At 67.5% G+C, this 95273-nt stretch carries 101 protein-coding genes and 1 pseudogene (1 of these 102 cut by a window edge); 55 read left to right on the top strand and 47 right to left on the bottom strand.

The genetic code is table 11. The features are described from left to right. Positions 1 to 14: 14 nt before the first annotated feature. Positions 15 to 632, top strand: a complete 618-nt coding sequence (locus U5N23_RS08370; RefSeq protein ID WP_322592357.1) for a nucleotidyltransferase family protein — start codon at positions 15 to 17, stop codon at positions 630 to 632. Here the strand turns inward: U5N23_RS08370 and ygiD are convergent. Further along, entirely contained in the window at positions 601 to 1503 is a 903-nt protein-coding gene (ygiD, locus tag U5N23_RS08365; protein WP_322592356.1) for a 4,5-DOPA dioxygenase extradiol, read from the bottom strand. The two genes, U5N23_RS08370 and ygiD, sit on opposite strands and share 32 nt — an antisense overlap. A 129-nt stretch (positions 1504 to 1632) precedes the next feature. On the opposite strand from ygiD, the gene U5N23_RS08360 reads away from it, so the two are divergent. The 4 genes from U5N23_RS08360 to U5N23_RS08345 all read left to right on the top strand — a co-directional run bounded on the left by U5N23_RS08360 (position 1633) and on the right by U5N23_RS08345 (position 6527). After that, positions 1633 to 2526 (top strand): CoA transferase, encoded by an 894-nt coding sequence (locus U5N23_RS08360; protein ID WP_322592340.1) that lies wholly within the window; start codon positions 1633 to 1635, stop codon positions 2524 to 2526. A gap of 12 nt (positions 2527 to 2538) precedes the next feature. Next, complete coding sequence (locus tag U5N23_RS08355; RefSeq protein ID WP_322592339.1) at positions 2539 to 3231, top strand: DUF1294 domain-containing protein; 693 nt, start codon at positions 2539 to 2541, stop codon at positions 3229 to 3231. A 116-nt stretch (positions 3232 to 3347) separates the two neighbouring features. Continuing rightward, the gene (locus U5N23_RS08350; RefSeq protein WP_322592338.1) at positions 3348 to 3812 is read left to right on the top strand and encodes a hypothetical protein; all 465 of its coding nucleotides are present in this window, start codon (positions 3348 to 3350) and stop codon (positions 3810 to 3812) included. 285 nt (positions 3813 to 4097) lie between these two features. Continuing rightward, positions 4098 to 6527 (top strand): EAL domain-containing protein, encoded by a 2430-nt coding sequence (locus tag U5N23_RS08345; RefSeq protein ID WP_322592337.1) that lies wholly within the window; start codon positions 4098 to 4100, stop codon positions 6525 to 6527. Here U5N23_RS08345 and U5N23_RS08340 read toward each other — a convergent pair. The 3 genes from U5N23_RS08340 to U5N23_RS08330 are packed head-to-tail and all read right to left on the bottom strand — an operon-like array spanning position 6476 to position 10661. Continuing rightward, positions 6476 to 7435 carry a DMT family transporter gene (locus U5N23_RS08340; protein WP_322592336.1) on the bottom strand — a complete coding sequence of 320 codons (960 nt, stop codon included), beginning with the start codon at positions 7433 to 7435 and terminating at the stop codon, positions 6476 to 6478. The genes U5N23_RS08345 and U5N23_RS08340 overlap by 52 nt on opposite strands. A 52-nt stretch (positions 7436 to 7487) precedes the next feature. Continuing rightward, positions 7488 to 8258: a helix-turn-helix transcriptional regulator gene (locus U5N23_RS08335; protein WP_322592335.1), complete on the bottom strand. Its 771-nt coding sequence runs from the start codon at positions 8256 to 8258 to the stop codon at positions 7488 to 7490. Between the two features lie 15 nt (positions 8259 to 8273). Then, positions 8274 to 10661 (bottom strand): YgiQ family radical SAM protein, encoded by a 2388-nt coding sequence (locus U5N23_RS08330; RefSeq protein ID WP_322592334.1) that lies wholly within the window; start codon positions 10659 to 10661, stop codon positions 8274 to 8276. A gap of 172 nt (positions 10662 to 10833) precedes the next feature. Between U5N23_RS08330 and U5N23_RS08325 the strand changes: the two genes are divergently transcribed. Both U5N23_RS08325 and U5N23_RS08320 read left to right on the top strand, forming a co-directional pair. Further along, positions 10834 to 11778: a bifunctional helix-turn-helix transcriptional regulator/GNAT family N-acetyltransferase gene (locus U5N23_RS08325; protein ID WP_322592333.1), complete on the top strand. Its 945-nt coding sequence runs from the start codon at positions 10834 to 10836 to the stop codon at positions 11776 to 11778. A gap of 22 nt (positions 11779 to 11800) precedes the next feature. Further along, complete coding sequence (locus U5N23_RS08320; RefSeq protein WP_322592332.1) at positions 11801 to 12334, top strand: GNAT family N-acetyltransferase; 534 nt, start codon at positions 11801 to 11803, stop codon at positions 12332 to 12334. A 29-nt stretch (positions 12335 to 12363) separates the two neighbouring features. Here the strand turns inward: U5N23_RS08320 and U5N23_RS08315 are convergent, their stop codons facing one another. Then, on the bottom strand, positions 12364 to 12570 hold the full coding sequence (locus U5N23_RS08315) for a hypothetical protein (protein WP_322592331.1): 207 nt from the start codon (positions 12568 to 12570) through the stop codon (positions 12364 to 12366). 320 nt (positions 12571 to 12890) lie between these two features. Here U5N23_RS08315 and U5N23_RS08310 point away from each other — a divergent pair, with 320 nt between their 5' ends. From U5N23_RS08310 to U5N23_RS08300, 3 genes are all read left to right on the top strand, one after another. Beyond that, positions 12891 to 13484: a YigZ family protein gene (locus U5N23_RS08310; RefSeq protein ID WP_322592330.1), complete on the top strand. Its 594-nt coding sequence runs from the start codon at positions 12891 to 12893 to the stop codon at positions 13482 to 13484. Between the two features lie 83 nt (positions 13485 to 13567). Continuing rightward, positions 13568 to 14983, top strand: a complete 1416-nt coding sequence (locus U5N23_RS08305; RefSeq protein ID WP_322592329.1) for a dihydrolipoyl dehydrogenase — start codon at positions 13568 to 13570, stop codon at positions 14981 to 14983. Between the two features lie 94 nt (positions 14984 to 15077). Continuing rightward, positions 15078 to 15281 carry a YjfB family protein gene (locus U5N23_RS08300; RefSeq protein ID WP_322592328.1) on the top strand — a complete coding sequence of 68 codons (204 nt, stop codon included), beginning with the start codon at positions 15078 to 15080 and terminating at the stop codon, positions 15279 to 15281. A gap of 98 nt (positions 15282 to 15379) precedes the next feature. On the opposite strand, the gene U5N23_RS08295 is transcribed toward U5N23_RS08300, so the two are convergent. Continuing rightward, positions 15380 to 16393 carry a GlxA family transcriptional regulator gene (locus U5N23_RS08295; protein WP_322592327.1) on the bottom strand — a complete coding sequence of 338 codons (1014 nt, stop codon included), beginning with the start codon at positions 16391 to 16393 and terminating at the stop codon, positions 15380 to 15382. Positions 16394 to 16499: 106 nt separating this feature from the next. Between U5N23_RS08295 and U5N23_RS08290 the strand changes: the two genes are divergently transcribed. The 5 genes from U5N23_RS08290 (at position 16500) to U5N23_RS08270 (ending at position 20499) form a co-directional block, all read left to right on the top strand. Next, positions 16500 to 17168: a DJ-1/PfpI family protein gene (locus U5N23_RS08290; RefSeq protein WP_322592326.1), complete on the top strand. Its 669-nt coding sequence runs from the start codon at positions 16500 to 16502 to the stop codon at positions 17166 to 17168. A gap of 37 nt (positions 17169 to 17205) precedes the next feature. After that, positions 17206 to 18189, top strand: coding sequence for a tripartite tricarboxylate transporter substrate-binding protein (locus U5N23_RS08285; RefSeq protein WP_322592325.1), 984 nt, complete (start codon positions 17206 to 17208; stop codon positions 18187 to 18189). An 86-nt stretch (positions 18190 to 18275) separates the two neighbouring features. Next, positions 18276 to 19316, top strand: a complete 1041-nt coding sequence (locus U5N23_RS08280) for a phytanoyl-CoA dioxygenase family protein (protein WP_322592324.1) — start codon at positions 18276 to 18278, stop codon at positions 19314 to 19316. Positions 19317 to 19339: 23 nt separating this feature from the next. Then, positions 19340 to 19753 (top strand): cupin domain-containing protein, encoded by a 414-nt coding sequence (locus U5N23_RS08275; RefSeq protein WP_322592323.1) that lies wholly within the window; start codon positions 19340 to 19342, stop codon positions 19751 to 19753. Between the two features lie 71 nt (positions 19754 to 19824). Continuing rightward, positions 19825 to 20499, top strand: a complete 675-nt coding sequence (locus U5N23_RS08270) for a hypothetical protein (protein WP_322592322.1) — start codon at positions 19825 to 19827, stop codon at positions 20497 to 20499. A gap of 8 nt (positions 20500 to 20507) precedes the next feature. On the opposite strand, the gene U5N23_RS08265 is transcribed toward U5N23_RS08270, so the two are convergent. Continuing rightward, complete coding sequence (locus tag U5N23_RS08265) at positions 20508 to 21878, bottom strand: sorbosone dehydrogenase family protein (protein ID WP_322592321.1); 1371 nt, start codon at positions 21876 to 21878, stop codon at positions 20508 to 20510. Positions 21879 to 22020: 142 nt separating this feature from the next. Between U5N23_RS08265 and U5N23_RS08260 the strand changes: the two genes are divergently transcribed. Together U5N23_RS08260 and U5N23_RS08255 are read left to right on the top strand one after the other, a co-directional pair. Next, the gene (locus tag U5N23_RS08260; RefSeq protein ID WP_322592320.1) at positions 22021 to 22638 is read left to right on the top strand and encodes a hypothetical protein; all 618 of its coding nucleotides are present in this window, start codon (positions 22021 to 22023) and stop codon (positions 22636 to 22638) included. Positions 22639 to 22811: 173 nt separating this feature from the next. Then, positions 22812 to 23096 (top strand): DUF6150 family protein, encoded by a 285-nt coding sequence (locus tag U5N23_RS08255; protein ID WP_322592319.1) that lies wholly within the window; start codon positions 22812 to 22814, stop codon positions 23094 to 23096. 87 nt (positions 23097 to 23183) lie between these two features. Here U5N23_RS08255 and U5N23_RS08250 read toward each other — a convergent pair whose 3' ends face one another. From U5N23_RS08250 to U5N23_RS08235, 4 genes are all read right to left on the bottom strand, one after another. After that, on the bottom strand, positions 23184 to 24113 hold the full coding sequence (locus U5N23_RS08250; protein WP_322592318.1) for a M48 family metalloprotease: 930 nt from the start codon (positions 24111 to 24113) through the stop codon (positions 23184 to 23186). Beyond that, complete coding sequence (locus U5N23_RS08245) at positions 24110 to 24628, bottom strand: SH3 domain-containing protein (protein WP_322592317.1); 519 nt, start codon at positions 24626 to 24628, stop codon at positions 24110 to 24112. The genes U5N23_RS08250 and U5N23_RS08245 overlap by 4 nt, the downstream gene beginning before the upstream one ends. A gap of 16 nt (positions 24629 to 24644) precedes the next feature. Next, positions 24645 to 26537 carry a CHASE2 domain-containing protein gene (locus U5N23_RS08240; protein WP_322592316.1) on the bottom strand — a complete coding sequence of 631 codons (1893 nt, stop codon included), beginning with the start codon at positions 26535 to 26537 and terminating at the stop codon, positions 24645 to 24647. A 167-nt stretch (positions 26538 to 26704) separates the two neighbouring features. Beyond that, positions 26705 to 27550, bottom strand: a complete 846-nt coding sequence (locus tag U5N23_RS08235) for a fumarylacetoacetate hydrolase family protein (protein ID WP_322592315.1) — start codon at positions 27548 to 27550, stop codon at positions 26705 to 26707. Between the two features lie 117 nt (positions 27551 to 27667). Between U5N23_RS08235 and U5N23_RS08230 the strand changes: the two genes are divergently transcribed. Both U5N23_RS08230 and U5N23_RS08225 read left to right on the top strand, forming a co-directional pair. Further along, a complete protein-coding gene (locus tag U5N23_RS08230; protein WP_322592314.1) occupies positions 27668 to 28270 on the top strand; it encodes a chromate transporter in 603 nt (200 codons plus the stop codon). Further along, entirely contained in the window at positions 28267 to 28866 is a 600-nt protein-coding gene (locus U5N23_RS08225; RefSeq protein ID WP_322592313.1) for a chromate transporter, read from the top strand. The genes U5N23_RS08230 and U5N23_RS08225 overlap by 4 nt, the downstream gene beginning before the upstream one ends. On the opposite strand, the gene U5N23_RS08220 is transcribed toward U5N23_RS08225, so the two are convergent. Both U5N23_RS08220 and U5N23_RS08215 read right to left on the bottom strand, forming a co-directional pair. Next, positions 28854 to 29867 carry a hypothetical protein gene (locus U5N23_RS08220; protein WP_322592312.1) on the bottom strand — a complete coding sequence of 338 codons (1014 nt, stop codon included), beginning with the start codon at positions 29865 to 29867 and terminating at the stop codon, positions 28854 to 28856. The genes U5N23_RS08225 and U5N23_RS08220 overlap by 13 nt on opposite strands. A 42-nt stretch (positions 29868 to 29909) precedes the next feature. Next, a complete protein-coding gene (locus tag U5N23_RS08215; protein WP_322592311.1) occupies positions 29910 to 30740 on the bottom strand; it encodes a hypothetical protein in 831 nt (276 codons plus the stop codon). Positions 30741 to 30945: 205 nt separating this feature from the next. On the opposite strand from U5N23_RS08215, the gene U5N23_RS08210 reads away from it, so the two are divergent. The 3 genes from U5N23_RS08210 to U5N23_RS08200 all read left to right on the top strand — a co-directional run bounded on the left by U5N23_RS08210 (position 30946) and on the right by U5N23_RS08200 (position 34457). Beyond that, positions 30946 to 31584 carry a response regulator transcription factor gene (locus tag U5N23_RS08210; RefSeq protein WP_322592310.1) on the top strand — a complete coding sequence of 213 codons (639 nt, stop codon included), beginning with the start codon at positions 30946 to 30948 and terminating at the stop codon, positions 31582 to 31584. Then, a complete protein-coding gene (locus U5N23_RS08205; protein WP_322592309.1) occupies positions 31571 to 33340 on the top strand; it encodes a hybrid sensor histidine kinase/response regulator in 1770 nt (589 codons plus the stop codon). Before U5N23_RS08210 ends, U5N23_RS08205 begins: the two co-directional genes overlap by 14 nt. Before the next feature lie 163 nt (positions 33341 to 33503). Continuing rightward, complete coding sequence (locus U5N23_RS08200) at positions 33504 to 34457, top strand: aldo/keto reductase (protein ID WP_322592308.1); 954 nt, start codon at positions 33504 to 33506, stop codon at positions 34455 to 34457. 127 nt (positions 34458 to 34584) lie between these two features. On the opposite strand, the gene U5N23_RS08195 is transcribed toward U5N23_RS08200, so the two are convergent. Both U5N23_RS08195 and icd read right to left on the bottom strand, forming a co-directional pair. After that, positions 34585 to 35136 carry a hypothetical protein gene (locus U5N23_RS08195; RefSeq protein WP_322592307.1) on the bottom strand — a complete coding sequence of 184 codons (552 nt, stop codon included), beginning with the start codon at positions 35134 to 35136 and terminating at the stop codon, positions 34585 to 34587. Between the two features lie 174 nt (positions 35137 to 35310). Continuing rightward, a complete protein-coding gene (gene icd / locus U5N23_RS08190) occupies positions 35311 to 36570 on the bottom strand; it encodes an NADP-dependent isocitrate dehydrogenase (protein ID WP_322592306.1) in 1260 nt (419 codons plus the stop codon). Positions 36571 to 36829: 259 nt separating this feature from the next. Here icd and U5N23_RS08185 point away from each other — a divergent pair, with 259 nt between their 5' ends. After that, the gene (locus tag U5N23_RS08185; RefSeq protein WP_322592305.1) at positions 36830 to 37327 is read left to right on the top strand and encodes a DUF192 domain-containing protein; all 498 of its coding nucleotides are present in this window, start codon (positions 36830 to 36832) and stop codon (positions 37325 to 37327) included. An 84-nt stretch (positions 37328 to 37411) separates the two neighbouring features. Here the strand turns inward: U5N23_RS08185 and U5N23_RS08180 are convergent, their stop codons facing one another. Then, the gene (locus U5N23_RS08180; RefSeq protein ID WP_322592304.1) at positions 37412 to 37993 is read right to left on the bottom strand and encodes a superoxide dismutase; all 582 of its coding nucleotides are present in this window, start codon (positions 37991 to 37993) and stop codon (positions 37412 to 37414) included. A 159-nt stretch (positions 37994 to 38152) separates the two neighbouring features. Next, positions 38153 to 39466 (bottom strand): exodeoxyribonuclease VII large subunit, encoded by a 1314-nt coding sequence (gene xseA / locus U5N23_RS08175; RefSeq protein ID WP_322592303.1) that lies wholly within the window; start codon positions 39464 to 39466, stop codon positions 38153 to 38155. 352 nt (positions 39467 to 39818) lie between these two features. On the opposite strand from xseA, the gene U5N23_RS08170 reads away from it, so the two are divergent. The 6 genes from U5N23_RS08170 (at position 39819) to adk (ending at position 43955) form a co-directional block, all read left to right on the top strand. Next, complete coding sequence (locus U5N23_RS08170) at positions 39819 to 40460, top strand: MotA/TolQ/ExbB proton channel family protein (RefSeq protein WP_322592302.1); 642 nt, start codon at positions 39819 to 39821, stop codon at positions 40458 to 40460. Between the two features lie 10 nt (positions 40461 to 40470). Beyond that, positions 40471 to 40911: a biopolymer transporter ExbD gene (locus tag U5N23_RS08165; protein ID WP_322592301.1), complete on the top strand. Its 441-nt coding sequence runs from the start codon at positions 40471 to 40473 to the stop codon at positions 40909 to 40911. A 3-nt stretch (positions 40912 to 40914) separates the two neighbouring features. Continuing rightward, the gene (gene lpxK / locus U5N23_RS08160; RefSeq protein WP_322592300.1) at positions 40915 to 41970 is read left to right on the top strand and encodes a tetraacyldisaccharide 4'-kinase; all 1056 of its coding nucleotides are present in this window, start codon (positions 40915 to 40917) and stop codon (positions 41968 to 41970) included. 32 nt (positions 41971 to 42002) lie between these two features. Next, positions 42003 to 42185, top strand: a complete 183-nt coding sequence (locus tag U5N23_RS08155) for a Trm112 family protein (RefSeq protein ID WP_322592299.1) — start codon at positions 42003 to 42005, stop codon at positions 42183 to 42185. Then, positions 42182 to 42973 (top strand): 3-deoxy-manno-octulosonate cytidylyltransferase, encoded by a 792-nt coding sequence (gene kdsB / locus U5N23_RS08150; protein ID WP_416208586.1) that lies wholly within the window; start codon positions 42182 to 42184, stop codon positions 42971 to 42973. Before U5N23_RS08155 ends, kdsB begins: the two co-directional genes overlap by 4 nt. Positions 42974 to 43298: 325 nt before the next feature. Further along, the gene (gene adk / locus U5N23_RS08145) at positions 43299 to 43955 is read left to right on the top strand and encodes an adenylate kinase (RefSeq protein ID WP_322592298.1); all 657 of its coding nucleotides are present in this window, start codon (positions 43299 to 43301) and stop codon (positions 43953 to 43955) included. Between the two features lie 61 nt (positions 43956 to 44016). On the opposite strand, the gene U5N23_RS08140 is transcribed toward adk, so the two are convergent. From U5N23_RS08140 to U5N23_RS08125, 4 genes are all read right to left on the bottom strand, one after another. Then, positions 44017 to 44511: a DUF3617 domain-containing protein gene (locus tag U5N23_RS08140; protein ID WP_322592297.1), complete on the bottom strand. Its 495-nt coding sequence runs from the start codon at positions 44509 to 44511 to the stop codon at positions 44017 to 44019. 136 nt (positions 44512 to 44647) lie between these two features. Beyond that, positions 44648 to 45127: a DUF6152 family protein gene (locus U5N23_RS08135; RefSeq protein WP_322592296.1), complete on the bottom strand. Its 480-nt coding sequence runs from the start codon at positions 45125 to 45127 to the stop codon at positions 44648 to 44650. Between the two features lie 20 nt (positions 45128 to 45147). Then, complete coding sequence (locus U5N23_RS08130) at positions 45148 to 45567, bottom strand: hypothetical protein (RefSeq protein WP_322592295.1); 420 nt, start codon at positions 45565 to 45567, stop codon at positions 45148 to 45150. A gap of 22 nt (positions 45568 to 45589) precedes the next feature. Then, a complete protein-coding gene (locus U5N23_RS08125) occupies positions 45590 to 46543 on the bottom strand; it encodes an asparaginase (RefSeq protein WP_322592294.1) in 954 nt (317 codons plus the stop codon). Positions 46544 to 46626: 83 nt separating this feature from the next. On the opposite strand from U5N23_RS08125, the gene lexA reads away from it, so the two are divergent. From lexA to U5N23_RS08110, 3 genes are all read left to right on the top strand, one after another. Next, positions 46627 to 47301 (top strand): transcriptional repressor LexA, encoded by a 675-nt coding sequence (gene lexA / locus U5N23_RS08120; RefSeq protein ID WP_322592293.1) that lies wholly within the window; start codon positions 46627 to 46629, stop codon positions 47299 to 47301. Between the two features lie 185 nt (positions 47302 to 47486). Further along, the gene (locus U5N23_RS08115) at positions 47487 to 47894 is read left to right on the top strand and encodes a hypothetical protein (protein WP_322592292.1); all 408 of its coding nucleotides are present in this window, start codon (positions 47487 to 47489) and stop codon (positions 47892 to 47894) included. Between the two features lie 199 nt (positions 47895 to 48093). Further along, the gene (locus tag U5N23_RS08110; RefSeq protein WP_322592291.1) at positions 48094 to 49101 is read left to right on the top strand and encodes a D-2-hydroxyacid dehydrogenase family protein; all 1008 of its coding nucleotides are present in this window, start codon (positions 48094 to 48096) and stop codon (positions 49099 to 49101) included. 123 nt (positions 49102 to 49224) lie between these two features. On the opposite strand, the gene U5N23_RS08105 is transcribed toward U5N23_RS08110, so the two are convergent. From U5N23_RS08105 to U5N23_RS08090, 4 genes are all read right to left on the bottom strand, one after another. Beyond that, the gene (locus tag U5N23_RS08105; protein ID WP_179680469.1) at positions 49225 to 50355 is read right to left on the bottom strand and encodes a branched-chain amino acid ABC transporter substrate-binding protein; all 1131 of its coding nucleotides are present in this window, start codon (positions 50353 to 50355) and stop codon (positions 49225 to 49227) included. Positions 50356 to 50486: 131 nt separating this feature from the next. Then, complete coding sequence (locus U5N23_RS08100; protein WP_322592290.1) at positions 50487 to 51251, bottom strand: hypothetical protein; 765 nt, start codon at positions 51249 to 51251, stop codon at positions 50487 to 50489. Further along, positions 51251 to 51685: a DNA polymerase III subunit chi gene (locus tag U5N23_RS08095; protein WP_007858761.1), complete on the bottom strand. Its 435-nt coding sequence runs from the start codon at positions 51683 to 51685 to the stop codon at positions 51251 to 51253. The genes U5N23_RS08100 and U5N23_RS08095 overlap by 1 nt, the downstream gene beginning before the upstream one ends. A gap of 6 nt (positions 51686 to 51691) precedes the next feature. Then, positions 51692 to 53185, bottom strand: coding sequence for a leucyl aminopeptidase (locus tag U5N23_RS08090; RefSeq protein ID WP_322592289.1), 1494 nt, complete (start codon positions 53183 to 53185; stop codon positions 51692 to 51694). A gap of 23 nt (positions 53186 to 53208) precedes the next feature. On the opposite strand from U5N23_RS08090, the gene lptF reads away from it, so the two are divergent. From lptF to U5N23_RS08060, 6 genes are all read left to right on the top strand, one after another. Further along, a complete protein-coding gene (gene lptF / locus U5N23_RS08085) occupies positions 53209 to 54303 on the top strand; it encodes an LPS export ABC transporter permease LptF (RefSeq protein ID WP_322592288.1) in 1095 nt (364 codons plus the stop codon). Next, positions 54300 to 55406: an LPS export ABC transporter permease LptG gene (lptG, locus tag U5N23_RS08080; RefSeq protein WP_322592287.1), complete on the top strand. Its 1107-nt coding sequence runs from the start codon at positions 54300 to 54302 to the stop codon at positions 55404 to 55406. The genes lptF and lptG overlap by 4 nt, the downstream gene beginning before the upstream one ends. 8 nt (positions 55407 to 55414) lie before the next feature. After that, positions 55415 to 55789: a CbiX/SirB N-terminal domain-containing protein gene (locus U5N23_RS08075; RefSeq protein WP_322592286.1), complete on the top strand. Its 375-nt coding sequence runs from the start codon at positions 55415 to 55417 to the stop codon at positions 55787 to 55789. Between the two features lie 73 nt (positions 55790 to 55862). After that, complete coding sequence (locus U5N23_RS08070; protein WP_322592285.1) at positions 55863 to 56804, top strand: CysB family HTH-type transcriptional regulator; 942 nt, start codon at positions 55863 to 55865, stop codon at positions 56802 to 56804. A gap of 16 nt (positions 56805 to 56820) precedes the next feature. Further along, the gene (locus U5N23_RS08065; RefSeq protein ID WP_322592284.1) at positions 56821 to 57708 is read left to right on the top strand and encodes a class I SAM-dependent methyltransferase; all 888 of its coding nucleotides are present in this window, start codon (positions 56821 to 56823) and stop codon (positions 57706 to 57708) included. Positions 57709 to 57765: 57 nt separating this feature from the next. Further along, positions 57766 to 58938, top strand: a complete 1173-nt coding sequence (locus U5N23_RS08060; RefSeq protein ID WP_322592283.1) for a pyridoxal phosphate-dependent aminotransferase — start codon at positions 57766 to 57768, stop codon at positions 58936 to 58938. A 13-nt stretch (positions 58939 to 58951) separates the two neighbouring features. On the opposite strand, the gene U5N23_RS08055 is transcribed toward U5N23_RS08060, so the two are convergent. From U5N23_RS08055 to U5N23_RS08015, 9 genes are all read right to left on the bottom strand, one after another. Continuing rightward, positions 58952 to 59872: an SDR family oxidoreductase gene (locus U5N23_RS08055; protein WP_322592282.1), complete on the bottom strand. Its 921-nt coding sequence runs from the start codon at positions 59870 to 59872 to the stop codon at positions 58952 to 58954. 51 nt (positions 59873 to 59923) lie between these two features. Further along, on the bottom strand, positions 59924 to 60796 hold the full coding sequence (locus U5N23_RS08050; protein ID WP_322592281.1) for a helix-turn-helix domain-containing protein: 873 nt from the start codon (positions 60794 to 60796) through the stop codon (positions 59924 to 59926). Between the two features lie 71 nt (positions 60797 to 60867). After that, complete coding sequence (gene rng / locus U5N23_RS08045; RefSeq protein ID WP_322592280.1) at positions 60868 to 62355, bottom strand: ribonuclease G; 1488 nt, start codon at positions 62353 to 62355, stop codon at positions 60868 to 60870. A 189-nt stretch (positions 62356 to 62544) separates the two neighbouring features. Then, positions 62545 to 63159, bottom strand: a complete 615-nt coding sequence (locus U5N23_RS08040; protein WP_322592279.1) for a Maf family protein — start codon at positions 63157 to 63159, stop codon at positions 62545 to 62547. Between the two features lie 92 nt (positions 63160 to 63251). Next, positions 63252 to 63719 carry a 23S rRNA (pseudouridine(1915)-N(3))-methyltransferase RlmH gene (gene rlmH / locus U5N23_RS08035; RefSeq protein ID WP_322592278.1) on the bottom strand — a complete coding sequence of 156 codons (468 nt, stop codon included), beginning with the start codon at positions 63717 to 63719 and terminating at the stop codon, positions 63252 to 63254. Between the two features lie 59 nt (positions 63720 to 63778). Further along, positions 63779 to 64609, bottom strand: coding sequence for a ribosome silencing factor (rsfS, locus tag U5N23_RS08030; protein ID WP_322592277.1), 831 nt, complete (start codon positions 64607 to 64609; stop codon positions 63779 to 63781). A 183-nt stretch (positions 64610 to 64792) separates the two neighbouring features. After that, a complete protein-coding gene (gene hemF, locus U5N23_RS08025; protein ID WP_322592276.1) occupies positions 64793 to 65752 on the bottom strand; it encodes an oxygen-dependent coproporphyrinogen oxidase in 960 nt (319 codons plus the stop codon). Beyond that, positions 65752 to 67047, bottom strand: a complete 1296-nt coding sequence (gene purD, locus U5N23_RS08020; RefSeq protein WP_322592275.1) for a phosphoribosylamine--glycine ligase — start codon at positions 67045 to 67047, stop codon at positions 65752 to 65754. The genes hemF and purD overlap by 1 nt, the downstream gene beginning before the upstream one ends. 81 nt (positions 67048 to 67128) lie before the next feature. Continuing rightward, complete coding sequence (locus tag U5N23_RS08015; RefSeq protein WP_322592274.1) at positions 67129 to 67848, bottom strand: YebC/PmpR family DNA-binding transcriptional regulator; 720 nt, start codon at positions 67846 to 67848, stop codon at positions 67129 to 67131. A 79-nt stretch (positions 67849 to 67927) separates the two neighbouring features. On the opposite strand from U5N23_RS08015, the gene U5N23_RS08010 reads away from it, so the two are divergent. From U5N23_RS08010 to U5N23_RS07995, 4 genes are all read left to right on the top strand, one after another. Next, positions 67928 to 69448, top strand: coding sequence for a DUF853 domain-containing protein (locus U5N23_RS08010; protein WP_322592273.1), 1521 nt, complete (start codon positions 67928 to 67930; stop codon positions 69446 to 69448). A gap of 205 nt (positions 69449 to 69653) precedes the next feature. Then, positions 69654 to 70472, top strand: a complete 819-nt coding sequence (locus U5N23_RS08005) for a hypothetical protein (protein ID WP_322592272.1) — start codon at positions 69654 to 69656, stop codon at positions 70470 to 70472. 128 nt (positions 70473 to 70600) lie between these two features. Then, positions 70601 to 71923, top strand: coding sequence for a hemolysin family protein (locus U5N23_RS08000; protein WP_322592271.1), 1323 nt, complete (start codon positions 70601 to 70603; stop codon positions 71921 to 71923). Between the two features lie 105 nt (positions 71924 to 72028). Beyond that, positions 72029 to 72883 carry an enoyl-CoA hydratase-related protein gene (locus tag U5N23_RS07995; protein WP_322592270.1) on the top strand — a complete coding sequence of 285 codons (855 nt, stop codon included), beginning with the start codon at positions 72029 to 72031 and terminating at the stop codon, positions 72881 to 72883. Between the two features lie 8 nt (positions 72884 to 72891). Here U5N23_RS07995 and U5N23_RS07990 read toward each other — a convergent pair. Continuing rightward, positions 72892 to 73131: pseudogene (locus tag U5N23_RS07990) on the bottom strand (amino acid ABC transporter permease); the annotation flags it as partial. Between the two features lie 88 nt (positions 73132 to 73219). On the opposite strand from U5N23_RS07990, the gene U5N23_RS07985 reads away from it, so the two are divergent. The 9 genes from U5N23_RS07985 (at position 73220) to U5N23_RS07945 (ending at position 82002) form a co-directional block, all read left to right on the top strand. Continuing rightward, the gene (locus U5N23_RS07985; protein WP_322592269.1) at positions 73220 to 74194 is read left to right on the top strand and encodes a threo-3-hydroxy-L-aspartate ammonia-lyase; all 975 of its coding nucleotides are present in this window, start codon (positions 73220 to 73222) and stop codon (positions 74192 to 74194) included. Between the two features lie 183 nt (positions 74195 to 74377). Further along, positions 74378 to 75022: a uracil phosphoribosyltransferase gene (gene upp / locus U5N23_RS07980; protein ID WP_322592268.1), complete on the top strand. Its 645-nt coding sequence runs from the start codon at positions 74378 to 74380 to the stop codon at positions 75020 to 75022. A 201-nt stretch (positions 75023 to 75223) separates the two neighbouring features. Then, positions 75224 to 76234: a BMP family protein gene (locus U5N23_RS07975; RefSeq protein ID WP_322592267.1), complete on the top strand. Its 1011-nt coding sequence runs from the start codon at positions 75224 to 75226 to the stop codon at positions 76232 to 76234. A 96-nt stretch (positions 76235 to 76330) separates the two neighbouring features. Beyond that, complete coding sequence (locus U5N23_RS07970) at positions 76331 to 77278, top strand: 5'-methylthioadenosine/S-adenosylhomocysteine nucleosidase (RefSeq protein ID WP_322592266.1); 948 nt, start codon at positions 76331 to 76333, stop codon at positions 77276 to 77278. Between the two features lie 14 nt (positions 77279 to 77292). Then, the gene (locus U5N23_RS07965) at positions 77293 to 78843 is read left to right on the top strand and encodes an ABC transporter ATP-binding protein (RefSeq protein ID WP_322592354.1); all 1551 of its coding nucleotides are present in this window, start codon (positions 77293 to 77295) and stop codon (positions 78841 to 78843) included. A 16-nt stretch (positions 78844 to 78859) separates the two neighbouring features. Continuing rightward, complete coding sequence (locus U5N23_RS07960) at positions 78860 to 79921, top strand: ABC transporter permease (protein ID WP_322592265.1); 1062 nt, start codon at positions 78860 to 78862, stop codon at positions 79919 to 79921. Continuing rightward, positions 79918 to 80841, top strand: a complete 924-nt coding sequence (locus U5N23_RS07955; RefSeq protein WP_322592264.1) for an ABC transporter permease — start codon at positions 79918 to 79920, stop codon at positions 80839 to 80841. The genes U5N23_RS07960 and U5N23_RS07955 overlap by 4 nt, the downstream gene beginning before the upstream one ends. Next, positions 80838 to 81284 carry a hypothetical protein gene (locus U5N23_RS07950; RefSeq protein ID WP_322592263.1) on the top strand — a complete coding sequence of 149 codons (447 nt, stop codon included), beginning with the start codon at positions 80838 to 80840 and terminating at the stop codon, positions 81282 to 81284. The genes U5N23_RS07955 and U5N23_RS07950 overlap by 4 nt, the downstream gene beginning before the upstream one ends. A 1-nt stretch (position 81285) precedes the next feature. Beyond that, positions 81286 to 82002 carry a helix-turn-helix domain-containing protein gene (locus U5N23_RS07945; protein ID WP_322592262.1) on the top strand — a complete coding sequence of 239 codons (717 nt, stop codon included), beginning with the start codon at positions 81286 to 81288 and terminating at the stop codon, positions 82000 to 82002. A 3-nt stretch (positions 82003 to 82005) separates the two neighbouring features. Here the strand turns inward: U5N23_RS07945 and U5N23_RS07940 are convergent, their stop codons facing one another. After that, positions 82006 to 82401 carry a VOC family protein gene (locus U5N23_RS07940; protein ID WP_322592261.1) on the bottom strand — a complete coding sequence of 132 codons (396 nt, stop codon included), beginning with the start codon at positions 82399 to 82401 and terminating at the stop codon, positions 82006 to 82008. 174 nt (positions 82402 to 82575) lie between these two features. Here U5N23_RS07940 and U5N23_RS07935 point away from each other — a divergent pair, with 174 nt between their 5' ends. After that, the gene (locus U5N23_RS07935) at positions 82576 to 83850 is read left to right on the top strand and encodes an amidohydrolase family protein (RefSeq protein ID WP_322592260.1); all 1275 of its coding nucleotides are present in this window, start codon (positions 82576 to 82578) and stop codon (positions 83848 to 83850) included. On the opposite strand, the gene U5N23_RS07930 is transcribed toward U5N23_RS07935, so the two are convergent. Beyond that, a complete protein-coding gene (locus U5N23_RS07930) occupies positions 83851 to 84189 on the bottom strand; it encodes a multidrug efflux SMR transporter (RefSeq protein ID WP_322592259.1) in 339 nt (112 codons plus the stop codon). It abuts the gene before it with no gap. A gap of 192 nt (positions 84190 to 84381) precedes the next feature. Next, positions 84382 to 85587: a GGDEF domain-containing protein gene (locus tag U5N23_RS07925; RefSeq protein ID WP_322592258.1), complete on the bottom strand. Its 1206-nt coding sequence runs from the start codon at positions 85585 to 85587 to the stop codon at positions 84382 to 84384. 213 nt (positions 85588 to 85800) lie between these two features. Here U5N23_RS07925 and U5N23_RS07920 point away from each other — a divergent pair, with 213 nt between their 5' ends. Then, entirely contained in the window at positions 85801 to 86550 is a 750-nt protein-coding gene (locus U5N23_RS07920) for an AAA family ATPase (RefSeq protein WP_322592257.1), read from the top strand. 52 nt (positions 86551 to 86602) lie between these two features. On the opposite strand, the gene U5N23_RS07915 is transcribed toward U5N23_RS07920, so the two are convergent. The 7 genes from U5N23_RS07915 to U5N23_RS07885 form a co-directional block, all read right to left on the bottom strand. Continuing rightward, complete coding sequence (locus tag U5N23_RS07915; RefSeq protein WP_322592353.1) at positions 86603 to 87094, bottom strand: DUF2199 domain-containing protein; 492 nt, start codon at positions 87092 to 87094, stop codon at positions 86603 to 86605. Between the two features lie 73 nt (positions 87095 to 87167). Continuing rightward, positions 87168 to 88451, bottom strand: a complete 1284-nt coding sequence (locus U5N23_RS07910; RefSeq protein ID WP_322592256.1) for a hypothetical protein — start codon at positions 88449 to 88451, stop codon at positions 87168 to 87170. A 6-nt stretch (positions 88452 to 88457) separates the two neighbouring features. Beyond that, positions 88458 to 89213 carry a hypothetical protein gene (locus U5N23_RS07905; protein ID WP_322592255.1) on the bottom strand — a complete coding sequence of 252 codons (756 nt, stop codon included), beginning with the start codon at positions 89211 to 89213 and terminating at the stop codon, positions 88458 to 88460. Positions 89214 to 89367: 154 nt separating this feature from the next. Then, positions 89368 to 89943, bottom strand: coding sequence for a hypothetical protein (locus U5N23_RS07900; RefSeq protein WP_322592254.1), 576 nt, complete (start codon positions 89941 to 89943; stop codon positions 89368 to 89370). Beyond that, the gene (locus U5N23_RS07895; RefSeq protein ID WP_322592253.1) at positions 89940 to 90224 is read right to left on the bottom strand and encodes a DnaJ domain-containing protein; all 285 of its coding nucleotides are present in this window, start codon (positions 90222 to 90224) and stop codon (positions 89940 to 89942) included. Before U5N23_RS07895 ends, U5N23_RS07900 begins: the two co-directional genes overlap by 4 nt. Positions 90225 to 90275: 51 nt before the next feature. Further along, on the bottom strand, positions 90276 to 90989 hold the full coding sequence (locus tag U5N23_RS07890) for a YebC/PmpR family DNA-binding transcriptional regulator (RefSeq protein ID WP_322592252.1): 714 nt from the start codon (positions 90987 to 90989) through the stop codon (positions 90276 to 90278). Positions 90990 to 91142: 153 nt separating this feature from the next. Further along, the gene (locus tag U5N23_RS07885) at positions 91143 to 91532 is read right to left on the bottom strand and encodes an SMI1/KNR4 family protein (RefSeq protein ID WP_322592251.1); all 390 of its coding nucleotides are present in this window, start codon (positions 91530 to 91532) and stop codon (positions 91143 to 91145) included. 122 nt (positions 91533 to 91654) lie between these two features. Between U5N23_RS07885 and U5N23_RS07880 the strand changes: the two genes are divergently transcribed. Continuing rightward, positions 91655 to 92884, top strand: coding sequence for a nucleoside recognition domain-containing protein (locus U5N23_RS07880; RefSeq protein ID WP_322592250.1), 1230 nt, complete (start codon positions 91655 to 91657; stop codon positions 92882 to 92884). On the opposite strand, the gene U5N23_RS07875 is transcribed toward U5N23_RS07880, so the two are convergent. Then, positions 92881 to 93852 (bottom strand): AraC family transcriptional regulator, encoded by a 972-nt coding sequence (locus U5N23_RS07875; RefSeq protein WP_322592249.1) that lies wholly within the window; start codon positions 93850 to 93852, stop codon positions 92881 to 92883. The two genes, U5N23_RS07880 and U5N23_RS07875, sit on opposite strands and share 4 nt — an antisense overlap. A 120-nt stretch (positions 93853 to 93972) precedes the next feature. Here U5N23_RS07875 and U5N23_RS07870 point away from each other — a divergent pair, with 120 nt between their 5' ends. Beyond that, positions 93973 to 94869: an NAD(P)H-binding protein gene (locus U5N23_RS07870; RefSeq protein ID WP_322592248.1), complete on the top strand. Its 897-nt coding sequence runs from the start codon at positions 93973 to 93975 to the stop codon at positions 94867 to 94869. A gap of 206 nt (positions 94870 to 95075) precedes the next feature. On the opposite strand, the gene U5N23_RS07865 is transcribed toward U5N23_RS07870, so the two are convergent. Continuing rightward, a protein-coding gene (locus tag U5N23_RS07865) for a ZIP family metal transporter (protein WP_322592247.1) crosses the window boundary here: on the bottom strand, positions 95076 to 95273 show its 3' end. It continues 735 nt past the right edge of the window; the window shows 198 of its 933 coding nt (coding positions 736-933); its start codon lies beyond the right edge, outside the window — the gene reads right to left on this strand; the stop codon is at positions 95076 to 95078.

Here is a 95273-nt window from a genome sequence, read left to right as displayed (position 1 = left end):
ATCCATCGCAAAGGTTGTCTGATTGGAACGATGAAGCGGCGCTGCGGCGCCGCTTTGTGAGCCAGGCGCTCCAGAACCCGCACAACGCGGCCATTCTGGAGCGTTTGCCGCTTCTGGACCTGCCCGATGCCTGGCTGGTCGCGGGCTGCCTGTTCCAGACGGTGTGGAACGTGCAAGCGGGCCATGCGCCAGAGGCGCGCATCAAGGACTACGACCTGTTCTACTTTGACGCGGGCGACCTGTCGGCCGCCGCCGAAGAGGCCGTGCAGACGCGTGCCGCAGCCCTGTTCGCCGACCTGCCCATCACCGTGGAAGCCAAGAACCAGGCGCGCGTACACCTGTGGTACGAGGACTGGTTCGGCTACCCCTACACCGCCCTCACCTCGGCGCGCGAGGGCATCGGCCGCTTTCTGGTGCCCTGCACCTGCGTCGGCCTGCAGCCCGGCCCGTCAGGCGCGGTGCTGCACGCGCCTTATGGGCTGGCTGAGCTGTATGCCGGCATCCTGCGGCCCAACCCTGCCTGCCCGCACCTGCCCTTGTTCGATGCCAAGGCGCAGAGCTACCAGCAGCGCTGGCCCTGGTTGCAGATCGTGCGGGAATTCACCCCCATAGAACCGAGCGCATCGATATAGACGCCGACTGGAAGCCGGTATTGAAGAAGCGCGGCATCTCGGTCGATTGCACCGCCCCGGCCGCATACAGCAGCGGCAGGTAGTGCTCGTGCGTGGGGTGGGCCTGCTTCGCCACAGCGCCCAGCTTCAGAAAGTCGGGCAACGCAGCAAGCTGGCCCTTCTTGATCTGGTCCCGCACCACCCCATCGAACTCCTGGGCCCAGTCATAGGCCTCATTGGCCGCCGTGCCGCGGCGCGTCACGCGCAGGTTGTGCACCACGTTGCCGCTGCCCACGATGAGCACGCCGCGCTCGCGCAGCACCGCCAACTGCCGACCCAAAGCATAGTGCTCGGCCGGGGCACGGCTGTAGTCCATGCTCAGCTGCAGCACAGGGATCTGCGCCTTGGGGAACATGGGCTTGAGCACCGACCAGGTGCCATGGTCCAGGCCCCACTCGCCGTCGTCCACCCCCAGCGCCGCGCCCGTGGCCGGCGATTTGAGCTCCTTGGCCAGGCTGCGCGCCACGGCAGGCGCGCCCGGCGCGGGGTACCGCTGGTCGAACAGCGCCTGCGGGAACCCGCCAAAGTCGTGGATGGTCTTGGGGTTGGCCATGCCCGTGAGCTGCCAGCCGTCCCGCGTGAGCCAGTGGGCCGAGACGCACAGGATCAACTGGGGCTGCACCGCGCGTGCCATCAATTCGGTGCCCAGCGCCTCCCAGGCGCGGCGCCAGGCGTTGTCCTCGATGGCATTCATGGGGCTGCCATGGCCCACGAACAGCACCGGCATGCGCGGCGAGGGCTTGAGGGAGTGCAACGCGGGCAAGGCGGCGGCACTGCTGAGCGAGGTCACAGCAACTCCCGGAAAAATGGCCAGGCCAGCAAGAGCGGCCAAAGAGGTTCTGCGGTGCATGAATGGGAGAAGGTAACAAATTTTGTATAACGCAGGGAGTGAGCGCTCGGCCGGGCCAAAGTTCCTGCCATCAAGTGCCTGTGCGTTGCCCTTCCATTCCCATAAAGAGACATGACCACCACCACCCTGCCCCAGCCCCTGCGCAACACCCGCGTCCTGAGCCTTGCCCTGAACCTGCCCGGCCCCGCCGCCCTGATGCGCTGCGCGCGCATGGGCGCCGAATGCACCAAGCTCGAACCGCCGCCGTTGGCGGGCTACCCGAGCGCCGACCCCATGGGCATCTACAGCCCCGCAGCCTACGCCACCCTGCACCAGGGCGTGCGCGTGCTGCATGCCCACCTCAAGACGGCCGAAGGCCAGGCCACGCTGCACGAGGAACTGGCCCGCACCGATGTGCTGATCACCTCGTTTCGCCCCTCGGCCCTGGCCAAGCTCGGCCTGGGCTGGGAGGCCCTCCAGGCCAAATACCCGCGCCTGTCGCTGGTGCGCCTTGTCGGCGCCGCCGCCGAGCGTGCCGAGGAGCCTGGCCACGACCTCACCTACCTGGCCGATGCCGGCCTGGTCTCCGGCACCGAGATGCCGCCCACCCTGTACGCCGACATGGGCGGATCGCTGATGGCCAGCGAGGCCGTGCTGCAGGCCCTGCTGGAGCGCGCCCACAGCGGCACCGGCGTGTGCATCGAAGTCGCGCTGGCCGACGCCGCCGCCTGGCTGGCCCAGCCACGCGACTGGGGCCTGACCACACCCGATGGCGACGTGGGCGGCAACCACGCCGGCTACCGCATCTACCCCTGCGCCGACGGCCGCGTGGCCGTGGCCGCGCTGGAGCCGCACTTTGCCGCCAGCCTGTGCGCAGCGGCCGGCCTGCCCGCCACGGGCGATGCACAGGTGCTGCGCGCCCCCGCCACGCACGGGGCCGTGGCCGCCTTTCTGCACACGCAGACCCGGGCGCAGCTCGATGCACTGGCCAAGGCCCGGGACATTCCCCTGCACACCCTGGCTTGAAGAAACCAAGACATGCAAAAACAGGGAACGGTGGTGCGCTGGAATGCCGAGCGCGCCTTTGGCTTCATCCGCAGCCCGGACACGGATGCGGATGTGTTCTTCCATGTGCGCGACTTCCGCGGGGGCGGCGCGCCGCGTGAAGGCCAGTCGGTAGCGTATGAAGAAATCCATGTGGGCGGCAAGGGACCTCGCGCCATGGCGGTACAGCCGGTGGGCGCGCAGGCGGCGGCCGGCACCACGGCACGCGGCAAGGGCTCCGCCCCGAAGGCAGCGCCGGCACGCCAGCCGCACAAGGCACGGGCGCCCGCACCACGCCGGGCGCAGCGTTCGCGCACAAGCCACCCGGGCAGCGCGGCGTCCACCGGGCCTGCGTTGCTCCTGATGGTGCTGTGGCTCGCCCTGCTGGCCTGGGGCGCCTGGAACGCACGCTTGCCCCTGTGGCTGCTGGGCGCGGCTGCCGGGCTCAACCTGCTGACCTTTGTCGTCTATGCCATGGACAAGGGCGCCGCGCAAAGCGGCCAGTGGCGTGTGTCCGAGAAAAACCTGCACCTGCTGGCCCTCGCGGGCGGATGGCCTGGCGCCTGGGTGGCGCAGCAGACACTGCGGCACAAGTCGAGCAAGGCCGAGTTCCGCGTGGTGTACTGGGTCACCGTGCTGCTGCATTGCGCGGGCTTGACGGCATGGGTCCTGCACTGGGTGGGCTGACCTGCGCATGGCGGAGCGCAAGAGCGAGGGATGACAGATGAATTCTCCCTGGGACTACAAGCGGTAGCTCCCGTGCCGGCTCCAATGGAGTATCCACCCCTCCAAAGGAGACGGCCATGAAACCAATGATTCTTGACTCCACCATGACCAATATGGGCGGCGTGTTCTATCCCACTGGGCATGTGTTCGCCCTGTTTCCCGACGAGGACTGCGTGCGCCAGGCAGCGTCAGCACTGGAGGCCGCAGGCCACAAGGGCGAACTGGCCTATGCCAGCCCCGAGGCCATTCTGGGCGATATCGTGCGCACCCTGGGCACGGCCGATGCCCCCCTGCCCTCGGTGGGCGCCGAAGGCGACATGGTGCGCCGCATTGCCGATCTGGCCGGCACCGGCCACCACGGCCTGCTGATCCAGATGGACAACAAGGACGAGCCCGATACCGTGGTCGAGGCCATTGCGCCGCAGGGTGCGGCCACGGCCTTCTATTACCGCACCTTCATCATCGAAGACCTGGTCACGCCGCCCGTGCCGGACGAAAAGACCCAGTCGGTAGTCGTCGGTACGCACGCCGCGACGAACTGATCCCCCGGCGGCCTCCGCCGCCCCAAGGAAGAACCCGCGTTGCGCAAGGCACGCGGGTTTTTTCCCATCGGCCGCCACAGGCCCTGCTGCCAAGGATTTGCTGCGCAGCGGCGTAGTTGCCGATATAGTGGTCCTGCACGGCAGGCGAGCACGCGCGACCCCCTGGTCGGTGGAGCAGGCGCCGCCCACCACACGGGAGGGAATCGCAATGGGCTTGTTCAGCCACAGGAAACTGCGCCAGGGGCATCGGACCGCCCGGTCTTGACGCACCAGCGGTAGCCGGGCATGACCGACGCGCGCGAGCCAGGACGCCAGGGACCGCTGCGCTCCACGCTGCGGATCACTTGGCCTTTCCTGCTGATGGTGCTGCTGCTGGCGGCCTGCGCCTCGGGCAGCCTGTACGTACTGTCGGCGGTGCGCGCTTTCGTCGCGGGCGAGAGCCTCTGGACCAAGGGGCAGAAGGACGCCATCTACTACCTGGACCGCTACGCCGCCACCGGCTCACCCGATGCCTACGTGCAGTTCAGGAAGGCCATCGACGTCCCTCTGGGCGACAAGGCGGCCCGGCTGGCCCTGATGGAGACGGACCCCATCGACCTGAAGGCCGCGCGCGAGGGATTTGCCCGCGGCGAGAACCATCCCGACGACATCGACAGCCTGATCTGGCTGCTGCGCTGGTTCAACCGCTACGAGATCATGCAGCAGCCGCTGGTGCACTGGCTGGTCGGGGACCGCTACATCGACAGCCTGCTGCACCTGTCGCAGGAAATCCAGCACGGCCATACCACCGGCATGGTGGACGCCGCCACACGCCGGAACTGGCAGGCCAGCATCCGCGCCATCAACGCAGGCGCGACGCCGGCGGCCCGCGCATTCAGCGCGTCGCTGGGGGACAGCTCGCGGCGCATCGTGCAATGGCTGCTCTGGGCCAACATGGGGATGGCCGCCGTGCTGATCCTGCTGACCACCTGGCACACCCGGGCGCTGCTGGCCCAGCGCCAGCGTGCGGAGCTGGCGCTCGACGCGGAGCGCGAGCAGGCCCACGTCACGCTGGCGGCCATTGGCGATGCCGTGGTGACCACCGATCCGCATGGCAAGGTGCTCTACCTCAATCCCGCAGCCGAGGCCCTGCTGGGCATGGCGGCGCAGGAGGCCACCGGGCGCCCCCTGGCCCAGGTGCTGCAGCTCAATGATGGCACGGGCCCCCTGGGTGCCGACCAGTTGGTGGAGCGGGTGCTGCGCGGCGGCCCTACGCACCGCGATGGCTTCACCCCCACGGTGGTGCGCCCCGACCAAAGCCTGGTGCCCATCAAGCTGGTGGGCTCGGCGATCCGCCACCAGGGCCGGCCCACGGGCGCCGTGCTGGTGCTGCACGACGTGACGCGCGAGCAGCACTATGTGGAACAGCTGTCCTGGCAGGCCAGCCACGATGCGCTCACCGGCCTGGTGAACCGGCGCGAATTCGAGCGCCGGCTGGAAGCCCTGCTCAGCCAGCCGCGTGCCATGGGGCGCGAGGGCGCCCTGCTCTTCGTGGACCTGGACCAGTTCAAGCTCATCAACGACACCTGCGGCCACCAGGCCGGCGACGAAATGCTGCGCGAGGTCTGCCGCATGCTGCAAAGCCACCTGCGCGAGGGCGATACGCTGGCGCGGCTGGGCGGGGACGAGTTCGGCATTCTGCTCAAGGACTGCCCGCCCGGCCCATCGGCGCGCATTGCCGAGCAACTGCGCCAGGCCGGGCACGAACTGCGCGTGCTGTGGGAGGGGCGGCAACTCTCCACCGGCCTGAGCATCGGCATGGTGCAACTGATCCCTGCGCTCAGCACCATCCAGGAAGCCATGCGCGTGGCCGACATGGCCTGCTACCGCGCCAAGGAGGGCGGGCGCAACCAGGTCTTCATCTACCAGACGGAAGACATCGAGATGAGCCGCCGCGAGGGCGACATGGACTGGGTGCGGCGCCTGCGCCTGGCGCTGGAACACGACCGCTTCCGCCTGCATGCGCAGACCATCACCGCGCTGCAGGGCAGTACCGCCGGATCGGGCCTGCACCTGGAGGTGCTGCTGCGCCTTGCCGAAGACAACACCGAAGCACTCATCGCCCCAGGCTGCTTCATCCCCGCTGCCGAGCACTACGGCATGATGCCCGCCATCGACCGCTGGGTCGTGCGGCACACGCTGGACGCTCTGGCGCAGCACCAGGCTGCAGGTGCACGTCCGGCCGTGCACACCTGCGCCATCAACCTCTCGGGCACCAGCCTGGGCGACGAAAGCCTGCTCAGGTACATCCACCGCGAAATCGAGCAGTCGGGGGTGGACCCACGCCGGCTGTGCTTCGAGATCACCGAGACCAGCGCCATCTCGCACCTGCCCAGCGCGGTGCGGCTGATGAAGGACCTGCAGCAGCTGGGCTGCCGCTTTGCGCTCGATGATTTCGGCGTGGGCATGTCGTCGTTCACCTACCTCAAGCACCTGCCGGTGGACTACCTCAAGATCGACGGCAGCTTCGTGCGCGACCTGCTGGATGACCCGACCAACCGGGCCATGGTGGAGATGATCAACCACATCGGCCATGTCATGGGCAAGGAGACCATTGCCGAGTTTGCCGAGTCCACGGCCATCGTCGATGCGCTGCGCACCATCGGCGTGGACCATGCGCAGGGCTATGCGCTCTCGCGCCCCGTGCCGTTGGCGGACTGCCTGCGCGGTAGTTGAGCAAGGGCCCCGCTGCCCAGCGCAAGACCTGGCACCACCAGCAGCACGGCGACCACCAGGGCGCCCGAGACCGGCTCGCCCAGCAGCCAGGCCCCACCTGCGGCCGTGAGCAAAGGCACCAACGCGGCGGACAGGGCCGCCCGCGCCGCGCCCAGCCGCGCAATCGCCACGCTGTAGACCACCAGGCCCAGCAGCCCGGCCGCCACGCCCTGCCCCAGCGCCTGCCAGGCCACGTCGGCCCACGGCGCCGAGAGCAGGCGCGGCGCACCCGCCACCAGCAGCACGGGCAGCAACAGCAGGGCCGAGCCCAGGTTCACGACGGCGGCGCCCTGCCATGGCGTGAGGCCGCTGCCGCGAAACGCCAGCGTGTACACCGACCACAGCAGCGCTGCCAGCAGGAACAGCAGGTCACCACGCCAGGCCCCCTCCACCGCGCGCCAGCCGGCGGCACCGAAGACCACCATGCCCGCCACGATCAGCGCCAGCCCCAGCAGCCGCGAAGGCGCCGGCCGCTCGCGCGACACCATCCAGCCGCCCAGCGCGGTGAACACCGGCAGGCTGCCTGCCACGAAGATGCCCATGTGCGCCGCAGGCGCCCACTGCGCCCCCGCCAGCACCACCAGTCCGAACGGCAGGCCCCCACACAGCACCAGCAGCGCACAGCGCAGGCGCGACAGGCCCACGGGCCACGCGCTGCGCCGCAGCCACAGCGGCGTCAGCACCAGGGCCGGTACGGCATAGCGCAGCACCGCCAGCTCGACCGGCCCCAGCGTGGTGGTGACGCCATGGCGCGAGGCGATCTGCCAACCGCTGCCGATGAGCGCGGCCGCCAATGCGGCCAGAGCGCCGACCCAGAGTGATGGAATGGAGGAATACAGGCGGCGCAAGGAGAATGCGAAAGCAGGCATGCCCGCAGTCTCGGCGCGGCGCCCTGCTGCGGCTATCAGAATCCTGCGGAAATCAGCCCTGCAGTGCCTGCCTGGCCTGCGCTGGCGTCACACCGACTGCGCGGGCGAATGCGGTGCCCAGGTGGCTCTGGCTGCTGTAGCCCAGGTCATGCGCCAGGGCGGCCAGGTCGCCCTCCCCCTCGTCCAGGCGCTGCAGCGCCGCCGCCAGCCGTAACTGCTCGCGGTAGGCATGCAGGCCCAGGCCAGTGTGGGCGCGGAACAGGCGCGCAAGGTGGAAATACGAGCAGCACGCCGCGTCGGCGACGTCGTGCAGCGACCAGGCCAGGCCGTCGGCAGCCGCGGTGCGCGTGGCCATGAAGCGCCGCGCCCGCGCCACCGCCGCATGGGCCATGCCGTTGTCGCGCAACACACCCTGCCCGAGCACAGGCCCGGTGACCTGCTCGCGCCCCTGCGCCAGCGCGCGCCAATGCAGGCGCAGCTGCCACAGGGCCCGGGGTGGCAGCGTCCATGCGAGTGCCTTGCCGGGGCTGCCCGCCGATGCACAGCCCGGCTGCATGCTGACCACCATGTGGCTGCGCGGTGCAGCCTGCCATTCGTGGATCTGGTAGGGCAACCCGATGGGCAGGGCCACCACGGTCAGCCCGTCGAGCAGCACCTGCCGCCCCTGCACATGGAACTCGGACACGCCGCACACCGGAAACACCCAGCGTGGCGTGGCCACCTGGTAAACCGGATTACCGGGATGGGCCGCGCCCGCCGGCTTGACCACCCGCTCCACCCGCCACGCAGCGGTATCGGCGTAGAGGATGCGGTCCTGCGGCATGGGCAGTGCCGTGGGTCAGCGGCCCTTGCGGCCGGCCGAGGGCTTGGCCGAGCCGGTCACGCGCGGTGGCAGGCCGGTGTGCTGCGTGAGCATGCGGCCCTTTTGGGGCTGAGTGGACTTGAGCGCCACGCCCTGCGAGGGCTTGGATGCCACGGCCGCAGTGCCCGCCTTGGCACCGCCAGGCGTGGAGTTCTTGCGCCGCGCACTCTGGTAGCCCCCATCCGTCAGTGGCTGGAAGGTCGGGATCAGGTGGTGCTTGCCATTGCCGATCAGGTCGGCCCGGCCCATGGCCTTGAGCGCGTCGCGCAGCAGCGGCCAGTTGTTCGGGTCGTGGTAGCGCAAAAAGGCCTTGTGCAGGCGGCGGCGCTTTTCGCCGCGCACGATGTCCACACCCTCGCTGTCGCGCGTGATCTTGCGCAGCGGGTTCTTGTTGCTGTGGTACATGGCCGTGGCCGTGGCCATGGGGCTCGGGTAGAAGGTCTGCACCTGATCCGCGCGAAAACCGTTCTTCTTGAGCCAGATGGCGAGGTTCATCATGTCCTCGTCGCTGGTGCCCGGGTGCGCGGCGATGAAGTACGGGATCAGGAACTGCTTCTTGCCCGCCTCTTCGCTGAACTTCTCGAACATCTGCTTGAACTTGTCATAGCTGCCGATGCCCGGCTTCATCATCTTCGTGAGCGGGCCCTGCTCGGTGTGCTCGGGCGCGATCTTGAGGTAGCCGCCCACGTGGTGCTGCACCAGTTCCTTGACGTACTCGGGGCTCTTCACGGCCAGGTCGTAGCGCAGGCCCGAGCCGATCAGGATCTTCTTGATGCCCTTGAGCGCACGGCCGCGGCGGTAGATCTTGATCAGCGGATCGTGGTTGGTGCCCAGGTTGGAGCAGATGCCCGGGTACACGCAGCTCGGCTTGCGGCAGGCAGCCTCGATCTCGGGGCTCTTGCAGCCCAGGCGGTACATGTTGGCCGTGGGGCCGCCCAGGTCCGAGATGGTGCCGGTAAAGCCGCTGACCTTGTCCCGGATGTCCTCGATCTCCTGGATGATGGAGTCCTCGGAGCGGCTCTGGATGATGCGCCCCTCGTGCTCGGTGATCGAGCAGAAGGTGCAGCCGCCGAAGCAGCCGCGCATGATGTTGACCGAAAAGCGGATCATCTCCCACGCCGGGATCTTGGTCGCGCCGTCGTGGCTGCCGTTCTCGTCGGCATAGCTCGGGTGCGGGCCGCGCGCGTAGCTCAGGTCGAACACGTAGTCCATCTCGGCCGTGGTCAGCGGGATGGGCGGTGGGTTGATCCACACGTCGCGCGCGGTTACGCCCTCGCCGTGCGCCTGCACCAGGGCCCGCGCATTGCCGGGGTTGGTCTCCAGGTGCAGCACGCGGTTGGCGTGGGCGTACAGCACCGGGTCGCTCTTGACCTGCTCGTAGCTGGGCAGGCGGATCACGCTGCGATCACGCGGCGGCACCTTGAGCTTGGCCTTGAGCGCCGGGTTGGCTACGAACAGCATGGGCCGGATGGCGGGGTTGGGCTCGGCCGCAGCGGCTGCGCCGGCCTCTGCATCCAGCGTGCCATTTTCCTTGCTGCAGGTGCTGCCCTGGGCGGCGGCCTGCTCGCTGGTCGTCATGTAGGGGTTGATGTGCGCCTCGACCCGGCCCGGCTCGTCCACGCTGGTGGAGTCGATCTCGAACCAACCCTTGCCGGTCTCGTCGTCGGAGCGGCGCACGAAGGCCGTGCCGCGCACGTCGGTAATCTGCTCTACGGGTTCGCGCGCGGCCAGGCGGTGCGCCACCTCGACCAGGGCGCGTTCGGCATTGCCGTACAGCAGCAGGTCGCACTTGGCATCCACCACGATGGAGCGGCGCACCTTGTCGCTCCAGTAGTCGTAGTGGGCGATGCGGCGCAGGCTGCCTTCGATGCCGCCCAGGATGATGGGCACATCCTTGTACGCTTCGCGGCAGCGCTGGCTGTAGACGATGGCCGCACGGTCGGGGCGCTTGCCGCCGATGTCGCCCGGGGTGTAAGCGTCATCGCTGCGGATCTTGCGGTCCGCCGTGTAGCGGTTGATCATGGAATCCATGTTCCCCGCCGTCACGCCCCAGAACAGATTGGGCTTGCCCAGCGCCTTGAACGGGTCGGCGCTTTGCCAGTCGGGCTGGGCGATGATGCCCACGCGAAAGCCCTGCGCCTCCAGCGTGCGGCCGATCACGGCCATGCCGAAGCTCGGGTGGTCCACATAGGCATCGCCCGTCACCAGGATGATGTCGCAGCTGTCCCAGCCCAGTTGCTCCATCTCGGCGCGGCTCATCGGCAGGAACTTGGCCGTGCCGAAGCGCTTCGCCCAGTAAGGGCGATAGCTGGTCAGCGGCTTGGCTGCGCGCGCGAAAAAGGAGACGTCGACAGGGGCGTTCATGTGGGGGGTGCAAGACCTCGAATGGGCGAGGCCGTTATGGATAACCCGCGATTTTACGTTGATGGGGCCGTTTTGTCGCCCTGGATCGGTTTGTCCTACCCCGTGTCCAGCCATGGGTCGCTGCGCATATACTTGCCAAAGTCAATCAATTGCATGACAAAGGCAATCAACCATGGAAAAAGCTGCCGCCGAAGCACCGTCGGGCGCCGTCAAGGCCGTGCGCCGTTTCAACCGTTTCTTCACCCGCCGCATTGGCGTGCTCGCCCCCTACCTGGGCAGCGAGCTGTCGCTGACCGACGTGCGCGTGCTCTATGAACTGGCCCACCGCGACGCCCTGGTGGCGAGTGACCTGGCGCGCGAGCTGGGGTTGGATGGCGGCTACCTGAGCCGCATCCTGCGGCGCTTCGAGGATGCCGGCTGGATCAGCCGGGCGCCGAGCCCCAGGGACGCACGCCAGAGCCTGCTCACGCTGACGCCGGCCGGGCACGCCGCCTTTGCCCCGCTGCAGCAGCGCTCGCGCGACGAGGCGGCCGCCCTGCTCGCCCCCCTGCCCACCCCCCGCCAGGCGGAACTGGTGCAGGCCATGGAGCGCATCGAGGCATTGCTGGAGCCCGCCGCAGCCACCAGCGCGCCTGCCAGGGTGGCCGTGCTGCGCGACCCGGCGCCGGGCGACATGGGCTGGGTGGTGCAGCAGCACGGCGAAATCTACGCCCGCGAATACGGCTGGGACATGCGCTTCGAGGCCCTGGTGGCCGACATCGCGGCGCAGTTCGTGCGCAAGTTCCAGCCTGAATGGGAGAAATGCTGGATCGCCGAGCTCGATGGCGAGCGCGTGGGCGCCATCTTCGTTGTGCGCAAGTCGGCCACCACGGCCCAGTTGCGCATGCTGATCCTCTCGCCCAAGGCCCGCGGCCTGGGCCTGGGGGCGCGGCTCACCGACGAATGCATCGCCTTTGCGCGTGCCAAGGGTTACAAAAAAATGGTGCTGTGGACCAACAGTTGTCTCAATACCGCACGTTCGATCTATGCCAAGCGGGGTTTTGTGCTCGACAAGTCGGAGCCGTACGAGGACTTCGGGCAACAATTGGTGGGAGAAACCTGGTCGCTCAAGCTATGACCAACTTGCCCGGACCGACGCCGTGACAAACAGCCCTTCTTCAGCACCCAGCCTGCGCCTGCTCACCCCGCACGATGACCTGCAACGCCTGACCGCGCTCATCCACGCCGCCTACGCCCCGCACGCCGCCAAGGGCCTGCGCTACTGGGCCACACACCAGACGGTGGAAGACACGGCCAAGCGCCTGGCCTCGGGCCTGGCGCTGGTGATGGAAATCGATGGGGACTATGCGGCCACAGCCACGCTGCGCGCCCCGCAGCCGGAATCGAAAGTGGCGCTGTTCCGCGACAGCACGGTGTGGTCCATCACGCAGTTCTGCGTGGCGCCGCGGCTCAAGGGCCTGGGTCTGGGGAAACTGCTGCACGAGGAGCTGGTGCAGAGGGCGCGCAATGCCGGGGCCGCCACCCTGGCACTGGACACGGCCCAACCGGCCCATGCATTGATTGCGATGTACGAATCCTGGGGCTACCGCGTGGTCGGCGAATGCGACTGGAGACCGCTCACCAACTACACCAGCGTGCTCATGTCACGCCCGGTCGACGGCACGGCCGCGTGAGCAGCCGCAGCCCCCTGCGCCGATAGCGCTTACCACTCGCCCACTTCACGCACGCGCTGGGCCAGATCGAACTCTTCCTCGTCCTCGAAATCGGTCGCCACATCGGCCCGCAGGGCGCTGGCGGCAGCGGCAGGAGACTGCACCGCCATGTGTGGCGTGGACGATGCAGCGAAGCGGCCGAACACGTGGCTGGCCAGCGTGCTGGGGAGGGATGCGGTCAATGGCAGGGCGAACATGGCGGGTCCTTGGGTGCGTTTGCTTGCTGGTTGTTGCCGAGAATAGATACCGGCTATGGGTTCAAGTGTAGGAACGGACCGCGTCTGCGCTTGTGACAGAACGCACACTTACAGGCCCCAGCCCGACCAGCGGGCGCGCGACTGTGACAGGCGTCACATAACTGCCGCATGCAGCGGCCGGGAGTGGTACTTTTGCGCCACACCCAAATGGACTATGCAGGCCCAGGGCACCTGTCCGGGTGCGCGAAAAAGCGGTCTCGAAGGCCTGCGACAGCGATCCCGAGAGACGATATTCCCGTTTGGCTTATGCTCTGCGCCCCATGCCACAGACCCTGTCCGCGCCGGCCCACAGCGAGCTCATCATCAAGAAAAGCCGCTTCATCGGCTGCGTGCAGCCCATGGCCGACCGGGCCAGCGCCCAGGCTGCCGTGGACGCACTGTGGAAGCAGCACCCGGGCGCCGCGCACGTGTGCTGGGCCCTGCTCGCGGGGGGCCAGTCGGCGGCAGTGGACGATGGCGAGCCCGGCGGCACCGCCGGCCGGCCCATGCTCGACGTGCTGCGCCACCAGGACCTGGAGGGCGTGCTGGCCACGGTGGTGCGCTACTTTGGCGGCGTCAAGCTCGGCGCGGGCGGGCTGGTGCGGGCCTACACCGACAGCATCGCCCAGGCCTTGCTCACGGCGCCCAAGATCGTCCTGCAGCGCATGGCCACGCTGCAGTGCATGGTGCCCTATGCGCTGGAGGGCCTGCTGCGCCGCGAGGTGGAAGCCGCCGGGGCCGAGTTGCTGGACGTGCAGCACGGCTCGCTGGTCACCGTGCAACTGCGGCTGCCGCAGGCCCAGGCCGGCGCCTTCGTGCAGCGCATCAACGACCAGGGCCAGGGCCGGGTGGGCTGGATCGACAGCGCCGCTTGAGCACATAGGGCAACCCGCCTACAAGCGCACGGCGCCACGCCCTGCACACTACGGGGTCCAAACCACCTCGGGAGACGCGATCCATGGGCCAGCCGCTCGACACCCTCATCATCGGCGCAGGCACGGCCGGCCTGGCCGCCTTGCGCGAAGTGCGCAAGCGCACCGAGCGCTACCTGATCGTCAACGACGGCCCCTGGGGCACGACCTGCGCGCGCGTGGGCTGCATGCCGTCCAAAACCCTGATCGAGGCGGCCAATGCCTTCCACCGGCGCCACGCCTTCGACGAGTTCGGCATCCGCGGCGCCCAGGGCCTCACGGCCGACATCCCTGCCGTGCTGCAACGTGTGCGGGCGCTGCGCGACGACTTCGTGGCCGGCGCCCTGAAGGCCACCGACGACCTGGGCGGCGCCAGCCTCTCGGGCCGCGCCGTGCTGCTCGATGCGAACACCGTGGACGTGGGCGGCGTGCGCTACCACGCGGACAGCATCATCATCGCCACCGGCTCGCGGCCCGTGGTGCCCGAGGAATGGCTGGCCTTTGGCGACCGTATCCTGACCACCGACACCCTGTTCGAGCAGCCCACGCTGGGCCCGCGCGTGGCGGTGATCGGCATGGGCGCCATCGGCGTGGAGCTGTCGCAGGCCCTGGCGCGCCTGGGCCTGGAGGTGTCGGCCTTCACCACCGGCCATGCCCTGGGCGGCCTGAGCGACCCGACCCTGAACGCCGAACTGGCGGCACTGCTGAAAAAGGAAATGGTGCTGCACACCCACGCCAAGGCCGAGCTGCGCGAGGTGCCAGGCGGCATCGAGGTCCGCAGTGGCGCCAACCGCGTGGTGGTGGACCAGGTGATCGCCGCCATGGGCCGCACGCCCAACATCGAGCACCTGGGGCTGCAGACGCTGGGCGAGCCGCTGGACGAGCGCGGCATGCCCCGGGTGGACCCGCAGACCCAGCAGATCGGCAAGCTGCGCGTGTTCCTGGCGGGCGACGCCAACGGCCATGCGGCGCTGTTGCACGAGGGCGCGGACGAAGGCCACATTGCCGGCATGAACGCGCTGGCAGCCGAACCCACGCGCTTCGTGCGCCGTGCGCGCCTGTCCATCGTGTTCTCGGACCCCAACGTGGCGGTGGTGGGCACGCCTTTCGACCAGTTGGACCCGGCCCACACCGTGGTGGGCTCCGTGGACTTCGACCACCACGGCCGGGCCCGTGCCGCCCTGCGCAACCACGGGCGCCTGTGCGTCTATGCCGACAAGGGCAATGCCCGGCTGCTGGGCGCCGAGATGTGCGCTCCCGATGGCGAGCACCTCGCCCACCTGCTGGCCCTGGCCATCCAGCAGAAACTCACGGTGCACCAGTTGCTGGGCATGCCCATCTACCACCCGGTGCTGGAGGAAGGCCTGCGCACCGCGTTGCGTAACGCGGCCCGGCACCTGCCCGCCATCAGCGAATCGGACCTGGCCGCCTGCAAACCCATCGGCGTACCCGCGCTGGAGTGACAGGAGCTGCCTGCCCCAGGATGTAACAGTGCGCAAATGCGCTTCATTTCGGGAGCAGAATGCCGATAAGGCAGACAAGCACTGGAGAACCCCCATGGATGTCGCACTCAGCAACAGCATCGTCAGCACCGCCACGGCCCTGGCCAGCCGCGAAAATTCCGATGCCCTGAATATCAGGGTGCTCAAGAAGGCGCTGGACATCCAGGCCAGCTCCGCCGCCACGCTGCTGCAGGCCCTGCCCCAGCCGCCGCTGGCCACATCGGGCTCGCTGGGCACCCAGGTCAACACCTTTGCCTGACCAACCTGCCGGACTGGACCCTTCCCTTTTTCTCCAAGGTAAGCCCCTCCCAAGCCGCCCCCAGAGGCGGCATTTTTTTGCCTGCGTCGCCGGGGCCGTCAGGCCGCCGCCGCAAACCGCTCACGATAGCCCTTGGGCGACACGTTCAGGTGGCGCATGAAAACGCGCCGCATCACCTCCTCCGAATTGAAACCGCACTGCACCGCAACCGCCTTGTTGCTGTGCCGGTGCGCCTCGATCATGCGGCAGGCCTTCTCCAGGCGGATGCGCTCCACCGCATGGGCGGGCGTGGTGCCTGTGTGGGTGGTGTAAAAGCGCGCAAAGGTGCGCAGGGTCATGCCCATCTGGTCGGCCATGCGCGCCACGCTGAGGTCGGAGCGCAGGTGCTCGGCAATCCAGGCATGCAGCCGGGTGATGCGCTCGTCGCCGGCGGTCTGCTCCAGCAGCGCGCTGCTGAACTGCGACTGCCCGCCCGGGCGCTTGTAGAACACCACCAGCTTCTTGGCCACGGCCATCACGATGTCGCGGCCCAGGTCGGCCTCGACCATGCCCAGGGCCATGTCGATGCCGGCCGTGACCCCGGCCGAGGTCCACACCCGCCCATGGCGGAAGTAGATCGCATCGGGCTGCACCGCAATCGCCGGAAAGCGGGACGACAGCTGCTCGCAGGCGGCCCAGTGGGTCACCGCGCCGGCGCCATCGAGCACCCCGGTGTGGGCAAGCACAAAGGCGCCGGTGCACACCGACGCCAGCCGCTCGATGCGCGGTGACGCCCGCTGGATCCAGCCCGCCAGAGCCTGCGCCGCAGGGGTGTCAGCGGCCTCGCACGATGCAGACGCGGGCCTGAACACCCCGGGCCCCCCTGGCACCACCAGGGTCTGCACGGTTCTGGCCAGCCGCTTGGACAAGGGCCGCGCGAGCACTTCGACCCCGCTGGAGCTGCAGGTCGCACCGCCTTCGAGCCCATAGACAGCGGTCTCGTAGACCGCAGGCCGCCCCGCCAGCCGCAGTTCATCGTTGGCCGTGGCGAACACCTGCAGCGGCCCGCTCACGTCGAGCAGCTGGAATTGATCGAACACGAGAAACCAGACCTGGTGCGCGGGGTGGGCCATGGGGAGGTAAAGCAGGTTGGCAGAAATCGTGGTGCTTGTGTCCTGACGGACAAACAGCCCGATCCTACAGTGGAGCCATTCCCTCCACCCACGAAAGCCAACCCCCATGAACATCGGCATGCTTGTATTTCCGGACATCACGGCCATCGACTACGTCGCTCCGGCCGACCTGCTGGTGCGCATACCCGGCGCGCAATTGAACCTGGTGTGGAAGCACACCGACCCGGTCCGCACCGAACTGGGCTGGGAGTTCCGCCCCACGGCGTCCTTCGATACCTGCGGCCAATTGGACATGCTGGTCGTCCCCGGTGGCCCGGGCATCGAGGCGCTGCTGAGCGATGAGGAGACCCTGGCATTCCTCGCACGGCAGGCCCAAGGAGCGAAATGGATCGTGGGCATCTGCACCGGCCCGCTGGTGCTGGGCGCGGCCGGCCTGCTGCAAGGCTTCCGGGCCACCTGCCACTGGGGATCGCACGAACTGCTCTCGCTGGTGGGCGCCACGCCCGTGGATGCGCGCGTGGTGGTGGACCGCAACCGCATCACCGGTGCCGGCATGACCTCGGGCATCGACTGCGCGCTGCAGGCCATTGCGCTGGCCAGCAGCGCCGAAGTGGCCCAAGGCATCCAGCTGTTTGCCGAGTACGACCCCAAGCCGCCGTTCGACACCGGCTCGCCGCACAAGGCGCCCGCGCCCCTGGTGCAGGCGGCCCAGGCCCGGCTGCATCCCATCGTCGAGCGGCGCCGCGCCTTGCTCACCGCGCGCCAGGCCGCCTGAACCCCAACGACACCCTTCGCCAAAGAGAGAAAATGCCATGCCCCACCCAGCCTCCCTTGCCGCTTTGTCTCGCCGCCGCTGCCTGCAGACGGTGCTGCTGGCACTGCCCTTGTCAGCTGCAGCGCAAACCTACAGCGGCCCCATCCGCATGCTGGTGGGCTATCCGCCTGGCGGCCCAGCCGACACGGCCGCGCGCATCGTGGCCGAAAAGCTCGCCGTGCAATTGGGCCAGCCCGTGCTGGTGGACAACAAGCCCGGCGCCGGTGGGCAGATTGCCGCCCAGGCCCTCAAGGCCGCGCCTGCGGACGGCTCCGTCATCTTCATGAGCAACACCCACACCGTGGCGATGGTGCCGCTGACCATGAAGGCTCCGGGCTTTGCCCCCGCCACCGACTTCCGCCCATTGGGCGCCGTGGCCAACTTCGAGCTGGCGCTGGCCGTGCACCCCAAGACCGGGGCCGCGAGCCTGGCGGAACTGGGCACGTGGTTCGCCACCCACCGCAGCGAGGCCAGCATCGGCGTGCCGGCACCGGCCAGCGCACCGGAATTCATTGCCGGCGAAGTGGCGCGCCATCTCAAGGCCGACATCGTGCCGGTGGCCTACCGCGGCGCGACACCGATGGTGACGGACCTGCTCGCCGGGCAGATCGCAGCCGGCGTATCGGGCATCTCGGACTTCCTGCAGTACCAGAAGGTCAACCGGCTGCGCATCGTGGCGGTCAGCCGCACGACGCCCCTGCTGCCGGGCGTGCCCTCGTTCGCGCAGGCGGGCCTTGCCAGCCTGGATGCGACCAGCGACTTCCTCGGCCTGTACGCCCCCGCGGGCCTGAGCGAGGCGACCGTGGCACGCTACAACACAGCGCTGAACCAGGTGGTGGCCATGCCCGAAGTGGTGGCCAAGCTGCAGGCCAGCGCCATGACGCCGGCCGCCGGTACGCCCGCAGAGCAGGCCCAGCGACTGGCGCAAGCATCCCGGGCCCTGGCCGCACTGGTGGCGCGAAGCGGATTCGTGCCCCAGTAGCCACCAGGGCGGGACCTATCGCCTGGCCAGATCCGCGCAGGTGATAAAAAGGAGCATCCGCACTGCCGCCTGTTTTTGATCCTTGCATGTCCCCTGCCCTGCCCTGCGCCGATCCTCTTTGCCCGCCCCATGACCGGGGTGACCTCCAGGTACCCTACCTCAAGCGCTGCTGGTCCGGCTGGATGGCCGCGCGCCAGGGAGGGGCTGGCGCTGGCCCGCGGGAAGCCCACCGCACCCAGATCGTGCTGGCTGCACTGGGCGTGGGGCTGGAGCAGACCATGCAGCATGTGCTGCGCGAGGCGCCGGACTTCGCCGACTTCGAGGATTGGATCGTGCGCACGGCGGGAGCACCCGATGCCGCCACCGTGGCACGCATCCAGGCCCTGGTCGATGGCGGCCCACAACCCGATGCCATCGTGGATCTGCATGCACGGATCGACGCCATGCCGCCCGTGCTCGATGCCGCCGACCTGGCGCACTGGGAAGAACATGGCTACGTGGTCGTGCGCCAGGCCGTGCCGGCCGACGACAGCGCGGCTGCCGCGCAGGTGGTGTGGGATGCGGTCCGCGCCACGCCGCAGGATCCGGAGTCCTGGTACCCCCACGCACCGCGCAACATCATGCTGCAGTTGTTCCAACACCCGGCCTTCGAGCGCAATCGCCGGGCGCTGCGCATCCACAAGGCCTTTGCCCAGCTGTGGGGCACGGCCGACCTGTGGCGCAGCACCGACCGCTGCGGCTTCAACGTGCCCGAGCGCCCGGGCCATGCCTACGGTGCACAAGGGCTGCACTGGGACGTGAGCTTGGTCCAGCCCATCCCGTTCTGCACCCAGGGCATCCTGTACCTCACCGACACCCCACCCGAGCAAGGGGCACTCACCGTGGTGCCCGGCTTTCACCGCACGGTGGGCGACTGGCTGGCCCGCCTGCCACCCGGAGCCGATCCACGCCTCCAGGATTTCCAGGCCCTGGGCGCCACGCCCATCGGCGCGGGTGCGGGCGACCTTGTGATCTGGCACCAGGCCCTGCCGCATGGTGCCAGCCCCAACCGGGGAACCCGGCCGCGCCTGGTGCAGTACATCAACATGTTCCCTGCCGAGGTGCCGGTCCACGACACCTGGCTGTGACAAAGACAAGGAGACACCCCACCATGGACAACACCACCGCCCCAGCCAACCCAGCCTCCACCTTCGTGGCCACACACGCCGCCAACGCCACCTTCGAGCGCGGGCTGCGCTCGTTCTTCGAGTACCGCGACCTGGGCATCAAAAGCGCGACCGAAGGGCGCGTGGTGGCCCACGTGATCCGTGCGGCGGGCGGGGCCGAGTTCTCCAGCCAGCCGCACCTGCACCGCACGAGCTTCCAGCTCGTCTACATCCTCAAGGGCTGGATCGAGTTCGAGTACGAGGGACAGGGCGCGGTGCGGCTCGAAGCCGGCTCCTGCGTGTACCAGCCACCCGGCATACGCCACCGGGAACTGGGGCACAGCGAAGATGTGGAGATGCTGGAGGTGGTGATGCCCGGCGAATTTCCCACCGAGCTGGTCGATTCAGTGCAGGCCTGATCAATCCAGGGCCCCAGCGCGCGCCGCTAGACTTCGTGCCTTGACCAGCAACAACGGAGCGAGGGAGTGCAATGGGCATCGGCAGAATGGTTTCGTGGGTCATCGTGGCGATCCTTGCACTGGTGCCGTTCAACTGGTTCCGGCTGTGGCTGCAGGGGGAGATTCCCCCAGGTGCCACGCTCTTGCAGGCCGTGATCGGCGTGGCCGCCTGTTGGGGTATCGCGGGTGCCCTGGGCTTCTTTCTGGTGGTGAGTGCGCGCGGCATCAAGATCCGAAAAGCCCGCGAGCGACAAGCCCTGGTGCGGCTGCAGGAACAGCCGCTGACGCCCATGGTTCCGCGCCAGGCCTTGGTGAGGCCAGGGGAAGTCGCCTATGCTGCGGTCGAGGCCGGGCTGCGGGAAGTCCGCACCGTGGGCTACGAAACCGAGACCACGGGCACCAGCCACCCGCAACTGTTTGGCGTGGGCACCAACCACCGCAGCAATGCCACCAGCATGGCAGTGAACGAGGCCCTCATCGTCGCTACCGGGGAACTGGTAGTGACCGACGAGCGCGTCATCTTCGCGGGCGACCACAAGTCCTTTGCCCTGGCGCTCGACGCGCTGGTGAACATCAGCGCGTACACCAACGGTTTCACGCTCAGCGATGGCCAGGCCACCCACGCGGTGGTCATTGCCGACCCCTACCAGCACACCGTCTTCCGGATCACGCTGCAGAAGGCCCTGCAAGCGGTGGGCATGCGCTGAATGCCGTGCTACCTGGGCGTGGCGGGCCCCACGCGCCAGATGGCGTTGCCCACGTCATCGGCCACCAGCAAGCCCCCGCGTGCATCCATGGCCACGCCCACCGGGCGACCGTAGGCATCGCCGTCGGGGCTCACGAAGCCGGTGAGCACGTCGATGGGCAGGCCTGATGGCTGGCCTTCGGCAAAGGGCACGAACACCACCTTGTAGCCGCTGCGCGGCTTGCGGTTCCACGAGCCATGCTCGCCCACGAAGGCACCGCTGGCCAGTTGCGGTGCCAGGGCCGGCCCTTGTGCGAACGCCAGGCCCAGCGGCGCGACGTGCGAGCCCAGGGCATAGTCGGGCACCACGGCCTTGGCCACCAGGTCGGGCCGCGGCGGCTGCACGCGTTCGTCCACATGCTGGCCGTAGTAGCTGTAGGGCCAACCGTAGAAGGCGCCATCCTTCACCGAGGTGAGGTAGTCGGGCACCAGGTCGCTGCCGATTTCGTCGCGCTCGTTGACCACCGTCCACAGCGCGCCCGTGCCGGGGGCCCAGCCCAGGCCGTTGGGGTTGCGCAGGCCGCTGGCGAAGATGCGGTGGGAGCCGCTGGCGCGGTCCACCTCCCAGATGGCGGCACGGCCCTCTTCGGCCTGCATGCCGTTCTCGCCGACGTTGCTGTTGGAGCCCACGGTGACGTAGAGCTTGCTGCCGTCGGCGTTGGCAATCAGGTTCTTGGTCCAGTGGTGGTTGATGGGGCCGCCGGGCAGATCCACCAGCTTGGTGCCTGCGGCGGTGATGCTGGTCTGCCCGGCTTCATACGGAAAGCGCACGACCGCATCGGCATTGGCCACATACAGCTCATTGCCCACCAGGGCCATGCCGAACGGCGAGTTCAGGTTCTGCAGGAACACGTTCCTGGTTTCGGCCTTGCCGTCGCCATCGGCGTCGCGCAGCAGCGTGATGCGGTTGGCCGAGGGGCGTTTGCCCGAGCCGGCCTTGCCCATCACCGTCTTCATGACCCAGCCCCGGATGGCGCCGAACACGCCGCCCGACGGCGCGCCCTCGCCCTTGGGCGGGGCCTGGCTTTCGGCCACCAGCACGTCGCCATTGGGCAGCACCAGCACCCAGCGCGGATGGTCGAGCCCGGTGGCCAGCGGCGTGACCGACAGGCCCGCCACGCTGGTGGTGGGCATGGTGCCCTCGGGCCAGCCTTTGGCGGGGGCGATGTGCAGCGTGGGAATCAGCGATTGGTTGGGCGCCGGCAAGGTGGGCGACTTGCCCATGCCCTGCTCGGGCGAGAGGATGGCGGTGTCGCCGCAGGCGGCCAGGCTGGCCGCCAGCACCGTGCCGGCGAGCAGCGCCGGCCAGGGGCGCGATGTCAAAGAGAAGGCAGATGGCATGGCAGTGGGTTCCGTGGCGAGCGATGGCTGCAGTGTGCAGGGGCAGGCACGCACGCCCTGTCAGCCAATTGCGCAAAATGCGCAGCCCCGCGTTACATTTATTTCCGCAACCCTCCCGCATTGGCCGCCGCAAGAAATTTCCATGAGACTCAAGACCGTTGTCGTGCTGGCGATCATCCTGCTCATCGGCTTTTTCGCCGTCGAGAAGCTGCGCGTGGGCCGGGTGGACAAGCGGCTGCAGGGCCAGTCGGCCACGCAGCAGGTGTTTGCCGACGTGCCGCAGCAGACATCCACCAGCGCCGCCCCCTTTGCCTTGCAGGGCTACCAGGTCAAGCCGCTGGCCCAGTTCGCCATACGCGCCCGGGTGCTGGGGCGCGAGGAATACTCCTTTGGACGCGAAGCCGATCTGTCCCCCGTGGACCTGGCCCTGGGCTGGCGGCGCATGGCCGAGCCGGCCGTGTACGAACCCTTGAACATCACCCAGGGCGGGCGCTGGTACCGCTATTCCTGGTCCAGCCAGCCGCCGATCCCCCTGCAGGAGATCATCGAGTCATCGGCCAACATGCACCTGATCCCGGCCAACGCGGCCGTCGAGCGGGCGCTGAAAAAGGCGCGCAAGGGCCACTTCATCCGCATCACCGGCCAGTTGGTGGAAGTCACCCACCCCGGCGGCTGGCGCTGGACCAGCTCGCTCACCCGCTCGGATTCGGGCGCCAACGCGTGCGAGCTGATCTTCGTGGAGACGGCGCAGGTGGAGTAGCCACTTCGGTGCGCTGAAAAAGACGGAAATCCACCGACAAGGTGTCCAGATGTGACGCCTGTCGGTTCCGTGGAATTTTTCACGGTTTTTTGGATAACCTTGCACTGGCGACACAAGGCATTGCCGCCTGCGCGACCTTTGGCCCCGTCCCCAGTGCACGAAGAGGAACTCCCATGGCGAAGATTCTGGTCACCAAGTACGAACACCAGGCCGATGCGACCGTCTGCGAAGTGGCGCACGAGAGCCAGGCCGACCTGTGCTGGTACGAGGCCGCCTATGAGCCGCAGGCCCACGGGGACGCCACCTGGTACTTCGTCGACTACGCCACCCAGGCCAGCTTCAAGATCTTCAAGGTGAAATTCGGGAGCCAGGCCGACATCAAGGCCTTCCAGGTCAAGACGCCAGAGCAGGCGGGTTGGCGCGATGCTGAAAACCGGTTCAAGGGCAAGATGGGCTGACCCGCCTGTGCCAGAAACAAAAAGCCCCGGCCTCGGGATCCGAGGCCGGGGCTTTTTCCAAGGGCGGCATGGCCACCCTGGAGATCGTCAACGCAGCTGGCGCTTGATGGCCTCGTAGCGGGCTTCGTTGCTCACGTTTGCGGCCGAGCCAAACTTGCTGGACATGAAGGGCTGCAGTTTCTCCAGGCGGTCCTTGGGGGCCGGATGGGTCGAGAACAGCACTTCATACGCCTGGTTGGAACCAGAGCCCGTGGCCGCATACATGTTCAGCACCGTGGGCAGGCCGATGGGGGCGTAGCCGGCCCGGGCGGCGTAGAGCACGCCCTGGCGATCGGCATCGAACTCGTCGGATTGGTCCAGGCCCTTGGTGTACAGATTGCGCACCAGACCCACCATGGCGGAGCTCACCATGGCATTGCCCGAGCGGGCCTGCACCACGCCGCCAGCGGCCTGGGCAAAGCCGCCCTTCTTGATGGCAGCCAGGTAGTGGCCGCGCGTCACGTGGGCGATCTCGTGGCCCAGCACACCGGCCAGTTCCGACTCGGACTTGAGCTGGCGCATCAGGCCCACGGTGACGAACACGAAGCCGCCGGGTGTGGCGTAGGCGTTCACGGCATCGGAGTCGATCACGCCAAAGCGCCAGGCAAACTGGATGTCCTTGCCGTCCTTGTCCTTGGGCTTTTCAGCCTGCGCGGCGACCCACCAGCCCACCTGGTTCACGTAGCGCTGCACGGCCGCGTCTTTCAGCAAAGGGCGTGCACCCAGGAGCACTGACGCGAAGTCATTGCCCATGGCACGCTGCTCTTCTGGCGAATAGTCCTTGAATGCAGCGGAAGCGCCCTGGATCACGTCCATGACGCCGCCCGCACGCGAACCGCCGCCGGAGCCACCGCCCAGCGCGGACGACAGAACATTCAAGCCTCCGGAGCCGCCAGCCTGGGGCATGGTTTCACAACCGGTCAGCAATACGACCGCAGCCAGCACCAGTGCGGCGGCCTTCAAGCGTTGGAGTTTCATTTTTCTGCTCCGGTGTAAGCGTCAATCTTCTGCGCCACAACCTTGCCGCTGCGCGCAAACTGCTCGGCCTGGCCCATGTTGATGGCGTACTTCTCGAGTTGTTCCATTTCAGCCGGATTCGGCTGGGCGTTGGCGATCTGTTCCTTGGTGAGTCCCTTGGTGCCGGTGGAGGCAGTAGGCGCATTGCTGCGTGGGGAGAACAAGCCTGCCAGGCTGGTGCCTGGACTGGACGGCGCAGCGGATGGCGCGGCAGCTTGCATGCGTTTCACGAAGTTCAAACGCACCCAGCCCTCCAACTCACCGAACTTCACCTTGATCCAGCCGACCTGCGCTTCGAGCTGTTCGAGCTTGCTGCCCTTGACCAGCCTCGTCACCACCTTGCCATTCGTGGCCGGCGAGGCGCGCAGCTCGGTGGGGGTGGTGACTTCCAGCTGTTGGGCGTGCGCACCGAGGCCCAGCCCCAGCAGCAACGCAATCAGGAGGCCTTTCAAAAGGCCTACGAATGATGTGTTCACTTTCCTTCTCCTCTCTCTATGTCAAAACCGGGGATGCGGCGGGTGCCGATTCCCCCACTGACGAACGGCGCTGCGGCTCGAAAAGCCGCACCGCCTGGTCGCGGCCCTTTACCTCGAAATCGCCACGGTCAATGAAAACAAATGTTTCCCCACATTGTGCCCTTGTCGACTCGGAAACCAAAACCCGGGCTATCCCTTTTGTACAACCTTCGATGCGGCTGCACAGGTTGACGGCATCGCCGATTGCGGTGTAGTCCAGCCGGCGTGAAGTGCCCAGGAATCCGACCACGGCCGAACCCGTGTGCACGCCGATGCCGATGTCGAATTTGGCGGTGGGGTCTTCGCGCGCCATGTCGTCGGCAAAGCGCTGCAGGGCATCGGCCATGCCCAGCGCCGCCTCCACCGCCAGCACGGCATGGTTGGGCTGGGCGATGGGCGCCCCCCAGAAGGCCATGATGGCATCGCCGATGAATTTGTCCAGTGTGCCCTGGTAGCGAAAGATCACCTCCACCTGCATCTCGAAGTAGCGGTTGAGAATATTCACGATCTCCTCGGGCTTGCGGTGCTCCGACAGGCTGGTGAAGCCCCGGATGTCCGAGAACAGCAGCGTGATCTCACGGCTGGCCGAGACCTCGGCCTCGGCCACCTGGGCCGCCTCGGAAAGATCCTGCACGATGCGCGGGTCCACGAAGCGCGAGAACATGGCCTGCACGTGGCGCCGCTGCCCCATCTCCAGGCGCGAGGACAGCAGCCCGAAGGCCAGCAACGCCACGGCCCCCAGCACCAGGGTGGACACCGGCATCCAGTAGACATGGGCCAGTTGCAACGCCAGCAGGCTGCCCCCAATGGCCGCAGCCGCCAGCGTGGCATAGCCCGTGATCACCCAGATGGGTGACATGCGGACAACAAAGGCCACCGCAAGAGCGCAGATCAATACCAGCACCAGGGCAGGATTTGCCCAAACCGGGGCCTCGCGCAACCAGTCGTTGTTCTGCAGGTTGGCTATTCCAGTGGCCAAAACAAAGGGGCCGGGGGTCGTGGCGTCGAACGGCGTGGGAACGAAGTCGAAAATCCCGCTGGCCGTGGCGCCGATCACGATGATCTTGCCACGGGCGTCGAAAGGCAGTTTGCCGCCCTCCATCTGGGTCGCCAGATAGGCCTTGGCATAGGGAATGCGCGTGAACTCCGTGCCGTACCAGTTCAGCCGAAAACCAGGCTGCTTGGGTTTGGGCAGTTGCAGCGCGTCGGCCACCCGGCCGATCATGTGCGGTATCCACCAGCCATCGACCTCGCGGCCCAATTCGGTATGGCGGCCGATGCCATCGCGGTCCTTGATGAAGTTGATGTACCCCGTGCGCCAGGCGTCGGGCGGCAGGGCCAACGGCGCCTCGATGCCGTAGCTGGCCTTCGGGTCGGCATGCTCCAGCGCCCGTATGCCCATGACCGGCGGCGCCATGGACAGGGGCGCCTTCTGCTCCGCCCCATCCATGAGGAGCATGGGAACAAAGGCGCGCTCGAAAGCCAGCGCCTTGGCCAGTTCCGCATCGTTTTCGGGGCGAAAGCGGTCGGGCTGCGACAGGAAGAGGTCCAGCACGATGGCGCGCGGCTGCTGGGCCACCAGCGCATTGATCAGTTCGGCATGGATCACGCGCGGCCAGACCCACTTGCCCGCGATGTCGAACATCTGCGGGTCCATCAGCGAGGGCTGGTCAATGTCGATCAGCACCACGTCGTCCGGCGGCGCGCGGCTGGCCGCATGCCAGCGCAGCAGCGCATCCCCGACCCGGTTGTCGATGGCGTCGAGCTTGTGCCAGGTGGTCACCTCGAACAGCGCCAGCGCGCAGAGCATGAGGCACAGCACGGCATACAGCGCGCGGCGGCCAAAGCGCTGGCGCAGCCGGGTGAGCATGGTCGAGGCATGGAGGGAGGGGGCGGACGGCACAGGCCAGAGTATCCACGCCCGGCTTCGCCTGCGGCAAGCGCATGAACCCTGCGCGTTGTGCCCGCCCTACTCCCCTAAGAACCTGTTCAAGATCTTTTTGCAGCCGAAAAGACCTTGAACAGGTTCTAATCGCCTCAGCCGCCCGCGCAGACCTGCCGCTGCTCGCCCAGCCCCGTCGCGCCCAGGCGCACCACATCGCCGGGCTTGAGGAACCAGGGCGCGGGCTTCTGGCCCAGGCCCACGCCGGCGGGGGTGCCGGTGAGCACGATGTCGCCGGGCTCCAGTGTCATGAACTGGCTGATGCACGCAATGACCTTGGGCAGGCCGAAGATGAAGTTGCGCGTGTTGCCGTTCTGCACGCGCTGGCCGTTCACCTCCAGCCACAGGTCCAGCGCATGCGGATCGGCCACCTCGTCGGGCGTCACCAGCCAGGGGCCGATGGGCGCGAAGCTGTCATGGCTCTTGCCCTTGACCCACTGGCCGCCGCGCTCGATCTGCCAGGAGCGCTCGGACACGTCGTTGGCCAGCACAAAGCCCGCCACATGCTGCAGCGCAGTTGCCTCGTCCACATGGCTGGCGCGGGTGCCGATGACCATGCCCAGCTCCACCTCCCAGTCGGTCTTCTGCGAACCGGGCGGAATGCGCAACTCGTCGTTCGGGCCGCTCAGCGAGGTAACAGCCTTCATGAACAGCACTGGCTCGGCCGGTGCCTGCATGCCGGCCTCGGCCGCATGGTCGGCGTAGTTCAGGCCCACACAGACGATCTTGCCCACGCCGCCCACGGGGCAGCCCAGCCGCGGCGCGCCTTCCACGGCCGGCAGGCGGGTGGCGTCGATGGCGGCCAGGGCCGCCAGCGTGCGCGGGCTGAGCTGGGCCGGGCCCAGGTCAGGCAGCAACATGGACAGGTCGCGCAGCACGCCCTCGCTGTCGAGCAGGCCGGGGCGCTCGGCACCGGGTTGTCCGTAACGGATGAGTTTCATGTCGGGAATGGTTCAGGATGCGGGAAGGCGCCAGCATACCCATCTGTGGGGCGTTTAACATCGCGGGGTGCGCTGCGCTGGTGCACCGACCCTGCTCCCGCCGCTCCCGCTGCTCCCATGGCCCCTGCCACTCCACCCTCCCCCATCCAACCCGTACCGGCAGAGCCGCGCCCCGCCCCACGCAACTGCACCGACCTGTTCTGGTCCTTCACCTGGCTGGCGCTGCAGGGCTTTGGCGGGGTGCTGGCCGTGGTGCAGCGCGAGCTGGTGGAGCGCAAGCGCTGGATGACGAACGAGGAGTTCGTCGAGGAATGGGCCGTGGCCCAGATCATGCCGGGCCCGAACGTGGTCAACCTCTCGATCACCATCGGCGACCGGTACTTCGGCTGGCGCGGCGCGCTGGCGGCGCTGGCCGGCATGCTGCTGTTTCCGCTCATGCTGGTGCTGTCGCTGGCCGTGGTGTATGCCCAGTTCGCCAGCCACCCGGCCGTGGCCGGCGCCCTGCGCGGCATGGGCGCCGTGGCGGCAGGGCTGATCGCGGGCACGGGCCTCAAGCTCTCGGCCACGCTGCGCACCCACCCGCTCGGGCCCGTGGTGTGCGCGGTGGTCACGGTGCTCACGGTGGTGGCCATGGCCGTGCTGCGCTGGCCGCTGGCGTGGACACTGCCCATCCTGGGTGGCGCGGCCTGCCTGCTCACCTGGCGAAAGCTTGCCCCATGACCGGCGCCACCATCAGCCTGGGCTGGGCCGACTGGCTGCAGCTGTTTCTGTACTACCTGTCGCTGTCGCTGCTGGCCGTGGGCGGTGCCATCGCCACCGCGCCCGACATGCACCGCTTCCTGGTGGAAAAGCAGGCCTGGCTGGCCGACCCGCAGTTCAACGCCTCCATCGCCATCGCCCAGGCGGCCCCGGGGCCGAATGTGCTCTTCATCGCCCTGCTGGGCTGGAACGTGGGGCTGAACGCCGGCGGCGCGGGCCTGCCGGGCTGGGCGCTGGGCGCCCTGGGCATGGCCGTGTGCATGGTGGGCGTGATGCTGCCCAGCAGCCTCTTGACCTGGCTGGCCACGCGCTGGGGTCACCGCAACCGCGAACGGCGCGGCGTGCGCGCCTTCAAGCAAGGCATGGTGCCGGTGGTGATCGGCCTGCTGCTGGCTACCACCTGGGTGCTGGCCCAGGCCCACGGCGGCCTGGCCACCGCCTGGCCGCTGTGGCTGGCCACCGTGGTGACCATGCTGCTGGTGTGGAAGACGCGCCTGCACCTGCTGTGGATGCTGGGCGCTGGCGCGCTGCTCGGTGCCCTGGGCTATATGGGTTGACCGTTGATGTGCGAGCTCGACTTGATGTACAGCGTGATCGGATTGCCCTCGCCATCGTCGCCGGTGATCACCAGGGGCAATCCGCTGCCCTTGGCCGTCCATCCCGCCGACTGGCGCCCGCCGTTCGTCCATTCGAACTTGCAGGCCATGTAGGTACCGGCTGGCACGGTCACGCTTTCCTGGCCCCGGTAGGTGAAGGTCTGCGCTTCGTTGAAGGTGTTCGTCTGGGCTGGCAATCCAGGTATTTCCATGGTGGTTTGCCGCACCTCGTTCAAGGTGTAGCTTTCATTGACGGCCAGCGAAAAATCGAGGATCCGGTTCACCGGGGTGTTCACGATCGTGGTTCGGGTCCCAGCCAGCGGCGCATCCATGAGCGTGATGCTGCCATAGCGCAACAGCACGGGGCCTCGCGGCGTGTTCTCCACGCTCTCGTAGTCGCGCACGCGCGAGGTGAACCCAGGCGCCCCCGCAGTGCCGACCGAGACCGTGCGCTCGGTTTCTATCACGCCCGTCTGCCCCGCAAAACTGGCCGGGCCGTTGACGCGCCCCTCGGTGCTGAACTGCACGACACCGTCGCTGGATTGCCAGTCCCAGCGGAAGGTCGTTCCCTGCTGCAGGAGCACCGGGTTGAAGCAATCCGACGCAGCGCCCGATGACGGCGGGTTCACGGGGGCCGCCTGGCACAGGGCCGCGTTGAACTGGCAGATGCTGTCCGTCAGGTCGACGATCTGCCCCCCGGTCTGCGCCAGGCTGGCGACGAGAAAGCGCCCCTCATTGAAGCCGAAGGCATTGCCCACCGCCGGATAGAAGCGGTAGGTGTAGGGTGGAGAAACCCCATCTTGCCCGGTGCCCGGTGGAAAGAGCGCCGGAAACGTGGCTTCCAGCCACTGGCCGACGGCACTGCGGTTGGACGCCGGCACCGACAGCTGCGCCTGCGCGGCTGCTGCCAGGGTCATGCCGAGGGCCAGCGCCGCCAGGCGCCTGGGTTGTGATCGCATCATGGTCATCGCTCCTGTCATTGAAGAATGGAAGAAAGTGGACATTCAAAGCCCCGGCTTGAGGGGAATCTCCGCGAAGGAAAACCGCCCCTGCACCCGATCCAGCGAGCGGCCCTGGAGCTTCTTGGCCAGCGCCGCCGGCTTGAGATGCGATGCCTGGAAGCTTCCCTGCATGGCAAAGGTGGTGTCGTTGATGCGCTCGAAGCTGTCGATGCGGACGCTCACCGCATCCGGGCCTGACTTGGCCGATGCGAAGGCACTGAACATGTCCGCAGCATCCGGGTAGTACGACAGGGTCGCCGACTTCAGGCTGAAATCCTTCTCATGCAGCCGCAAGGACAGCACGGCCCTGGCGCCCTGCGGCAGCTTGGCATCCAGAGAAACGGTGTATTGGCCGACGATGGCCACATGCCGGATGTCCGAGGTGTACACGGTCTTGCCGGCATAGCTGTCGGCGATGGCCTGCACCTGGCCGGCCATGTCCGGGCCCTTGCCACCTGTGGCGGCCTGCACGCGCTGGTTGGCGCGTTCGATCTGGCGCTGCCCTTGTCCGCTCTCCAGCCGCGCAGCGACCTGCTTGCCCAGCTGGGGGTCGAACGTGGTGGCCATGGAGCGCAGCACGGCCAAGCCGTTGCCGGCGTCGAGCTCGATGGTGCCCTGCAGGCGCTCATGGTTCGCCGTCGCCCCGCCTGGCGGCACCTTCGCTGTCCCCGTCGCATTGGCCATCGCTTCACCGCACCCGGCCAGTGGAATGAGCAGCAGGCAGGCCAGGAGCTTGCAGGGCGAGGACATCCGGGGTGCCGGCGGCCGCGCCACCACCGAGGGGCATGGGCCGACCGAACGCGGGTCGATGGCAAACATGGGTTTCAGTTTCATGAGGGCTTTCATGGCTGGTGAGCGGCAGGCTGCTGTTCAATGCAGGCAAAGTGTCCGTTTCAAGCCCCCCTGGCGTCCATAGGCCGATAGGGCTAATGCCGTGAACAAAGTCACGCCCCGGCGCGCAAAGCCCATAGGCCGATCGGCCTACCCGGCCATCCACCGGGTTGCGCTATGCTGGCGACCACTCAATGGGCATCCATCCGTGACCGCACTTGACGACTTTGGCCTGATGCTGGTGGACGACCACCCCCTGTTCCGGGATGCCCTGGCCATGGCGCTGCAGGTGCGGGCCCCCGGGCTGCGGGTGAAAGCCGTGTCGAGCGCCGAAGAAGCCCGGCAGTGCCTGGACAGCGACCAGGAGACCTTTGACCTGGTGCTGCTGGACTACCGCTTGCCTGGTGTCGACGGGCTGCGCTGCGCCCAGCAATTGCAGCGCCAGTACGCCCATGTGGGTTTCGGTCTCATGTCGGGACTGGACGACGCCAGCCTGCCGCTGCGGGTGCGCGAAGCGGGGCTGGTCGCGTACCTGCCCAAGGCGCTGGAAATCGATGCGCTGCTGGAGGCACTGTACAGCCTCGCCATGGGTGAAACCGTCTTCCACATGGCAGATGCCAGCGCCGGCGGCGGCCACCGCATGAACGATTTCGGGCTGACGGCGCGGCAGGCGGCCGTGCTGCGCCTGCTGGCCACGGGTGCCAGCAACAAGGAGATCGCCCAAAACCTGGGCATCTCGCCGGCCACCGTCAAGAACCACCTGGATGCCATCTTCGAGAAGATGGGAGCCTCCAATCGCCTGCAGGCGGTGATGATGGCCAAGGCAGCAACAAGTGACCCCGACTGAGCCCTCGCCCCCCGCCCCGCGTGCGCCCAGCGCGCGCGTTTTTGCCGACAGCATGGGCAGCCTGCCCCGCGCGCTCAGGGGCTCCATCATCACCAACCTCGTGGCGGGCGGCTTGCTGGTGTGGGCGATGCACCCGTGGCACAGTGCATGGCTGCTGGCGGGCTGGATGGCAGGCCTGGCACTGGCCCAGACTTGGCGGCTGCTTTTCAATGCCGCCGCCAAGGGCATGCGCTGGCACAGGCCGCCCGCCACGCCGAGCGCCAAGGCCGCCCGCTTCGAACGCGACGCGGCGGTCATTGCGCTGTACTGGGGCCTTTCGGCCGTCTGGTTCTTCGACCCCGACCACCCCCTGCAACCCATCTACTGGGCGCTGGTGCTGGGCGGAACCGCTGCGGGCAGCATTGGTGCGCACGCCCACCACCCGCGCACCATGTGGATCTTCCTGCCCATCCTCATCGCGCCCTTCTCCCTGCGGGCCATGCTAGAACCTGACAGCGACAGCCGCTTTCTCGGCGCCGGCATGCTGCTGCTGCTGGCCTATCTTCTCTACTACGGGCGCCAGCATGCCAGCACGCTGCGGCGCATGATCGAATTGCGCCATGAGAACAGTGTGCTGGTGGACGAGCTGCGCGTGAAGGCCCAGGCCCTGCACGAGGCCAACGCCGCCAAATCGCGCTTCTTCGCGGCGGCCAGCCACGACCTGCGCCAGCCCCTGCAGGCCATGGACCTGTACCTTTCGGTACTCACCTCCGGGGGGTACAACCCCGATGCGCTGGCGCGCATGGGGCAGTGCATGGAGTCGCTGGACCGGCTGCTCGGCGTGGTGATGGACATCTCCCGCGTGGACGCCGGGCAAGTGACGCCCCACCTGCAGGCCGTGCATGTCCCCACCTTGCTGCGCCGGCTGGCCAACATGTACGAAGCCTCTGCCCAGGGCAAGGGCCTGCGGCTGCGGATCCATGCCGGCAATGTCTGGACCCGCAGCGACCCGGCACTGCTGGAACGCATCCTGTCCAATCTGCTGAGCAATGCGGTGCGCTACACGCAGTCCGGCGGGGTGCTGCTGGCCGCCCGTCCCCATGCACAAGGGCTCCGGATCTGCGTGGTGGACACCGGGATCGGAATCGCCCCCGACTCCTTCGAGGCGGTGTTCGAGGAATTCGTGCAACTGAACAACCCCGAGCGCGACGCCACCCAGGGCACCGGCCTGGGTCTGGCCACGGTGCGCCGCCTGGCAGCACTGCTGGGGCATGGGGTGCACCTGCGCTCCAGGCCCGGGCGCGGCTCGGGCTTTTCGCTGGAACTGCCGCGCCTTCCCCCCCTGCCAGACCCTGGCGAGCAAGCCCAGGCCGAGCCGGGCCATGCGCGGCTGGCCGATCTCGCGGGCCGGATTCTGGTGGTGGAAGACCACCCGCTGGTACGCGACTCGCTGGCCGAACTGCTGACCCGCTGGGGGCTTGACGTCTGCGCTGCGGGCACGGCCCCGCAGGCCCTGGAGGCCATGCGGTCGCAGACCTTCGACGCGGTGCTGTGCGACTGGCGGCTCCCCGGCGAGCTCGATGGCGTGGAACTGCTGCGGCACGCCAGCGCCACCTACCCCGGGCTGAAGCTGGCGGCCCTGATCACCGGCGAGGACCTGGAGCGCCTGAGCGATGCCCCCCTTCCCTACCCGACCATCCGCAAGCCCGTACGGCCCTTGCGATTGAGGGCGCTGATTGCCGCGCACCTGCGCGCGCCAGGCGCCCTGTCCGAATGATGCCCTGCGCGGGGTCGCCGGGCAGCGCCACGGCCGATACAGGGGTTTGGGACACCGCATCTGCGCCGCTGCCCAATCACGGCAACAATGCGGCTACCGGCAACCGAACCCAGCACACCCGGGCACGAGCCGCCTACACATTCCAGCGAAGGAACCCCGCTCCATGAATCTCCGACCCCTCGGCCGCTCGGGCCTGCAAGTCTCCCCCCTGTGCTTCGGTGGCAACGTCTTCGGCTGGACGGCCGATGAGGCCACCTCGTTCAGGCTGCTCGATGCCTGGGTGGATGCCGGCTTCAACTTCGTCGATACCGCCGACGTGTATTCGCGCTGGGCACCGGGCCACACGGGCGGCGAGTCCGAATCGGTGATCGGCCGCTGGCTCAGGCAGACCGGCAAGCGCAACCGCATCGTGCTGGCCACCAAGGTGGGCAAGGACATGGGCGATGGCAAGGTGGGCCTGCGCCCCGAGTACATCCGCCAGGCGGTGGACGCCTCGCTCACGCGCCTGCAGACCGACCACATCGACCTCTACCAGTCGCACGACGACGACGCCACGGTGCCCCTGGCCGACACGCTGGGCGCCTACAGCGACCTCATCAAGGCCGGCAAGGTGCGCGCCATCGGCGCCTCCAACTTCACGGCGGCGCGCCTGGCAGAGTCCCTTGCCACCAGCGAACGCCTGGGCCTGGCCCGCTACGAAAGCCTGCAGCCGCTGTTCAACCTGTACGACCGCGCCGTGTTCGAAAAGGAGCTGCAGCCGCTGTGCATGGAACAAGGCGTGGGCGTGATCAACTTCTACGCACTGGCCGCCGGCTTTCTGACAGGCAAGTACCGCACCGAGGCCGATGCTGCCAAGAGCGCGCGCGGCAAGAACACCACGGCCAAATACCTCAACGAACGCGGCCTGCGCATCCTGGCCGCACTGGACACCGTGGCCGCGCGCCTGGGCGCCACGCCGGGCCAGGTCGCAGTGGCCTGGCAGATCGTACAGCCGGGCATCACGGCACCGATCGCCAGCGCCACCTCGCTGGCGCAGTTGCAGGACCTGGTGAAGGCCAGCCAGCTCGCGCTGGACGCCGAAGCCCTGGCCACGCTGGGCGCTGCCAGCGCGGAATAAGCTGCACAGGCTGGCCTACTCGCCGCACGGGACGGCACACAGCCCCGTTTGGCACCCAGAGCCACCTGTTCACCCAACGCGTGAGCCGCCGCCTCGGTGGCGACATCGGCGTTGCCAGCAAAAACGCTCAGACCGGCAGCGTGTCCAGAATGCGCCGGTTCGCCTGGATGTGCGCTTCGATCTTGTCGATCTGCTCATCCAGGGTTTTCGTCTCCTGCGCCAGGTCGAACTTCGGCAGCCTGTACCTCTTGTAGACCAGTACCAAGGTGCCGATCACCACGCCGAAGAAACACACCAACTGCCACGCAGTATCCAAGATCGGGCCCCAAAAAATCGCCCAGAGGATGGCGACGCACACCACGGCAATGATGGCAATGGTGCGCCGGTCGGTCTTGGATTGCTCCAACCGGCTTTCGAGCTGCTGAATCACCTGCGCCCGCCGCTCCCGCACATCCTCCAGCTCACGCGCCAATCGGGGCATGGCCAACTCCGCAGCCGTTCGGTCAGTACCCCGCTGCACAGCGCTGATCGCCACCTCCAGCTTGCGGGTGGAAACCACACCGCCTGAACGCTCCACGATCTGCGCAATGCCGCAGTAAGCGCAAGTAAAGCGCTCCAGATCAGCCCCCAATTCCAGCGGAGCGGAGCAATTGGCACAGGCAAGGTTCAGCAACGGCACGACAAGATCTCCTCAGGTGATCGCCTGAATCTATCACCGGTGACCGGGTGTCAAAAAGCACCCAAATGGCGCAGACCACCGGCAACGGCCAGGCATTCAACGGGCAGAAAAAAGGCCCGTCTCCATAGGAGCGGGCCTGGTTTGCGGGTGCCCAAGGAACTCAGGAAAACGCGATCACATGTGGTCGATCATCACCTGTCCAAAGCCCGAGCAGCTCACTTGCGTGGCCCCGTCCATCAGGCGCGCGAAGTCGTACGTGACCTTCTTCGACGCAATCGACTTTTCGAGTGAGCTGATGATCAGGTCGGCGGCCGCTACCCAGCCCATGTGGCGCAGCATCATCTCGGCCGAGAGGATTTCGGAGCCGGGGTTCACGTAGTCCTTGCCGGCGTACTTGGGGGCCGTGCCGTGGGTGGCTTCGAAGCAGGCCACCGAGTCGGACATGTTGGCTCCGGGCGCAATGCCGATGCCGCCGACCTGCGCAGCCAGCGCGTCGGAGATGTAGTCGCCATTGAGGTTGAGCGTGGCCACCACCGAGTACTCCGCGGGGCGCAGCAGAATCTGCTGCAGGAAGGCATCGGCGATGCTGTCCTTGATGGTGATGTCCTTGCCCGTCTTGGGGTTCTTGAACTTGCACCAGGGGCCGCCGTCGATCAGCTCGGCACCGAATTCCTTCTGCGCCAGGGCATAGGCCCAGTCGCGGAACCCGCCTTCGGTGAACTTCATGATGTTGCCCTTGTGCACGATGGTCACGCTGGGCTTGTCGTTGTCGATGGCGTACTGGATGGCCTTGCGCACCAGGCGCTCGGTGCCCTCGCGCGAGACGGGCTTGACGCCCAGGCCCGAGGTGTTGGGGAAGCGGATCTTCTTGACGCCCATCTCCTCCTGCAGGAACTTGATGAGCTTCTTGGCCTTGTCGGATTCGGCTTCGAACTCGATGCCGGCGTAGATATCTTCAGAGTTCTCGCGGAAGATGACCATGTTGGTCTTCTCGGGCTCTTTCAGGGGCGAAGGCACGCCCTTGAAGTACTGCACGGGGCGCAGGCAGACGTACAGGTCCAGTTCCTGGCGCAGGGCCACGTTGAGCGAGCGGATGCCGCCGCCCACGGGCGTGGTGAGGGGACCCTTGATGGAGACCACGTACTCACGCAGCACAGCCAGCGTCTCCTCGGGCAGCCACACGTCGGGGCCGTAGACCTTGGTGGATTTCTCGCCGGCATAGACCTCCATCCACTGGATCTTCTTCTTGCCGCCATAGGCCTTGGCCACGGCGGCATCGACCACCTTGATCATGACCGGCGTGATGTCCAGGCCGGTGCCATCGCCTTCGATGAAGGGGATGATCGGCTCGTCCGGCACGTTCAGGGACATGTCGGCATTGACGGTGATTTTCTGCCCTTGGGCAGGCACCTTGATGTGCTGGTAGCTGGTCATGGGCAGTGGTCTCCGTTGGATATCTGAACACAAGAGGGCAGGCACGGCGAAGTGCCGCCAACCGCAAAGATTCTATAGACAAAAAAATGCCGGAAAGCCCTGTCAACCGTATGCTGGCTGCTATCGTTGCAGGTGGATGCAGCTGGGGGTTTGTGCGGGTCTTTGACCCACCCTTTCCGGTTTGCTTCAAAATCGCCCGCAGCTGCGGGCGGTTTTGTTTCTGGTGCCCGTTGTCTTTCCCACCGAAAGAGCCCTCTCCATGCCCAGCCTGAGCCCTGCCACTTCCACCGCCCCATTTCGCCGCCCCCTCCTTCTGGTTGCCTTGCTGGCAGCGTCGCTCGCGGCCCTGGCCCCCACCGCCCGCGCCCAGGAAGGCCCCCAGTTGAACCTGCAGCGCGTGGAGCTCTCTGCGGGCATGCACCGCATCGACGCCCAGGTGGCGCTGGCGCCGCTGGAGCGCCAGATCGGCCTGATGAACCGGCCCGAAATGCCCCAGCACGAGGGCATGCTGTTCGTCTTCGAGCAGCCCAGCCAGCAATGCTTCTGGATGAAGAACACGCTGCTGCCCCTGACCGCCGCCTTCGTGGCGGACGACGGCACCATCGTCAACCTGGAGGACATGAAGCCGCAGACCCTGGATTCGCATTGCTCCAAGAAGCCCGTGCGCTTCGTGCTGGAGATGAACCAGGGCTGGTTCGCCAAGAAGGGCATCAAGGCCGGCTTCAAGCTCGGCGGCGCCCCCTTCGCGAAGAAGTGAGTCGCCTGCGCCCATGAAAAAACGGCCCGCGGGCCGTTTTTCTTTTCTGCCCGCTGAACGGGCAGAGGGATTGCACCCAGGCAATCAGGCGAAGTTGGCTTCGGCGAACTTCCAGTTGACCAGCTTGTCCAGGAAGGTCTCGACGAACTTGGGGCGCATGTTGCGGTAGTCGATGTAGTAGGCGTGCTCCCACACGTCCACCGTCAGCAGGGCCTTGTCGGCGGTGGTCAGGGGCGTGCCGGCGGCGCCGGTGTTCACGATGTCGACGCTGCCGTCGGCCTTCTTCACGAGCCAGGTCCAGCCCGAACCGAAGTTGCCCACGGCGCTCTTGACGAAGGCTTCCTTGAAGGCGGCGTAGCTGCCCCACTTGGCGGTGATGGCTGCAGCCAGCGCGCCCGATGGCTCGCCGCCGCCGGCGGGTGCCATGCAGTTCCAGAAGAAGGTGTGGTTCCAGATCTGGGCGGCGTTGTTGTAGATGCCACCGCTGGACTTCTTGATGATTTCCTCAAGGGTCATCGTCTCGAATTCGGTGCCCTTTTGCAGGTTGTTGAGGTTCACCACGTAGGCATTGTGGTGCTTGCCGTGGTGGTACTCCAGCGTTTCCTGGCTGTAGTTCGGGGCCAGGGCGTCGATGGCGTAGGGCAGCGGGGGAAGGGTATGTTCCATGGTGTTTTCCTCGTGGTGGTTTGAATTCTGGTGGGCCCGCTGCGCTATGGGGTTCACGCGGCGTTCCTGCGGCTGAACGGGCATTGTAGGAAGATCGTGTGACCTGTGCAGAGAAGGGTGCAACGATTCGTCGCGGTCCATGACAATGCAGCAATTGTCCTACAGCAAACGCGCCTGGGCCGCAGCGGTGACGTCGACCACGCCATCGGCCAGCGTGGCGCGCAGCGCATCGCCCGGATGCACCTGGCGCACGCTGGTGACTGCGTGGCCGTCCGCATCGGCAAGCAGTGCATAGCCGCGCTGCAGCACCAGGCGCGGGTCGAGCAGCTCCAGGCGCAGCGCGGCGCGGTCCACCCGGTCGCGCAGGCCGTCGATGCGGCGCTGCACCTGCACCGGCAAGGCGGCTGCTGCCGCCTGCTGGGCCTGCTCCATGCGCTGCAGGCGCAGCAGCACGGCGTGGCGCATGCGCTGGGCCATGCGTGCCATCTGCATCTGTTCGCGCGCCACCAGGCCCGAGGGGCGGCCCAGGCGGGCTGCGGCCTGGTCCAGGCGCTGGTGGCGGGCGTCCAGTTGCCGCTGCAGGCCATCGGCGATGCGGCCCTCGATGAGCTCCAGGGCCCCGAGCCACAGCTCGCGCGGCTGGGCCACCAATTCAGCGGCCGCCGTGGGCGTGGGTGCGCGCAGGTCGGCGCAAAAGTCGGCGATGGTGAAATCGGTTTCGTGCCCCACGCCGCTGACCAGCGGCACCGGGCTTTGCACGATGGTGCGGGCCAGGTGCTCGTCGTTGAAGGCCCACAGGTCCTCGATGGAGCCGCCGCCGCGCACCAGCAGGATGGTGTCGATGGCCGGCTGGCTGGCCGAAGGGCCCTGCTCTGCCAGCCGGTAGAGCCGGTTCAATGCCGAGACGATGGACTGCGGTGCGGCTGCGCCCTGCACCTGCGCCGGGGCCAGCACCACGGGAATGTGCGGCGCCCGGCGGCGCAAGGCCGTTACCACGTCGTGCAGTGCGGCAGCACCCAGCGAGGTGACCAGGCCGATGCCGCGCGGCTGCACGGGCAGGGGCCGCTTGCGGGCCGCATCGAACAGGCCTTCGGCTTCGAGCTGGGCCTTCAGCCGCAGGAACTGCTCGAACAGCGCGCCCTGCCCCGCGCGCTGCATGCTTTCCACAATGAACTGCAGATCGCCGCGGGCCTCGTACACGCCAAGCTTGCCGCGCACCTCCACCAATTCACCATCGCGCGGCGAAAAGTCAAGCAGGCTGGCGGCACGGCGGAACATGGCGCAACGCAACTGGCCCTGGGCGTCCTTCACCGAGAAATAACAATGCCCGCTGGATGCGCGCGAGAAGCCGGTGATCTCGCCGCGCACCGCGACAGGATTGAAGCGCGCCTCCAGCGCATCAGCAATGGCGCGGCACAGCGCGCCAACTTCCCACACGCGGGGCGCCACCATGGGGTTTGCGCGTTCAAACATGAGCACCGGCGGCCATTGGCGCCCCATTGACAAGCCGAGTCTTCCACAGAAGCGGCGATGCAGAGCCCCACAGCGCCTGAGAAGCATTCTCGCCCCGAACGCCAAGCAAGCACGTACAAGTCATTGATTTATAAGGATTTTTCACTGCGCAATTTTTCATCAATCTGTTGCAAGCACGGCGCCAAGCCACTTTGCGGGCCTGGACGACCCGGTTGCCCACAAAGTTATCCACAGATTTTGTGGGTGACGATCCGGTCACGGAATGGACACGGCAAGGTAACGGTTTGTGACCATGGGCCGTCAAAAAGCTGGGCCATAATCACCGATTGCCCCTCACTGCGCGGAGAGAGATTTGCTGTCCATCATACAAGCCGCAGGCTGGCCCATCTGGCCGCTGATCCTGTGTTCCATCGTCGGAATGGCCCTGGTCATCGAACGTTTCGTGGCCCTCAAGACGGCCCGTGTAGCCCCCCCCAAGCTGCTCGATGAAGCCATCACCGTCTCGTCGAAAAGCCTGCCCACGCCCGACGTGGTGAACCAGCTGGCACAGAACTCGGCCCTGGGCGAGGTGCTGGCCAGTGGCCTGCGCACGCTCAACAGCAACCCGCAGTGCAGCGAGGCCGACCTGCGTGCGGCCATGGAAGGCACGGGCCGCTCCGTGGCCCACCGGCTCGAAAAGTACCTGGCCGCCCTGGCCACCATCGCCTCGGCAGCACCTCTGCTCGGGCTGCTGGGCACCGTCATCGGCATGATCGAGATCTTCGGCTCCCAGGTCGGCAGCGGTGGCGTGGGGCAGGCCATGGGCGGGGGCAACCCAGCCCGGCTGGCGCACGGCATCTCGATCGCCCTGTACAACACGGCCTTCGGCCTGATCGTGGCGATTCCGGCGCTGATCTTCTGGCGCTATTTCCGCGGCCGAGTGGACGCCTACCTGCTGACCCTGGAACTGGCATCCGAGCAGTTCGTGCGCCATATCCTGCGCCACAAGAAGTGACGGGGCGGCCATGAACTTCCGCCCCCGCACCAAGGAAGAACCCGAGATCAACCTGATCCCGTTCATCGACGTGCTGCTGGTGATCCTCATCTTTTTGATGCTGACCACCACCTACAGCAAGTTCACCGAACTGCAGCTGACCCTGCCGGTGGCCGACACCGAGCAGCAGCGCGACCACCCCAAGGAGGTCGTGGTGGCAGTGGCGGCGGATGGCCGCTATGCGGTCAACAAGACCGGCGTGGACGGCAAGAGCGTGGACGCCGTGGCCCGCGCCCTGCGCGAGGCGTCTGCAGCCATCGGCAAGGACAGCGTGGTCATCATCAGCGCCGATGCGATGTCGCCCCACCAGGCGGTGGTGACGGTGATGGAGGCTGCGCGCCGCGTGGGCCTCACGCAGATCACGTTTGCCACCCAGTCATCGGCCGGCTCGCGCGCAGCTAACGGCCGCTGATCCATGGCTGCCGCGGGGCCGCAGCCGCCCTCTTCCGCCGGCCTGGTACGGGCCTGGCAATCCCGGGGGCTTGCCGCCTGGGCACTGTGGCCCATCTCCCTGCTGTACGGCGCCGTGGTGCGTCTGCGCCGGGCCCTGTACCGCCACGGCACACTGCGCTCCAAACACCCCGGGCGCCCGACCATCGTGGTGGGCAATGTGATTGCCGGCGGTGCTGGCAAGACCCCCGTGGTGATGGCCCTGGTGCAGCACCTCAAGGCCCGGGGGCTCCAGCCCGGGGTGATCTCGCGCGGCTATGGCCGCAGCACCACCGATGGCCGCGAGGTGCTGGCCGACAGCCCGGCCAGCGAAGTCGGTGACGAACCTGCACTGATCGCGCGCACCTGCGGCGTGCCGGTGTTCGTGGACCGGCAGCGCACCGCCGCCACGCGCGCGCTGCTGGCGCGCTACCCCGCCACCGATGTCATCGTCTGCGACGACGGCCTGCAGCACCTGGCGCTGCGCCGCGACCTGGAGGTCTGCGTCTTCAACGACCAGGGCGTGGGCAATGGTTTTCTGCTGCCGGCCGGGCCGCTGCGCGAGGCCTGGCCGCGTGCCGTGGACTGGGTTCTGTACCCGGCTGCCGCAACGCCCCCTGCCGGCACGGCACCCGCGTTCGCATTGCGGCGCGGCCTGGCCGACCACGCCCTGCGCGCCGATGGCAGCTGCCTGCCCCTGCCATCGCTGCGTGGCCAGCCCGTGCACGCCCTGGCGGCAATCGCCCGGCCCGAGGACTTCTTTGGCATGCTGCGGGCCCGGGGGCTGACCCTGGCGCGCACCACAGCCCTGCCGGACCACCACGATTTCACCGGCTGGAGCGATGGGGATGGCGCAACGCAGGGCGGACAGCTGCCCCTGCTGTGTACGGCCAAGGACGCCGTCAAGCTCTGGAGCCTGCGCCCCGATGCCCTGGCCGTGCCGCTGGAGGTGGGGCTGGACCCGGCATTCTTTGCTGCGGTGGATGCCCGGCTGGCGGCACTGCTGCCCAGGCCCTCGCTATCATCGCCCCTTGATTCTTGACCGAACCCCGTTTCTCCCGGAAAGCTGCCGCCATGGACCTCAAACTGCTTGAACTGCTGGTCTGCCCCGTCACCAAGGGCCCGCTGACCTTTGACCGCGAGCACCAGGAACTCGTCTCGCGCAGCGCGCGCCTGGCCTACCCGGTGCGCGACGGCATCCCGGTGCTGCTCGAAAACGAGGCGCGCACACTGACCGACGAAGAAATCGAGGCGTGACCCCGGTGGCCGCCCCCGAAGCCTTCACCGTCGTGATTCCGGCACGCATGGCCTCGAGCCGCCTGCCGGACAAGCCCCTGGCCGACATTGCCGGCCTGCCCATGGTGGTGCGCGTGGCACAGCGCGCCGCGCTGAGTGGCGCCGCCCGCGTGGTGGTGGCGGCCGATGACGCGCGCGTGCTGCAGGCCTGCCAGGCGCATGGCGTGCCGGCCATCCTCACCCGCACCGACCACGCCAGCGGCAGCGACCGCCTGGCCGAGGCCTGCGAGCAGCTCGGCCTGGCGGGCGACGACATCGTCGTCAACGTGCAGGGCGACGAGCCGCTGATGGACGCGGGCCTCATCGATGCCGTGGCCGCCCTGCTGCCGGCGCGCCCCGAGGCCAGCATGGGCACCGCAGCCCACGCCATCGCCACCCTGGCCGACTACGACAACCCGAACGTGGTGAAAGTCGTGCTCGATGCCCGGGGCCTGGCGCACTACTTCAGCCGCGCCCCCATTCCGTTCGCGCGCGACCATGCGGGCACTGCGTGGTGGGACAAGGCTTCGGGCGCCGTGCCCGCCGGCTTTGCCCCGCTGCGCCACATCGGCATCTACAGCTACCGCGCGGGCTTTCTGCGCGCCTTTCCCAGCCTGCCCCAGGCCCCCACCGAGGTCATGGAAGCGCTGGAGCAACTGCGCGCGCTGTGGCACGGCCACCGCATTGCCGTGCACATCACCGACATCGCGCCCGGCCCGGGCGTGGACACGCCCCAGGACCTGGAACGCGTACGCGCGCTGCTGGCATAGGCCGCCAGGCGCGCCCACAAGGGTGGTCGAACGCCCCGCGCTGGTGCGCCAACCTGCGCTCCTACGCATTTATACGCATGTCATATCGCGCGTGTAAGCCAGTGCAAGGCGGTCACATGCTATCCTCGACCGCAACGAGAGCATTGCATCCTGGGCCCCACAAGCGCCTGCGCGAGCACTGCCGTTGCAGCACATCCTCCGCAGGCCCCGCCCCATCCGTGGAGCACTGCGGTCTTTTTTTGCTGCGATGGCCGTGATCGAGCGCCCGCGCGTGGTACAGCCCTAGCCAGCATTGCCAGCCGATTTCTAACCTTCGAGGACCTTCATGAGACTGATTCTGTTGGGCGCGCCTGGCGCCGGAAAGGGCACGCAAGCCACGTTCATCTGCCAGAAATACGGCATTCCGCAGATCTCCACCGGAGACATGCTGCGCGCTGCCGTCAAGGCGGGCACCCCCCTGGGCTTGCAGGCCGATGCCATCATGAAGTCGGGCGCCCTGGTCAGCGACGACCTGATCATCAACCTCGTCAAGGAACGCATTGCCCAGCCCGACTGCGCCAAGGGCTTTCTGTTCGATGGCTTCCCCCGCACCATCCCCCAGGCCGACGCGATGAAGGCCGCGGGCGTGAAGCTCGACCATGTGCTGGAGATCGACGTGCCCTTCGAGGCCATCATCGAACGCATGAGCGGTCGCCGCTCGCACCCCGCCAGCGGCCGCACCTACCACGTCAAGTTCAACCCGCCCAAGGTGGAAGGCAAGGACGACGTGACCGGTGAAGACCTGATCCAGCGCGACGACGACAAGGAAGAAACCGTCAAAAAGCGCCTGCAGGTCTACAGCGACCAGACCCGTCCCCTGGTGGACTACTACAGCCAGTGGGCCAAGGCCGACCCGGCCGCCGCCCCCAAGTACCATGCCATCAGCGGCATGGGCAGCGTGGATGACATCACGCAGCGCGCCTTGGCGGCCCTCGCCAGCTGATCTTTTTCAGCCACGCCAACAACAAAGCCGGGCATGCCCGGCTTTGTTGTTTGAGGTTGGCTTACTTGGTCTTGGCGGCAGGAGGGATGGGCATGTTGGGCATGCTCATGGCCCCCGCCTTCTGGCCGGCGGCACAGGGGCCGAGGTAGCGGGCTTCCATCACCGTATGGTCGCTGGTCTTGCCCATCAGCGGGGGATTGAACGTGCTCTTGACCTCGACCTTGTAGGCGCTGGAGAAATCGCCGGTGGTCATGGACTGCGAGGTCACCGTGGTCGAACCGATCTTGCAGACCGCGTCGGAAGTGATGGTGTTGCCGCTGCGCTTGATGTCGTTCTTGCTGCACATGGTCTTGGACTGCTCCATGGCCGTCTTCTGCATCTGCGCTTCGAAGGCTTCATCCGTGCACTGCTGCATCACCATGGGCGGCACGCCTTGACCCGGGGTGGCCTTGATCTCCCACAGGCCTGCCTTGCGCTTGGGCATGTCCTGGGATTGCGCAGGCAGGGCGGCCAGTGCCACGGCAGCGGCCACGAGAGAAAGGGATACAAAGCGCATGACGACGACTCCTGCAAAGTGATGTGCCGGATGATAGTGGCGGGAAGCCCCGAGGCCGCACGCAGCCAGGCACATCAAGGAAACGAAACGTGCACTATTCGACGATCCCTGCGCCCACCCACCGGGCCGTCGGCGATCAGGCCGGACCCGAACGCAAGCCGTAGGCCTTGCCATCCACGAACAGGTACTCGACCCGCAGCACCGCCTCCCCCTTCTCCTCGCGCAGCGTGAAGCCCAGTACCGAGATCGCAGCACCCGGCTTGATCTCGGCCACCTGCCAGGCCTGCATGCGGGTCAGCGGGGCCAGCTCGATCTCCCACATCCGGTCCCGGCGCGTGGGCAGCACGGCACGGGCCAGCAGGGCCTTGCCATCGACCGGCGCCGTCTGCGCGGGCACCGCGCGCTGCGCCAGGTTGGGCGGCAATGCGAGGTTGGCGGGCAGCTCCAACTCCAGCTCGGCATGCGGGTTCTGCCAGCGTACCTTGCGCACCGTGCCCTCCAGATAAATGGGGCGATCGGCATCGAAACTGCTCCAGCCGTGGTGGGCATAAGCAGCCATGGGAACAAGGGGAAGAGCACTGGCCACGGCTAGAACCTGGCGACGTTGCAAAGGCATGGAAATTCTCCTTTCGAATGTCAGAGATACGCTATCCACCGGCCGCAGGCGACGATGGCCAGCCAGACGAGGGTGGACAGCAGCATCTGCGCCCGCGCCACCCCGTCGAGCCGCGCGAGCGAACCGCGCCCATGAAACCACGCCGCGTTGCAGCCGGCAAGCATCAACAACAGCATCTTCAGGGTGAAGGCCCGGTTGGCGAGCAATTCCTGGGGCTGCGTGGCAAACATCACCAGGCCCGACAGGGCCGCCATGCCAAAGCCGCACAGCGCCAGCGACAGGCTCAGGCGCGCCAGGTCCCGGGGCGGCAACGTGGCGCCCCAGCCGAACACCCGCAGCTCCAGCAGCACCAGGTTGCCCAGCAGCAACGCAATGCCCACGATGTGCACCACCTCCAGCGCGGGGTAGGCCCATACATGGGAGCGGAGGGCAGTGAACATAAAGGGCGTCCTGGCGTGGTGATCAGTGCAGCAGCTCGAGCATCAACGTGATGCGGGCTTTCACGGGCGACAGGCCGGGCGCAGCCGCAAAGGCATCGCCGGCCGTGGGCAGCAACTGCCCCTCGGCGCAGCGTGTGGAGCGCACCACGCGCACCCCCACCGCCTGCGCACGCGCCAGCGCAGCCCCGAGCGCATGGTGGAGGGTGCCATTGCCGGTGCAGGCCACCACCAGCCCCTGCACGCCCTCGCGCACCAGGGCATCCACCGCGCGGCCACTGGCCCCTGCGTGGCTCACGACCAGTTCCACCCACGGCCAGGGGGCGTCGGCCGGCAGGGTGGCAAGGGCTGCGGCAGCCTTGCCGCCCGGCGCCTCGGGCCATGGCTGCACCAGGCGGGCCGTGCCCTCCTCCACCCACCCCAGGGGCCCGGCATCACCGGAGCTGAACGGGTCCACCCGGTAGGGGTGCACCTTCTGCACGCGCTGCGCGCCGTGGATGGTGCCGGCAGCCACCACCACCACCCCCTGCGCACCTGCGGTGGCCGCCACGGCCACGGCGTCGAGCAGGTTCTGCGGGCCATCGGGCACCAGCGCGGTCGATGGGCGCATGGCACAGGTCAGCACCACGGGCTTCGAGGCATGGAGCACGGAATGCAGGAACCAGGCCGTCTCTTCGATGGTGTCGGTGCCATGGGTGATGACGATGCCGCGCACGGCCGGGTCGTCCATGCACTCGGCGCAGCGCTGCGCCAGGGCGCGCCAGACGCCCACCTCCATGTCCTTGCTGTCGATCTGAGCCACCTGCTCGACCGCCAGGGCCCCGCCGGCCACCGTTTCGAGCCCGGGAACCGCCGCCAGCAACTCGCCCACCCCCACCTGTGCGGCCGTGTAGCCGATGTTGTCCCCCGCCTGCGCAGCGGTGCCGGCAATGGTGCCGCCCGTACCCAGAACCACAATTTTTTGCGCACTCACTTGCATACTCCGAAAAACTGGTGAAAAATACAGCTACTGGATTAAAAAACAGTTATTTGCCACTGTACCGGCACACACTGGAAACCACCATGCTCGACAACCCCAAGCTCACTGCCCGCCAGCAACAGATTCTGGACCTGATCCAGACCGCCATTGCGCGCACCGGCGCCCCCCCCACCCGCGCCGAAATCGCGACCGAGCTGGGCTTCAAGTCGGCCAATGCGGCAGAAGAGCACCTGCAGGCCCTGGCCCGCAAGGGCGTGATCGAGCTGGTCAGCGGCACCTCGCGCGGCATCCGCCTGCGCAGCGAGACCGTGCGCTCCATCAATGCAGCACGCGGCACCCAGTTCAGCCTGCCCATTCCCGGCCTGTCGCAGCTGATGCTGCCCTTGATCGGCCGGGTCGCGGCGGGCTCGCCCATTCTCGCGCAGGAGCATGTCGATCAGACCTACAGCGTGGAAAACAGCCTGTTCCAGCACAAGCCCGACTACCTGCTCAAGGTGCGCGGCATGTCCATGCGCGATGCTGGCATCATGGACGGCGACCTGCTGGCCGTGCAGTCCACGCGCGAGGCGCGCAACGGCCAGATCATCGTGGCCCGCCTGGGCGACGACGTCACCGTCAAGCGCCTGCGCCGCACGGCCACCGGCATCGAGCTGCTGCCCGAAAACCCCGACTACCCCGTGATCACCGTGCAGCCCGGCGAGCCCTTCGAGATCGAAGGCCTGGCAGTCGGCCTGATCCGCAACACCATGCTCATGTAGCGCCAGAGGTCCGCGGCACCCTGCGCAAGGCAGGGATGCTGCAAAGGACCCCGCGTGCATGGCCCAGGTGGCGGGCGTTTGACGAACGGGGTGCGGATGGGTCCGCAAGCCGCTGGTCAGCCCTGGGCCCGTGCACATCCCTCGCAATCCTGCCTGTGTTCACCACCGACCTTCGGAGTCTTCACATGGGAATTGCTTCTTTGACCTTCTCGGCCTTCTCCCACCCCCTGCATGCGCTGACGCGCTGGCTGCAGCCTGCCGCGCATGGCGGGCACGACACCACTGCGGCACGGCCACGCACCTGCAAGGCAGCCCTGCCAGCGACCCCGGCGCCTGCCTGGCCGGCTGCTGCGGCAGCAGCAGTCCGCATGCCGCGTGACGAGGTCACGCCGGCGGCAGTGGGAAGCCGCTTGCCCAACCCGGCCCCCGGCCCGGAAGCCCTGTGCAACCACGCCCAGGCGCGCCGCGTGGTGCGGGTGCTGCGGACGGCTGCCTCGGGCGCCGATGCCGGACGCCTCGTGATCTCGGGGCGCATGGCCGATGTGTGCGCGGAGCTCGACCGCATGGCCGCGCGCGAGGCGCTGCAACACTGACCCGAGCACCCCGGCCGGGCATGCGAGCGGGCCAGCCGTCCTGCAAGCGGCGGTGCCAGGCCCACGGACACAGATGGAGCACCGCATTCGCGCGGATCAGCGCCTTCGCGCATGTGGCATTCACGCAGCGTTGCAAATGCCGTGCGCCCGATGGGCCTTGGGGCGCAAAGACTGCGGCGCACCAAGGCACAATGTCGGGATGAACATCGTGATCCTCGACGACTACCAGGACGCAGTGCGCAAGCTCCATTGCGCCACCCGGCTCGACGCCTACACCGCCAAGGTCTACACCAACACCGTCAAGGGCCTGGGCCAGCTGTCGATACGGCTCAAGGATGCCGACATCATCGTGCTGGTGCGCGAGCGCACCCAGATCACCCGCCAGCTGGTCGAAAAGCTGCCGCGCCTGAAGCTCATTGCCCAGACCGGCAAGGTCGGCAACCACATCGACGTGGCGGCCTGCACCGAGCGCGGCATTGCCGTGGCCGAGGGCGTCGGCTCGCCGGTGGCGCCTGCAGAGCTGACCTGGGCCCTGGTGATGGCGGCCACGCGCCGGCTGCCGCAGTACATCTCCAACCTCAAGCACGGTGCCTGGCAGCAGTCGGGCCTCAAGACGGCCTCGATGCCGCCCAACTTCGGGCTGGGCACGGTACTGCGCGGCAAGACACTCGGCATCTGGGGCTATGGCCGCATCGGCCAGCTCGTGGCCGGCTATGGCCGGGCCTTCGGCATGAACGTGCGCGTCTGGGGCCGCGAGGCGTCGCGCGCCCAGGCCCTGACCGATGGCTACCAGGCGGCCACCACGCGCGAGGAGTTCTTCTCGCAGTGCGACGTGATCTCGGTGCACCTGCGGCTGAACGACGAGACGCGCGGCATCATCTCGCTCGAAGACCTGTCGTGCATGAAGCCCACTTCGCTGTTCGTGAACACCTCGCGCGCCGAACTGGTCGAGTCCGATGCCCTGATCGCGGCGCTGAACCGCGGTCGCCCTGGCATGGCCGCAGTGGACGTTTTCGAGAGCGAGCCCATCCTGCAGGGCCATGCCCTGCTGCGCCTTGAGAACTGCGTCTGCACCCCACACATCGGCTATGTGGAGCAAGACAGCTACGAGCTCTATTTTGGTGCAGCCTTCGACAACGTGATCAACTTCATCAAGGGCACGCCCACCAACATCGTGAACCCGGGTTCGCTGCAGGTGCGCCGCTGACGCCCCCCCTGCCGCCAACGCAATCAGCGTCGGCAGCACCAACGAAAAAGGCTTCCCGAGGGAAGCCTTTTTTGATCCTGAAACACCACCCGAAGGTGATGTCCCCGGAAACAGACCCTGAACTTAGTTCAGAGGGGTCTTCTTGCCGTCCTTGTAGTTGTACAGGGTGATGGCTGGGTTCTTCATTTCGCCGTTGGGTTCGAAGGCGATCGTCGAGGTCACGCCCTTGTAGCTGGACTTGAGCAGCTCGGGGGTGTAGACCTTGGGGTCCACCGAGTTGGCGCGCTTCATGGCGTCCACGATCAGGAACGTGGCGTCGTAGGTGTAGGGGCTGTACACCTGGAACTGGTTGGGGTACTTGGCGTCGTACTTGGCCTTCCAGGCCGTGCCGCCAGGCATCTTGGCCAGCGATGCGCCGCCTTCGGCGCAGATCACGTTGGCCAGGGTCTTGGCGCCGGCGGCCAGCTTGGCGATTTCAGCCGTGCAGATGCCGTCACCACCGAAGTACTTCACGTTGCCCATGCCCAGCTGTTCCATCTGGCGCAGCATCGGGCCACCTTGGGGGTCCATGCCGCCGTAGAAGATGGCATCGGGGTTCTTGGACTTGATGGCCGTCAGGATGGCCATGAAGTCGGTGGCCTTGTCGGTCGTGAACTGCTCGTCCACCACCTTGATGCCCTTGGCGGAAGCGGTCTTCTTGAACACGTCGGCAACGCCCTGGCCGTAAGCGGTACGGTCATCGATGATGGCGACCGTCTTGAGCTTCAGCGTGTCCACGGCGTAGGCAGCCAGGCCAGCGCCCAGGGCGTTGTCGTTGGCGATGATGCGGAACGTCGTCTTGTAGCCTGGCTTGGTCAGGTTGGGGTTCGTGGCCGCACCGGTCACGTGGGGGATGCCGCAGTCGTTGTAGACCTTGGAAGCGGGGATGGTGGTACCGGAGTTGAGGTGACCGACAACGCCAGCAACCTTGGCGTCGCACAGCTTCTGTGCAGCGGCCGTGCCTTGCTTCGGATCGGCTGCATCGTCTTCTGCCTGCAGTTCGAACTTGATCTTCTTGCCGCCAATCGTCACACCTTGTGCGTTCAGCTCTTCAATGGCCATGCGGGCGCCATTTTCGTTGTCCTTGCCGTAGTGGGCTTGGGCGCCGGAAACCGGAGCCACGTGGCCGATCTTGACCACCTGCTCTTGTGCAGAGGCCACACCAGCAGCAGCCGCGATAGCAGCAACCACGGTCAGTTTCAACTTCAATTGCATATCAATCTCCAGTAAAGATAAACGCTGAGAATTAGTCTTGTGTCTCAACGCAGGCGAACATATCGCAATTTACGGGCCAGATCATTAGGGAACACGATTAAATGCGGGAGAAACCACAGGGGAATACCCTGTCATCCCTTTGTCGGCGCGGTGTGGCTGCCTGCCAGCTCGTCGGCCACCGCCTCGTACACCGCGTTGCGGACCACCGATTCGATCTCTTCGCGCAGCCGTGGAAGCACCGAACGCGTCTGCTCCTGCACCACCGTGGCGATGGCATCGCGCAGACGCTGGTCCAGTGCCACGTCCACCCGCTGCATGACCCGGTGCACCATGTACTCCTCCATGCCCTCTGGCAGTGCACGCGCGGCGGCGTGGTGCCCCACATTAGGCACCGCGGGCGCTGCAACGGGCGCCGCCGGAGCCACCGCAGGCCGCGCCGAAGCAGTTGCCGGCCTGGCGGGCAAGGAGGATGCCGCAGGCACCGCAGGTGCGGAGGGGAGTGAGGGCGCCGGCCTGGCCTGCGGCACCGCTACCGAAGCCACAGGGACGGCAGAGGCCGAGGGGGACGCCGCCGCGATCTGCGCGCGGCGCAATGCCAGGGCCTCCAGCGCACGGCTGGCCGCCTGCGCCACCGGCGAGGCGGCTGCGGGGGTCGCAGCAGGCACCAGCGCCGGGGCGGGCACCGGTGCAGACGGGGGCGCCGCACTGCGGCTGGGCAGGGCGGCGGCAGGGGCAACAGGAGTTGCCGCAGCAGGGAGCGGGCGCGCCGCAACCGGAGAGGGCGCAGCCGCAGGCGGCCTGGCCACCAGGGGCACGGGCATGGCACCGGGCACCTGCACCACTTCAGTGAGCGTGGGTACAAAACGGGGCGGCGTGCGGGGCGGCGTGGTGGCCATCAAGCGCCCTTCAGCACCAGATCGTGGCGCACGATGGCGTAGCCGCGCGAGGCATAGTGGCGCCAGCGGTTGCGCGCCTGCCCCCGGTCTTCCTCGTCATGGGCGCTGACCACTTCGATCAGCTTCTCGAAGCGGCCGAAGCCTTCGGGCACCTCGGCGCCCAGGTTCAGCAGCACCTCATGGTGCGGCGCACCCTGCACGTCGGACGTGAGCAGCACCGGCGAGGCCAGGCGCAGGTCCTCGTCGGCCGCGTCGGTACAGTGCGCGACGAAATCCTGCGGCGCCATGCTCCACATCTGCCGGTCCAGCGCCGCCAGCACATGGGCCGGGCCGGCGATCACCAGGCGCGCATCGCTGCGCAGCACCTTGCGTGCGAACCGGCAGGCATAGGCCACCTTGTCCGGCGCGTTGAAATGGAAGGCGACCTCGGTCATCGCGGATCAGGCGGCCTTGGCGCGGGCACGCTTGGAGGCGGGCTTGGCAGCCGATGCGGCCTGCGCCTCCCGGTCCAGCAGGTACTGCACCAGCAGGCCGACCGGGCGGCCGGTGGAGCCCTTGGCCGCCCCGCCCTTCCAGGCGGTGCCGGCGATGTCCAGGTGCGCCCAGGGCATGTCGCCCACGAACTTCTGCAGGAACTTGGCGGCCGTGATGGCACCGCCCGCGCGGCCGGCCACGTTGCCCATGTCGGCAAAGTTGCTCTTGAGGCCGTCGGCATAGTCATCGTCCAGCGGCATGCGCCAGCAGGGGTCCTGCGCCGCCTCGCCGGCCGCCTGCAGGGCCTGGGCCAGGCCTTCGTTGTTGCTGAACAAGCCGCTGCGCACGCCGCCCAGGGCGATCACGCAGGCGCCCGTGAGCGTGGCGATGTCCACCACCGCTGCCGGCTTGAAGCGCGTGGCATAGGTCAGCGCATCGCACAGCACCAGGCGCCCTTCGGCGTCGGTGTTGAGCACCTCGATGGTCTGGCCGCTCATGCTGGTCACCACGTCGCCGGGCTTCACGGCACGGCCGTCGGGCATGTTCTCGCAGGCCGGAATCAGGCCCACCACGTTGATGGCCGGCTGCAGCTCGCCCAGGGCGCGGAACACGCCCAGCACGCTGGCGGCGCCGCACATGTCGAATTTCATCTCGTCCATCTCGGCGGCGGGCTTGATGGAGATGCCGCCGGTGTCGAAGGTGATGCCCTTGCCCACCAGCACCACGGGGGCCTGGTCCTTGGCGCCACCGCTGTAACGCAGCTCGATGAAGCGCAGCGGCTCTTCCGAGCCCTTGGCCACGGCCATGAAGGAGCCCATGCCCAGGCGCTCGACCTCGGCCGGGCCGTGCACCTTGCACTGGATGCGCGGCTGCTTGGCCAGCGTCTTGGCGGCATTGGCCAGCAAGGTGGGCGTGGCATGGTTGGCGGGCCGGTTGCCCCATTCGCGGGCAAACTCCACCCCTTCGACGAGGGCGATGCCCTGGTAGAAGGCCACGCGCACCTCGGAGGGGTCGGGCACCCCCACCACCACGCGCGAGAGGCTGCGCGCCTCGGCCTTGGGCTTGGTGGTTGTGTAGACATAGCTGGCGTCGGCCACGGCCTGCACGGCGGCGCACACCGCGTCGGCCTGGGCGCTGCCGGCAAAGCACAGCACCACGCGCTTGGTCTGGGGCGCCTTGAGCGCCGAGGCCACCGCGCCCAGCGCCTGGCGCACGGAGCGCGCAGCGCCATCGCCCACACCGAGCAGCAGCACGCGGCGCGCGGCCACGGCAGGCACCTGGTACAGCGGCAGGCTCTTGCCGGGCTTGGCGGAAAAGTCGCCTTGCTTGAGCGCCAGGGCCGCCAGCGTGGACAGGGCATCGCGCCCGGGCTTGAAGCCCTCCGGAACCAACACGACCAGCAGGTCGCATTTCTCCAAGGCAGCTGCCGGCAACTCAAGGGTCTTCAGATCAAAGTTCATAATCGGTGTTTTCCTTAGAGCCAATGTTATTCGATTCATCCATCCGCAAGGAGCTGGCGCGCAGCTTCGGGGCCACGCTCGTGGTGCTGGTCACCGTGGTGATGACCATGATGCTCATCCGCACCCTGGGCCAGGCCTCGCGTGGCAGCGTGAGCCCATCCGACGTGATGCTGGTCATGGGCTTCACCGTGCTGGGCCAGCTGTCCACCATTTTGACGCTGAGCCTGTTCGTCGCCGTGGTCAGCACGCTCTCGCGCATGTACCGCGACAGCGAGATGGTGATCTGGTTCGCCAGCGGGCGCGGGCTCATCAGCCTGCTGCGCCCGCTGCTGCGCTTTGCCTGGCCGTCCATGCTGGTGATCGCCGTGCTGTCGCTGCTGGTGTGGCCCTGGGCCAACACCCAGATCCAGGAGCTCAAGACGCGTTACGAGCAGCGCAGCGACATCGACCGCATCGCCCCCGGTGAATTCCAGGAGTCGGCCAACGGCAGCCGGGTGTTCTTCATCGACAAGGACAGCCCTGACAACATGGTGGGCAACAACATCTTCATTGCCACCAACGTGGGCAACAAGGAGACCGTCACCTCCGCGCGCAGCGCCCGGCTGGAGACACAGAACGGCGAGCGCATGGCCGTGCTCAGCCAGGGCCAGCGCCTGGAGACCACGCACGACAAGCCGGGCCTGAAGATCAGCGAGTTCGAGGAATATTCCACCCGCATCGGCTCGGCGCCCACCGGCTCCGCCGAGGAGCTCTCGGTCAAGACCCGCGCCACCCATGAGCTGCTGATGCAGCCCCTGCCCGCCTACCGGGCCGAGCTGGGCTGGCGCATCGGCCTGGCCCTGGCGGCGCTCAACTTCGTGGTGCTGGGCCTGGCCGTGGCCACCGTCAACCCGCGCGCAGGCCGCAGCACCAGCCTGGTGTTCGCGCTCTTCGCCTTCATCGTCTACTACAACCTCATGACGCTGGGCACCAGCTGGGTCGGAGCCGGGCGCCTGGGCCTTGGCAGCTTCATGCTCCTGCTGCACGGCGGCACCCTGGCCTTCTCGCTGCTGCTGCTGACCGCACGCCACAACAACTGGAGCCTGCGCCGCCTGTGGCAGCGCCGGAGCCCCGCATGAAAACCATACGCCGCCTGATCCACCGCGAGGCCTTCTTCGCGGTCGCCTACGTCACCATCGGCTTCCTGGCCCTGTTCTTCTTCTTCGACCTGGTCGATGAGCTGCGCTGGGTGGGCCGCACCGGGCCGCAGGGCTACCAGCTCTCGCACGCCATGCTGTTCGTGGTGCTCAGCATCCCGAGCCATTTGTACGAGCTGCTGCCCATCACGGTGCTGATCGGCACCATCTTCGTGATGGCGCGCCTGGCGCAGAGCTCCGAATTCACCATCATGCGCACCAGCGGCATGGGGCCCTGGCGCGCCATGCGCACCCTGCTCACGCTGGGCGGGTTCTTCGTGGTGCTGACCTTTGCCGTGGGCGACTACATCGCGCCCCTGAGCGACAAGGCCGCGCAGCTGATCAAGGTGCGCCACCTGGGGCGCCTCACTTCGGGCGCCACCGGGGCCTGGCTCAAGGAGCGCCAGGACGAGCATTCCTACGCGGTCAACGTGCGTGCCCTCACGCCCGATGGCGGCATGCTCGACATCCGCATTTTCGAATTCGACGCCAAGGGCCTGCTCGCCTCGCAGACGCGCGCGGCATCGGGGCGTTTTGGCGACGCCGGCGCCTGGGAACTCACGGACGTGCAGCGCAGCAGCTTCCTGCAGCGCGGCGAAGACCAGGCCCGCGTGGACCGGCTGAACGTGCCCACACTGCAGTGGCCCACGCGCATCAGCGCCGACATGGTGGCCGCCTCGCTGCTCAAGCCCGACCGCATGGCCACGGTGGACCTGTTCCAGTACATCCGCCACCTGGACAGCAACGGCCAGTCGGCCCAGCGCTACGAGATCGAGTTCTGGCGCAAGGTGTTCTACCCCCTGTCCTGCCTGGTGATGGTGGTGCTGGCCCTGCCCTTTGCCTACCTGCACTTTCGCTCGGGCGGCATCGCCGGCTACGTGTTCGGCGGCGTCATGGCCGGCATCAGCTTCTTTTTGCTCAACAACGTGTTCGGCTACGCCGGCAACCTGCAGAACTGGTCGCCCTGGCTCACGGCGGCAGCGCCGGGGCTGATCTACTCCTTGTTGTCCCTGGGTGCCTTCAGCTGGCTGGTACTCAGACGCTAGCCGCAACCATGACCGACCACGCCATCGTCCTTTTCGCCCACGGCTCACGCGATCCGCTGTGGCGCGCGCCCCTGGAAGCCGTGGCGGCGCGCATCGCAGCGCAGCACCCCGGCCGGCCCGTGGCCTGCGCCTACCTGGAGCTGTGCGCCCCTACCCTGCCCGACGCCGTGGCGCAACTGGTGGCCGAGGGTGCCCGGCAGGTCGCCGTGGTGCCCATGTTCCTGGGCACCGGCAAGCATGCGCGCGAAGACCTGCCGGTGCTGGTGGAGCAGCTGCGTGCCAGCCACAGCGGCGTGCAGTTCAGCGTGCAGACGGCGATTGGCGAAGACCCGCGCATGACCGCACTCATGGCCGAGATCGCGTGCGAGTTGCCTGCCGGCTGAGTGTTGCAAATCCTCATCGGTACCGCTTAGATGCTTGCAGCATAATGATGCAACTCTTTAGGCGATATCAGATATGAATCTGCACCAATTCCGCTTTGTCCAGGAGGCCGCGCGGCGCGGCCTGAACCTGACCGAAGCCGCCAAGGCCCTGCACACCTCGCAGCCAGGCGTCTCCAAGGCGATCATCGAACTGGAAGAAGAGCTGGGCGTGGACATCTTCGCGCGCCACGGCAAGCGCCTCAAGCGCATCACCGAGCCCGGCCAGCATGTGCTCAAGAGCATCGAGGTCATCATGCGCGAGGTGGGTAACTTGAAGCGCATCGGCGAGCAGTACAGCGCCCAGGACAATGGCACGCTGAGCATTGCCACCACCCACACCCAGGCCCGCTACGTGCTGCCCGTGCCCGTGGCGCGCCTGCGCGAGGCCTACCCCAAGGTCAACATCAGCCTGCACCAGGCCACGCCCGACCAGGTGGCGCGCATGGTGATCGACGAGGTGGCCGAGATCGGCATGGCCACCGAGTCCCTGGCCGACTACCCCGAACTCGTCACCCTGCCCTGCTACGAATGGGAGCATGTGCTGGTGCTGCCCCCCGGCCACCCGCTGGCGCAAAAGGAGCGCATCGGCCTGGATGACATCGCCCACGAGCCGCTGATCACCTACCACCCCTCCTTCACCGGCCGCGGCAAGATCGACCATGCCTTCGCCGCGCGCCGCCTGCAGCCGCGCATCGCGCTCGAAGCCATCGACTCGGACGTGATCAAGACCTATGTGCGCCTGGGCCTGGGCATCGGCATCGTGGCCGAAATGGCCATGCGCGACGACCCCGTGGGCGACCTCGTGGTGCGCCCCGTGGGCCACCTGTTCGGCCAGAGCGTGGCGCGCGTGGCCTTCAAGCGCGGCGCCTACCTGCGCAATTTCGTGTACAAATTCGCAGAATTGCTGAGCGACCGCCTGAGCCGCGAGCTGATTGCCCGCGCCATGAGCGGCCATGTCAACGACTATGAACTCTGAAAAGGTGTAGTACTTAATGAATGCTCTTGCCTCCGCGGTAGTCCCTTGCGTTTGCTGCGGCCAGGCGCTGCGCGCCGGCCTGGAGGAATGGCACTGGGTGTGCCCCCTGTGCGGGTATGAAGCGGCGCAGCTGGCGCCCGCGATCAACGAGGCCCGATCCCACGAAAAAGTCGATGAAGCCCAACGCGACACCGGGCTGAAGGCCCTGCGCGAGGCCAACTTCCACCAGCTGCTGGACCGCATGGTCCGCCACATCACCCCGGTCGGCGCACGCTTGCTGGACGTGGGTGCCGCCCACGGCTGGTTCGTGAAGGCCGCTGCCGACCGCGGCTTCACTGTCCTGGGCCTGGAGCCGGACCACGCCGTCTGCGAGCAGGCGCAGCGCAGCGGTGTGCCGGTGCGCGAGGGCTTCTTTCCCGATGTGCTGGCTGCGCACGAGCAGTTCGATGCCATCGTCTTCAACGACGTGTTCGAGCACATCCCGCACTCCGATGCGCTGCTCGCGCAATGCATCGCGCGGCTGGCCCCGGGCGGGCTGCTGGTGCTGAACCTGCCCTCCAGCCGCGGGGTGTTCTACCGCGCCAGCAAGCTGCTGCACCGCTTCGGTGCCGGCGCCTTTTTCGACCGGCTGTGGCAAAAGGGCATGCCTTCGCCCCACCTGCATTACTTCCATGCGCGCAACCTCACCCAGCTGAGTGCGCGCCACGGCCTGACCCTGATCGACTCGGCCCACCTGGCAAGCGTCCACCTCGATGGCCTGTATGCCCGCATCGCCTATGTGAAGTCGGGCCTGCGCTGGCTGGCCCCGCTGATCTGGCTGGCCATCGTGGCGGCCTACCCCCTGGTGCGCTGGGGCGCCCCTAGCGACATCGACGTGGTGATCTTTCGCCGCAATGGCGGCTAGGCTGCCAGCCATCGGCACATTTGCACGTTTACCCCCTCCCCTCCTTCTCCCTGTCCCATGACCCTCGCGACCGACACCGCACGCACCCCCGTACTTGCCAGCAAGCTGCCCCAGGTGGGCACCACCATCTTCACCGTGATGTCGGCCCTGGCGGCCGAACACAACGCGGTGAACCTGGGCCAGGGCTTTCCGGACTTTGCCTGCGATCCGGCATTGGTCGATGCGGTCACTGCGGCCATGCAGGCCGGCCACAACCAGTACCCGCCCATGACCGGCGTGCCCGCATTGCGCGAGGCCGTCTCGGCCAAGATCGAGGCCCTGCATGGCCGCCGCTACGACCCGGCGAGCGAGATCACCATCACCGCTGGCGCCACGCAGGCCATCATCACCGCCATCCTGGCCGTCGTGCACCCGGGCGATGAGGTCATCGTGCTCGACCCCTGCTACGACAGCTACGTGCCCAACATCGAACTGGCCGGCGGCCGCGCGGTGCGCGTGCCGCTCACCCCCGGCACCTTCCGCCCCGATTTCGGCAAGATCAGCGCGGCCATCACGCCGCGCACGCGCGCCATCCTGATCAACACCCCACACAACCCCAGCGCCACCGTCTGGAGCGCCGAGGACATGCTGGCGCTGCAGGACCTGATGGCGCCCACCGACATCCTGCTGATCAGCGACGAGGTCTACGAGCACATGGTGTTCGACGGCGGCCAGCACCAGAGTGCAGCGCGCTTCGCGGGCCTGGCGGCGCGCGCCTTCATCGTCTCGAGCTTCGGCAAGACCTTCCACGTCACGGGCTGGAAGGTCGGCACCGTGGCCGCGCCCGCCGCGCTGACGGCCGAGTTCCGCAAGGTGCACCAGTTCAACGTGTTCACGGTGAACACCCCCGTGCAGTACGGCCTGGCCGCGTACCTCAAGGACCCTGCCCCCTACCTGCAGTTGCCCGCCTTCTACCAGGCCAAGCGCGACCTGTTCCGCGAAGGCCTGGCCGGCTCGCGCCTGAAACTGTTGCCCAGCACCGGCAGCTACTTCCAGTGCGTGGACATCTCGGCCGTGAGCGACCTGAACGAATCGGACTTCTGCCAGTGGCTCACGCGCGAGATCGGCGTGGCCGCCATCCCGCTGTCGGCCTTCTACGGCGATGGCTTCGACCAGCGCGTGGTGCGCTTTTGCTTCGCCAAGAAGGACGACACCCTGCGCGCAGCGCTGAAGCGGCTGCGCAGGCTGTGACCGGCGAGCCGCGTCAGCGGTAGCCCGCCACGTCCACCGGCTCGCCCGCCCGCTCCTCGGCCAGCATATGGCCCCAGGCATCGGGCTGGCTGCCATCGAGGTCCGTGAAGCCATAGACCCGTGCCAGTTGCCCGCTGGAGAGGGATTGCCCATTCCAGCGCCCCACCTCCCGGTCCTGCGCCAGCGACACCACCGCCCGGCCCACATAGGCCGGGCTCTCGGCCACCGCAAAGCCCGGCACCCGGGCTACGGCATCGCGCCAGGTGGCCTCGGTGACGCCAAAAGCCTCCAGCATGGCCTCGGAACGCATCCAGCCGGGCGACAGCGACACGGCGGAGGCGCCATGCGGGCCGAGTTCATGCCCCAGCGCAAAGCCCATGCGCAGCACCGCGGCCTTGGCGATGTCGTAGAAGAAGGAGTTGCGGTAGCGCGTGCCGTTGTATTCGGCCGTGCCGTCGTTGATCTCCACCACCAGGCCACCCGGCGCCTTGAGCAGCAAGGGGATAGCGAAGTGGCTGGTGATGGCATGCGTGTCCACCGCCAGGCGCAGCGTGCGCAGGCCGTAGTCGAGGTCGGACTCCCACACGGTCTTGTTCCACTCGATGTGGGTGGCGCCGAAAATGTCGTTCACCAGCAGGTGCAGCGCACCCTGCTCGCGCTCGATGCGCGCCACCAATGCGCCCACTTCGTCCTGCACCAGGTGGTCCACGCGCACGGCGATGCCCTTGCCGCCGGCCTGGTCCACCAGGGCCGCGGTTTCCTCGATGGTCTCCGGCCGGTCCATCTCGGAGCGCTGCGCGCCCGAGGAGCGGCCAGTCACGTAGACGGTGGCTCCGGCCGCGCCGAGTTGCACGGCAATGCCGCGGCCGGCGCCCCGGGTGGCGCCGGCCACCAGGGCGACTTTCCCTCGGAGGGAGGTGGGGTTCGGGTTCATGCGGTCCTTCCTTTTGTGTCCATGGACTGACACGGTAGCGATGCCCGGTGCTCAGGTCTTGGAAGAAAGCGAAACGCCGCGCTGCAGAAACTCGGTGGGCGACAGCCCGCACAACGCCCGGAACTCGTTGGCCAGGTGCGCCTGGTCGTAGAAGCCGCCATCGGCAGCCAGCGCGGCCCAAGGCGGCGCCGCTGGACCGCCGCGCAGTGCGCGCAGGCAGGCGTGCAAGCGCGCCAGCCGGCCCCAGGCCTTGGGCGACATGCCCACCTCGGCACGGAAGATCTGCTGCAGGCGCCGCTCGCCCATGCCGACGGCTTGGGCCACGTCTCGGGGCCGCATCCGGCCAGCGGAGGCCGCCAGCAATGCTGCGGCCTGCACGGCACGGGGACTGGCCGGCCGCGCACTCTGCGACAGACGCTGCTCCAGCGCCCTCCGCAGCACAGCCACACGGGCTTCATCGTCGGCTTGCGCAGCCATGCGCTCGCGCAGCGCGTGGAAAGACGGGCCCCACACGGCATCCAGCGCAACGGCCATGCCCTGCAGTTCCCCTGCCGGCACCCCGAGCAAGGCCGATGCGGCGCCCGGGCGCAGCGCCACCGAGATGCTGTGCATGCGGCTGCGGCGCCAGCGCAGCAGCACGGGCGCCACGGCGGCACCGATGGCCACGCTGCCCTGGGGCCCAGCTGCCGGGCCTGCCGGCGTGCCATCGCCCAGGTGGATCACCAGGCGCACTGCCCCATCGGGCAGCACGCGCTCGGCCACCTCGGCGCCATCGGCAAAGGTTTCGCGGTACAGCAGGATCTGCGAGACATGGGCACCCAATTGCGCGCCCACGGCAAAGGTGCGCAGCGTATCGGCGGGCACCGTGGTTTCAGGCCCGTACGAAAGGTCACCATCGAGGCGAAGAAAGAGGCGCTCGGTCATGGGGATACGGCAGATGGCACATCCTAATCCACGGCCATGCGGGCTGGCATACGCCGCGCCCGCGCGTGCCCCTACAGCAGCACGATGTCGTACTGTTCCTGCCCCATCGCGCTTTCGGACTGCAGCGAGATCGGCTTGCCGATGAAGTCCGACAGGCCCGCCAGGTGCTGGCTTTCCTCGTCGAGGAACAGCTCCACCACGCGTGCCGAGGCCACCACGCGGAACTCGCGCGGGTTGAACTGGCGTGCCTCGCGCAGGATCTCGCGCAGGATGTCGTAGCACACGCTGCGCGCGGTCTTCACGCTGCCCTTGCCCTGGCAGGCCTCGCAGGGCTCGCACAGCATGTGGGCCAGGGATTCGCGCGTGCGCTTGCGCGTCATCTCCACCAGGCCCAGCTGCGAGAAGCCGCCGGCCATGGTCTTGACGCGGTCACGCCCGAGCTGCTTCTTGAACTCGGAGAGCACGGCATCCTGGTGGCCGCCCTGCACCATGTCGATGAAGTCCACGATGATGATGCCGCCCAGGTTGCGCAGGCGCAGCTGGCGGGCGATGGCCTGGGCGGCCTCCAGGTTGGTCTTGAAGATGGTGTCGTCGAAATTGCGCGCACCCACGTAGCCGCCGGTGTTCACGTCGATGGTAGTGAGCGCCTCGGTCTGGTCGACGATGAGGTAGCCGCCCGATTTGAGGTCCACCCGCCGGCCCAGGGCCTTGGCCACCTCTTCGTCGATGGAGTACAGGTCGAAGATGGGCCGCTCGCCCTTGTAGTGCTGCAGCTTGGGTGCCGCGGCGGGCATGAATTCCTGCCCGAAGGCGCGCAGGCGCTGGAACTGCTCCAGCGAATCGAGACGGATGGTCTGCGTGTGGTCGCCCACCAGGTCGCGCAGCACGCGCTGCAGCAGATCGAGGTCCTGGTGCAGCAGCGACATGGGCGGCAGTCTGAGCGATGCGTCCTTGATGCGCGCCCAGGTCTTGCGCAGGTAGGCGATGTCCTCGGCCAGTTCGGCGTCGGTCGAATCCTCGCCATTGGTGCGCAGGATGAAGCCACCGCCACCGCCCGAGGCCTTGTCGCCCACCAGGGCATGCAGGCGGGCGCGCAGCGCATCGCGCTCGGCCGAGGGGATCTTCTGCGACACGCCCACATGGTCGTCCTGCGGCAAGAAGACCAGCAGGCGCCCGGCAATGCTGATCTGCGTGGACAGGCGCGCACCCTTGGTGCCGATGGGGTCCTTGATGACCTGCACCATCAGCGACTGGCCTTCGAACACCTGCTTTTCGATGGGCACCTGCGGCTCGCCCTTGCGCGCAAAGGCGGGCGGCTCGCCGTCAGGCTGGCGCTGCCAGACGTCGGCCACATGCAAAAAGGCCGCACGCTCCAGGCCGATGTCGATGAAGGCCGACTGCATGCCCGGCAGCACGCGCGAGACCTTGCCGAGGTAGACATTGCCCACCAGGCCCCGCTCCAGCGTGCGTTCGATGTGCAGCTCCTGCACGGCGCCGTGCTCCACGATGGCGACGCGTGTCTCCTGGGGCGACCAGTTGATGAGAATGTCTTGTTGCATGGTCGGTCCGCAGTTTATATTTGGTTTTTCATAGAGTAACGCACCACCCACATCGCACAAAACTGGCGCGGCAAGGGCCAGTGCCCCCGTGCAAGGGCCGCCCCGCCGCACTGGGGGCGTCTCCCTCCCAGATTGCGAAGCAATATGAGAGAGGGGGAAGGCGCGAAGCGACTCAGGGGGTGGCTCATTTCACACCGGGAACCCGGCGGCGCGCAACAGCTGCGCAGTCTCGTACATGGGCAGGCCCATGATGCCCGAATAGCTGCCGCTCAGTTGGGGAATGAAGGCGGCCGCGCGGCCCTGCACGCCATAGGCCCCGGCCTTGCCCAGGGGCTCGCCGGTGTTCACGTAGTCGTCGACCTGCTGCGGCGTGAGCGCCGCGAAGGTGACGCGCGAGACCGACAGCGCCGCCACGCGCCGCGCCCCCATCTGCAGCGCCACGGCCGTGAGCACCCGGTGCGTGCGGCCGGCCAGCTCGGTCAGCATGCGCGCGGCATGCGCGGCATCGTCGGGCTTGCCATAGATCGCGCGGCCCAGGGCCACCGTGGTGTCGGAGCACAGGATGGGCGCCTCGGGCAGGCCCCGGCGCGCGCGGCGCGCCATGGCCGCATCGAGCTTGAGCCCGGTCACGCGCTGCACGTAGGCCGTGGGCACCTCGCCAGGGTGGACTTCCTCGATGGCCTCGGCGTCCTCGCCCATGTCGCCGTCCACATTGGGCACGAGCAGTTCATGGCGCACGCCCAGTTGGTCAAGCAACTGGCGGCGGCGGGGGCTTTGGGAGGCGAGGTAGATGAAGTCCGGCATGGTGGGATCAAGGATAACCAAGAACGTGCAGTAGAACCGCGAATTCCTATCATCCCTTGCTACGCAATCGGTAGCAAATCACGCCCGGGGCATCATTCCCGATGGTAAGGATGGCCCGCATTCACGGACCAGGCACGGTACAGCTGCTCGATGAGCAGCACGCGCACCATGGCGTGCGGCAGGGTCAGGTCGGACAGGCGGATGCGCTCGTGCGCCGCCTGGCGAAAGGCCGGGTCGAGCCCGTCGGGCCCGCCGATGACCAGGGCCACGTCGTCGCCGCCCAGCTGCCAGCCCTTGAGCCGCTCGGCCAGGGCCTTGGTGGTGAGATTCGTGCCGCGCTCGTCGAGCGCGACCACGCGGGTGCCGCGCGGAATGGCGGCCTCGATGCGCTCACGCTCGGCAGCGTACAGCGTCTCCAGGGTCTTGGAGCCGCGCGGCTCGGTCTTCACCGCCTTGAGCTCGACCTTGATCTCGAACGGGAAGCGCTTGGCATAGTCGTCGTAGGCGGTCTGCGCCCAGTCGGGCACGCGCTGGCCCACGGCCACGATCAGCAGTTTCATGGCAATTCAGGCGCCGGGAGATTGTTGCGGGAGGCGGGCCGACGCCCTCCTCCATCGCCTCACTTGCGGCCGGGCGCCCTCTTGGCTGGGGCCTTGGCCGCTGGCCGTGCACCACCGCGCGAAGCGGGCTTGGCGGCCTCGGCATTGGCCTTGCTGCGCGGCACCGATGGCTTGACCACGATGGTCTTGATCGGGGCCTTGGTAGCTGCGGGCTTCTTGGCTGCAGGCGCCTTTGCCGGTGCGGCCTTGGCGGCAGCGCCGGACTTTGCGGGTGCGCGGCTCGGTGCCTTGGCGGGGGCCTTGGCTGCTGGCTTGGCAGCCGCGGGCGCGGGCCTGCCTGCCGACTTGGCGGCGGGGCGGGCAGTGGACTTGGCAGGTGCTGCCGCCTTCTTGGCCGCGGGGCGCGCCGAGGTACCGCTCTTGGCGGCCGACTTGGCATCGGACTTTGCTGCCTTCTGGGCCGACTTCTTCTCGGCCAGCTCGGTGGCGGCCGACGATACCGGCTTGGCAGCGCCGAGTTTCAGGCGCACGGGGATCTCGCCCCACAGCTCTTCCAGGCGGTAGTACTGGCGGATGGCAGGCTGCATGATGTGCGCCACGGCGGCGCCGCAATCCACGATGATCCATTCGCCGTTGTCTTCGCCTTCGATGCGCGGCTTGGAAAAGCCGGCTTCCTTCACCGCATCGCGCACGCTGGCGGCCAGCGCCTTGGTCTGGCGGTTGGAGGTACCCGATGCCACGATGACCCGTTCAAACAGCGGCGAGAGATGCTCGGTGTTGAAGACCTGGATGTCTTGCGCCTTGACGTCTTCCAGGCCATCGACGATGGCGCGCTGGAGTTTGGTGACGTCTTTTTTGGCGGCGGTTTCCGATTTGGTGGATGTGGTCATCAGGCGGTGATTTATGAGGAATGGAATCAATATAGCGCGCAACGGGGCGTGCAGCCAGTGGGCTGGGCCTTGGGTGTTGCGCGGTGGCGCTCAGGCGGTAAAGGGCGTTGGAGCCCTTCGCTGCTGGCGCCAAAAGCGCGGGCAGCTATTGAAATTATAGCTTTTTTGCCGAAGGGGCCGGTTTCAGACGGTGTCCGCAAGCCAGTCGCGCCGCACCAGAAAGCGCTCTGCCAGTGCGGCCTCGGCCGAATCGGCGCCTTCCTGGCGCTGGTACGACCACGACACCAAGGGCGGCATGGACAGCAGGATGGACTCGGTGCGCCCGCCCGATTGCAGGCCAAAATGCGTGCCCCGGTCCCATACCAGATTGAACTCCACATAGCGGCCACGGCGGTAGAGCTGGAATTCGCGCTCGCGCTCGCCATGCGGCATGCCCTGGCGCTTCTCGACGATGGGCAAGTAGGCGCCCAGGAAGGCATCGCCCACCGATTGCGTCATGGCCAGGCTCTGCTCGAAGCCCAGCTCGGAGAAGTCGTCGAAGAACACACCGCCCACGCCGCGCTGTTCATTGCGGTGCTTGAGGAAGAAGTATTCATCGCACCACTGCTTGAAGCGGGGGTACTTGTCGTCCCCAAAAGGCGCCAGCGCATCGCGGCAGCTGCGGTGAAAGTGCACCGCATCGTCCTCGAAGCCGTAGTATGGCGTGAGGTCCATTCCGCCACCGAACCAGCAGGTGGGCGCCTGCCCGGGGTGGCCCGCGGCGATCATGCGCACGTTCATGTGCACCGTGGGCACATAGGGGTTCTTCGGGTGGAACACCAGCGACACGCCCATGGCCTCGAACGGCGCACCCGCCAGCTCGGGCCGGTGCTGGGTGGCCGATGGCGGCAGCAGCGGCCCGCGCACGTGCGAGAAACCGCAACCCGCGCGCTCGAACACGCGCCCGCCTTCGAGGATGCGCGTCACGCCATCGCCCTGCAGCGCCTCGCCAGGCGCCTTGCGCCAGGCATCGGCCAGGAAGCGGGCCCCGCCCTCGCCTTCCACCGCCTCCAGCGCATCGGTGATGCGCAGTTGCAGCCCCTGCAGGTAGCTGCGCACCCGCGCCACCGTGTCGGCGGCGTTCAGCGAATGGCCTGAGGACATCAGGCCTTGACGGCGCGAAAGCCAATGTCGCGGCGGTACTGGGCGCCGTCGAACTGGATGCCCCGCGCCACATCGTAGGCGCGCTGCTGCGCCTGCTTGACGCTGTCGGCCAGCACCGTCACGCACAGCACGCGGCCGCCCGTTACGCTGACCACGCCGTCCTTGAGGGCCGTGCCCGCATGGAAGGCCACGGCATCGTCCGCATCGGCCGGCAGGCCGGTGATGGTGTCGCCCTTGCGCGGGTTCTCGGGGTAGCCGTGGGCGGCCATCACCACGCCCAGTGCGGTGCGGCGGTCCCACTGCAGTTCGATCTGGTCGAGCTTGCCGTCCACGCCGGCGGCCAGCACATCGGCCAGATCGCTTTTCAGGCGCATCAGGATGGGCTGGGTCTCGGGGTCACCCATGCGGCAGTTGAACTCGAGCGTCTTGGGCTGGCCCTTGGCGTCGATCATCAGTCCGGCATAGAGGAAACCGGTGTAGGGAATGCCATCCTTTTCCATGCCGCGGATGGAGGGCAGGATGATCTCGCGCATGGCACGGGCGTGCACGTCGGCCGTGACCACGGGCGCGGGCGAATACGCGCCCATGCCGCCGGTGTTGGGGCCTTCGTCGCCGTCCTTCAGGCGCTTGTGGTCCTGGCTGGTGGCCAGGGCCAGCACGTTCTTGCCGTCGCACAGCACGATGAAGGAGGCTTCCTCGCCCTCCAGGAACGCCTCGATCACCACGCGCGGCTCGGCCTTCCCATCTGCCCCCTCGTTGTGGGTCACGCCGTACTTGTTGTCCACCAGCATGAAATCGACGGCATCGTGCGCCTCTTTCAGCGTCATGGCCACGACCACGCCCTTGCCGGCCGCCAGGCCGTCGGCCTTGATGACGATGGGCGCGCCCAGGCGGTCCACGAAGGCATGGGCCGCCACCGGGTCGGTGAAGGTGTCGTAGTCCGCCGTGGGAATGCCATGGCGGCGCATGAAGGCCTTGGAGAAGGCCTTGGAGCTTTCGAGTTGCGCGGCCGCCTGCGTGGGGCCGAACACGCGCAGGCCGTGCGCGCGGAATTCATCGACCACGCCAGCGGCCAGCGGTGCCTCGGGGCCCACCACCGTGAGGCCGATCTTCTCGGCCTGCGCCCAGATGCGCAGCTCGCGCACGTCGGTGATGGCCACGTTCTCCAGCTTGGAGTTGAGGGCCGTGCCGCCGTTGCCGGGCGCCACGTACACCTTGGTGACCTTGGGAGACTGGCTGAGCTTCCAGGCCATTGCGTGTTCACGGCCGCCGCCACCAATTACAAGAACCTTCATACCAGCCTATTAGAACCTGTCTGCGCGGGGTGCCGGGCACCGTTACAGAGACAGTGTTGTGAATTCAATCGTGGCCGCGTTTCAGAGCGCGGCGTTGTGGTAGATCTCCTGGGCATCGTCCAGGTCTTCGAGCACATCGAGCAATTTTTGCATCCGCACGGCGTCCTCGCCTTCCAGCCCGATGGTGTTTTCGGCGCGCATGGTGACCTCGGACACCTCGGGCGTCAGCCCGGCGGCTTCCAGGGCGTTCTTCACGGCCTCGAAGTCGGCCGGTGCGGTCAGCACCTCGATGGCGCCGTCCTCGTCGGTCAGCACGTCCTCGGCGCCGGCTTCCAGAGCCACCTCCATGACCTTGTCCTCGTCGGTACCCGGCGCAAAGATCAGCTGGCCGCAGTGCTTGAACTGGAACACCACCGAACCCTCGGTGCCCATGCTGCCGCCGTGCTTGCTGAAGGCGTGGCGCACCTCGGCCACCGTGCGCACACGGTTGTCGGTCATGGTGTCGATCATGATGGCCACGCCGCCGATGCCATAGCCTTCGTAGCGGATTTCCTCGTAGGTCAGGCCTTCGGCATTGCCGGTGGCCTTGTCGATGTTGTATTTGATGCGGTCGGCCGGCATGTTGGCCGCCTTGGCCTTGTCCACCGCCAGGCGCAGGCGGGGGTTGGCAGACAGATCCCCGCCGCCCGAACGGGCCGCCACGGTGATTTCGCGAATGATGCGGGTCCAGATCTTGCCGCGTTTTTCATCCTGCCGCCCCTTGCGGTGCTGGATATTCGCCCATTTACTGTGTCCTGCCACGGGAAGTCCTTTTGTACTGATTTAATCTACTGTGCGCGATTTTACTTTTGCCGAACCCGCATCCCCGAGGAAACCCGAAATGGCCGAACCACTCCTGATAGCCAAGCACGACACCACCGAATGCCACCTGCTCCCGAGCCTGGCCAACCGCCACGGGCTGATCACCGGCGCCACCGGCACCGGCAAGACGGTGACGCTGCAGACGCTGGCCGAGAATTTCTCGCGCATCGGCGTGCCGGTGTTCATGGCCGACGTCAAGGGCGACCTCACCGGGGCCAGCCAGCCCGGCAAGATCGGCGAGAAGCTGGCCGCCGTCCTCAAGGAGCGGGGGCTGGACCTGCCCGCCCCCCTGGCCTGCCCCACCACGCTGTGGGACGTGTTCGGCGAGCAGGGCCACCCGGTGCGCGCCACGGTGTCGGACATGGGCCCGCTGCTGCTGGGGCGCATGCTCAACCTCAATGAGACGCAACTCGGGGTGCTCAACCTCGTATTCAAGATCGCCGACGACAACGGCATGCTGCTGCTGGACCTCAAGGACCTGCGCGCCATGCTGCAGTATGTGGGCGACAACAGCAAGGAATTCACGACCGAATACGGCAACGTGAGCGCGGCCAGCGTGGGTGCCATCCAGCGCGGGTTGCTGCAGATCGAGCAGCAGGGCGGCACGCAGTTCTTCGGCGAGCCCATGCTCGACATCCAGGACTTCATGCAGACCGTCGATGGGCATGGCGTGGTCAACATCCTGGCGGCCGACAAGCTCATGAATTCGCCGCGCCTGTACGCCACCTTCCTGTTGTGGATGCTGTCCGAGCTGTTCGAGCAGTTGCCGGAGATCGGCGACCCCGAGCAGCCCAAGCTGGTGTTCTTCTTCGACGAGGCCCACCTGCTGTTCAACGAAGCGCCCAAGGTGCTGGTCGAGCGCATCGAGCTGGTGGTGCGCCTGGTGCGCTCCAAGGGCGTGGGCGTGTATTTCGTGACGCAGAACCCCCTCGATATCCCCGACAGCGTGCTGGCCCAATTGGGCAACCGCGTGCAGCATGCGCTGCGCGCCTTCACCCCGCGCGACCAGAAGGCCGTGAAGGCCACGGCCACCACCATGCGGCAAAAGCCGGGCCTCGATATCGAGACCGCCATCACCGAACTGGCCGTGGGCGAGGCGCTGATCAGTTTTCTCGACGCCAAGGGCCGCCCCAGCGTGACCGAGCGCGTCTTTGTGCTGCCCCCGGGCAGCCAGCTCGGCCCCATCACGCCGCAGCAGCGCCAGGCACTGATGGGCAGCTCGCTGGTGGCCGGGGTGTACGAAAAGGTGGTGGACCGCGAATCGGCCTACGAAAAGCTCAAGGGCCGCACTGCCGACGCCACGGCACAGGCACCTGCCGGCAAGGGCAGTGGAGGCGTGGCAACACCCGCTGAGGAAGGCGGCGGACTGCTGGGCGGCCTGAACGACGTGCTGTTCGGCTCCACCGGCCCGCGCGGCGGCAAGCGCGACGGCCTGGCGCAGACCATGGCCAAGTCGGCCGTGCGCACCATGGGCACCACGCTGGGCAGGGAAATCCTGCGTGGCGTGCTGGGCAGCGTCTTCGGTGGAAGGAAAAGGTAACCCCCTGAGTCGCTTCGCGCCTTCCCCCTTGAAGGGGGACGCCCCCAGCGCGGCGGGGCGGCCCTTGCGCGGGGGCACTGGCCTAGGTCACGCCAGTTTCAATCGGGTGAAACCTGGCAACGGATCGATAAAAGCCATCCCATAGTCTCGAAAAAGAGGTACAACCCCGGAAAACAGACACACAACAACGTCAAAGGGGGAGCCGATGGGCAAGATCGACAGGCTGCTGGTGCGCTATGGCGGCAACGTGGTGCAACTGGCCATCGCCCTCTGGGCGCTGGCTTTCGCGGCCGCTTTCGCGGGTCTGCTGCGGCCCAACTGGCGCTGGGCCATCTACCTGGTGTGCACGGTGGCGGTCACCGCCATCGTCGTGCAGTGGACGCGCACGGTGCGCGAGCGCTACATCCGCGAGGCGCGCCTGCCCGCGTACTTGAAGCGCAAGCTGCGCGAGACCTACCCGCACCTCAGCCAGAAGGACTGCGAACTCGTGGAACGTGGGCTGCGCCAGTTCTTCATGGCCTGCATGCGCAGCCGCAAGCAGTTCGTGGCCATGCCATCGAAGGCGGTGGATGCGCTGTGGCACGAGTTCATCCTGCACACGCAGGCCTACAAGACCTGGTGCCACAACGCGCTGGGTTTCTTCTTGCACCACACGCCTGCCGAGGCCCTGGGCACCAAGGCGAAGAACAACGATGGCCTGCGCCGCGCCTGGTTCTGGGCGTGCAAGGACGAAGCCATCAACCCCAAGGCACCGAGCCGCCTGCCGCTGCTGTTCGCGCTGGACGCCAAGATGGCGATTGCCGGCGGCTTCACCTACCTGCCCGACTGCAGCAGCATTCTGGCCAAGAACGCTGCGGGCGGCGATGGCAGCGGCACCTACTGCGGCACCAGCTTTTCCGACGGCAGCCACAGCGGCAGCTCGGACGATTTTGGTGGGGCCGACCATTCCAGCAGCAGCAGCGACAGTTCCAGCGACGGTGGGGGCGATGGCGGTGGTGGTTGCGGCGGCGGGGGCGGTGATTGAGGGCGTGCGGGTTCTGACCCGGAACTGACGGCACCCGGAATGCCAATATCCGTTGCGGACCACGGCAATAACCACACCTCTACAATGGGCAGCTTCTCAACTCCAGGGGAGCCCTCTGCTCCCTGTCTATGGAAATCGCAATACTGTTCGCCCTCATCCTTTTGAACGGGCTGTTCGCCATGTCAGAGATCGCTCTGGTCACTGCACGCAAGGCACGGCTGCAAAAGCTGATCGATGAGGGCGATAGCGGCGCCGCCGCCGCCGTGAAGCTGGGCGAAGACCCCACCCGCTTTCTCTCCACCATCCAGATCGGCATCACGTCGATCGGCGTGCTCAACGGTATCGTGGGTGAGGCCGCGCTGGCCGGCCCGCTGGCGATCTGGCTGGAATCCCTGGGGGTACCCCAGCCCTACGGCAGCTATGCCGCCACCGGCCTGGTGGTGGTGCTGATCACCTACTTCTCCATCGTCGTGGGCGAGCTCGTGCCCAAGCGCATCGGCCAGTCGCACCCCGAGACCTTTGCACGCCTGGTATCGCGGCCCATCAACTTCCTGGCGGTGGCGACCAAGCCCTTCGTCATCCTGCTGTCCACCTCCACGCGCACGCTGCTGCGCCTGCTGGGCGTCAAGGAAACCAGCGGCAGCCCCGTGACCGAGGAAGAGATCCACGCCATGCTGGTCGAAGGCACGACGGCCGGCGTGATCGAATCGCACGAGCACACCATGGTGCGCAACGTGTTCCGCCTGGACGACCGCCAGATCGGCTCGCTCATGGTGCCGCGCGGCGACGTGGTCTGCCTGGACCTGGACCTGTCCTTCGAAGAAAACCTGCAGCGCATCGAGGAGTCGGACCACGCCCGCTTTCCTGTGGTGCGCGGTGGCATGGACAACATCCGCGGCGTGCTCAACGCTCGCCAGTGGCTCTCGCGCACCATCCGCGACAAGGCGCACGGCCTGACCGACCAGCCACTGCAGACGGCGCTGTACGTGCCCGAGACCATCACCGGCATGGAGCTTTTGGACAACTTCCGCCTGTCGGACGTGCACATGGCCTTCGTGATCGACGAGTACGGCGAGGTGCAGGGCATCGTCACGCTGCAGGACCTGATCGAGGCCATCACCGGCGAATTCCAGCCGCGCGACCCCGAGACCTCGTGGGCGCTGCAACGCGAGGACGGCAGCTGGCTGCTGGACGGACACATCCCCGTGCCCGAACTCAAGGATCGCCTGAACCTGGACACCGTGCCCGAGGAAGAGCGTGGCCGCTACCACACGCTGAGCGGCATGATCATGCTGCTGACCGGCCGCCTGCCCAAGGTGACCGACACCGTGGAGTGGGAGGGCTGGAAGCTCGAAGTGGTGGACATGGACGGCAAGACCATCGACAAGATCCTGGCCAGCCGCATGCCCGTGCCCGAGCTGGCCGACGCCACGGAAACCACGGACGGCTGAACCCCGCCCTGCCCTGTCCAGCACGGGGGCGGGCTCGGGCAAAACCCGCGCAGAGTCACCCACGCGACGATGGCGGCGCGGGCGTGCGGCCTACAGTGTTCGCCCATGAACACTGCCGCTCCCACCCTCACCTGCTTTTCCCTGACCACCACCGGCCATGTGGCCCACCTGGTGATGAACCGGCCCGAGGCCATGAACACCATGCACCCGACGTTCTGGCGCGAGCTGGACGCGGTGCTGGTGCACCTGCACCAGGCCGGCGAGGCACGCGCGCTGGTCGTCAGCAGCACCGGCCGGCACTTCAGCGCGGGCATGGCGCTGGAGACCTTCGGCGGCGCCATCACCATGGACGACCAGAGCCCCGAAGGCCGCGCCGCCATCTTCGACCTGCTGACCGACATGCAGCACACCTTCACCCGGCTCGAGAACCTGCGCATCCCGGTGATCATGGCCATCCACGGTGGCTGCATCGGCGGCGCGGTGGACATGGTGACGGCGGCCTGCATCCGCTATGCCACGGCCGATGCCTTCTTCTGCATCCAGGAGATCAACATCGGCATGGTGGCCGACGTGGGCACGCTGCAGCGCCTGCCCAAGCTGGTGCCCATGGGTGTGGTCAAGGAGCTGGCCTACACCGGCCGGCGCATGCCCGCGCAGAAGGCACTGGGCTACGGCCTGGTCAACGAGGTCTTCGACACGCAGGAGGCGATGGTGGCTGCTGCCCTGCAGTGCGCCCAGGAGATCGCCAGCAAGCCGCCCGTGGCCATCTGGGGCACCAAGCAGGCCGTGAACTATGCGCGCGACCACTCGGTGGAAGACAGCCTGCGCCAGATGGGCTGGCTGCAGGGCGCGATCTGGAGCAACCGCCACGTACAGGAATCGGTGGCGGCCATGAAGCAAAAGCGCGCGGGGGACTTCCCTGCACTCACCCCGCTGCAGCGGTTTTCAGAGCTGGGTTAGGGCCTGCCTCAGCTGCGCTCGCTGCGCGCCAGGTGGTGCTCCAGCCGGCGCAGCAAGGTGGTCAGGGCCAGCGCCATGCACCAGTAGGCCAGCGAGATGGCCAGGTACGGCTCCCAGTAGCGCGCACAGGCGCCGGCCACGGTGCGCGCGGCGTAGGCCATCTCGGCCAGGCCGATGGCCGAGACCAGCGAAGTGTCCTTGAGCAGCGCGATCATGTTGTTGCCCAGCGGCGGCAGCATGCGCCGAAAGGGCCTTTCACGGCCCCTGTGGCCAAAAGCCGGGCGGTTTTATGATGGGTGGAATAGTTGAGCCCGTTCATCCCCGAAAGATTCCACCATGAGCAACGCCAGCCTTCCCCCGCCCACCTACGCGGATGTTGTTTCTGCCGCACAGCGGCTCGCTGGCGTGGCCCACCGCACGCACGTGCTGCGCTCCAACATGGCCGACGCGCTGCTGGGCACGCAGGCGTTCTTCAAGTGCGAAAACCAGCAGCGCACGGGTTCGTTCAAGTTCCGCGGGGCCTACAACACCCTCTCGCAGTTCAGCGACCAGCAGCGCGAGCGCGGCGTGCTGGCCTTCTCGGCCGGCAACCACGCGCAGGCCATCGCGCTGTCGGCGCGCCTGCTGGACATGCCCGCCCTGATCGTGATGCCCGAGGACGCCCCCGCCACCAAGATGGCGGCCACACGCGAGTACGGGGCTCAGGTCGTCACCTACGACCGCTACACCGAGGACCGCGAGGCCATCAGCCAGAGGCTGGCCCAGGAGCGCGGCATGACGCTGGTGCCGCCCTTCGATCACCCGCACGTGATCGCCGGCGAGGGCACGGCCGTCAAGGAGTTCCTGGAAGAGGTACCCGACCTCGACTACCTCTTCGTCTGCGTGGGCGGCGGTGGTCTGCTGGCCGGCAGCCTGCTGGCCGCCGAAGCCCTGGCGCCGAACTGCCGCGTGGTGGGCGTGGAGCCCGAGGCCGGCAACGACGGCCAGCAATCGCTGCGCAGCGGACAGCTGGTGCAGATCCCCACGCCCCACACGATTGCCGATGGCGCACAGGCCCGCTCGCTCGGGCAGATCCCCTTCCCCATCATCCAGCGCCTGGCGGAAGACATCGTCACCGCCACTGACGAGCAACTGGTCGAGGCCATGCGCTTCTTTGCCGAGCGCATGAAGTTGGTGGTGGAGCCCACGGGTGCCCTGGCCTTCGCGGGTGCCCGGCACGGCAGCGTGGACGTGCATGGCGCGCGCGTGGGCATCCTCGTCAGCGGGGGGAATGTGGACATGGCCCGATACGCCAGGTTTCTGGCAGACTAAACCCTCTCCCCCCGATGCGACTGCGTCGCCTTCCCACAGGGGGCGGCCCCAGCGGCCTGGCAAAGCCGGTTCCGCGGGGCCACTGGTGTCGCGCCGCGCCAGTTTCCACGCCCAACGAGGCAAAGGAACGTCAAAATACGGCCACCGCCATTCATTCATCCTCTGCAGAACAAAGGCCGCGCCATGAGCACCGCTACCAACAACAACGTCACCGTCATCAAGCACCCCCTCGTCCAGCACAAGCTCACGCTGATGCGCAAGAAGGACGCCAGCACCAACAGCTTTCGCCGCCTGCTGGGCGAGCTGAGCACGCTCATGGCCTACGAGGTCACGCGCGACATGCCGCTGCAGGACATCGAGATCGAAACCCCGCTGGAAACCATGACCGGCCAGGTGATCGACGGCAAGAAGCTGGTGCTGGTCTCCATCCTGCGCGCGGGCAACGGTTTCCTAGACGGCATGCTCAATGTGGTGCCCGGTGCCCGCGTGGGCCATATCGGCCTGTACCGCGACCCGGCCACGCTGCAGCCCGTGGAGTATTACTTCAAGATGCCGTCCGAGATGGACGAGCGCGACATCATCGTGGTCGACCCCATGCTGGCCACCGGCAACTCGGCCGCCGCCTGCGTCGACCGGCTCAAGAAGCTCAACCCTCGCTCCATCAAGTTCGTCTGCCTGCTGGCCGCCCCCGAAGGCGTGGCCACCCTGCAGAAGGCGCACCCCGACGTGCCGATCTTCACCGCCGCCATCGACCGCGAGCTCAACGACCATGGCTACATCCTGCCGGGCCTGGGCGATGCGGGCGACCGGATCTTTGGCACCAAATAGGCGCTGACCAAAACGAAAGCCGCCGCAGGGACCAAGTCCTTGGGCGGCTTTTTTGCGCCCCAAGCCGGTGCGAATTTTTACCAACTGGTGGCTTTCTTCTGGCAGACTCCATGCCAGCGCCTGCCATCCATTGGCGCACAAATTGCTTGAGACAACGCCAGATCCGATCGCCCATCCTCCATCCGAAGAAGGAATCACCCCATGACCTCACGCCGCATCTTCACCGGCCACCTGTTCTCCACCTCGCTGGCACTGTCGGCCATGATCGGGCTGGCGCCCGGCGCGGCGATGGCGCAGGCCAAGACCAAGGTGGCGGCGATCTACACGGTGCCCTACGAGCAGCAGTGGGTGAGCCGCATCCACAAGGCGCTCAAGGCAGCCGAGGCGCGCGGCGAGATCGAGTACAAGTCCAGCGAGAACGTGACCAACGCCGACTACGAGCGCGTGATGCGCGAGTACGCCACCGGCGGCAACCAGCTCATCGTGGGCGAGGCCTTCGCGGTGGAAGCCGCCGCCCGCAAGGTGGCCAAGGACTTCCCCAAGACTTCCTTCCTGCTCGGCTCCTCGGGCAAGCCGCAGGCGCCCAACTTCAGCGTGTTCGACAACTACATCCAGGAGCCGGCCTACCTGTCGGGCATGGTGGCTGGCGGCATGACCAAGAGCAACAAGATCGGCATGGTGGGCGGCTTCCCCATCCCCGAGGTGAACCGCCTGATGCACGCCTTCATGGCCGGCGCCAAGGAAGTGAACCCCAAGGTCGAATTCACCATCAGTTTCATCAACAGCTGGTTCGACCCACCGAAGGCCAAGGAAGCCACCTTCGCCATGATCGACAAGGGCGCCGACGTGCTGTATGCCGAGCGCTTCGGTGTGAGCGATGCGGCCAAGGAAAAGGGCAAGCTGGCCATCGGCAACGTGATCAACACGCAGGACAAGTACCCCGACACGGTGGTTGCCTCGGCCATCTGGCACATGGAGCCCAGCATCGACCGCGCGCTCAAGCTCGTCAAGGAAGGCAAGTTCACGCCCGAAGACTACGGCCCGTACTCGATGATGAAGCACAAGGGCTCGGAACTCGCGCCCCTGGGCACCTTCGAGAAGAAGGTGCCGGCCGACATCGTGGCCAAGGTCAAGGCCAAGGAGGCCGACATCCTGGCCGGCAAGTTCACCGTGAAGGTGGACGACAGCCAGCCCAAGTCCACGGCCAAGTAAGTTGCGGGTGCCATCGCACCCTCACCAGCACCCGGGCCACCACCTCTCAGCGGTGGCCCTTTTCATTGGCGCCGCCTTTGCCTTACCCTGTTGCCCATGACCCTCACAGCCTTGCTCCCCCGTATTGCCCAACTGCTCGCAACCCTGGCCCTGGCCGGTGCGCTGGCGGGTTGCGCCACAAGCCCCGCAGGCCAGGGCACGCGCCTTGACAGCACACCGCGCATCGCGGTGATCTCGGCCTTCGCGCCCGAACTCACCGTGCTGCTGCCCCAGGTGCAGCAGCCGGTGAAGCACAGCGTGAACGGCGTGGAGTTCACCACCGGTACGCTGCAGGGCAAGCCCGTGGTGGTGTTCCTCTCGGGCATCAGCATGACCAATGCGGCCATGAACACGCAACTGGTGCTGGACCGTTTCAACGTCAGCCACATCGTCTTTTCCGGCATTGCCGGCGGGGTCAACCCGGGCCTGCACATCGGCGACGTGACCGTGCCTGCGCGCTGGGGCCAGTACATGGAGTGGCTCATGGCGCGCGAAGACCAGCCGGGCAAGTACACGGCCCCGGGCTGGATGCAGGCCGAGCTCACCCTGCCCGCCTTCGGCATGATGCACCCGCGCCCGGTGGAGGTGCGCTCCGCAGCCAACCCCAAGCTCACGCAGAAATTCTGGTTCGAGGCCGACCCGCGCATGCTGGCCGTGGCCAACGGCCTGGCCTCCGTGCCCCTCGCCCACTGCCACGCCAGCCACTGCCTGAAGGAACGCCCGCGCATGGTGGTGGGCGGCAATGGCGTCTCGGGCCAGGCCTTCGTGGACAACAAGGCCTTCCGCGAATATGCGTTCAAGACCTTCGAGGCGAATGTGCTCGACATGGAGACCGCAGCCACCGCCATGGTGGCGCACAGCAACGGCGTGCCCTACATCGCCTTCCGCTCGCTGAGCGATCTGGCGGGCGGCGGCGACGGCGCCAACGAGATGGACACCTTCATGCACCTGGCGGCGGCCAATTCCGCAAAAGTGCTGCAAGCCTTCCTCGCCGCCTGGAAGTAGCCCGATCCATGTCCATGGAGCCTGCAGAAACGGTTCTTCGCCTCACCGGCATCACCAAGCGCTTCGGCAAGCTGGTGGCCAATGATGGCATCGGCCTCACGCTGGCGCGTGGCGAGGTGCTGGCTCTGCTGGGCGAGAACGGCGCGGGCAAGTCCACGCTGATGTCCATCCTGTTCGGGCACTACGTGGCCGATGAGGGCCACATCGAGGTCTTCGGCCAGCCCCTGCCCCCGGGACAGCCGCGCGCGGCGCTGGCCGCCGGCATCGGCATGGTGCACCAGCACTTCACGCTGGCCGACAACCTCACCGTGCTGGACAACGTGCTGCTGGGCAGCGAGCCGCTGTGGCAGCCGTTCTCGCGCCGCGGCGCCGCGCGCGAAAAGCTGCTGGCCGTGTCCGCCCGCTTCGGCCTGCCGGTGCAGCCCGAGGCGCGTGTGGGCAGCCTCTCGGTGGGCGAGCGCCAGCGGGTGGAGATCCTCAAGGCGCTGTACCGGGGCGCGCGCATCCTGATCCTCGACGAACCCACCGCCGTGCTCACCCCGCAGGAGAGCGAGGCCCTGTTCGCCACCCTGTCGCAGATGGTGGCGCAGGGCCTGTCCATCATCTTCATCAGCCACAAGCTGGCCGAGGTGCTGCGCGTATCGCACCGCGTGGCCGTGCTGCGCCAGGGCAGGCTCGTGGCCGAGGCGCCCGCGCAGGGCACCACGCAGGGCCAACTGGCCCAGTGGATGGTGGGCCATGCCATTGAGGCCAGCGCACGCAGGCCCGCCAAAAGCGTGGGCGCGCCGGTGTGCACGCTGGCCGACGTCTCCACCGCCGCCACCGGCCGCGACCGGCTGCAGCGCGTGTCGCTCACCCTGCATGCGGGCGAGATCGTCGCCATTGCCGGTGTCTCGGGCAATGGCCAGGTGGCACTGGCCGATGTGCTGTGCGGCGTGCGCGCCGCCACGGCCGGCCAGGTCACGCTGCTGGGCGCGCCGCTGCAGGCCCGGCCGGCCTGGGTGGTGAACCAGGGCGTGGCCCGCATCCCCGAGGACCGCCATGCCGTGGGCGTGGTGGGCGACCTGCCGGTGTGGGAGAACGCCGTGTCCGAGCGCCTGCGCAGCCACTGGTTCGCCCACCCCTGGTTCAAGGCCTTCTGGGTCAAGCGCGGCGCTGCGCGCCAGCACGCCCAGCGCGTGGCCGAGACCTTCGACGTGCGCGGCGGCGGGCCCGATACCCCGGCCCGCGCGCTCTCGGGCGGCAACATGCAAAAGCTCATTCTGGGCCGCGCCCTGCTGCCGCCCTACGACGCAAGCCAGAGCGCGCCGGCCCCGCGCCTCATCGTGGCGCACCAGCCCACCTGGGGCCTCGATATCGGCGCCGTCACCTTCGTGCAGCAGCAGCTCATCAACGCGCGCGACGGCGGCGCGGCCGTGCTGCTGATCTCGGACGACCTCGACGAAGTGCTTGCCCTGGGCGACCGCGTGGCCGTGATGCACGAGGGGCACCTGAGCGAAGCACGGCCTGCGCAAGGCTGGACGCGCGAGGCCATCGGGCTGGCCATGGCCGGCTCTGCCCCCTGACCCTTTCCATCTGCCCATGAGACTCGAAAAACGCAACCACATCTCCCCGGCCGCCTACGTGGCGGCGCCGGTGGGCGCCGTGGTGTTCACCCTGCTCATCAGCGGCCTGCTGGTGCTGTGGGCTGGCGCGCCCGTGGGCCAGACCTATGCGTTGCTGGTCCAAGGCGCGTTCGGCTCGGTCTTTGCGCTGACCGAAACGCTGACGCGCGCCACGCCGCTGATCCTGACCGGGCTGGCCGCCGCCGTGGCCTTCCGCGCGCGCCTGTTCAACATCGGGGCCGAGGGGCAGCTGTACGCGGGTGCGCTGGCCGCCGTGGCCGTGGGCGGCCTGCATGGCGGCACGGGCCTCGAATGGTCGCCCTGGCTGCTGTTCCCCCTCATGATGCTGGCGGCCGCGCTGGCCGGTGCCCTGCTGCTGCTGGGCCCGGCGCTGATGAAATCGCGCCTGGGGGTGGACGAGGTGGTGACCACGCTGCTGCTCAACTTCATTGCCCTGCTGCTGGTCTCTGCCCTGCTCGACGGGCCCATGAAGGACCCACTCTCCATGGGCTGGCCGCAGAGCGTGGCGCTGCAGGGCGATATGGAGCTGTCCAAGCTGGTGCCGCAGACGCGCCTGCACACGGGGCTGCTGTGGGCCATCGGGCTTGCACTCCTGCTCTGGGCCATTTTGCGGCGCACGGTGCCGGGCTTCGACATCCGCGCGGCAGGCGCCAATGCGCGGGCCGCAGCCTTTGCCGGCGTGCCCATCACCCGCACGGTCGTACTGGTCGCTCTGCTCTCGGGCGGCCTGGCCGGGTTGGCCGGCGCCATCGAAGTGGCGGGCCGCACGGGCTATGTCACGCTCGACATGTCGCCGGGCTATGGCTACAGCGGCATCGTCATCGCCATGCTGGCCGGGCTGCACCCCTTGGGCGTGATCGCGGCGAGCACCTTCGTGGCCGGCGTGCTCGTGGGCGCCGACAGCATGAGCCGCGCGGTGGGCGTGCCCACCTACATCGCCGACGTGATCGTGGCCACCTCGCTGATCGCAGTGCTCGTGGCGACGCTTCTCACACAGTACCGGGTGAAGTGGAAATGACCGAGCTGCTCGACATTCTGGCCAACCCGGCCTTCTGGATCGCCACCCTGCGCGTGGCCACGCCGCTCATTCTGGGCACGCTCGGGGTGCTGCTGTGCGAGCGTGCCGGCGTGCTCAACCTGGGCATCGAGGGCATCATGGTCGCGGGCGCCTTCACAGGCTGGCTCGCGGTGTATGCGGGCTGCGGCCTGTGGACGGGGGTGCTGGTGGCTGCGCTCACGGGCGCGGTATTCGGGCTCTTGCATGCCTGGCTCACGGTGGGGCTGGCGCTGTCGCAGCATGTCTCGGGCCTGGGCATCACGCTCTTGGCCACGGCGCTCAGCTACTACGGTTACCGCGTGAGCTTCCCCAAGGTGAACACGCCGCCCACCATCGAGCCGTTTGCGCCCATGGAATGGCTGGGCATCCCCATCCTCTCGGCGCAGACGCCGCTCACATTGCTGGCGCTGACCCTGGTGCCGCTGCTGGCCTGGGTGCTCATGCGCACCCCTCTGGGCCTGGCCGTGCGCATGGTGGGCGAGAACCCGCAGGCGGCCGAAGGCCAGGGCCTGTCGGTGGCAGCCACGCGCACGGGCGCCATCGTGGCGGGCTCGGCACTCATGGGGGTGGCGGGCTCCTTCCTCACGCTGTCGGCGTTCAATGCTTTTTTCTTCAACATGGTCAACGGGCGCGGCTGGATCTGCGTGGCGCTGGTGGTGTTCGCCTCGTGGCGGCCCGGCAAGGCGCTGCTGGGTGCCCTGCTGTTCGCCTTTTTCGATGCGCTGCAGCTGCGCCTGCAGCAGGCCGGCGATGCCTGGCTGCCCTACCAGGTCTACCTGATGCTGCCCTACCTGCTGTCCATCCTGGCGCTGGTGCTGGTGGCGCGCAAGGCGGCGTATCCGCAGGCGCTGATGAAGCCCTACCGCAAGGGCGAGCGGTGACCAGGGCCCGATGGCTGGCCACGCTGGCACTGGTCTGCAGCGCGCCCGCCCATGCCCTGGGCATGGATGTGCCCTACGAACGCTTTGCCACCGCCGACGCGGTGGACTGGGTTCAGGTCTGCGGCCAATGGCCTACGCGCAAGAACGAGGGGGTCTACCGCATCGTGCATGGCTCACAGTACGCACAGTCGTTTCTGTACCTGCAGTGGATGCAGCGTGACGACAACGGCAGTTTGCAGGCGGTGCATACCCAGGGCATTCCCGAGCTCAACAACGACCATGCGGAGATCACCCTGACCCGCATCGCCTGCCGCAGCACGCGCACCGGCATCCGCATCACCGCGCAGGCCCGCTCTGGGCACGAAGACAGGCTGCGCAGCATCACCATCGAGGCCGGCCACCGGCCCGGCGTCTACCGCTACACGCCCACCCCCAGGCGGTGATGTGATCGAACACGCCACACTGGCCCTGCCCTCTGCCGTTCTGGCCCGCTGGCAGCACACGGGCATCGACGACAGCCCCACCACGGTGCTGCCCGATGGCTGCAGCGACCTCATCCTGCACATCGATGCCCAGGGCGCATGCGGCTGGCATATCTCCCCGTTGGGCAGTACGGCCCTGCAAGTGCCCGGCCGAGCGGGCGAGCTGTGGCTGGGCTACCGCCTGCAGCCGGGTGTGAGCATCCGGCACACGCCACTGCTGTCTGCCGCGCAGGCCCTGTGGCAGCAGGCGCAGGGGCATGCACGCGCCAGCGCTGCACACCCGTGCATCGATGCGGCGCTGGAAACTGCGGTCCTGGAGGCCATCGACACCCATGTGCACCTGGACTTGCGTGCCCAGGAGGCCCTGCACACCCTGGCCCATGCTCCATCCGTGGGCCAGGCCGCCAAGACGCTCGGCGTATCGGAACGCAGCCTGGAGCGCATGGCCTTGCAGGCCACGGGCCAGCCACCCCGCTTTTGGCGGGCGCTGGCCCGCGTTCGCCGCGCGGCCCAGGCACTGGGCACCGGTGCACCCCTGGTCGCCATTGCAGCAGACCATGGCTATGCCGACCAGGCCCATTTCAGCCGCGACTGCCTGCGCTGGCTGGGCGCCACGCCATCGCGGCTGCGCCAGTCCCCGGCCCTGCTGGCCACACTGGCGCAGTTGGGCTACGGGTAGCCATCAGGCGGCGGGCGGCGGCCCCACGGGCGTGCACAGCTCCACCAGCGCATCGTTGATATCGGCCACATAGGCCACCGTCTGGCCCCAGGGCATCTGCTCGGGCGCCTGCACCAGGCGGGCCCCGGCGGCCACGGCACGCTCCACTGCAGCAGCCACGTCTGCAGTGGTGACGGCGATCTCGAAACTGGGCGCGGCGGCCGAGGCGCGCTGCGGGTTCTTGCCCAGTTCGGTCATCAGGCGCAGCGACGAGAAGGCCAGCGCCGTGGCACCCGTGTCCAGTTCGCCAAAATCCCCGGCCTCGTGCACGAAGCGGCGTTTGAGGCCAAAGGCGGCCTCGTAGAAGGCAATGGTGCGGGGCACGTCTTCGACGTAGAGAATGGTGTAGCCAAATTGCATGGAAGAATTCCTTCAAGAAAGAAAAACCGTCTTGGGACAAGCTTAGGGGCGCCCAGGCCCCCGGTCTTGAACAAACCCGACAATTCCGCACCAGCACATGGGCCCTGCCGCCAACGGCAACCTGAAGCAGCCTCTACACTGGCAAATACCGCCCCCACTCACCATCACCCGCCCATGCTCGACCTGCTCATCCACAACGCCACCCTGCCGGACGGCCGCAGCAACATGTCCGTTGCCGTGCAGGACGGGCGCATCACCGAAGTGACCGAAGGCCTGCAGGCACCGGCGAACGAGACGGTGGACGCCGGCGGCCTGCTGCTCAGCCCGCCGTTCGTGGACGCACATTTCCACATGGACTCCACGCTGAGCTACGGCCAGCCGCGCGTGAACCAGAGCGGTACCCTGCTCGAAGGCATTGCGCTGTGGGGCGAACTCAAGCCGCAGCTCACGCACGAGGCCATCGTGCAGCGCGCACTGCAGTACTGCGACTGGGCCGTGGCCCAGGGGCTGCTGGCCATCCGCTCGCATGTGGACACCAGCGACGCTAGCCTGCTGCCGGTGCGTGCGCTGCTCGACGTGAAGCAGCGCGTGGCGCCCTACCTGGACCTGCAGCTGGTGGCCTTTCCGCAGGACGGCGTGCTGCGCTCCGCAGGCGGGCTCGACAACCTCAAGCGCGCGCTCGACCTGGGCGTGGACGTGGTGGGCGGCATCCCCCATTTCGAGCGCACCATGGCCCAGGGGGCCGAGAGCGTGAAAATTCTGTGCGAGCTGGCAGCCAGCCTGGGCAAGCGCGTCGACATGCACTGCGACGAGTCGGACGACCCGCTTTCGCGCCATGTGGAGACTCTGGCGCATGAAACCCACCGCCTGGGCCTGCATGGCCGCGTGGCGGGCTCGCACCTCACGTCGATGCACAGCATGGACAACTACTACGTGAGCAAGCTCATCCCGCTGATGGCCGAGGCGCAGCTGGGCGTGGTGGCCAACCCGCTGATCAACATCACGCTGCAGGGCCGCCACGACACCTACCCCAAGCGCCGCGGCATGACGCGCGTGCCCGAGCTGATGGCCGCGGGCCTGACCGTGGCCTTTGGCCACGACTGCGTGATGGACCCCTGGTACGGCGGCGGCAGCGCCGACATGCTCGAAGCCGCCCACATGGGCCTGCACGTGGCCCAGATGACCAGCCAGGCCGCCATGCGCCAATGCTTCGAGGCGGTGACCACCAACCCCGCACAACTGCTGGGGCTGGAAGGCTATGGGCTTGCCGCCGGCTGCCATGCCGACTTCGTGCTGCTGCATGCGCGCAACCCGGTCGAGGCCATCCGCCTGCGCTCCGCCCGCCTGGCGGTGTACCGGCGTGGCCGAAAGATCGCCAGCAGCCCCGCGCCTGTGGCCCGCCTGGCCCTGCCCGGCAGGCCGGGCAGCGTGGGGTTTCTGGCGCAGTGATCAGCGCACGGGGCCAGCCAGGCTGAGCGTGACCACCCCGGCCACCACCAGCACCAGCCCGGCGAACCGCATGCCCGAGAGCGGCTCACCAAACAGCGCAACCCCCAGCAGCGCGGTCAACGCCAGCCCGCTGCCTGCCCACACCGCATAGGTGGTGCCCATGCCGATGTGCTTCATGGCCAGCGACATCCACCACACCGCCAGCACGTAGCAGGCCCCAGCGGCCACCGAGGGCGCCACGCGGGACAAGCCATCCGATTGCCTGAGCGCCACGGTACCAGCCACTTCAGAGGTGACACTGGCCGCCAGCAACAGCCAGGCCAGGGGTTTTGCTTCCAACAGATACGCCAACGCCATAGGCACTCCATATGCCCGCCAGCCGCTTGTACCGAGCGGAGCGAACAGACAGACGACAGGAAAGCGGTACCCGAAAGGAATGAGAAGAACGGACGGGGGTGAGTCTACACGGCTTGGCGCGGATGCCTGTGACAGGGGGCCGTGGCCACCTCCCCCCCGCGGTGCCACCGATGCTCAGAGAGCAGGCACGGCATTGGCGGCCGCCACCGCCCTCTCGGGTGCCTGCACCACCTCCACCCGGTTGCGCCCGCGCTTCTTGGCCAGGTACATGGCCTCGTCGGCACGTTGCAGTGCCGCATCAGGCGTGTCACCTGCAGTGCACAGGGTGACTCCGATGCTCACCGTCAGTGCAATCGGCCCCCGGGCTGTGGGCATCGGCTGTGCGGCGACCATGGCGCACAAGCGCTCGGCCACGGTGCGGGCACCCTCGTAGCCGGCGTTGGGCAGCACGATGGCGAACTCTTCTCCCCCCAGGCGGCCCAGCACGTCTTCACGGCGCAGGCAGCGGTTGGCCAGCAGCACGAAGTGGCGCAGCACCTCGTCGCCGCATTGGTGGCCCCAGGTGTCGTTGACCTTCTTGAAGTGGTCCAGGTCGATCACCAGCACGGGGGGGCCGCCCCCAGCCGTGCGCTGGGCATGGCTCATGGCCTTGTCCAGCAGGGTCAGAAAGGCGCGGCGGTTGAACACATTGGTCAGCGGGTCCACCTCGGCCAGGTGCCGCAGTTCGCTGGTGATGAATTCATTGGCCAGCATCAGCGTGCCAAAGGCCAGCAGCAGCAGCGCCACCAGGGACTCCAGCACCACGAACTGCGAGATCTGGGCCACCACGGTCGCGTTCAGCGGCCCGTCCACCGGGCCGTCTCCCAGGGTGAACAGCAGCGGCCGCAGCAGCAGAAACAGGCCATGCCCCCCGGCAGCCGCCGCGAACATGTAGCGCGCAGGCACCAGCCCGATGCCTCCATGGGCCAGCGTGCGGGCCGTCAGCAGGAAGAACACCCCGGCCCCCAGGCCCGCAAAGACGAAGCGCATGCCCAGATGCGGCCGCACCACGGTGAAATAGACCGCGAGCAGCACCAGCGTCCCGATGGCCACTGCCGCATAGCCATGCGACACCGCAGGCCGCCCCATGTAGGCACGGGCGCCCAGCAGGCACAGGTAGGCCGCCAGCGACACCGACGCCTGCGAGAACACCACCGACACCACCTCGGGCAGTTGCCCGCGCGCCAGCAAGCCCACGCCGAACACGAAGGCGAAAAAATACGACAGCATCCACAGCCTCAGGCCCGGGATATTCCTGTTGAAGTGCCACATCGCAAACAGCACGGCGGTGACCAGTGCGGACAGGATGGCAGCGAGGATGACGAGTGTGGGACTGTGCACTGAGGGTTAAAGGCTGGCGGTTGGCGGGCGCGCGCGTGGGTCGAGCAACAATCAGTGATGGAATGCCGATGGGGCTCCAATGTTACTCTTGCGCCATGGCCGGTGGCTGACTGTGTTGCTGCAGGTTTTGCTGAAAACAACACCTGTGCCAGCCGCATCCAGGGAAATGGCTGTGCACCGGGTCCCCACCCTGGCTGCCACGCGCCTGCAACCATGATCCCATCCCAGTACGTCAGCCGCATCACCCTGCGCCGCGACCAGGTCGAGTCGTTCGATCAGTACCCCTTTTCACTGCCCGTGGTGCGCCACCTGGAGCAGATCGACCTGCACCCGCGCGTGAACCTCTTCATCGGCGAGAACGGCTCGGGCAAATCGACGCTGCTCGAAGCCATCGCGGTCTCGCTGGGCTTCAACGCCGAGGGCGGGTCGAAGAATTTCAGCTTCGGCACGCGGCAGTCCCATTCCGTACTGCACGGGTACCTGCGCATCGCCAAGGGTCTGCGCCCTCCGCGAGATGGGTACTTCCTGCGGGCAGAGAGCTTCTTCAACGTGGCGACCGAGATCGAAAAGCTGGACGAGGACCCCTTTGGCGGCCCACCGATCATTGGCGCGTATGGCAACCGCTCATTGCACGAGCAGTCCCACGGTGAATCCTTTCTGGCGCTGATGATGGAACGTTTCCGGGGCCAGGGCCTGTACATCCTGGACGAGCCCGAGGCCGCGCTGTCGCCGCAGCGGCAACTGGCCACGCTGGTGCGCATGCGCGACCTGGTGGAGGAGAAATCGCAGTTCATCATTGCCACGCATTCGCCCATCCTCATGGCCTATCCCGATGCGACCATCTTCCACTGCGGCAAGGACGGGATCGAGGAGATCGCCTACCAGGACACGGAGCATTTCCGGGTGACCCGTGATTTCCTCATGGACCCGCAGCGCATGCTGGACCAGCTGTTCTCGCAGTAGCGCTCCACCCCCTGCAGCGCAAGCAAGGCCGCTGATACAGGTCCGTGGTGTCTCAGGAACCGCCCAAGCCCGCAGCCTCGTGCCAGAACGCCTCGGTAGCCCCCTCCAGCACACGGGCTGCCAGGGCCGTGCCGGGCTGTACCCAGGTGATGTACGGCGTGGGGTCGCCGCAGACCACCTCGAAACGAACCGAGGTTCCCAGGGAGTTGTCCACCCCGGGCACCGGATTTGCCAGCCGACCTTCGATCCACGACTCCATGGGAGGCAGTGTCTCCTCCTCACTGCGGTAGCGCTGGTAAGCCTCGTAATCTGCGCGGGAAACCTCCACCCAGCCGATGAATCCCAACGGGGTCTCCGAAGAGTCCTTGAACGGAAGCTCCAGCTCGCAGCTGATGAAATGACGCTTGTTGCCCACACGGCACGTGTACTCGCTGTCCGTTACCAGCTTTACCGCAGCCGGGAACCCCAACTTGGGCAAGCGCCACATGAAGTAGCGGGATATCTCGGCGTGCACTTTTCCGCAGCTGCTGCAAACAGACGACATCAGAACCCCCGGTGAGATGGTCAGCAATGTAAACCCAGGCAACGGCCAGCGCCAAGGCCAACCTCCTTGGCTCTCACGCGGCCACGTTGCACTCCCGGCGCAGCAGCGCCAGGGCATCGTGCATCTGGTAGTCCATGTCGCTGAGCAGCGTGGCCTGCGATTCCTGCACGAAGCTGTTCCACAGGTCCCCATAGTCGGCCTGGCGTGCACCGGGTGCATTGGCGCGGATGAAATCCGTGGCCAGCGCGGGCTGCCAGCCGCTCTTGCGCAGCTTGCGCACCAGGCTGGCGGCGGTCTTTTCGGTCAGCACGGTCTTCTTGGGCGTGCCGGTGGCCAGGCACAGGAACAGGGTGAGCAGGCTGGGCTCGTCCTCATTGCCCTGCACGGTCTTCGTCCAGGTCTTGCTGGCGGGCTGGGGCGCATCGCCCTCCTCGTCCAGGTCGGCCAGGTTGCGGTGGTAGTCATCCACCTCGGCCAGCGGGTCGTCGAGCAGAAAGTAGCGCGCGCGAAAACCGCTGGTGGGCCGCAGCAGGTTGCGCAGCGGCGTGGCGGCGTCGAGCAGCTTGGGCAGGTCGGCCAGCACGCTGGCGCGCTGGGCCTCCACCACCTCCTTCAGGTCCGCCGGCAGGCCCGGCGGCAGCGACAGCCTGACCTGGTCGGCCGTGGTCTTCTTCTTGCGGTGGGCCGTGGCGATCTTCTCGAACACCACGGCGTTCGGCCAGTCGCCCACCTTGGGGGCCAGGGCCTGCAGCAGCAGGCCGGCGCGGACCACGGCCTCGGCGTCGGCGCCCGACTCTTCGAGCGCATCGTCGTCCAGGTCGTACTGCTCGGCCATCCACCGGGCGGCGCTTATGGCCGCTGCGATCTGGCTGCGGCGTGCCAGCTCGGCACGGTAGTCGGCATGGCTGCGCAAGGACCACACGGCCAGCAGCGGCGTTTCGGCATCGGCATAGCCGCCCATGCCGAAGTTGCTGCTCTCGGGCATGGCGATCAGGCGCTTGAGCATGTCCGAGCCGCCCTTGGAGCGCGACAGGAAGGAGTTGTCGCGCAGCGATACCGCCGCCTTCTGCAGGTCGCCATCCGTGGTGTCCAGGAGGAACAGGCTGATCATGTTGACCATGCGGTCGCGGGCCTTCTCCAGCTCGGGCCTGAGGAACTCGCTGCCGAAGTAGCGCGCGATCTGCACCATGCCCTTGGGAGCGTCGGTGTTCATCGCCGCCAACTTCGCCGCGTCGATGATGCCGTGCGCCACGCCGTGGGCCAGGGCCTTTTCAAAGAACGGGCGCGCGTCGTGCAGTTGCAGTGCGTTGGCGGCTGCAGGCGGATCGGTGGCAGGAGATGTATCGTGCGCGGTCATGGTCGCTTAAATCGCCGATTCCTCGTCGGATGCGCGCGCAGCGGGGGTCGCCTTGCCGCGGTCGGTCTCGCTGGTTTCGAACTTGCCGTCGTCCTCTTCGGCCGCCTCGTCGCCCTCGTCCAGGCCCAGGTCGAACGCGCGGGCCTTGGCGCGCAGCACCAGCAGGGTTTCGATGAACAGGTCGCGGCATTCGTAGCGCAGCAGCCAGGCCATCTGCATCCAGTCGCGGTCGGCCACTTCGTCCTGGTCGATGCGCGGCTGCACATAGCCCGAGGCCAGCAGTTCGTCGTCGGTCAGCGTGGGGCCATAGTCTTCCACCGCGTCGAAGGTGCCGGTGCGGGCAAAGGCCTCGATGCGGCTCCACTTTTCGGCGAAGTAGTTGGCCAGGGCCTCACTGCCGCCCTCGAGGTCGCCAATGGCGGTGAGGAAGGCCACCGGATCGGCATCATCGCGGAACACCACGGCGTTGACCATGTTGCGCAGGTGCGTGTGGGTGAGGTCCTTGTACTGCTTTTCGAGCACCATGGCACGCGCAAACTGCTCGGGCGTGACCAGCAGGTTGACCACCGAGGCCTTGGAATCGTCGTACTCGCGCATCACGGCCAGAATGTCCTTGGGCGCGAGCTGGTCGAGCACCACCATCAGGGCGTTGTCGCCATCGGTGTCGGCCAGCTCGGCCAGGGCCGATTCGGCGCCCACGATGTCGCCTGCGGCGATGAGGCTGGTGGTCTTGGTGATCAGGGCCAGGTGGCTATTGCTCATGGCGGTTTTCCTTTAATTTGTCCGTTGCGCCATGCGGTACCCGCAGGCCTTTGAAACTGGCGCTCCAAAGGCCAGGGCCGCCGCGCAAGGGCCGCCCCGCCGCGCTGGCGGCGTCCCCCTTGGGGGGAAGGCGCGAAGCGACTCAGGGGGGGCTTCATGCTTTTCGGTCAAAGCCTACGTCAGACAGCCAGTTGTCGCTGGCCTCGTCGCGGGAGCGCGCGTTGTGCGGGTCGGCGGCGTCGTCGGCGCTCAGGTTGTCGTAGCCGTCGTCGTGCTCGGCGGCATCTTCATCGTCGCCCTCTTCCTCGGAGTCGGCATGCTGGGCTGCGGGCGCCAGGCGCGAATGCAGCTGCAGGTATTCGAGCCCTGCGGCCACCGCCATGAAGCGCTCGCCACCGGGTTCGGCCAATACCGTCTTGGCCAGGCTGGCGGCCCAGGGTTCGAGCAGCACGGCGCCATCGGCCAGGGTGCCCCAGGCCGGCAAGTCGTCAGCGCCCCGGCCGATCAGGCTCTCCAGCGCGGCAGGCCGCGCAAAGCGAAAGCCCTGGTGGAAGACCACGGCCACCATCTCGGGCGCCAGCTCCATCATCTGCACGAGAAAGGCGATTTCGCCGCGCTTTTGCGTGAGCCGCTTGCGCAGCACGTCCTTGCCTTCGGAATCCTGGGTCAGGTCATCGAGCTCGGCCTGGTAGGCCGAACGCAGGTCATAGAAATAAGGGGAGAGTTTCACGAAGGAAGAATGCCTTGGGTATAGGTGTGCCAGATTTCCTGGGCGGTCTGCAGCGGGTCGTCCAGCAGGTTGCGGCGGCGGTTGTCGTCGTAGGCCTGGCGGGCCTCGTCGTCGGACAGCACGTCGTAGGCCTTCTGCACGGCCTGGAAGCGCTGCGCAGCGTCGGGCGCAGGGTTGCGGTCCGGGTGGTAGAAGGCCGCCTTCTGGCGGTAGGCCTTCTTGATGTCGGCGAGCGAAGCGTTGGCCGCCAGCCCGAGGGCAGCGTAGTGGTCTGCGGTCATGGATTGGAAGGGTTGCGGCGGCAAGAAGCTGGCCCCGCAGCCACCCGTCTTTTAACCACCCAGGCTCACGTAAACGTTCTGCACGTCGTCGTTGGAGTCGATAGCCGCCAGAAAGGTTTCCACTTCCTCCAGCTGTTCTGCCGTCAGGTTTGCGGGGTTCACCGGGTTCTTGGGCTTGTAGCCGAGCTTGGCCGACAGCACCGTGAAACCCTGGGCCGGCAGCGCACGGCTCACCAGGTCCAGGTCGGTCGGGTCGGTCCAGAAGGTGGTGGTGCCTTCTTCGTCACCGGCTTCAAAGTCCTGCGCGCCGGCCTCGATGGCGGCCAGTTCGGGGTCGGCATCGCCATTGGCGGGCTCGGCTTCGATCATGCCCACGTGGTTGAAGTCCCAGGACACCGAGCCGGAGGTGCCCAGCTGGCCCTTGCGGAACAGCACGCGCATCTCGGGGGCGGTGCGGTTGACGTTGTCGGTCAGGCACTCGACCATCACCGCCACCTGGTGGGGCGCAAAGCCCTCATAGATCACGTGTTCGTAGTTGACCGCGTCGGCCCCCGTGCCCGAGCCCTTCTTGATGGCGCGCTCCAGCGTTTCCTTGGGCATGGAGACCTTGCGGGCCTGCTCTACCACGAGGCGCAGGCGTGCATTGCCGGCCGGGTCGGCACCGCCGCGCGCAGCGACCATGATTTCCTTGACCAGCTTGCCAAACAGCTTGCCCTTGGCATCAGCGACCTGTGCCTTGCCTTTTGCTTTCCACTGCGCGCCCATGTTGGACCTCTTCCTCGGTGAGTTTTGATTGGTCGGGCACTCCACAGCGCCCTGTCAGGCCAGGAATCCGGGCTTGAAAGCGTTGCAAAAACGCTGCAGCCCCGTCTCTGGCCGAACCCTATAGAGTACCACTGTCGCCAAGGTCCGGTGCCGTCAGGGGCCAGGAACGGCAATCTGCACGGGCGCCTCGTCCACGCCATGCCGCCAGATGAAGGGCGCCTCGCACAGCCGGGAAGGCATCTGCCCGTCAGGCATCAGGATCAGGTAGTCGCCGCCGCCATTGCGGGCGATGGCAATCGCCTGGGGCGGAAACCCCGTCCACTCCCGCGCAGAGGCTGTTTCACCGGGGATGTTTGTAGCGGAGCGGGTGATGCGCTTGCGGTCCGTGGTGTCCAGCACCGAAAACAGCTCCCAGTACTCCCCTTCAGCCTCCAGGTTGCCGCCATTGGCCTGCAGCAGCCGCGCGCGCAACCAGCCAGGCAAGGCCACACCCAGGCGGGCCTCAGCGGCGGCGATGAAGGGTTCGGTGGTGGGGAGTGCCATGACCATGACGCTACCAGATCGTGCGTCCAGACGGAACCCGTGCAAATCGCCAACGCAGCCGCGGCCAACGGCCTCTTGCCCACGGTAACCTTGGAACCTGTTCACGATCTCCTGGGGACTGCATGCTCAATGCCCTGTGGCTGGGTTTTTTCGTCGTTGGCGCCATGGCCGCCCTGGCCCAGTGGCTGGTGGGCGGCAATGCCCAGATCTTCGGCGCCATGGTCGAGGCGCTGTTCGCCATGGCCAAGCTCTCGGTCGAGGTGATGGTGCTGCTGTTCGGCACGCTCACGCTGTGGCTGGGCTTTTTGCGCATTGCAGAAAAGGCCGGCATCGTCGACGCCCTCGCCCGCTGGCTGGCGCCGCTGTTCGCCAAGCTGATGCCCGAGGTGCCGCGCGGCCACCCGTCGCTGGGGCTGATCACGCTGAACTTTGCCGCCAACGCCCTGGGGCTGGACAACGCGGCCACGCCCATGGGCCTGAAAGCCATGCGCTCGCTGCAGGAGCTCAACCCCCGGCCCGACACCGCCACCAACGCGCAGATTCTGTTCCTGGTGCTCAATGCGTCGTCGCTCACCTTGCTGCCGGTGACCATCTTCATGTACCGCATGCAGCAGGGCGCGCCCGACCCAACCCTGGTGTTTCTGCCCATCCTGCTGGCCACATCGGCCTCCACGCTGGTCGGGCTCGTGACCGTGGCCATCGTGCAGCGGCTGCCGCTGTGGCACCCGGTGGTACTGGCCTACCTGCTGCCCGTGGCGCTGGTGCTGGGCGGCTTCATGGCCTTGCTGACCACGCTGAGCGCGGCGGCGCTGGCCAGCCTGTCGTCGCTGCTGGGCAACCTCACGCTGTTTTCGCTGGTGGTGATGTTCGTGGTGCTGGGCGCCTGGCGCAAGGTGGCCGTGTACGAGGCCTTCATCGAGGGCGCGCGCGAGGGCTTCGACGTGGCCAAGGGCCTGCTGCCCTACCTGGTGGCCATGCTCTGCGCGGTGGGCGTGTTCCGCGCCTCGGGCGCGCTGGGCTATGTGCTCGACGCGATCCGCTGGTGCGTGGAGGCGGTCGGCGCCGACACGCGCTTCGTGGACGCCCTGCCCACCGCCCTGGTCAAGCCCTTCTCGGGCAGCGCCGCGCGCGCCATGCTGATCGAGACCATGCAGACCCAGGGCGTGGACAGCTTTGCCGCCCGCGCTGCCGCCACCATCCAGGGCAGCACCGAGACCACCTTCTATGTGCTGGCGGTGTACTTTGGCGCGGTGGGCATACAGCGTGCACGGCATGCGGTGGCGTGTGCGCTGCTGGCGGAGCTGGCGGGCGTGATCGCTGCGATTGCGGTCTGTTACTGGTTTTTTGGCTAAGCCAGGGCTGCCACGGCCTCCACCCGCCTTTCGCTCCCCGGCGACCGCCCCGACCAGCGCTTGTACGCCCGGCTGAACGCTGCCTCCGACTGGTAGCCCAGGCTGTCGGCCAGCTCGGCCAGACGCACTTGGCCTTCCTGTAGGCGCGACTGGGCCAGCGCCATGCGCCACAGGGTCAGGTACTGCATGACGGGCATGCCCACCGATGCCGCGAAGCGCGCGGCAAACGCCGAGCGCGACATGGCCACGGCGCTGGCCAGCGAGGCCAGCGTCCAGGGCGTGCCGGGCTGCTCGTGCATCAGCACCAGGGCCGGGCCAAGCTGGGCGTCCTGCAGGGCGCCCAGCCAGCCGGTGCGCGCGCCCGGGTCGTTCTGCAGCCAGGTGCGGATGGCCTGCAGCACCAGCACATCGGCCAGGCGCGTGGCCACGGCCTCGCCGCCGGGTTTGAGGTGCTGCACCTCCTCCTGCAACAGCGCCAGGATGGGCGCGAGCCAGTTCGACGGCCCGAGCGCCTGCCCGCTCAGCACGATCTGGCGCGGCAGCGCATGCACCAGGCGGCGCGCCAGCATGTCGTCGAAACGCACGGCGCCGCAGACCAGGGAGACGGGCTCCGTGCCCTCGCCGTGGCGCATGATTTCAAAGCGGCCACCGAGCTGCACGCGCGGCAGGTCGAAGAAGGCATCGGCGTGTGACGTTGCGGTGGACAGCAGGTCGTGCCCCTCGCCGCGCGGCACCAGCGCGAAATCGCCCGCGCGCAGCAGCACGGGCTCGGCGCCCGGCACACGCAGCCAGCATTCGCCGGCCGTGATGGCGTGGAACATCAGGCAGCCCGGAATCGGCGGCAGCGCGATGCCCAGCGGCGGGTGCAGGTAGGAGTAGCAGTAGATCACGCCCGTCATGCGCAACAGGTGCAGGGCCCGGCCCAGCGGGTCGGTGGCGGCAGAGGCGGCTTCAACCTGGATGTCCATGGCACATCCTAAGCCGGCCTGGACGAATAATCAATAAACACCGACCTTTCATCATTGGCATGCCTGCCCCTGGGCGAGACACTGGACGCCTGTTTGTTCAACAACCCCTTGGAGTTCCACATGTCAGACATCGCAGTAATGGGTGCCACCGGCCACACGGGCAGCGTGATTGCCCGCAATCTCCTTGCGCTGGGCCACCGCGTGCGCGCCATGGGCCGCTCGGCCGAGCGGCTCGACGCCTTGCGCCAACAGGGTGCGCAGGTGGTCGTGGGCGACTGTGCCGACCCGGCCTACCTCACCCGCGCCTTCGACGGCGCCGACGCCGTCTACGCCATGATGCCCTTTGACCCCACGGCCCCTGGCTTCATGGAACTGCAGCGCACCCAGGGCCAGGCCATCGTGGCGGCGCTGCAGGCAGCGCGCGTACCGCATGTGGTGGCCCTGAGCAGCCTGGGGGCCGAGCAGCCCACCGGCACCGGCGTGCTGACCAGCCTGCACGAACAGGAGCAGCGCCTGCGCACGCTGCAGCAAAGCCATGTGCTGATGCTTCGCCCGGCGATGTTCTTCGAAGGCCTGTTCAACCTGCTGCCCGGGGTGAAGTACGGCGGCAGCCTGGCGGACGCCTTCGCGCCCGGCCTGGCCATCCCCATGATCGCCACGCGCGACATTGCCGACGCCGCCACCGGGGCGCTCGACCAGCGCGGCTGGACCGGCCACAGCGTGCGCGAGCTGCTGGGCCCCGGGGACCTGAGCCATGAGCAGCTCGCCACCTTCGTGGGCGGGGTGATCGGCCAGCCCGCGCTGGCCTACCAGCAACTGCCCTACGACGCCGCCGCCCAGGGCATGGCCCAGGCCGGCATCGCGCCCGACCTGGCCCAGTTGCTCGCGGAGATGGCACGCGGCATCAACGAAGGGCGCGTGCGCTCGGTGGAAGGTCGCAATGCGCGCAATACCACCGCCACCCCACTCCAGTCGCTGGCCCCGGCGCTCAAGGAAGCGTACGAGGCCCTGCCCTAGAAAGAAAGAGAAGGCTGTCACCCATATACCGCCTTCCCCCCAATGCGACGATGCGCTGGCGCCGCGTATGCAACTGGCGCTACCCGAGCCAGTGCCCCCGTGCAAGGGCCGCCCCGCCGCACCGGAGGCGTCCCCCTTCCCGCATTGCGCAGCAATGCGAGAGAGAGGGGGAAGGCGCGAAGCGACTCAGGGGGTGCTTCATTTCATCAACCCAACGCCGTGTCCAGCACCATCATGATCACAAAGCCCACCATCAGCCCACCGGTCGCCCAGGCCTCGTGGCCCTTGCGGTGCGACTCAGGGATGATCTCGTGGCTGATCACGAACAGCATGGCGCCGGCGGCAAAGCCCAGGCCCCAGGGCAGCAGGCTGGCCGAGTAGCTGACCACGGCAGCACCGATCAC

Source organism: Acidovorax sp. (genome assembly GCF_034519795.1).
GTDB lineage: Bacteria > Pseudomonadota > Gammaproteobacteria > Burkholderiales > Burkholderiaceae_C > Acidovorax.
The sequence above is the reverse complement of the archived record's forward strand: the minus strand, read 5'-3'. Positions and strand labels throughout refer to the sequence as shown.

What these genes read in the sequence shown, in the direction of transcription:
- U5N23_RS08360 (WP_322592340.1), top strand. Translation starts at nt 1,633, where the DNA reads ATGACCACCACCACCCTGCCCCAGCCCCTGCGCAACACCCGCGTCCTG.
- U5N23_RS08355 (WP_322592339.1), top strand. Translation starts at nt 2,539, where the DNA reads ATGCAAAAACAGGGAACGGTGGTGCGCTGGAATGCCGAGCGCGCCTTT.
- U5N23_RS08350 (WP_322592338.1), top strand. Translation starts at nt 3,348, where the DNA reads ATGAAACCAATGATTCTTGACTCCACCATGACCAATATGGGCGGCGTG.
- U5N23_RS08345 (WP_322592337.1), top strand. Translation starts at nt 4,098, where the DNA reads ATGACCGACGCGCGCGAGCCAGGACGCCAGGGACCGCTGCGCTCCACG.
- U5N23_RS08340 (WP_322592336.1), bottom strand. Translation starts at nt 7,435, where the DNA reads ATGCCTGCTTTCGCATTCTCCTTGCGCCGCCTGTATTCCTCCATTCCA.
- U5N23_RS08335 (WP_322592335.1), bottom strand. Translation starts at nt 8,258, where the DNA reads ATGCCGCAGGACCGCATCCTCTACGCCGATACCGCTGCGTGGCGGGTG.
- U5N23_RS08330 (WP_322592334.1), bottom strand. Translation starts at nt 10,661, where the DNA reads ATGAACGCCCCTGTCGACGTCTCCTTTTTCGCGCGCGCAGCCAAGCCG.
- U5N23_RS08325 (WP_322592333.1), top strand. Translation starts at nt 10,834, where the DNA reads ATGGAAAAAGCTGCCGCCGAAGCACCGTCGGGCGCCGTCAAGGCCGTG.
- U5N23_RS08315 (WP_322592331.1), bottom strand. Translation starts at nt 12,570, where the DNA reads ATGTTCGCCCTGCCATTGACCGCATCCCTCCCCAGCACGCTGGCCAGC.
- U5N23_RS08310 (WP_322592330.1), top strand. Translation starts at nt 12,891, where the DNA reads ATGCCACAGACCCTGTCCGCGCCGGCCCACAGCGAGCTCATCATCAAG.
- U5N23_RS08305 (WP_322592329.1), top strand. Translation starts at nt 13,568, where the DNA reads ATGGGCCAGCCGCTCGACACCCTCATCATCGGCGCAGGCACGGCCGGC.
- U5N23_RS08300 (WP_322592328.1), top strand. Translation starts at nt 15,078, where the DNA reads ATGGATGTCGCACTCAGCAACAGCATCGTCAGCACCGCCACGGCCCTG.
- U5N23_RS08295 (WP_322592327.1), bottom strand. Translation starts at nt 16,393, where the DNA reads ATGGCCCACCCCGCGCACCAGGTCTGGTTTCTCGTGTTCGATCAATTC.
- U5N23_RS08290 (WP_322592326.1), top strand. Translation starts at nt 16,500, where the DNA reads ATGAACATCGGCATGCTTGTATTTCCGGACATCACGGCCATCGACTAC.
- U5N23_RS08285 (WP_322592325.1), top strand. Translation starts at nt 17,206, where the DNA reads ATGCCCCACCCAGCCTCCCTTGCCGCTTTGTCTCGCCGCCGCTGCCTG.
- U5N23_RS08280 (WP_322592324.1), top strand. Translation starts at nt 18,276, where the DNA reads ATGTCCCCTGCCCTGCCCTGCGCCGATCCTCTTTGCCCGCCCCATGAC.
- U5N23_RS08275 (WP_322592323.1), top strand. Translation starts at nt 19,340, where the DNA reads ATGGACAACACCACCGCCCCAGCCAACCCAGCCTCCACCTTCGTGGCC.
- U5N23_RS08270 (WP_322592322.1), top strand. Translation starts at nt 19,825, where the DNA reads ATGGGCATCGGCAGAATGGTTTCGTGGGTCATCGTGGCGATCCTTGCA.
- U5N23_RS08265 (WP_322592321.1), bottom strand. Translation starts at nt 21,878, where the DNA reads ATGCCATCTGCCTTCTCTTTGACATCGCGCCCCTGGCCGGCGCTGCTC.
- U5N23_RS08260 (WP_322592320.1), top strand. Translation starts at nt 22,021, where the DNA reads ATGAGACTCAAGACCGTTGTCGTGCTGGCGATCATCCTGCTCATCGGC.
- U5N23_RS08255 (WP_322592319.1), top strand. Translation starts at nt 22,812, where the DNA reads ATGGCGAAGATTCTGGTCACCAAGTACGAACACCAGGCCGATGCGACC.
- U5N23_RS08250 (WP_322592318.1), bottom strand. Translation starts at nt 24,113, where the DNA reads ATGAAACTCCAACGCTTGAAGGCCGCCGCACTGGTGCTGGCTGCGGTC.
- U5N23_RS08240 (WP_322592316.1), bottom strand. Translation starts at nt 26,537, where the DNA reads ATGCTCACCCGGCTGCGCCAGCGCTTTGGCCGCCGCGCGCTGTATGCC.
- U5N23_RS08235 (WP_322592315.1), bottom strand. Translation starts at nt 27,550, where the DNA reads ATGAAACTCATCCGTTACGGACAACCCGGTGCCGAGCGCCCCGGCCTG.
- U5N23_RS08230 (WP_322592314.1), top strand. Translation starts at nt 27,668, where the DNA reads ATGGCCCCTGCCACTCCACCCTCCCCCATCCAACCCGTACCGGCAGAG.
- U5N23_RS08225 (WP_322592313.1), top strand. Translation starts at nt 28,267, where the DNA reads ATGACCGGCGCCACCATCAGCCTGGGCTGGGCCGACTGGCTGCAGCTG.
- U5N23_RS08220 (WP_322592312.1), bottom strand. Translation starts at nt 29,867, where the DNA reads ATGATGCGATCACAACCCAGGCGCCTGGCGGCGCTGGCCCTCGGCATG.
- U5N23_RS08215 (WP_322592311.1), bottom strand. Translation starts at nt 30,740, where the DNA reads ATGAAACTGAAACCCATGTTTGCCATCGACCCGCGTTCGGTCGGCCCA.
- U5N23_RS08200 (WP_322592308.1), top strand. Translation starts at nt 33,504, where the DNA reads ATGAATCTCCGACCCCTCGGCCGCTCGGGCCTGCAAGTCTCCCCCCTG.
- icd (WP_322592306.1), bottom strand. Translation starts at nt 36,570, where the DNA reads ATGACCAGCTACCAGCACATCAAGGTGCCTGCCCAAGGGCAGAAAATC.
- U5N23_RS08185 (WP_322592305.1), top strand. Translation starts at nt 36,830, where the DNA reads ATGCCCAGCCTGAGCCCTGCCACTTCCACCGCCCCATTTCGCCGCCCC.
- U5N23_RS08180 (WP_322592304.1), bottom strand. Translation starts at nt 37,993, where the DNA reads ATGGAACATACCCTTCCCCCGCTGCCCTACGCCATCGACGCCCTGGCC.
- xseA (WP_322592303.1), bottom strand. Translation starts at nt 39,466, where the DNA reads ATGTTTGAACGCGCAAACCCCATGGTGGCGCCCCGCGTGTGGGAAGTT.
- U5N23_RS08165 (WP_322592301.1), top strand. Translation starts at nt 40,471, where the DNA reads ATGAACTTCCGCCCCCGCACCAAGGAAGAACCCGAGATCAACCTGATC.
- lpxK (WP_322592300.1), top strand. Translation starts at nt 40,915, where the DNA reads ATGGCTGCCGCGGGGCCGCAGCCGCCCTCTTCCGCCGGCCTGGTACGG.
- U5N23_RS08155 (WP_322592299.1), top strand. Translation starts at nt 42,003, where the DNA reads ATGGACCTCAAACTGCTTGAACTGCTGGTCTGCCCCGTCACCAAGGGC.
- adk (WP_322592298.1), top strand. Translation starts at nt 43,299, where the DNA reads ATGAGACTGATTCTGTTGGGCGCGCCTGGCGCCGGAAAGGGCACGCAA.
- U5N23_RS08140 (WP_322592297.1), bottom strand. Translation starts at nt 44,511, where the DNA reads ATGCGCTTTGTATCCCTTTCTCTCGTGGCCGCTGCCGTGGCACTGGCC.
- U5N23_RS08135 (WP_322592296.1), bottom strand. Translation starts at nt 45,127, where the DNA reads ATGCCTTTGCAACGTCGCCAGGTTCTAGCCGTGGCCAGTGCTCTTCCC.
- U5N23_RS08130 (WP_322592295.1), bottom strand. Translation starts at nt 45,567, where the DNA reads ATGTTCACTGCCCTCCGCTCCCATGTATGGGCCTACCCCGCGCTGGAG.
- U5N23_RS08125 (WP_322592294.1), bottom strand. Translation starts at nt 46,543, where the DNA reads ATGCAAGTGAGTGCGCAAAAAATTGTGGTTCTGGGTACGGGCGGCACC.
- lexA (WP_322592293.1), top strand. Translation starts at nt 46,627, where the DNA reads ATGCTCGACAACCCCAAGCTCACTGCCCGCCAGCAACAGATTCTGGAC.
- U5N23_RS08115 (WP_322592292.1), top strand. Translation starts at nt 47,487, where the DNA reads ATGGGAATTGCTTCTTTGACCTTCTCGGCCTTCTCCCACCCCCTGCAT.
- U5N23_RS08110 (WP_322592291.1), top strand. Translation starts at nt 48,094, where the DNA reads ATGAACATCGTGATCCTCGACGACTACCAGGACGCAGTGCGCAAGCTC.
- U5N23_RS08105 (WP_179680469.1), bottom strand. Translation starts at nt 50,355, where the DNA reads ATGCAATTGAAGTTGAAACTGACCGTGGTTGCTGCTATCGCGGCTGCT.
- U5N23_RS08100 (WP_322592290.1), bottom strand. Translation starts at nt 51,251, where the DNA reads ATGGCCACCACGCCGCCCCGCACGCCGCCCCGTTTTGTACCCACGCTC.
- U5N23_RS08095 (WP_007858761.1), bottom strand. Translation starts at nt 51,685, where the DNA reads ATGACCGAGGTCGCCTTCCATTTCAACGCGCCGGACAAGGTGGCCTAT.
- U5N23_RS08090 (WP_322592289.1), bottom strand. Translation starts at nt 53,185, where the DNA reads ATGAACTTTGATCTGAAGACCCTTGAGTTGCCGGCAGCTGCCTTGGAG.
- lptF (WP_322592288.1), top strand. Translation starts at nt 53,209, where the DNA reads ATGTTATTCGATTCATCCATCCGCAAGGAGCTGGCGCGCAGCTTCGGG.
- lptG (WP_322592287.1), top strand. Translation starts at nt 54,300, where the DNA reads ATGAAAACCATACGCCGCCTGATCCACCGCGAGGCCTTCTTCGCGGTC.
- U5N23_RS08075 (WP_322592286.1), top strand. Translation starts at nt 55,415, where the DNA reads ATGACCGACCACGCCATCGTCCTTTTCGCCCACGGCTCACGCGATCCG.
- U5N23_RS08070 (WP_322592285.1), top strand. Translation starts at nt 55,863, where the DNA reads ATGAATCTGCACCAATTCCGCTTTGTCCAGGAGGCCGCGCGGCGCGGC.
- U5N23_RS08065 (WP_322592284.1), top strand. Translation starts at nt 56,821, where the DNA reads ATGAATGCTCTTGCCTCCGCGGTAGTCCCTTGCGTTTGCTGCGGCCAG.
- U5N23_RS08060 (WP_322592283.1), top strand. Translation starts at nt 57,766, where the DNA reads ATGACCCTCGCGACCGACACCGCACGCACCCCCGTACTTGCCAGCAAG.
- U5N23_RS08055 (WP_322592282.1), bottom strand. Translation starts at nt 59,872, where the DNA reads ATGAACCCGAACCCCACCTCCCTCCGAGGGAAAGTCGCCCTGGTGGCC.
- U5N23_RS08050 (WP_322592281.1), bottom strand. Translation starts at nt 60,796, where the DNA reads ATGACCGAGCGCCTCTTTCTTCGCCTCGATGGTGACCTTTCGTACGGG.
- rng (WP_322592280.1), bottom strand. Translation starts at nt 62,355, where the DNA reads ATGCAACAAGACATTCTCATCAACTGGTCGCCCCAGGAGACACGCGTC.
- U5N23_RS08040 (WP_322592279.1), bottom strand. Translation starts at nt 63,159, where the DNA reads ATGCCGGACTTCATCTACCTCGCCTCCCAAAGCCCCCGCCGCCGCCAG.
- rlmH (WP_322592278.1), bottom strand. Translation starts at nt 63,719, where the DNA reads ATGAAACTGCTGATCGTGGCCGTGGGCCAGCGCGTGCCCGACTGGGCG.
- rsfS (WP_322592277.1), bottom strand. Translation starts at nt 64,609, where the DNA reads ATGACCACATCCACCAAATCGGAAACCGCCGCCAAAAAAGACGTCACC.
- hemF (WP_322592276.1), bottom strand. Translation starts at nt 65,752, where the DNA reads ATGTCCTCAGGCCATTCGCTGAACGCCGCCGACACGGTGGCGCGGGTG.
- purD (WP_322592275.1), bottom strand. Translation starts at nt 67,047, where the DNA reads ATGAAGGTTCTTGTAATTGGTGGCGGCGGCCGTGAACACGCAATGGCC.
- U5N23_RS08010 (WP_322592273.1), top strand. Translation starts at nt 67,928, where the DNA reads ATGGCCGAACCACTCCTGATAGCCAAGCACGACACCACCGAATGCCAC.
- U5N23_RS08005 (WP_322592272.1), top strand. Translation starts at nt 69,654, where the DNA reads ATGGGCAAGATCGACAGGCTGCTGGTGCGCTATGGCGGCAACGTGGTG.
- U5N23_RS08000 (WP_322592271.1), top strand. Translation starts at nt 70,601, where the DNA reads ATGGAAATCGCAATACTGTTCGCCCTCATCCTTTTGAACGGGCTGTTC.
- U5N23_RS07995 (WP_322592270.1), top strand. Translation starts at nt 72,029, where the DNA reads ATGAACACTGCCGCTCCCACCCTCACCTGCTTTTCCCTGACCACCACC.
- U5N23_RS07985 (WP_322592269.1), top strand. Translation starts at nt 73,220, where the DNA reads ATGAGCAACGCCAGCCTTCCCCCGCCCACCTACGCGGATGTTGTTTCT.
- upp (WP_322592268.1), top strand. Translation starts at nt 74,378, where the DNA reads ATGAGCACCGCTACCAACAACAACGTCACCGTCATCAAGCACCCCCTC.
- U5N23_RS07975 (WP_322592267.1), top strand. Translation starts at nt 75,224, where the DNA reads ATGACCTCACGCCGCATCTTCACCGGCCACCTGTTCTCCACCTCGCTG.
- U5N23_RS07970 (WP_322592266.1), top strand. Translation starts at nt 76,331, where the DNA reads ATGACCCTCACAGCCTTGCTCCCCCGTATTGCCCAACTGCTCGCAACC.
- U5N23_RS07965 (WP_322592354.1), top strand. Translation starts at nt 77,293, where the DNA reads ATGGAGCCTGCAGAAACGGTTCTTCGCCTCACCGGCATCACCAAGCGC.
- U5N23_RS07960 (WP_322592265.1), top strand. Translation starts at nt 78,860, where the DNA reads ATGAGACTCGAAAAACGCAACCACATCTCCCCGGCCGCCTACGTGGCG.
- U5N23_RS07955 (WP_322592264.1), top strand. Translation starts at nt 79,918, where the DNA reads ATGACCGAGCTGCTCGACATTCTGGCCAACCCGGCCTTCTGGATCGCC.
- U5N23_RS07940 (WP_322592261.1), bottom strand. Translation starts at nt 82,401, where the DNA reads ATGCAATTTGGCTACACCATTCTCTACGTCGAAGACGTGCCCCGCACC.
- U5N23_RS07935 (WP_322592260.1), top strand. Translation starts at nt 82,576, where the DNA reads ATGCTCGACCTGCTCATCCACAACGCCACCCTGCCGGACGGCCGCAGC.
- U5N23_RS07920 (WP_322592257.1), top strand. Translation starts at nt 85,801, where the DNA reads ATGATCCCATCCCAGTACGTCAGCCGCATCACCCTGCGCCGCGACCAG.
- U5N23_RS07915 (WP_322592353.1), bottom strand. Translation starts at nt 87,094, where the DNA reads ATGTCGTCTGTTTGCAGCAGCTGCGGAAAAGTGCACGCCGAGATATCC.
- U5N23_RS07910 (WP_322592256.1), bottom strand. Translation starts at nt 88,451, where the DNA reads ATGACCGCGCACGATACATCTCCTGCCACCGATCCGCCTGCAGCCGCC.
- U5N23_RS07905 (WP_322592255.1), bottom strand. Translation starts at nt 89,213, where the DNA reads ATGAGCAATAGCCACCTGGCCCTGATCACCAAGACCACCAGCCTCATC.
- U5N23_RS07895 (WP_322592253.1), bottom strand. Translation starts at nt 90,224, where the DNA reads ATGACCGCAGACCACTACGCTGCCCTCGGGCTGGCGGCCAACGCTTCG.
- U5N23_RS07890 (WP_322592252.1), bottom strand. Translation starts at nt 90,989, where the DNA reads ATGGGCGCGCAGTGGAAAGCAAAAGGCAAGGCACAGGTCGCTGATGCC.
- U5N23_RS07885 (WP_322592251.1), bottom strand. Translation starts at nt 91,532, where the DNA reads ATGGCACTCCCCACCACCGAACCCTTCATCGCCGCCGCTGAGGCCCGC.
- U5N23_RS07880 (WP_322592250.1), top strand. Translation starts at nt 91,655, where the DNA reads ATGCTCAATGCCCTGTGGCTGGGTTTTTTCGTCGTTGGCGCCATGGCC.
- U5N23_RS07875 (WP_322592249.1), bottom strand. Translation starts at nt 93,852, where the DNA reads ATGGACATCCAGGTTGAAGCCGCCTCTGCCGCCACCGACCCGCTGGGC.
- U5N23_RS07870 (WP_322592248.1), top strand. Translation starts at nt 93,973, where the DNA reads ATGTCAGACATCGCAGTAATGGGTGCCACCGGCCACACGGGCAGCGTG.